General features: G+C 70.9%; 94 protein-coding genes, 1 pseudogene and 1 riboswitch (1 of these 96 running past the window's edge). Of the genes and pseudogenes, 35 read left to right on the top strand and 60 right to left on the bottom strand.

Annotated elements, in window-relative coordinates; all coding sequences use genetic code 11:
• Positions 1-140 precede the first annotated feature (140 nt).
• Positions 141-1,271, bottom strand: coding sequence for an AAA family ATPase (locus ACFYRX_RS03420; protein ID WP_389096186.1), 1,131 nt, complete (start codon positions 1,269-1,271; stop codon positions 141-143).
• Between the two features lie 157 nt (positions 1,272-1,428).
• Between ACFYRX_RS03420 and ACFYRX_RS03425 the strand changes: the two genes are divergently transcribed.
• Positions 1,429-2,784 (top strand): SWIM zinc finger family protein, encoded by a 1,356-nt coding sequence (locus ACFYRX_RS03425; protein ID WP_389096187.1) that lies wholly within the window; start codon positions 1,429-1,431, stop codon positions 2,782-2,784.
• A gap of 41 nt (positions 2,785-2,825) precedes the next feature.
• A complete protein-coding gene (locus ACFYRX_RS03430) occupies positions 2,826-4,442 on the top strand; it encodes a DUF5691 domain-containing protein (protein ID WP_389096189.1) in 1,617 nt (538 codons plus the stop codon).
• A 67-nt stretch (positions 4,443-4,509) separates the two neighbouring features.
• On the opposite strand, the gene ACFYRX_RS03435 is transcribed toward ACFYRX_RS03430, so the two are convergent.
• On the bottom strand, positions 4,510-4,920 hold the full coding sequence (locus tag ACFYRX_RS03435) for a cobalamin B12-binding domain-containing protein (RefSeq protein ID WP_389096191.1): 411 nt from the start codon (positions 4,918-4,920) through the stop codon (positions 4,510-4,512).
• Between the two features lie 572 nt (positions 4,921-5,492).
• Between ACFYRX_RS03435 and ACFYRX_RS03440 the strand changes: the two genes are divergently transcribed.
• On the top strand, positions 5,493-6,353 hold the full coding sequence (locus tag ACFYRX_RS03440; RefSeq protein WP_389096193.1) for a lipase family alpha/beta hydrolase: 861 nt from the start codon (positions 5,493-5,495) through the stop codon (positions 6,351-6,353).
• Positions 6,354-6,633: 280 nt separating this feature from the next.
• A complete protein-coding gene (locus ACFYRX_RS03445) occupies positions 6,634-8,148 on the top strand; it encodes a M23 family metallopeptidase (protein ID WP_389096922.1) in 1,515 nt (504 codons plus the stop codon).
• A gap of 41 nt (positions 8,149-8,189) precedes the next feature.
• Here the strand turns inward: ACFYRX_RS03445 and pcrA are convergent, their stop codons facing one another.
• On the bottom strand, positions 8,190-10,700 hold the full coding sequence (gene pcrA, locus ACFYRX_RS03450) for a DNA helicase PcrA (protein WP_389096194.1): 2,511 nt from the start codon (positions 10,698-10,700) through the stop codon (positions 8,190-8,192).
• Positions 10,701-10,996: 296 nt separating this feature from the next.
• Positions 10,997-11,170: riboswitch (cyclic di-AMP (ydaO/yuaA leader) on the top strand.
• 7 nt (positions 11,171-11,177) lie between these two features.
• On the opposite strand from pcrA, the gene ACFYRX_RS03455 reads away from it, so the two are divergent.
• Positions 11,178-12,323: an NlpC/P60 family protein gene (locus tag ACFYRX_RS03455; protein WP_389096196.1), complete on the top strand. Its 1,146-nt coding sequence runs from the start codon at positions 11,178-11,180 to the stop codon at positions 12,321-12,323.
• Positions 12,324-12,327: 4 nt separating this feature from the next.
• Here the strand turns inward: ACFYRX_RS03455 and ACFYRX_RS03460 are convergent, their stop codons facing one another.
• Positions 12,328-12,681 (bottom strand): hypothetical protein, encoded by a 354-nt coding sequence (locus ACFYRX_RS03460; protein ID WP_389096198.1) that lies wholly within the window; start codon positions 12,679-12,681, stop codon positions 12,328-12,330.
• A 461-nt stretch (positions 12,682-13,142) separates the two neighbouring features.
• Here ACFYRX_RS03460 and ACFYRX_RS03465 point away from each other — a divergent pair, with 461 nt between their 5' ends.
• Positions 13,143-14,204, top strand: coding sequence for an NlpC/P60 family protein (locus ACFYRX_RS03465; protein WP_389096200.1), 1,062 nt, complete (start codon positions 13,143-13,145; stop codon positions 14,202-14,204).
• Positions 14,205-14,227: 23 nt separating this feature from the next.
• Here ACFYRX_RS03465 and ACFYRX_RS03470 read toward each other — a convergent pair whose 3' ends face one another.
• On the bottom strand, positions 14,228-14,953 hold the full coding sequence (locus ACFYRX_RS03470) for a LuxR C-terminal-related transcriptional regulator (protein ID WP_389096202.1): 726 nt from the start codon (positions 14,951-14,953) through the stop codon (positions 14,228-14,230).
• Complete coding sequence (locus tag ACFYRX_RS03475) at positions 14,950-16,278, bottom strand: PspC domain-containing protein (protein WP_389096203.1); 1,329 nt, start codon at positions 16,276-16,278, stop codon at positions 14,950-14,952. The genes ACFYRX_RS03470 and ACFYRX_RS03475 overlap by 4 nt, the downstream gene beginning before the upstream one ends.
• Positions 16,279-16,420: 142 nt before the next feature.
• Between ACFYRX_RS03475 and ACFYRX_RS03480 the strand changes: the two genes are divergently transcribed.
• Both ACFYRX_RS03480 and ACFYRX_RS03485 read left to right on the top strand, forming a co-directional pair.
• The gene (locus ACFYRX_RS03480) at positions 16,421-17,893 is read left to right on the top strand and encodes a PspC domain-containing protein (RefSeq protein ID WP_389096205.1); all 1,473 of its coding nucleotides are present in this window, start codon (positions 16,421-16,423) and stop codon (positions 17,891-17,893) included.
• Positions 17,880-18,164 (top strand): hypothetical protein, encoded by a 285-nt coding sequence (locus ACFYRX_RS03485; protein WP_389096207.1) that lies wholly within the window; start codon positions 17,880-17,882, stop codon positions 18,162-18,164. Before ACFYRX_RS03480 ends, ACFYRX_RS03485 begins: the two co-directional genes overlap by 14 nt.
• Before the next feature lie 81 nt (positions 18,165-18,245).
• Here ACFYRX_RS03485 and ACFYRX_RS03490 read toward each other — a convergent pair whose 3' ends face one another.
• Both ACFYRX_RS03490 and ACFYRX_RS03495 read right to left on the bottom strand, forming a co-directional pair.
• Entirely contained in the window at positions 18,246-18,776 is a 531-nt protein-coding gene (locus tag ACFYRX_RS03490) for a DoxX family protein (protein WP_389096209.1), read from the bottom strand.
• A gap of 172 nt (positions 18,777-18,948) precedes the next feature.
• Positions 18,949-20,238: a hypothetical protein gene (locus tag ACFYRX_RS03495; protein WP_389096210.1), complete on the bottom strand. Its 1,290-nt coding sequence runs from the start codon at positions 20,236-20,238 to the stop codon at positions 18,949-18,951.
• A gap of 315 nt (positions 20,239-20,553) precedes the next feature.
• Between ACFYRX_RS03495 and ACFYRX_RS03500 the strand changes: the two genes are divergently transcribed.
• A complete protein-coding gene (locus ACFYRX_RS03500) occupies positions 20,554-21,453 on the top strand; it encodes a DUF4429 domain-containing protein (protein WP_389096212.1) in 900 nt (299 codons plus the stop codon).
• An 18-nt stretch (positions 21,454-21,471) separates the two neighbouring features.
• Here the strand turns inward: ACFYRX_RS03500 and ACFYRX_RS03505 are convergent, their stop codons facing one another.
• Positions 21,472-22,278, bottom strand: a complete 807-nt coding sequence (locus ACFYRX_RS03505) for a class II aldolase/adducin family protein (protein ID WP_389096214.1) — start codon at positions 22,276-22,278, stop codon at positions 21,472-21,474.
• Positions 22,279-22,417: 139 nt separating this feature from the next.
• On the opposite strand from ACFYRX_RS03505, the gene ACFYRX_RS03510 reads away from it, so the two are divergent.
• Complete coding sequence (locus ACFYRX_RS03510; protein ID WP_389096216.1) at positions 22,418-22,885, top strand: pyridoxamine 5'-phosphate oxidase family protein; 468 nt, start codon at positions 22,418-22,420, stop codon at positions 22,883-22,885.
• 3 nt (positions 22,886-22,888) lie between these two features.
• On the opposite strand, the gene guaA is transcribed toward ACFYRX_RS03510, so the two are convergent.
• Positions 22,889-24,460, bottom strand: a complete 1,572-nt coding sequence (gene guaA / locus ACFYRX_RS03515) for a glutamine-hydrolyzing GMP synthase (protein ID WP_389096217.1) — start codon at positions 24,458-24,460, stop codon at positions 22,889-22,891.
• A gap of 281 nt (positions 24,461-24,741) precedes the next feature.
• Here guaA and ACFYRX_RS03520 point away from each other — a divergent pair, with 281 nt between their 5' ends.
• A complete protein-coding gene (locus ACFYRX_RS03520) occupies positions 24,742-24,996 on the top strand; it encodes a chorismate mutase (protein ID WP_389096219.1) in 255 nt (84 codons plus the stop codon).
• A gap of 598 nt (positions 24,997-25,594) precedes the next feature.
• On the opposite strand, the gene ACFYRX_RS03525 is transcribed toward ACFYRX_RS03520, so the two are convergent.
• Complete coding sequence (locus tag ACFYRX_RS03525; RefSeq protein ID WP_389096221.1) at positions 25,595-26,743, bottom strand: hypothetical protein; 1,149 nt, start codon at positions 26,741-26,743, stop codon at positions 25,595-25,597.
• A gap of 176 nt (positions 26,744-26,919) precedes the next feature.
• Between ACFYRX_RS03525 and ACFYRX_RS03530 the strand changes: the two genes are divergently transcribed.
• Positions 26,920-27,948, top strand: coding sequence for an LPXTG cell wall anchor domain-containing protein (locus ACFYRX_RS03530; RefSeq protein ID WP_389096223.1), 1,029 nt, complete (start codon positions 26,920-26,922; stop codon positions 27,946-27,948).
• Between the two features lie 116 nt (positions 27,949-28,064).
• Here the strand turns inward: ACFYRX_RS03530 and ACFYRX_RS03535 are convergent, their stop codons facing one another.
• The 8 genes from ACFYRX_RS03535 to ACFYRX_RS03570 form a co-directional block, all read right to left on the bottom strand.
• Positions 28,065-29,840: a GMC oxidoreductase gene (locus tag ACFYRX_RS03535; protein WP_389096225.1), complete on the bottom strand. Its 1,776-nt coding sequence runs from the start codon at positions 29,838-29,840 to the stop codon at positions 28,065-28,067.
• 99 nt (positions 29,841-29,939) lie between these two features.
• Positions 29,940-31,553, bottom strand: coding sequence for a succinic semialdehyde dehydrogenase (locus ACFYRX_RS03540; protein ID WP_389096227.1), 1,614 nt, complete (start codon positions 31,551-31,553; stop codon positions 29,940-29,942).
• A gap of 126 nt (positions 31,554-31,679) precedes the next feature.
• On the bottom strand, positions 31,680-32,663 hold the full coding sequence (locus tag ACFYRX_RS03545; RefSeq protein ID WP_389096228.1) for a serine/threonine-protein kinase: 984 nt from the start codon (positions 32,661-32,663) through the stop codon (positions 31,680-31,682).
• Between the two features lie 58 nt (positions 32,664-32,721).
• On the bottom strand, positions 32,722-34,326 hold the full coding sequence (locus tag ACFYRX_RS03550) for a serine/threonine-protein kinase (protein ID WP_389096230.1): 1,605 nt from the start codon (positions 34,324-34,326) through the stop codon (positions 32,722-32,724).
• A 91-nt stretch (positions 34,327-34,417) separates the two neighbouring features.
• Positions 34,418-36,067 carry a protein kinase gene (locus ACFYRX_RS03555; RefSeq protein WP_389096232.1) on the bottom strand — a complete coding sequence of 550 codons (1,650 nt, stop codon included), beginning with the start codon at positions 36,065-36,067 and terminating at the stop codon, positions 34,418-34,420.
• A gap of 58 nt (positions 36,068-36,125) precedes the next feature.
• The gene (locus ACFYRX_RS03560) at positions 36,126-37,880 is read right to left on the bottom strand and encodes a serine/threonine-protein kinase (protein ID WP_389096923.1); all 1,755 of its coding nucleotides are present in this window, start codon (positions 37,878-37,880) and stop codon (positions 36,126-36,128) included.
• A gap of 152 nt (positions 37,881-38,032) precedes the next feature.
• Positions 38,033-40,798 (bottom strand): protein kinase, encoded by a 2,766-nt coding sequence (locus tag ACFYRX_RS03565; RefSeq protein WP_389096234.1) that lies wholly within the window; start codon positions 40,796-40,798, stop codon positions 38,033-38,035.
• 174 nt (positions 40,799-40,972) lie between these two features.
• On the bottom strand, positions 40,973-43,078 hold the full coding sequence (locus tag ACFYRX_RS03570) for a serine/threonine-protein kinase (RefSeq protein ID WP_389096235.1): 2,106 nt from the start codon (positions 43,076-43,078) through the stop codon (positions 40,973-40,975).
• A gap of 219 nt (positions 43,079-43,297) precedes the next feature.
• On the opposite strand from ACFYRX_RS03570, the gene ACFYRX_RS03575 reads away from it, so the two are divergent.
• Positions 43,298-43,615 (top strand): hypothetical protein, encoded by a 318-nt coding sequence (locus tag ACFYRX_RS03575; protein ID WP_389096237.1) that lies wholly within the window; start codon positions 43,298-43,300, stop codon positions 43,613-43,615.
• Between the two features lie 151 nt (positions 43,616-43,766).
• Complete coding sequence (locus ACFYRX_RS03580) at positions 43,767-44,810, top strand: serine hydrolase domain-containing protein (protein ID WP_389096239.1); 1,044 nt, start codon at positions 43,767-43,769, stop codon at positions 44,808-44,810.
• Between the two features lie 122 nt (positions 44,811-44,932).
• On the opposite strand, the gene ACFYRX_RS03585 is transcribed toward ACFYRX_RS03580, so the two are convergent.
• Positions 44,933-46,639 (bottom strand): glycerol-3-phosphate dehydrogenase/oxidase, encoded by a 1,707-nt coding sequence (locus ACFYRX_RS03585; RefSeq protein ID WP_389096240.1) that lies wholly within the window; start codon positions 46,637-46,639, stop codon positions 44,933-44,935.
• A gap of 308 nt (positions 46,640-46,947) precedes the next feature.
• On the opposite strand from ACFYRX_RS03585, the gene ACFYRX_RS03590 reads away from it, so the two are divergent.
• Both ACFYRX_RS03590 and ACFYRX_RS03595 read left to right on the top strand, forming a co-directional pair.
• Positions 46,948-48,165 (top strand): nucleotide sugar dehydrogenase, encoded by a 1,218-nt coding sequence (locus ACFYRX_RS03590; RefSeq protein WP_389096242.1) that lies wholly within the window; start codon positions 46,948-46,950, stop codon positions 48,163-48,165.
• A 123-nt stretch (positions 48,166-48,288) separates the two neighbouring features.
• A complete protein-coding gene (locus ACFYRX_RS03595; RefSeq protein ID WP_389096244.1) occupies positions 48,289-48,867 on the top strand; it encodes a hypothetical protein in 579 nt (192 codons plus the stop codon).
• 706 nt (positions 48,868-49,573) lie between these two features.
• On the opposite strand, the gene ACFYRX_RS03600 is transcribed toward ACFYRX_RS03595, so the two are convergent.
• The 4 genes from ACFYRX_RS03600 to ACFYRX_RS03615 all read right to left on the bottom strand — a co-directional run bounded on the left by ACFYRX_RS03600 (position 49,574) and on the right by ACFYRX_RS03615 (position 53,940).
• A complete protein-coding gene (locus ACFYRX_RS03600) occupies positions 49,574-50,698 on the bottom strand; it encodes a GuaB3 family IMP dehydrogenase-related protein (RefSeq protein ID WP_389096245.1) in 1,125 nt (374 codons plus the stop codon).
• A 105-nt stretch (positions 50,699-50,803) separates the two neighbouring features.
• The gene (gene guaB, locus ACFYRX_RS03605) at positions 50,804-52,306 is read right to left on the bottom strand and encodes an IMP dehydrogenase (RefSeq protein ID WP_389096247.1); all 1,503 of its coding nucleotides are present in this window, start codon (positions 52,304-52,306) and stop codon (positions 50,804-50,806) included.
• 139 nt (positions 52,307-52,445) lie between these two features.
• Positions 52,446-53,033 (bottom strand): sigma-70 family RNA polymerase sigma factor, encoded by a 588-nt coding sequence (locus ACFYRX_RS03610; protein WP_328749767.1) that lies wholly within the window; start codon positions 53,031-53,033, stop codon positions 52,446-52,448.
• A gap of 295 nt (positions 53,034-53,328) precedes the next feature.
• On the bottom strand, positions 53,329-53,940 hold the full coding sequence (locus ACFYRX_RS03615; RefSeq protein ID WP_003948568.1) for a response regulator transcription factor: 612 nt from the start codon (positions 53,938-53,940) through the stop codon (positions 53,329-53,331).
• Between the two features lie 391 nt (positions 53,941-54,331).
• Here ACFYRX_RS03615 and ACFYRX_RS03620 point away from each other — a divergent pair, with 391 nt between their 5' ends.
• Entirely contained in the window at positions 54,332-54,658 is a 327-nt protein-coding gene (locus tag ACFYRX_RS03620) for a WhiB family transcriptional regulator (RefSeq protein WP_389096249.1), read from the top strand.
• A 50-nt stretch (positions 54,659-54,708) separates the two neighbouring features.
• On the opposite strand, the gene ACFYRX_RS03625 is transcribed toward ACFYRX_RS03620, so the two are convergent.
• On the bottom strand, positions 54,709-55,608 hold the full coding sequence (locus ACFYRX_RS03625; RefSeq protein WP_389096251.1) for a LysR family transcriptional regulator: 900 nt from the start codon (positions 55,606-55,608) through the stop codon (positions 54,709-54,711).
• 81 nt (positions 55,609-55,689) lie between these two features.
• Here ACFYRX_RS03625 and ACFYRX_RS03630 point away from each other — a divergent pair, with 81 nt between their 5' ends.
• From ACFYRX_RS03630 to ACFYRX_RS03640, 3 genes are all read left to right on the top strand, one after another.
• Positions 55,690-56,358, top strand: coding sequence for an MOSC domain-containing protein (locus tag ACFYRX_RS03630; RefSeq protein WP_389096252.1), 669 nt, complete (start codon positions 55,690-55,692; stop codon positions 56,356-56,358).
• A gap of 50 nt (positions 56,359-56,408) precedes the next feature.
• On the top strand, positions 56,409-57,182 hold the full coding sequence (locus ACFYRX_RS03635) for an SDR family NAD(P)-dependent oxidoreductase (RefSeq protein WP_389096254.1): 774 nt from the start codon (positions 56,409-56,411) through the stop codon (positions 57,180-57,182).
• A gap of 86 nt (positions 57,183-57,268) precedes the next feature.
• Positions 57,269-57,958, top strand: a complete 690-nt coding sequence (locus ACFYRX_RS03640; RefSeq protein WP_389096256.1) for an ester cyclase — start codon at positions 57,269-57,271, stop codon at positions 57,956-57,958.
• A gap of 82 nt (positions 57,959-58,040) precedes the next feature.
• On the opposite strand, the gene groL is transcribed toward ACFYRX_RS03640, so the two are convergent.
• The 4 genes from groL to ACFYRX_RS03660 form a co-directional block, all read right to left on the bottom strand.
• On the bottom strand, positions 58,041-59,660 hold the full coding sequence (groL, locus tag ACFYRX_RS03645) for a chaperonin GroEL (protein WP_389096257.1): 1,620 nt from the start codon (positions 59,658-59,660) through the stop codon (positions 58,041-58,043).
• A gap of 152 nt (positions 59,661-59,812) precedes the next feature.
• On the bottom strand, positions 59,813-60,121 hold the full coding sequence (groES, locus tag ACFYRX_RS03650; RefSeq protein ID WP_171145943.1) for a co-chaperone GroES: 309 nt from the start codon (positions 60,119-60,121) through the stop codon (positions 59,813-59,815).
• A gap of 223 nt (positions 60,122-60,344) precedes the next feature.
• Positions 60,345-61,139 carry a polysaccharide deacetylase family protein gene (locus ACFYRX_RS03655; RefSeq protein ID WP_389096259.1) on the bottom strand — a complete coding sequence of 265 codons (795 nt, stop codon included), beginning with the start codon at positions 61,137-61,139 and terminating at the stop codon, positions 60,345-60,347.
• Positions 61,136-62,065 carry a polysaccharide deacetylase family protein gene (locus tag ACFYRX_RS03660; RefSeq protein WP_389096261.1) on the bottom strand — a complete coding sequence of 310 codons (930 nt, stop codon included), beginning with the start codon at positions 62,063-62,065 and terminating at the stop codon, positions 61,136-61,138. The genes ACFYRX_RS03655 and ACFYRX_RS03660 overlap by 4 nt, the downstream gene beginning before the upstream one ends.
• A gap of 90 nt (positions 62,066-62,155) precedes the next feature.
• Here ACFYRX_RS03660 and ACFYRX_RS03665 point away from each other — a divergent pair, with 90 nt between their 5' ends.
• Positions 62,156-63,349 (top strand): methyltransferase domain-containing protein, encoded by a 1,194-nt coding sequence (locus tag ACFYRX_RS03665; RefSeq protein ID WP_389096263.1) that lies wholly within the window; start codon positions 62,156-62,158, stop codon positions 63,347-63,349.
• On the opposite strand, the gene ACFYRX_RS03670 is transcribed toward ACFYRX_RS03665, so the two are convergent.
• From ACFYRX_RS03670 to ACFYRX_RS03700, 7 genes are all read right to left on the bottom strand, one after another.
• Positions 63,327-65,372, bottom strand: coding sequence for a cell wall-binding repeat-containing protein (locus ACFYRX_RS03670; RefSeq protein WP_389096264.1), 2,046 nt, complete (start codon positions 65,370-65,372; stop codon positions 63,327-63,329). The two genes, ACFYRX_RS03665 and ACFYRX_RS03670, sit on opposite strands and share 23 nt — an antisense overlap.
• A 115-nt stretch (positions 65,373-65,487) precedes the next feature.
• Positions 65,488-66,768, bottom strand: coding sequence for an RNA polymerase sigma factor (locus ACFYRX_RS03675; RefSeq protein WP_389096265.1), 1,281 nt, complete (start codon positions 66,766-66,768; stop codon positions 65,488-65,490).
• A 47-nt stretch (positions 66,769-66,815) separates the two neighbouring features.
• On the bottom strand, positions 66,816-67,172 hold the full coding sequence (locus tag ACFYRX_RS03680; protein WP_389096267.1) for a YciI family protein: 357 nt from the start codon (positions 67,170-67,172) through the stop codon (positions 66,816-66,818).
• A gap of 136 nt (positions 67,173-67,308) precedes the next feature.
• Positions 67,309-68,718 carry an FG-GAP and VCBS repeat-containing protein gene (locus tag ACFYRX_RS03685; protein WP_389096268.1) on the bottom strand — a complete coding sequence of 470 codons (1,410 nt, stop codon included), beginning with the start codon at positions 68,716-68,718 and terminating at the stop codon, positions 67,309-67,311.
• 83 nt (positions 68,719-68,801) lie between these two features.
• Entirely contained in the window at positions 68,802-69,800 is a 999-nt protein-coding gene (locus ACFYRX_RS03690; RefSeq protein WP_389096925.1) for an LCP family protein, read from the bottom strand.
• 163 nt (positions 69,801-69,963) lie between these two features.
• Positions 69,964-71,322, bottom strand: a complete 1,359-nt coding sequence (locus tag ACFYRX_RS03695) for an endo-1,4-beta-xylanase (RefSeq protein WP_389096270.1) — start codon at positions 71,320-71,322, stop codon at positions 69,964-69,966.
• Positions 71,323-71,675: 353 nt separating this feature from the next.
• The gene (locus ACFYRX_RS03700) at positions 71,676-72,740 is read right to left on the bottom strand and encodes a LacI family DNA-binding transcriptional regulator (RefSeq protein WP_389096272.1); all 1,065 of its coding nucleotides are present in this window, start codon (positions 72,738-72,740) and stop codon (positions 71,676-71,678) included.
• A 135-nt stretch (positions 72,741-72,875) separates the two neighbouring features.
• Here ACFYRX_RS03700 and ACFYRX_RS03705 point away from each other — a divergent pair, with 135 nt between their 5' ends.
• Positions 72,876-75,182 (top strand): glycoside hydrolase family 3 N-terminal domain-containing protein, encoded by a 2,307-nt coding sequence (locus tag ACFYRX_RS03705; RefSeq protein ID WP_389096274.1) that lies wholly within the window; start codon positions 72,876-72,878, stop codon positions 75,180-75,182.
• 13 nt (positions 75,183-75,195) lie between these two features.
• Here the strand turns inward: ACFYRX_RS03705 and ACFYRX_RS03710 are convergent, their stop codons facing one another.
• Genes ACFYRX_RS03710 through tsaB form a run of 4 tightly spaced genes read right to left on the bottom strand, consistent with a single transcriptional unit; the run spans position 75,196 to position 77,750 of the window.
• Positions 75,196-75,453: a hypothetical protein gene (locus ACFYRX_RS03710; protein WP_389096276.1), complete on the bottom strand. Its 258-nt coding sequence runs from the start codon at positions 75,451-75,453 to the stop codon at positions 75,196-75,198.
• A complete protein-coding gene (tsaD, locus tag ACFYRX_RS03715; RefSeq protein WP_389096278.1) occupies positions 75,450-76,535 on the bottom strand; it encodes a tRNA (adenosine(37)-N6)-threonylcarbamoyltransferase complex transferase subunit TsaD in 1,086 nt (361 codons plus the stop codon). The genes ACFYRX_RS03710 and tsaD overlap by 4 nt, the downstream gene beginning before the upstream one ends.
• The gene (rimI, locus tag ACFYRX_RS03720; protein ID WP_389096280.1) at positions 76,528-77,097 is read right to left on the bottom strand and encodes a ribosomal protein S18-alanine N-acetyltransferase; all 570 of its coding nucleotides are present in this window, start codon (positions 77,095-77,097) and stop codon (positions 76,528-76,530) included. The genes tsaD and rimI overlap by 8 nt, the downstream gene beginning before the upstream one ends.
• A complete protein-coding gene (gene tsaB, locus ACFYRX_RS03725; RefSeq protein ID WP_389096282.1) occupies positions 77,094-77,750 on the bottom strand; it encodes a tRNA (adenosine(37)-N6)-threonylcarbamoyltransferase complex dimerization subunit type 1 TsaB in 657 nt (218 codons plus the stop codon). The genes rimI and tsaB overlap by 4 nt, the downstream gene beginning before the upstream one ends.
• A 177-nt stretch (positions 77,751-77,927) precedes the next feature.
• On the opposite strand from tsaB, the gene ACFYRX_RS03730 reads away from it, so the two are divergent.
• The gene (locus ACFYRX_RS03730) at positions 77,928-78,479 is read left to right on the top strand and encodes a hypothetical protein (RefSeq protein WP_389096284.1); all 552 of its coding nucleotides are present in this window, start codon (positions 77,928-77,930) and stop codon (positions 78,477-78,479) included.
• 20 nt (positions 78,480-78,499) lie between these two features.
• Here the strand turns inward: ACFYRX_RS03730 and ACFYRX_RS03735 are convergent, their stop codons facing one another.
• The 6 genes from ACFYRX_RS03735 to ACFYRX_RS03760 all read right to left on the bottom strand — a co-directional run bounded on the left by ACFYRX_RS03735 (position 78,500) and on the right by ACFYRX_RS03760 (position 84,125).
• The gene (locus tag ACFYRX_RS03735; protein WP_389096286.1) at positions 78,500-78,682 is read right to left on the bottom strand and encodes a hypothetical protein; all 183 of its coding nucleotides are present in this window, start codon (positions 78,680-78,682) and stop codon (positions 78,500-78,502) included.
• Between the two features lie 141 nt (positions 78,683-78,823).
• Positions 78,824-79,330: a tRNA (adenosine(37)-N6)-threonylcarbamoyltransferase complex ATPase subunit type 1 TsaE gene (tsaE, locus tag ACFYRX_RS03740; RefSeq protein ID WP_389096287.1), complete on the bottom strand. Its 507-nt coding sequence runs from the start codon at positions 79,328-79,330 to the stop codon at positions 78,824-78,826.
• The gene (locus tag ACFYRX_RS03745; protein WP_389096289.1) at positions 79,302-80,555 is read right to left on the bottom strand and encodes an alpha/beta fold hydrolase; all 1,254 of its coding nucleotides are present in this window, start codon (positions 80,553-80,555) and stop codon (positions 79,302-79,304) included. Before ACFYRX_RS03745 ends, tsaE begins: the two co-directional genes overlap by 29 nt.
• Positions 80,556-80,682: 127 nt before the next feature.
• Positions 80,683-81,852, bottom strand: a complete 1,170-nt coding sequence (gene alr, locus ACFYRX_RS03750) for an alanine racemase (RefSeq protein ID WP_389096291.1) — start codon at positions 81,850-81,852, stop codon at positions 80,683-80,685.
• A 74-nt stretch (positions 81,853-81,926) separates the two neighbouring features.
• Positions 81,927-82,613, bottom strand: a complete 687-nt coding sequence (locus ACFYRX_RS03755; RefSeq protein ID WP_389096293.1) for a M23 family metallopeptidase — start codon at positions 82,611-82,613, stop codon at positions 81,927-81,929.
• Between the two features lie 78 nt (positions 82,614-82,691).
• Entirely contained in the window at positions 82,692-84,125 is a 1,434-nt protein-coding gene (locus ACFYRX_RS03760; RefSeq protein WP_389096295.1) for an NAD(P)H-hydrate dehydratase, read from the bottom strand.
• A gap of 100 nt (positions 84,126-84,225) precedes the next feature.
• On the opposite strand from ACFYRX_RS03760, the gene ACFYRX_RS03765 reads away from it, so the two are divergent.
• Complete coding sequence (locus ACFYRX_RS03765; protein ID WP_389096297.1) at positions 84,226-84,843, top strand: TOPRIM nucleotidyl transferase/hydrolase domain-containing protein; 618 nt, start codon at positions 84,226-84,228, stop codon at positions 84,841-84,843.
• A gap of 24 nt (positions 84,844-84,867) precedes the next feature.
• On the opposite strand, the gene ACFYRX_RS03770 is transcribed toward ACFYRX_RS03765, so the two are convergent.
• Positions 84,868-85,239: a holo-ACP synthase gene (locus ACFYRX_RS03770; RefSeq protein WP_389096299.1), complete on the bottom strand. Its 372-nt coding sequence runs from the start codon at positions 85,237-85,239 to the stop codon at positions 84,868-84,870.
• Positions 85,240-85,794: 555 nt separating this feature from the next.
• Positions 85,795-86,172: a MerR family transcriptional regulator gene (locus tag ACFYRX_RS03775; protein WP_389096301.1), complete on the bottom strand. Its 378-nt coding sequence runs from the start codon at positions 86,170-86,172 to the stop codon at positions 85,795-85,797.
• Positions 86,173-86,246: 74 nt separating this feature from the next.
• Here ACFYRX_RS03775 and ACFYRX_RS03780 point away from each other — a divergent pair, with 74 nt between their 5' ends.
• Positions 86,247-86,975 carry an SDR family oxidoreductase gene (locus tag ACFYRX_RS03780; protein ID WP_389096303.1) on the top strand — a complete coding sequence of 243 codons (729 nt, stop codon included), beginning with the start codon at positions 86,247-86,249 and terminating at the stop codon, positions 86,973-86,975.
• A 109-nt stretch (positions 86,976-87,084) separates the two neighbouring features.
• Here ACFYRX_RS03780 and ACFYRX_RS03785 read toward each other — a convergent pair whose 3' ends face one another.
• Positions 87,085-87,492 carry an ATP-binding protein gene (locus ACFYRX_RS03785; RefSeq protein WP_389096305.1) on the bottom strand — a complete coding sequence of 136 codons (408 nt, stop codon included), beginning with the start codon at positions 87,490-87,492 and terminating at the stop codon, positions 87,085-87,087.
• 234 nt (positions 87,493-87,726) lie between these two features.
• On the opposite strand from ACFYRX_RS03785, the gene ACFYRX_RS03790 reads away from it, so the two are divergent.
• Both ACFYRX_RS03790 and ACFYRX_RS03795 read left to right on the top strand, forming a co-directional pair.
• Positions 87,727-88,530, top strand: a complete 804-nt coding sequence (locus ACFYRX_RS03790; protein WP_389096307.1) for a helix-turn-helix transcriptional regulator — start codon at positions 87,727-87,729, stop codon at positions 88,528-88,530.
• A gap of 7 nt (positions 88,531-88,537) precedes the next feature.
• A complete protein-coding gene (locus ACFYRX_RS03795) occupies positions 88,538-88,732 on the top strand; it encodes a DUF397 domain-containing protein (protein ID WP_389096309.1) in 195 nt (64 codons plus the stop codon).
• A 19-nt stretch (positions 88,733-88,751) separates the two neighbouring features.
• Here ACFYRX_RS03795 and glmS read toward each other — a convergent pair whose 3' ends face one another.
• Positions 88,752-90,599, bottom strand: coding sequence for a glutamine--fructose-6-phosphate transaminase (isomerizing) (gene glmS / locus ACFYRX_RS03800; RefSeq protein WP_389096311.1), 1,848 nt, complete (start codon positions 90,597-90,599; stop codon positions 88,752-88,754).
• 596 nt (positions 90,600-91,195) lie between these two features.
• On the opposite strand from glmS, the gene ACFYRX_RS03805 reads away from it, so the two are divergent.
• The 5 genes and pseudogenes from ACFYRX_RS03805 (at position 91,196) to ACFYRX_RS03825 (ending at position 99,175) form a co-directional block, all read left to right on the top strand.
• Positions 91,196-96,019: a ricin-type beta-trefoil lectin domain protein gene (locus ACFYRX_RS03805; protein WP_389096313.1), complete on the top strand. Its 4,824-nt coding sequence runs from the start codon at positions 91,196-91,198 to the stop codon at positions 96,017-96,019.
• 92 nt (positions 96,020-96,111) lie between these two features.
• Entirely contained in the window at positions 96,112-96,378 is a 267-nt protein-coding gene (locus ACFYRX_RS03810; RefSeq protein ID WP_389096315.1) for a hypothetical protein, read from the top strand.
• Between the two features lie 304 nt (positions 96,379-96,682).
• Positions 96,683-97,030: pseudogene (locus ACFYRX_RS03815) on the top strand (CbrC family protein); the annotation flags it as partial.
• A gap of 229 nt (positions 97,031-97,259) precedes the next feature.
• Entirely contained in the window at positions 97,260-98,228 is a 969-nt protein-coding gene (gene coaA / locus ACFYRX_RS03820; RefSeq protein ID WP_389096317.1) for a type I pantothenate kinase, read from the top strand.
• 26 nt (positions 98,229-98,254) lie between these two features.
• Positions 98,255-99,175 carry a DUF389 domain-containing protein gene (locus ACFYRX_RS03825; protein ID WP_389096319.1) on the top strand — a complete coding sequence of 307 codons (921 nt, stop codon included), beginning with the start codon at positions 98,255-98,257 and terminating at the stop codon, positions 99,173-99,175.
• 129 nt (positions 99,176-99,304) lie between these two features.
• On the opposite strand, the gene glmM is transcribed toward ACFYRX_RS03825, so the two are convergent.
• The 3 genes from glmM to rplM form a co-directional block, all read right to left on the bottom strand.
• Positions 99,305-100,663 carry a phosphoglucosamine mutase gene (gene glmM, locus ACFYRX_RS03830; protein ID WP_389096321.1) on the bottom strand — a complete coding sequence of 453 codons (1,359 nt, stop codon included), beginning with the start codon at positions 100,661-100,663 and terminating at the stop codon, positions 99,305-99,307.
• Positions 100,664-100,853: 190 nt separating this feature from the next.
• Positions 100,854-101,387 (bottom strand): 30S ribosomal protein S9, encoded by a 534-nt coding sequence (gene rpsI / locus ACFYRX_RS03835; RefSeq protein WP_389096323.1) that lies wholly within the window; start codon positions 101,385-101,387, stop codon positions 100,854-100,856.
• Positions 101,388-101,428: 41 nt separating this feature from the next.
• Positions 101,429-101,872, bottom strand: coding sequence for a 50S ribosomal protein L13 (rplM, locus tag ACFYRX_RS03840; RefSeq protein ID WP_389096325.1), 444 nt, complete (start codon positions 101,870-101,872; stop codon positions 101,429-101,431).
• A gap of 340 nt (positions 101,873-102,212) precedes the next feature.
• Between rplM and ACFYRX_RS03845 the strand changes: the two genes are divergently transcribed.
• Entirely contained in the window at positions 102,213-103,103 is an 891-nt protein-coding gene (locus tag ACFYRX_RS03845) for a hypothetical protein (RefSeq protein ID WP_389096327.1), read from the top strand.
• Between the two features lie 34 nt (positions 103,104-103,137).
• On the opposite strand, the gene ACFYRX_RS03850 is transcribed toward ACFYRX_RS03845, so the two are convergent.
• Genes ACFYRX_RS03850 through ACFYRX_RS03880 form a run of 7 tightly spaced genes read right to left on the bottom strand, consistent with a single transcriptional unit; the run spans position 103,138 to position 111,597 of the window.
• Positions 103,138-103,665: a GtrA family protein gene (locus tag ACFYRX_RS03850; RefSeq protein ID WP_389096329.1), complete on the bottom strand. Its 528-nt coding sequence runs from the start codon at positions 103,663-103,665 to the stop codon at positions 103,138-103,140.
• A 5-nt stretch (positions 103,666-103,670) separates the two neighbouring features.
• Positions 103,671-104,441: a polyprenol monophosphomannose synthase gene (locus ACFYRX_RS03855; RefSeq protein ID WP_389096331.1), complete on the bottom strand. Its 771-nt coding sequence runs from the start codon at positions 104,439-104,441 to the stop codon at positions 103,671-103,673.
• A gap of 19 nt (positions 104,442-104,460) precedes the next feature.
• Positions 104,461-105,780: a UDP-glucose dehydrogenase family protein gene (locus ACFYRX_RS03860; RefSeq protein WP_389096333.1), complete on the bottom strand. Its 1,320-nt coding sequence runs from the start codon at positions 105,778-105,780 to the stop codon at positions 104,461-104,463.
• Positions 105,781-105,813: 33 nt separating this feature from the next.
• The gene (locus ACFYRX_RS03865) at positions 105,814-107,355 is read right to left on the bottom strand and encodes a glycosyltransferase family 39 protein (RefSeq protein ID WP_389096335.1); all 1,542 of its coding nucleotides are present in this window, start codon (positions 107,353-107,355) and stop codon (positions 105,814-105,816) included.
• On the bottom strand, positions 107,352-109,064 hold the full coding sequence (locus ACFYRX_RS03870) for a hypothetical protein (RefSeq protein ID WP_389096337.1): 1,713 nt from the start codon (positions 109,062-109,064) through the stop codon (positions 107,352-107,354). The genes ACFYRX_RS03865 and ACFYRX_RS03870 overlap by 4 nt, the downstream gene beginning before the upstream one ends.
• Positions 109,061-110,068 carry a glycoside hydrolase family 26 protein gene (locus ACFYRX_RS03875; RefSeq protein WP_389096339.1) on the bottom strand — a complete coding sequence of 336 codons (1,008 nt, stop codon included), beginning with the start codon at positions 110,066-110,068 and terminating at the stop codon, positions 109,061-109,063. Before ACFYRX_RS03875 ends, ACFYRX_RS03870 begins: the two co-directional genes overlap by 4 nt.
• Entirely contained in the window at positions 110,065-111,597 is a 1,533-nt protein-coding gene (locus ACFYRX_RS03880; protein WP_389096341.1) for a glycosyltransferase family 2 protein, read from the bottom strand. The genes ACFYRX_RS03875 and ACFYRX_RS03880 overlap by 4 nt, the downstream gene beginning before the upstream one ends.
• A 391-nt stretch (positions 111,598-111,988) precedes the next feature.
• Here ACFYRX_RS03880 and ACFYRX_RS03885 point away from each other — a divergent pair, with 391 nt between their 5' ends.
• Both ACFYRX_RS03885 and ACFYRX_RS03890 read left to right on the top strand, forming a co-directional pair.
• A complete protein-coding gene (locus tag ACFYRX_RS03885; RefSeq protein ID WP_389096343.1) occupies positions 111,989-113,197 on the top strand; it encodes a glycosyl hydrolase family 28-related protein in 1,209 nt (402 codons plus the stop codon).
• 267 nt (positions 113,198-113,464) lie between these two features.
• Positions 113,465-115,020, top strand: partial view of a choice-of-anchor D domain-containing protein gene (locus tag ACFYRX_RS03890; RefSeq protein WP_389096345.1) — the 5' portion only. The gene runs 2,836 nt beyond the window's last position; 1,556 of the gene's 4,392 nt are visible here — the first part of the coding sequence; it begins with the start codon at positions 113,465-113,467; the stop codon falls past the right edge of the window.

A 115,020-nucleotide genomic window follows, 5' to 3' on the forward strand; every position in this document is an offset into this window, starting at 1 on the left:
GGGAACTCCGCGACCAGCCCCCCACCAACCCGCACCCGCCCACCGACACACCGCCGCATCCCAGCCACAGCCGTCCCCCGCCCCTGCGACCCACGCCGCGGCGGTCCTCAAAAACCGTCCCCGCAACCCCGGGTCGTCGTTCACGCGCTCACCTCCCGGCAAGCCCGGTAGAAGTCCTTCCAGCCGTCCCGCTCGCGGACGACCGCCTCCAGGTACTCCTGCCAGATGACCCGGTCGGCCGCCGGGTCGCGGACGACGGCGCCGAGGATGCCCGCGGCCACGTCTCCGCTCCGCAGGACGCCGTCCCCGAAGTGGGCGGCGAGAGCAAGGCCGTTGGTGACGACCGAGATGGCCTCGGCCGTGGACAGCGTGCCGCTGGGCGATTTGAGCTTCGTACGGCCGTCGGACGCCACCCCGTCCCGCAGTTCGCGGAAGACCGTCACGACACGGCGGATCTCCGCGACCCCGTCGGGCGCGGCCGGCAGGTCGAGGGAGCGGCCGATCTGGTCGACGCGGCGCGAGACGATGTCGACCTCGGCCTCCACGCTCTCCGGCAGCGGCAGCACGACCGTGTTGAAACGGCGGCGCAGGGCGCTGGAGAGGTCGTTGACCCCGCGGTCGCGGTCGTTGGCCGTGGCGATGACGTTGAAGCCGCGGACCGCCTGCACCTCCTGGCCCAACTCCGGTATCGGCAGCGTCTTCTCGGACAGGATCGTGATCAGCGAGTCCTGCACGTCGGCCGGGATGCGGGTCAGCTCCTCGATCCGGGCCGTCATCCCGTCCGCCATGGCCCGCATCACCGGGCTGGGCACGAGGGCGTCACGGCTCGGGCCGTTGGCGAGCAGCTGCGCGTAGTTCCAGCCGTACCGGATCGCCTCCTCCGGCGTGCCGGCCGTGCCCTGCACGAGCAGGGTGGAGTCGCCGCTGACCGCGGCGGCCAGGTGCTCGGAGACCCAGGTCTTCGCGGTACCGGGCACGCCCAGCAGAAGCAGGGCACGGTCGGTGGCGAGGGTGGTGACCGCGACCTCGACGAGACGGCGCGGGCCCACGTACTTCGGGGTGATCACCGTCCCGTCCGGCAGCGTGCCGCCGAGCAGGTACGTCGCCACCGCCCACGGCGACAGCTTCCAGCGGGCGGGGCGCGGGCGGTCGTCCTGCGCGGCCAGGGCGGCGAGCTCATCGGCGAAGGCGTCCTCGGCGTGCGGCCGCAACACCTCGGCCGGCTCCCCATGCTTCGGTTCCACGGACGTCGGTTCAACAGACACAGTCATGGCTGAGGCCCCCTCCAGCTCGGCCGGTTCGGATCTGACACCAACCGTGCACCACGCCACTGACAATGCGATCCGACCTGCGGAAACATGCTCGCGAGGCAGTCTGCCGGAACACGGTCCGGGCCGATTGTCAGTGGGGGGACCTACCTTCGATGACATGACTCAGCAGGGGGTGCGCTGGACGGCGGATCAGGTGCTGGCACTGGCTCCTGACCCCGCATCACGCAAAGCGGGCAGCAAACTCGGCGCGGCCGGTCCGTGGTCCGAGGCGGGGAGTTCCGACGAGGGGACGGTGTGGGGGCTGTGCAAGGGCAGTGGCAGCAAGCCGTATCAGACGGTCATCGACATCGCGGACGCCGCGGGGCCCGCGTACAAGTGCAGTTGCCCGAGCCGCAAGTTCCCGTGCAAGCACGCCCTCGGACTGCTGCTGCTCTGGGCGGGCGGGGAGGGCGCGGTGCCGCCGGGGCCGGTGCCGGACTGGGCGGAGCAGTGGACGGAGGGGAGAAGGCAGCGCGCGCAGGAGAAGCGGACGGCGGCGGCCGCCGGTTCCGTCGCCGGGTCCGGTGATCCGGAGGCGGCCCGGCGCAGGGCGGAGCGCCGGGCCGCACGGATCACGGCGGGGGCGACGGAGCTGGAGCAGCGGCTGGCGGACCTGCTGCGCGGCGGCCTGGCGGGTGCGGAGCAGGCGGGGTACGGCATGTGGGAGGAGACGGCGGCCCGCATGGTGGACGCCCAGGCGCCCGGACTGGCCGCCCGGGTGCGGGAGTTGGGGGCGATCCCGTCGTCCGGTCCGGGCTGGCCGGTGCGGCTGCTGGAGGAGTGCGCCCTCATCCATCTCCTCGACCAGGGCTGGCTGCGCCGCGAGCGGCTGCCGGACGACCTGGCGTCGACGGTCCGGTCCAGGGTCGGCCTGCCCGCCTCGGCGGACGGCCCACCGGTACGGGACCGCTGGCTGGTCCTCGCCCAGTACGACACGGCGGACTCCCGGCTGACGACCCGCCGGATCTGGCTGCACGGCACGGACTCGGGTCGCACGGCACTGCTCCTCTCCTACGGCGCCGCCGGCCGCGCCCCCGAACTCGCGCTGCCGGTGGGCCTGGAGATCGACGCGGAGGTGTCCGCCCATCCCGGCTCCGGACAGCTGCGTGCGGCCCTCGGCGAGCAGTTCGCGCCGCCCGCTCCCGCGGTGACCCGGCCGCCGGGGGTGACGACGGAACAGGCGGCGGCCCGCTACGGCGAGGCACTGCGGGACGACCCGTGGCTGGACTCCGTCCCCGTGACCCTGGACCGGGTGATACCGGCCCCGGACGGCAGCTCCTGGCAACTGGCGGACGCGGACAGCGACTCGGCGCTGCCGCTGACGGCCGCCGCCCGGGCCCGTCCCGGTCTGTGGCGCCTGGTCGCGCTCTCGGGCGGCGCCCCGGTCAAGGTCTTCGGCGAGTGCGGTCACCGCGGCTTCACGCCGCTGACGGCCTGGCCGGAGGGGGCGGGCGAGGCGGTGCGCCTGTGCTGAACGGAACGGCTCGAGCACCCGACCGGACGGAAAGGAACCGTATGAACAAGCCCTCCGCTCCCGCGCCGGACACCTGGGAGGAGCTGGTCACCTCGGCCCTGCTCGGCACCGCGCGCCGGACGCCGCCCGGTCTCGCGCCGGGCCCCGAGGCGCCGGTGGCGTTGCTGGACGCGGCGGCCGTGGAGACCGTACGGCGGCGGGCCGGGCTGCGGCCGGCGCTTGCGGCGGAGCGTCCGCGGCCGGCGCCCGAGGACAGGCGCCCTCCGTTGCCCGCGGCGGCGGCGCGCAGGCTCTCGATGCTGCTCGCCGACCGGCCCGGAGCAGGCGGTGGCGGGGGCGGTCGCAGGGGAACGGCACCGGATCTGATGGAGCTGCTCCCGCAGTGGCTCTCCCTGGCGAACTCCCGCGATTACGCGGCACCACCGCAGCTGCTGCCCGCGCTGCTGGACGCGGCCCGGGGCCGTACGGACCTGCGGCCGGCGGCGTTGGCCTTCGCGGGCCCGCGTGCCATCTGGCTCGCCCGGCTGAATCCCGACTGGCGGTTCGCCCTGCGCGCGACACCCGGCGGCGGGGCGGCGCTCCCGCCCCCCGAGGACACCGCCGGGGTCCGACAGCTGTGGGAGGAGGGGCTGTTCGCGGAGCGGGTCGCACTCCTCGCGGCGATACGGGCCCGGGAAGCCGCCGCCGCGCGTGAGTTGCTCGCGACGACCTGGGCGACCGAACGGGCCGAGGACCGGCTGATGTTCCTCGACTCACTGCGCACGGGTCTGGGGCCGGACGACGAGCCGTTCCTGGAGCAGGCGCTGGCGGACCGGAGCCGCAACGTACGGTCGACGGCCGCGGAGTTGCTGTCGACGCTGCCGGGTTCGGCGCTGGCGGCGCGGATGGCGGTCAGGGCCGGGGCGTGCGTCGCCGTCGACCGCACCCAGGACACGCCGACGATCCTCGTCGAGGCCCCGCACGAGTGCGACACGGGCATGGAACGCGACGGCGTCGTACCGAAGGCACCCTCGGGAAGGGGGGAACGGTCGTGGTGGCTGGGGCAGTTGGTGGAGGCGGCGCCGCTGGAGGTGTGGCCGGGCCGGCTGGGCGGGCGGACGCCCGGGGAGATCGTGGCGTTGCCGGTGGCGGACGACTGGCGGAACGAACTGCATGCGGCGTGGTGCCGGGCTGCCGTGCGGCAGCGGGACGCCGGGTGGGCTCGGGCGCTGCTCGGGGCACCCTCGGCGCCGGAGGCCGGGGGGCCGGGGGCGGTGTCACTGGCCGAGCGGGCCAAGCTGCTGAGCACGTTGGGCTCCCGCGAACGGGCCGAGTGGGTGGCGGGGTTCATCGCGACGCACGGGTTGTCCGAGGCGTTTCAGCTGCTGGGCGTGTGCGGGGTGCCGTGGGCCGCGCCGCTGGGGCGGGCTGTGGTCGACGCGCTCAACATCGCTCGGGACGCGGGGAGTTACCCGTGGAGTTTCAGTGGCGTGATGGGGCTGGCGGAACGATGTCTGGACCCGGCGGAGGCGGGGCGGCTGGAGGGACTGATGGCGGTGCCGGACGAGGGAGAGGACGCGAGTCCTGGAGCGGGCGGCTACTGGGCGGAGGCGTTCCAACGGTTGGTCACCACGTTGCGGCTGCGGGCGGCGATGCGGGAGGAACTGGAGGCCGTGTGACGCGAGGTCCCGGTCGGGCAGTCGCGGCCACTGCCTCCGACCCACCGCTCGAGCCCGAGCGCTGCGGCTAAGCCGGCCTGCTCACGTTCGCCCGGACCCAGTCCACGATCGACGTGGTCGTCGCCCCCGGGGTGAAGATCTCCGCGACGCCCTTCTCCTTGAGGAGCGGGATGTCCGTCTCGGGGATGATTCCACCGCCGAAGACCAGGATGTCCGCCGCGTCGCGCTCCTTCAGGAGGTCGATGACCGCGGCGAAGAGGGTGTTGTGGGCGCCGGAGAGGATGGAGAGACCGATCGCGTCGGCGTCCTCCTGGACCGCGGTGTCGACGATCTGCTCGGGGGTCTGGTGCAGACCGGTGTAGATGACCTCCATGCCGGCGTCGCGCAGGGCCCTCGCGATCACCTTGGCTCCGCGGTCGTGACCGTCGAGTCCCGGCTTGGCCACCACCACGCGGATCGGTCCGGCTGCCACACCCATCACCGTCTCCCTTCACTGTCTCCATGAAGCGACTGAATCCGTTTCTACCGACTAGTACCGCACGGACCCGGAATGTGAACGAACGTTGTCGCCACCATCCCGCAACCTGCGGTTTCGCGGTGGACAGCGAGGGGGAAATCACATGGTGGGACACGTTCGGGAGCCGCAACGAGGTCGTCCCACCGCCGCGCCGCAGGCCGCGCGCCGCGGCGGTGGGACGCATCGGCGACGGCACGAAGGGCACGTAGGACAGGTAAGGCACGACAGCGGGGAGCCTCGTCGCCACACCGACAGGGCGGCTCGTGACGTCACCGGCGCACCACCAGCACCACCGGCCATATCCGCACTGCCGACAACATCCAGACCATCGGCACTGTCAGCACCACACGCATCACCCGCACCACAGTTCCGTCACCTCCGCCGCCCCACCCGGCGGCCCCGGAACTCCGCGCCGCTCGCCCCACCCACCCCGCGCGCCCCTCTCGCGCCCAGTCGACGACCTCCGCCGCGACTTCCCATGAGCGCACACGGGGGACGGAGTCGTCCTCCCGTGTGCCGACAGGAGGTCGGCCATGAAGGTCACCAAGGCGGCGCTGCCGCTGCTCCCGCTCTGTCAGCGCCTGCTTCCCGGCAGGCTGGCGGGACTCTCCCTGGCCCTTCTGAAGGCGACCGCCCTGGAGATCGCGATCCTCGCGGGGCATCTCCTCCTCTACCCGTCCGGCATCACCCAGGAGCGCCGCTCCCCGCTCCCCGCACCGGAGGACGGCGCCGCGCAACTGCCGACGCAGGCCAAACCCCCGGTCGTCCTGCTGCACGGCTTCATCGACAACCGCTCGGTCTTCGTGCTCCTGCGCCGCAGCCTCGCCCAGCACGGCAGGCAGCAGATCGAGTCGCTCAACTACTCCCCGCTGACCTGCGACGTCCGCTCCGCGGCGGAGTTGCTGGGGCGGCACATAGAGGAGATCTGCGAGCGCACGGGCAACACCCGGGTCGACATCGTCGGGCACAGCCTGGGCGGCCTGATCGCGCGCTACTACGTGCAGCGCCTCGGCGGTGACGCCCGCGTCCGCACGCTGGTGACGCTCGGCACCCCGCACGCCGGCACCCGGGTGGTGCCGCTGGCGAACGCGCACCCGATCGTGCGCCAGATGCGCCCCGGTTCGGAGTTGCTGGAGGAGCTCGCGCGGCCGGCTCCGGGTTGCCGTACGCACTTCGTCAGTTTCTGGAGCGACCTCGACCACCTGATGGACCCGCTGGAGACCGCCTGCATCGACCATGCCGACCTGGAGGCGGAGAACGTCCGGGTGAGCGGGATCGGACATCTCGCCCTGCCCGTGCACCCCGCCGTCGCGACCGGCATACGGCAGGTGCTCGACACCGCGCGGGCCGGTGAGGAGACGGCCGCCCGCGCGGGCGGACTGACCGTGGCGTAACGGGCGTATCGGCCACCGGTCACAGGCCGTCGACAGGTCCCCGACAGCCGCCGGACCACGGGCAGACGTCGGACCGGCATCGAACAGTCGTCGAACACAGGGCCAAAGTCACGCCCGCAGTCCCCCGAAACACAGCCGAATGCCCGTTTCCTGCGCGCCTAAAACCAGTTGAAGATTGTCGCGCCCGCATACCGACGGGTACAGTCGCCGCACTGCTCTGGCAGCCCCTGTTGTCGAGGCGAAAGAGAAGCTGGTGAACGACCGTCACCCGTCGGGGATCATGACCACCCCGGCTCCGGCTTCCGACGCCGCCTCGTCGCCCTACGCGTCGTACGGCACACAGGAGGCTCAGTACGACGGCCTCACCACGTACGGCGCCTACGACACCTCCGGTTTCGACACCTCGGGCACCCACGGCGCGCACGCCACCGGCACCTTCGAGACCGACCCGCTCTTCGGTAACATGCCGGGCGACGACACCGGTTCGTACGACGCCACGATATGGTCCACCGGCGGTCACCAGACCCTGAACTACGACGCGTACGCGGCCCAGCACCACGCCGCCTACGACACCGGCGCGTACGACGCCACGCAGTGGGGCGCCCACCACCAGCAGCTCTCCGCGATCCCCGCGCAGGCCAACGGCCCCGACGCCAGCGGTCACTGGGACGCGCGCGCCTGGCAGCACCCCGACCCCTCCGCGGGCCCGGCCGACCAGACCCAGCACTGGGAATGGGGCACGCAGGCCTTCGACACCGGGGCGTACGACGCCACGCAGTGGAACTCCGACGGCACGGCGGCCGACCCGCAGGCGACGGGCACCGTCGAGCAGGCCGGACACGACGAGAGCCACGCGCACGCCGAGGCGAATCCTTACGGCGACGCCTACGACGAACACGCCTCGCACGACCACGAGTCGACCGCCGCTCTCACCGCCACCGGCGAGATGCCCGCCGTCCACGACACCGATGCCGCACTCCTCGACGACGAGGAAGAGGTCACCCCGGCCTCCGCTCCGGCCCCCGCCCCGGGATCACGCGTCGCCGCACGCAACGCCGGCCGCTCCCGTCGCCGTATGCCCGCCAAGCGTTCCGCGCTGATGACGATCGCCGTTCCCTCGGCGTGTGTCATGGGTGTCGCGGGGATCGCCGCCGCCTCGGTCGGCACCTTCACCGGTGACGACAAGGACACGTCGACGACCCTGGCGGACACGACCGCCGTCGCGCCGGTCGCCGCGAACAACAAGCTGGACAGCCAGCTCAAGAGCCTTTCGGCCGGCGCCGACGACTTCGCCGACCGGGCCAGCCGTACGCAGGAGCGCATCGACCTCAAGGCCCAGCAGGTGGCCGAGAAGAAGAAGGCTGCGGAGGAGGCGGCCCGCAAGGAGCGGCTGCGCCCGAAGTTCGCGCTTCCGGTCGCCCAGCACGGACTGAGCGCCTACTTCGGCCAGGCCGGCGTCAACTGGATGTCCGTCCACACCGGCATCGACTTCCCCGTCTCCTACGGCACGACGGTGATGGCCGCGACCGACGGCACCGTCCGCACGGAGTGGAACAGCGCCTACGGCAACATGATGATCGTGACCGCCAAGGACGGCACGGAGACGTGGTACTGCCACCTCTCCAGCTACCGCGTCTCCTCCGGTACGACGGTCCAGGCCGGCGACCCGATCGCATACAGCGGCAACTCCGGCAACTCCACCGGCCCGCACCTGCACTTCGAGGTACGGCCGGCCGGCGGGTCCGCGATCGACCCGCTGCCGTGGCTGCGCAGCCACGACCTGGACCCGACGTAGGGCGTAAGGCCTCGGGCCCGGCCGCCCTCTCCGGGCACCGACTACAGCTTCTCCACCGGCGCGTACCGCAGCAGCAGCCGCTTCGGCTTGGCCTCCCCGAAGTCGACCGTCGCCTCGGCGTTCGCCCCCGTGCCCTTGACCCCGACCACCGTGCCCAGCCCGAACTGGTCGTGGGTGACACGGTCGCCGACGGCCAGGGAGACCACCGGCTTCTCCGAACCCCTGCGCGTCGCGAAGCCGGACGCACCCGACGCCGAGGAGCGGGAGCGGGACGAGGACAGTGAGGCGGCCACCCCGGACGCCGGTCCTGAGGACACCGGAGCGGTCGCCCCGGTGCGCTTCCAGTCCACGTGCTGCGCCGGGATCTCCTCCAGGAAACGGGAGGGCGGGTTGTACGACGGCTGCCCCCACGCGCTGCGCAGGGCGGAGCGGGTCAGATACAGCCGTTCACGCGCACGCGTGATGCCGACGTACGCCAGGCGCCGCTCCTCCTCCAGCTCCTTGGCCTGGCCGAGGGCGCGCATGTGCGGGAAGACGCCGTCCTCCATGCCGGTGAGGAAGACGACCGGGAACTCCAGGCCCTTGGCGGTGTGCAGGGTCATCAGGGTGATGACGCCGGAGCCGTCGTCGTCCTCGTCGGGGATCTGGTCGGAGTCGGCGACCAGGGCGACCCGCTCGAGGAACGCCGCCAGCCCGACCGGGGCCGGCGCGTCCCCTTCCTCGGACTCCCCGGCCTGTCCTGCTTCCTGCTCGAACTCCAGGGCCACGGCGGCGAGTTCCTGGAGGTTCTCGATCCGGGTCTCGTCCTGCGGGTCGGTCGAGGCCTGCAACTCGGCCAGGTAGCCGGTGCGTTCGAGGACCGCCTCCAGGACGGTCGCCGGGCTCGCGCCGGACTCGACGATCGTACGGAGCTCCTCCATGAGGACGTTGAACCGCTTGACGGCGTTCGTCGACCGCGCGGCCATGCCGTACGCCTCGTCGACGCGCCTGAGCGCCTGCGGGAAGCTGATCTTCTCGCGCTGGGACAGGGCGTCGATCATCGCCTCGGCGCGGTCGCCGATGCCCCGCTTGGGGACGTTGAGGATCCGGCGCAGCGGCACGGAGTCCTCGGGGTTGGCGAGGACGCGCAGGTAGGCCAGGACGTCCCGGACCTCCTTGCGCTCGTAGAAGCGGACACCGCCGACGACCTTGTAGGGCAGGCCGACACGGATGAAGATCTCCTCGAAGACACGGGACTGGGCGTTGGTGCGGTAGAAGACGGCGACATCGCCCGCCTTCGCGTCGCCCGCGTCGGTGAGACGGTCTATCTCCTCCGCGACGAACTGCGCCTCGTCGTGCTCGGTGTCGGCGACATAGCCGGTGATGCGCGCGCCCGCGCCCGCGTTGGTCCACAGGTTCTTGGGGCGGCGGGACTCGTTGCGCTCGATGACCGCGTTGGCGGCGGTGAGGATCGTCTGGGTGGAGCGGTAGTTCTGCTCCAGGAGGATCGTCGTCGCCTCGGGGTAGTCCTCCTCGAACTGGAGGATGTTGCGGATGGTCGCGCCGCGGAAGGCGTAGATCGACTGGTCGGCGTCGCCCACGACGCACAGTTCGGCGGGCGGCAGGTCGTGCTCGGCGGGCGGTACGTCCACGGGGTGCTCGGAGGTCCCGACCAGCTCCCTGACCAGCGCGTACTGGGCGTGGTTGGTGTCCTGGTACTCGTCGACGAGGACGTGCCGGAAGCGGCGGCGGTAGTGCTCGGCGACGTCCGGGAAGGCGCGCAGGAGGTTGACCGTCGTCATGATCAGGTCGTCGAAGTCGAGGGCGTTGGCCTCGCGGAGGCGGGACTGGTACATGGCGTAGGCCTGGGCGAGGGTCTTCTCGAAACCGTCGGAGGCCTGGGCGGCGAAGTCCTCCTCGTCGATCAGCTCGTTCTTGAGGTTGCTGATCTTGGCGCTGAAGGACTTCGGCGGGAAGCGCTTGGGGTCGAGGTCCAGGTCACGGCAGACGAGGGCCATGAGGCGCTTGGAGTCGGCGGCGTCGTAGATCGAGAACGACGACGTGAAGCCGAGCCTCTTGCTCTCGCGCCGCAGGATCCGCACGCACGCGCTGTGGAAGGTCATCACCCACATCGCGTTCGCGCGCGGGCCGACGAGCTGCTCGACGCGCTCCTTCATCTCGCCCGCGGCCTTGTTGGTGAAGGTGATCGCGAGGATCTGGCCCGGGTGGACATTCCGCTCGCCCAGGAGGTGGGCGATGCGGTGGGTGAGCACCCGGGTCTTGCCGGAGCCCGCGCCGGCCACGATGAGCAGCGGGGTGCCGGAGTGCACGACGGCCGCGCGCTGGTTCTCGTTCAGCCCGTCCAGGAGCGCGGCCGGGTCCACCACCGGGCGGGGGGCGCCGTCGCGGTAGTACGCGTCCCGGTCCGGCGGCGCGTCGAACTTCCCGCCGAACAGGTCGTCCGGAACGGTCTCCGGTCCGTGCTCGTCCTCGGGCGGCGGCGGAGGCTCCTCCCCGTGCCCGCGAGGGGTCTGGAGGTCCGCCAGGAAGCTGTCGTCAAAGAGGCTGCTCATCGCTCTCCGAGTCTAGGGTGCGCCACTGACAGCCCGCCCCCGCCCCGGGAACATCCACGGAATCCAGGGCCTGGCACCGCTCGGATTCCGAATCCGGGAAGTGGGCCAAATACCCTGATCCAAGACAAAAGTGCGATTCTCTCCAGATCGCCCACATCAACCCGCCGGGCAGTACCCGAGCCGAAGGTCACAAAAACGTATCGGGCATATCGAACATCAACCTTCACAAGGGCCACACCAGTTGGCTACCGTGCCGAGCAGGCCGTACGACCCCCACCGGCGAACGTCGCCGGGCCGCACGGCCTCCGCCGAGTCCGCAGCGCCGCCGCGCGCCCGGAGCCGGGGACCCACCGAACCTGGGGTGAATCGGCCGACTCCCACGCACGGGAGCGCCGTAGGGCAAACCTTCCGAAGCACCTCTTCGCCCGAACCCGACAGCTAACCCGGTAGGCGGAGCACTGGAAGGAGTCGCCTCCCTTGGCGTCGCACCGCAAGTCGCGTCCCGCTGGTACGCGCGTAGCAGGCATACGGACCCCGGCCCTCGCGACGGCCGCCCTCACCTCCGTGGCCCTGCTGTCCCAGTCGGCGAACGCCGCGCCGGCCGCCGATGACAAGCCGAGTCTCGAAGAGGTCGAGAAGAAGGTCGACGACCTCTACCGCCAGGCCGAGTCGGCGACCGACGGCTACAACTCGGCCAAGGAGAAGACGGCCAAGCAGCGCAAGCAGGTCGACACGCTCCTCGACGACGTCGCCCGGCGCACCCAGAAGCTCAACGAGGCGCGGGAGCAGCTCGGCTCCTTCGCCGCCGCCCAGTACCGCACCGGCGCCGCAGCGCCCGACACGGCGACCTTCCTGCTCGCCGACACCCCGCAGGACTACTTCGACCAGACACAGCTGATGGGCCGCCTGACGAACCGCCAGAAGGGGGCGGTCGACGACTACGTCTCCGAGCAGTCGGCGACGATGAAGAAGCGCCAGGAGGCCTCTCAGAGCCTCCAGACACTCAACGAGACGCAGAGCGACCTGAGGACCGCGAAGGCGACGGTCCAGAAGAAGCTCGCCGTCGCGCGCGAGCTGCTGTCGGAGCTGACCGCCCAGGAGAAGGCACGCCTCGCGGCGATCGAGAAGGAGAAGCAGGAGGCCGCGGCCCGCAAGGCCGCGGAGCTGGCGCGGCAGCAGGCCGCCGCGGAGAAGGCCGCGCAGGAGACCACCGCCCCGCAGGAGAGCTCACCGAGCGCGTCGACGGCGAACGACGCCTCGTACGCCACCAAGGCCGCCAAGGCCCTCGCCTTCGCCCGCGCGCAGGTCGGCAAGCCCTACGTCTGGGGCGCCACCGGCCCCGGCTCCTACGACTGCTCGGGCCTCACCCAGGCCGCCTGGAAGGCCGCCGGCGTCTCCCTCCCCCGCGTCACCTACGACCAGGTCGACGCCGGCACCACGGTCTCCCTGGCCGACGCCAAGCCCGGCGACCTGGTCTTCTTCTACGACGACATCAGCCACGTCGGCCTCTACATCGGCAACGGCATGATGATCCACGCACCGAAGCCGGGCGCGTACGTCCGCGAGGAGTCGATCTACTACGACGGCGAGTCGGCGATCCACAGCGTGGTGCGGCCGGCCTGAGCTCTCAGGTCCACAGCACCGCGATGAAGATGTTCGCCGTGGTCAGCGCCCCGACCAGGCCGAACAGGCTCTTGTCGACCTTCTCGTCGTCCCGCTTCACATACACGAGGCCGAGGATCACGATCAGAAGGGCCAGCTTCACGCCGATCTTGATGTTGTTGACGTGCTGGTCGTCGGCCTGGTTGAGGCCGACCAGGATCACCCCGGTGACCAGCATCGTCGCGGCGCCGTGCAGCATCGCGGGGACGAACCGGGCGGCGCCCTGGCCCATCGCCTTCATCTGGGTGAGGAAGCCGCCGAGCAGCGAGGCGATCCCGATGATGTGCAGGCCGACGAAGAGATGGATGAGTACGTCCATGAGCCCGGAGCTTATGCAGGGGTGCGAGCCGGACCAGACACCGCCCCACCCCACATGACCCGATCTTGCATATATGCGGCCCATAGCATCCCGTCACCCCCGCGTGCCCGGAAATCGTGACTTCGGTCAGCGCACCGCGCGAAGTCGACGGCGCCACCCCGCGATCATGGTCACCTTCGGTCACCCCGCGATCCCCTGGCAGCACTTCCGCACAATGCGTTACCTCCCGGACACATTCAGGTTTAGCGTCCTCCACCAGGTGACCGGCTCCCCACCGCCGCCCGGGCCAGGGGCGGCAGTCGGCCACCACCGCCGAGAAGGTCCGGCGGCGGCCCGCTCCCCCTGTGCAGGCCGCCGCCGGACGCGCAAACCGCCCCGGGGCGGTCGTACGGCCGCACCCCCTGGCGTCGTACGTCCGATGGGCCCGGGGCGGGCGGTCGACGAAAGGACGTGCAGTCCACGTGGCAGTGCACCGCAAGCCCCGCCAACGCTCGGCCGGCGGCCATACGGTCCGTGCGGCAGCGACGATCGCCCTCGCGGGGGCGGCGACCGCGACGGCTTTCGACGGGACCGGACACGCCGAGCCACAGCTCTCGCCGACACAGGTGAAGGCGAAGGTGGACCGGCTGTACCAGGAGGCGGAGGCCGCCACCGAGAAGTACAACGGCGCCAAGGAGAAGGTGGCGGCCGCCGAGACCCGCCTCGACACCCTGCGGGACGAGGCGGCACGCAGGACCGAGCGGCTCAACGAGGCGCGGGACGCGCTGGGTTCGATCGCCGCGGCCCAGTACCGCGGCGGTGCACTGGACCCCGCGATGCAGCTCGCCTTCTCCGACGACCCCGACCACTACCTGGACGGCGCCGAGTTCGCCGAACGGGCCGGTGCCCGCCAGGCGACCTCCGTGGCGAACGTCCGGCGGCAACTGCGGGAGATCGAGCAGTTGCGCGGGGCCGCGCACATCGAACTGACCTCACTGAAGTCACGCCAGGCGGAACTGAAGCGCCACAAGAAGACGATCACCGGAAAGCTGGACGCGGCGCGCCGACTGCTGTCCCAGCTGCCGGCCGGGACTCGGGCGGAGTCCGGGGAGACCGGTTCCCGTGCCTCACGGGCCACGACCGGCGCGCGCGAACACCTGACGACACCCGGCGCGGCCACCGCGAAGGCCCCCAACTCCCGTGCCGCGGCAGCCGTCTCCTACGCCTACTCCAAACTCGGCAGCCCCTACGTCTGGGGTGCCATCGGCCCCGACGCCTTCGACTGCTCGGGCCTCGTCCAGGCCGCGTACCGCTCCGCGGGCATCTCCCTGCCCCGCACGACATACGCCCAGATCGGCGCCGGCCAACGCGTCTCGCGCTCCGAACTCCTCCCCGGCGACCTGGTGTTCTTCTACTCCGGCATCAGCCACGTCGGCCTCTACATCGGCGACGGCAAGATGATCCACGCCCCCAACCCGTCGGCACCGGTACGGGTGGCGCCGATCGACGAGATGCCGTTCGCGGGGGCCACTCGGGTGGTGTGAGCGCGCGCGTGGCCCCGTGAGCGTCAGACCAGCCGCCGTGCCGTCGCCCACCGGGTCAGCTCGTGGCGGTTGGACAGTTGCAGCTTCCGCAGTACCGCCGACACATGGGACTCGACCGTCTTCACCGAGATGAACAGCTGCTTGGCGATCTCCTTGTAGGCGTAGCCGCGCGCGATGAGCCTCAGCACCTCCCGCTCGCGCTGGGTGAGCCGGTCCATGTCCTCGTCGACCGGCGGGGCGTCGGTGGAGGCGAAGGCGTCCAGGACGAAGCCGGCCAGTCGCGGGGAGAAGACGGCGTCGCCCTCCTGGACGCGGAAGACGGAGTTGACGAGGTCCGTGCCGGTGATCGTCTTCGTCACATAGCCGCGCGCACCGCCCCGGATCACTCCGATCACGTCCTCCGCAGCGTCCGAGACGGACAGGGCGAGGAAACGGACGGGGTGCTCGGCGTCGGCCATCAACGGGGCGCAGCGGCGCAGCACTTCGACCCCGCCGCCGCCCGGGAGGTGGACGTCGAGGAGGACGACCTCGGGACGGGTGGCGGTGATGACGGTGACGGCCTGCTCGACGTCCGCGGCCTCCCCGACCACCTCGACTCCCGTCTCCTCGGTCCGGCCGATCTCGGCCTGGACGCCCGTACGGAACATGCGGTGGTCGTCGACGAGGACCACGCGCACGTGCCGCCCGCCCGCGCCCTCGGCCGGCGTCGGCTCTACGGGGTCCGTGTTCGCCTCGGTGGGGTCACTCATGACGTCTTCTCCGCCCTCTCCATCTCCAGCTCGACCTCCGTGCCGCCGCCCGGCACCGCGCGCAGCCGGGCCGTGCCGCCATGACGCTCCATGCGGCCGATGATCGATTGTCTGACACCCATCCGGTCGGCGGGTATCGAATCGAGGTCGAAGCCGGGGCCGCGGTCCCGCACGGACACGAACACGGTCCTGCCCTCGACCTCGGCGTAGACCTGTACGGCGCCGCCCTCGCCACCGTACTTGGCGGCGTTCACCATCGCCTCGCGCGCGGCCTGCATCTGTGCGCCGGTTCTCTCGTCGAGCGGGCAGTCACCGACGACCACGACCTCTATGGGGACGCCGTGCTTGTCCTCGACCTCGGCGGCGTTGCGCCGCACGGCGTCGGCGAGGCCGGTGGGTTCGTCGGCCTCGTCCTTGCCGGTGCCCTCGGGTTTGTAGAGCCAGGTCCGCAGGTCGCGCTCCTGCGCGCGGGCCAGGCGGCGCACCTCGTTCGCGTTCTCCGCGTTGCGCTGGATCAGGGTCAGCGTGTGCAGCACCGAGTCGTGGACATGGGCCGCTACCTCCGCGCGCTCCTGGGCGCGGATGCGCATCAGGCGCTCCTCGGAGAGGTCCTGGGTCATGCGGACGAGATACGGCCCCGCCAGCAGCGTTATACCGACGAGGACCGCGAGGGCCGCCTGCAGGACGGAGCCGAGGTGGGCGGCGGAGCCCTGGAGGACGAAGACGCCGGAGACACCGGCGGTGACCAGGAGGACGCCGCCCGCAGCGCGCAGCAGCGAGAGGGTGCGCCGGCGACGGCCCACCTCCATCCAGCGGGCCCGGCGGGCGTTGTCCGCCTGGCGCCAGACGAGGGCCACACCCGCGCCGACGAGGACGATGGGCCAGAGGTAGGCCCTGGCTCCGTTGCCCACGTTGACATTGCCGACGAAGACCATGGCCACGACGACCATGAGGAGCAGGGCCGCGATCTGGCCCTTGTCCGGTCGGCGGGCGACGAGTCGGCGGCGGCCGTCCGGCGAGGTCTCGGTGGAGACCAGGGACGGAGTCCGCTGACCGCCGACCCCGCCGACGCCGAGCGGCACGAAGAACCAGAACGCGGCATACAGCAGGGCACCGAGGCCGTCCGCGGTGAACAGGCCGACGAAGACGAGCCGCACCCAGATGACGGGCAGCCCGAGGTGCCCGGCGAGCCCCCGCGCCACACCACCCAGCCAGCGTCCGTCACTGCTGCGGTAGAGCTTGCGCGGCGGCCGCGGTTCGACGAGTGGCGCTGTTGCGGCTTCCGGCATGCCATCGATCGTCACACGGCCGGGGTGCGAGGGCATCAGGGTTGGCCCCCGAGACTCCCCTGATCTTCGAACGGCGCGTCCTCCGAACGCTTCCCCCGCCCCTCTCAGGGCCGATATCAGGGTCCGGCCAGGGTCGTCCCGACTCCCGCCAGGCCCTCTCGCCCGTCACCATGGACACATGACAGATCACCAGCACGCCGCGGGCGCCGGATCCGGCGGAGGCCCGGACCCGAGCACAGGCCCGGGCGCGGGCACACCCGCCGACACCGGCGAGGGCTTGCGCGTGCACGGGCGGGCGGGCGCGCGGAGAGAAGGGAGCGAGGGAGGCACGGCGGAGAGTACGGCAGAAGGCACGACCGAGAAGCCGGGCCCCGCCACCACCCCCCTCCGTTTCCGGCGGGACCGGCCGCACCAGGTGCTCGCCGGAGTGTGTGCCGGGCTCGGGCGGCAGTGCGACATGGACCCGGTGATCTTCCGGATCACCCTGGCGGTGCTGTCGGCGACCGGCGGCATCGGCCTCATCTTCTACGGCTTCGCCTGGCTCTTCGTCCCGTACGAGGACGAGGACGAGAACGAGGTGCGCAAGCTGCTCACCGGCCGGGTGGACGGCCAGGCGCTGACCGGCGTGCTGTTCGCCCTGGTCGGCTGCGGGGTGTTCCTGACCATGCTGAGCAACACCGGCGTGCTGACCTTCGCCGTTGTTCTCTCCCTGCTCCTCGCCGGAGCCGGCTACTGGTCGTGCAACCGCGGCACCCCCGACCCGGACCCGCTCTCCGCCCAGGTCGTCGCCGACGCCCCGCCGGAGGCCCAGGCCCCGCCGGTGCCCGCCGGCCACCCCTCCTGGTGGCGCGACCCCATCGTCAAGGACGGCACGCACGTCGGCGGCACGGGGTACCTGTGGGGCCCGAAGGACTCCCGCGAACGTGACATCGCGGCGGCCGTCAGCATCGGCCTCGGCACCCCGTGGACCCGTCGCGAGGACATCCGGGCGGCCCACCTCCGCCGGCCCGCCCCCCGCGGCCCGCGGTGGATCGGTGGCTGGATCTTCCTGCTCGCCCTGCTGGCGGGCGGCCTCGGCACCGGAGCGACCTGGGAGGAGCACCCCCTCGGCACCAGTCTCCAGACGGGCCTGGCCTGCGCGCTGATCGTCTTCGGCGTGGGCATGGCGATCAGTTCCTTCCTGGGCCGCACAGGGGCGGGCTCGCTCCTCCTGGCGATCATCACGGCGGGCCTGCTGGCCACGTCCGCCGCCCTCCCCAAGGACATCACCACACACTGGGTCCGCACCGGCTGGACACCGGCAGCAGTGACGGACGTCCGCCAGGACTACGAACTCGGCACCGGCGTGGGCACCTTGGACCTGACCCGTATCGACGTCGCCGAGGGCAGGACAGTGACGGCCCAGGCCGACGTGGGAGTCGGCCGACTGGTGGTGATCGTGCCGCCGGGCGTGACCGTGAAGGCGAGCATCGACGTGGGAGTGGGCGACATCCAGTTGCCGGGCGACGAACAGGGGGACGTGGACGTGGAACCGGGCAAGCACAAGGAGGTCACCCTGTCACCGACCTCGGACACCGAGAAGGCCGGCACGCTCGACCTCGACCTGCGGGTGGGCATCGGCCAGGTGGAGGTGAGCCGTGCTGCGTCATGAGTTCCAGCCGGGAAGGCTGGTCGCCGGACTCTTCCTCACCGTCGCGGGCATCACCTACGCCGGCGATGCGGGCGACGCGTGGGACACCCCGTGGTTCGCGGTGATCCCGATCGTCGTGGGCGGCCTCTGTCTGGCAGGTGTGGTGGGCCTCCTGACCCGGACCGTACGCAACCGACGCGGAAGCCGCCGTACGAGCACACCGACCGGATCCGACGGGACCGACCGGATCGACAGGACCGACCAGGCTGCGCCGCCACCCGCACCGCACTGAGACACGGCGCAGGTGATCCCTGCGCCCTCTCTCAAGAGGCCTGGGTGGCTCCGCCGCCACCGGTAGCTCCGCCGACCGGAGCTACCGGTAACCTCCCGCCCGCTGCCGTCGTCGGGCGCGCAAGGCGGCGTCCACGGAAAACACGGAGGCACCCGCGAGGACGAGGGGCAGCCAGGCCATCAGGTAGGCGAGATCGTTGCCGTAGTAGTAGGGGTCGGAGGCCCAGCTCACCGTCAGCCACAGGCTGAGCGAGATCAGCGCGCCGCCCAGTGCGGCCAGGCGGGCGAGGATGCCGAGCAAGGTGCCGATGCCCACCGCGAGTTCGCCGAAGGCGATGGCGTAGCCGAAGCCGGCGGGGCTCTTCAGGGACAGGTCGACCAGCGCGGGGATGGCCGAGGAGTCCCGGACGGAGCGCATCATGTCGCCGATGGAGCCCGCGCCGGAGCCCTTCATGAAGGCGCTGTCGGTCAGCTTGTCCAGACCGGCGTAGATGAAAGTGACGCCGAGGAAGATGCGCAGCGGCAGCAGGGCGTACTGGCCGATGCTGTCCCGCCAGGACGGTTCTTCGTCGTAGTAGGGGGCGTGCGTGTCCGTACGGAAACTGTGAGTCATCGCTCCGAGCCGCCTCTCACCAGCGTGCCTAGACCCCTCACAAGACGATACGCAGGAAGGGGCGGCGATGCTCAATGCGGTTCGGACGAGTTTTCGTCAGTCGGGTCACGGGCCGGCCGACCGGCCGTGTGCGATGCGGTGCGGGCAGCCGCCGTCCCGGGTTTCCCGCTGCTCAGTCCGTCACGTCGATCGCGTACCGGTTCGTCTCCGCCCCCGTCGCCGTCACCACCTGCACCTCCACCCGGCCCGGCTCCACGTCCGCGGGAACCGGCACGGTCAGCACCTCGTCCGTGGGGTTGCTGAACCCCCCGGCGACGGGCACCAACGGCACGTGCACGTTGACGGGCCCGATCCGCACCACCATCCGGGCCAGCCGGTCCGCCCGCTGTGCCCCCGGCGGCACGAATCCGGCACCCCGGATCTCGATGTCGTCCCCGGTGCGGATCGGTCCGTCGAGGTCACCCGCCTCACGCGAGCGCACTACGGAGAGGATGACCGGCCGCCCGCCCTCGGCGTACTTCCCGGCCACGTAGGTCGCCGCCGACACCAGCACCACCACCGCCAGCCCCCAGGGGAGATCCGGCAGTTGGTCCGGCCGCCGCGCCAGCCGCACGGACGCGAAGAGCAGTGCGACCGCGCCGATCACGACGTACTGGATGTCGGCGAAGGTCCCCCGCCCGGAGTCGTCCGTCAGCAGGTCGGCGGCGCGCGGCCGGTCCGCCCGTACCTTCTGCAGCCGTTGTCCGAGCACGCGCAGTCCGACCACCCGCCGCACCAGTACGGCGATCCCGCACACCACGGCGAGCACGGTCACGACCCCCGCGCCCCGGGCCAGTTCGAGCCCGGAGATCAGCGTGTCCCGCTGGGCCGCGTCGGAGGCCGCGGCGAGCCGTCCCACCAGGACGAGCACCGCGTAGGCGACGAACAGCACCCAGGCCACCGCGACGGCCCGGGAGGTCGACAGCCGGTTGTCCTCACCGATCACCGGCGCGAGCACACCGCCCCGGGCCCGGTGGAACCAGGACGCCACGGTCAGCGCACCCGCGATCACGAGCGCCGCCAGCAGGCCGGCCGTACGCGCCGCGGTCCAGCCCGCTCCGATGGCGGTCAGCGCCTGGACGAGCAGCAGTACCACCACCCCCGCCCACACCGCGTACGCCGTACGGCGCCACAGTCGCGCGAGCCAGGCGGCGCCCTCGGCCCGTCCCCGCTCGGCGACGACCTCCGCGGACTGGGTCAGTTCCTCCGAGACCCACTGCCGGGAGGCCGACGCGGAGTGCGCCACGGCCGCGGGCAGTCCCTGTCCGGAGGCGAACTCGTCCCGCTTCAGGAGGAATGCGGCCACCGCCCGCCGATGTCCGGCCCGCGCCCCGTGCGGACAGTCCCCGCAGGTGCAGCCGCCCTCGTGCGCGCCCCCGAGCGCACCGCCGTCCGCGCCCTGTCTCGCTTCCTGCACCGCCACGCCCGACGCCTGCCTTCCCGCAACCCTGGTGAACCTCTGGCCCCACATGACCTCACGGCCCGCCGACCGCACAACCCGTAAACCCGAACGGCCTGCCGACCGCGACAGCCACAAGCCCGCTCCACCTGGTGGACCCGAGTCGCTCGCGGCCCGCCGCCGACCACGAATCCGGCCGCGACCCCACGAACAACTCCGGACAACTCCCCGGCGATGACAGCGAATTGTGCCCTACGGCACACCGCACCCGTCCGCCAGGTCTGGTCAGCGCGGGTGAAGCGGGGCCCGCCGTGTTGACCCGGCTGCGAGAATTCCCCCATGGCCGAGATCATCCAGCGTGACGGGACCTGGGTCTTCGACGGCACGACGGTCAGAATCACGCCGGGACTTCACCGCTCCGTGCCGCTGTTCCGGCAGACGTACGGGGAGATCGCCGTGCCCCTGGAGGCCATTTCCGGCGTGGCGTTCGAGCCGGAACGCAAGCGCGGACGGCTGCGGATGCGGTTGCGCGAGGGTGCGGATCCGCTGCTGCACGCGACCGGTGGGCGCCTGCCGGATCCGGCCGACCCGTATCGGCTGACCGTGGACGTGGACCGTGCCGGGGTCGCCGAGTACGTGGCCGAGGAGATCCGCCGCTCCCTCCTGCTGGACCAGATCCCCAAGGAGCCGACGAAGACGTATCTGCTCCCCGGCCCTCCGGTCCCGGTTTCGGTGCGCTCCTCGGACGGCACGGTCTCCTTCGACGGCAACCGGGTCCGCATCGACTGGGCCGACACCTCCGACCGTGTCAAGCGTGCGACCGGCCCGCGGATCATCGACGTGGGGGAGCTCGTCCACGTCGAGTGGCTGCCCAACGCCGGGTACGAGGACGGTTTCATGCGGTTCGTGACGCGCGGGACGTCGTTCTCGAAACTGCCGCCCGAGAAGGACCCGTACGCCCTCGACCTGTGGGGCAGCACCCGCCGCGACCTGCTCACGGCCATCGTCGCGACGGCGGTCACGGCCCGGCTCCCGCACCCCTCGATACGCGACGGCGTCGAGTACGACGGCGAACACACCGCCCGCCCGCGGCTGACGGCGTCCACCGTGCCGCCATCGGCCGACCATCACGACGTACTCCTGCGCAGGCTGCGGGAGTTGGGCGAGCTGCACCGCGACGGCGTGCTCACGGACGAGGAGTTCGCGATGACGAAGACCGCCGTACTGCGGGGTTTCTGAGGCCCGCGGAACGCCACGTCACGACAGCAGATCCGGCTCGCTCCTGCTGATGTCCTGCCACATCGGCTGGTAGTTGATCCACGCCACCAGGTCCCCGCCCAGTTGTTCCCGCGTGGCCACCGCCGCCCGGTGATCGATGACCACCGGTCTTCCGGCGGCCCGGGCGAGCAGCTGCACCTGGCTGGACCGGTCCATCGACACGAACCACCAGGCCGCCGCGTCCACCGAGTCCCCGACGGTCAGCAGTCCGTGGTTGCGCAGGACGAGCGCCTTCCGGGACCCGAGCGCGGTGGCGATCCGGCGGCCCTCCTCGGCGTCGACGGCGACTCCGGTGTAGGCGTCGTACAGGGCGTGGTCCTCGTAGAAGGCGCAGCTCTCCTGGTTGAGGGGGTCGAGGAGGTCGCCGAGCGCGGCCAGCGCCCGCCCGTGCACGGAGTGGCAGTGGGCGACGGCGACGACGTCCGGGCGGGCGGCGTGCACCTGGGAGTGCACGGTGAACGCGGCCTGGTTGACGTGGTAGCGGCCGTCGAGCACCTGCCCGTCGGAGTTGGCGAGCACGAGGTCGCTCACGGTGACGTGCTTGAACGGCATGCCGAAGGGGTTGACCCAGAAGCAGTCGGTGAACTCGGGGTCGCGTGCGGTGATGTGTCCGGAGACGCCGTCCTCGAAGCCGAGCCGTCCGAAGATCCGCAGCGCGCCTGCGAGCCGTTCCTTGCGGTGCCGGCGTTCCTCCTCGACGGAGTCGTGCATGGGCGGCATCGCGAACTGGAGCTTCTCGGTGGGCAGCGGCATCGGCGGAGTGGGCCCGAGGGGCGTCCCGTGCATGTGTCCTCCGGCACTGGGTTGCTTCACGGGGCGGAAGTTACCGTCAGTCAGGGCAAGAGAACAGGGCTGGTTTGTAAAGATGACGCACGCAATAAATACCTGACAGAAGATGTCGGGTATCGGCGGAAGACTGACCGTTATGAACTGGGCAGCTTTCTCCTCAGCCGAACCCGACCTGGCCAGGACCGCCGAAGAGCGTTTCGGCGCGTTCACGCACCACGTCCTCGCCACGCTCCGCAAGGACGGCTCGCCACGCACCACCGGTCTGGAGGTCCGCTTCCTGGGCGGCGAGCTCTGGCTCGGCATGATGCCGGATTCGCTCAAGGCGCTCGACCTGCGACGGGACCCGCGGTTCGCGCTCCAGGCGAACCCCGGGGAGGGGCAGTCCCTGGGCGGGGGCGACGTCCGGATCGCCGGGCGGGCGTTCGAGGTCGAGGAGCCGCGCACCAAGGCCGCATACGTCGAAGAGGTGAAACCGCCGGAGCCGTTCCACCTCTTCCGCACCGAGCTGACGGAGGTCGTGAGGACCTGCGTGGAGGACGAGAAGTACCTCGTCCTCCAGATCTGGAAGCCCGGTCAGCCTTCGCGCACGATCAAGCGCACCTAGGGCCTACTCCCACTCGATGGTGCCCGGCGGCTTCGACGTCACGTCGAGGACCACGCGGTTGACGTCGGCCACCTCGTTGGTGATCCGGGTCGAGATCTTCGCGAGGACCTCGTACGGCAGCCGGGACCAGTCGGCCGTCATGGCGTCCTCGGAGGAGACCGGGCGCAGGACGATCGGGTGGCCGTAGGTGCGGCCGTCGCCCTGGACTCCGACGCTGCGGACGTCCGCGAGCAGGACGACCGGGCACTGCCAGATGTCCCGGTCGAGGCCGGCCGCGGTCAGCTCCTCGCGGGCGATGGCGTCGGCGTCGCGCAGCAGGTCCAGGCGCTCCTTGGTGACCTCGCCGACGATCCGGATGCCGAGGCCGGGGCCGGGGAAGGGCTGGCGCTGGACGATCTCGTCGGGGAGCCCCAGCTCCTGGCCGACCATCCGGACCTCGTCCTTGAACAGCTTGCGCAGCGGCTCGACGAGCTGGAACTCGAGGTCCTCGGGGAGGCCGCCCACGTTGTGGTGGGACTTGATGTTGGCGGTGCCGGTGCCGCCGCCGGACTCGACCACGTCGGGGTACAGGGTGCCCTGGACGAGGAACTCCACGGCCGGGCCCTCGTCCGCGATGATGTCGGCCTGGGCCTGCTCGAAGACCCGGATGAACTCCCGGCCGATGATCTTCCGCTTCTCCTCGGGGTCCGAGACGCCCTTGAGCGCGGTCAGGAAGCGCTCCTCCGCGTCGACGACGACCAGCTTCACGCCGGTCGCGGCCACGAAGTCCTTCTCGACCTGCTCGGTCTCGCCCTTGCGCATCAGACCGTGGTCGACGTACACGCAGGTCAGCTGGTCGCCGATGGCGCGCGCGACCAGGGCCGCGGCCACCGCGGAGTCCACGCCGCCGGACAGGCCGCAGATCGCGCGCTTGTCGCCGACCTGCTCGCGGATCAGGGCGACCTGCTCGTCGATCACGTTGCCGGTGGTCCAGTCCGGCTTCAGACCGGCGCCCCGGTACAGGAAGTGCTCCAGGACCTGCTGGCCGTGCGTGGAGTGCATGACCTCGGGGTGGTACTGGACGCCGTAGAGCTTCTTCTCGTCGTTCTCGAAGGCGGCGACCGGGACGACGTCGGTGGACGCGCTCACGGTGAAGCCCTCGGGGGCGGCGGAGCAGGCGTCACCGTGGGACATCCACACCGACTGCTCGTCGGGGGTGCCCTCGAAGAGGGTGGAGCCCGACTTCGAGACGTGCAGGGGCGTGCGGCCGTACTCACGCGCGCCGGTGTTGTCGACGGTGCCGCCGAGGGTGGTGGCCATCAGCTGGAAGCCGTAGCACATGCCGAAGACCGGGACGCCGGCCTCGAAGAGCTCGCGGTCCAGGCGCGGGGCGCCCTCCGCGTACACCGACGAGGGGCCGCCGGAGAGGATGATCGCCGCAGGGTTCCTGGCGAGCATCTCCGCTACCGGCATGGTGCTCGGCACGATCTCGCTGTAGACCCGGGCCTCGCGGACACGGCGGGCGATGAGCTGGGCGTACTGCGCGCCGAAGTCGACGACCAGGACGGTGTCGGGGGCGGGGGTCGCTGATGACACGGGGTGCCTTCCGGCGGTCGGGCGGGGGTCTGTGATGTCGATTCTAACGGGGTGGCGGTGGCCGGCCTCCCGGCACGGTGCGTCATGGCATACTGGCGCCCATGCTCACGCACCCGACCTTCCTCTTTACCTATGGCAACCGGCCCGCCGGCTGCCATGGTCGTGCTGCTTGAGCAACTGACAAGCGACTTCCCAGGCGCCCCGGGCCGACAAGGTCCGGGGCGCCTGGTGTTTTCCGGATCCTGTCGCTCCGGGGCACCCACCCCACCCAGGAGCCCCGCATGACCACCACACCGGAAGCCACCATCGCGGACGCCCGTGCCCGCATTGACGCGCTCGACGACCGGATCATCGGTCTGATCCAGGAACGCGTGGCCGTGTCGGCCGTCGTCCAGGAGGCCCGGATCACCTCCGGCGGCCGGCGCGTGAACCTCTCCCGCGAGATGGAGATCCTCGGCCGCTACAGCGATGCGCTCGGCAGGCCGGGCACCCCCCTCGCCATGACGCTGCTCGAACTGTGCCGCGGTCGCATCTGAGTTCGGGCCCGGACTCACCCGTACGGTGCGTGACCGCGACCCGCGAGGCCTCGTTGGTGGTGGTGTCCGTGCCAGCCAGGGGCGGGCCCGACAGAACCACGCGTGGCTCGCTGGAGCGATGAGACGCACGGAACGTGCAGTGCGTCGTGGGACCTCGCTCCAGGAAGTGACCGGACGGCAGGGGACAGCAGCCCGGTCACCCAAGAGAAACGGCCGGCTCCGGGGACGCCCGGGGCCGGCCGGCGGGGCAAGTACCGGCACAAGGCTGGGTCAAACGGTTGCGGAGGCCGCGCCCATCCAGCACGATGTCTGGAAAGCCCCCAAATCCCTCCGCGGACAACTGCATTCGCATTGTGTCGACGTACTGCCAAAGGTCCAGACCAGTCGCGCGCCCCCTGCGCGCCGGGGCGCCGACCGAGGGCACGTCCGGCGACAAGGGCACAGAGAGCAAGCGGCGCAACCCCCCGGCGCCGCTCCCAGGCACCGGCGCTGCCCTGACGTCGGTGCTGACGAAAGAAGGGCCCCGCGGCTCCGTCCCGTGGGGCCCTTCGCCTGTGCGGACTTCTGCGCGGACTTCTGCGCGGGCTCCTGTGCGGACTCAGACCCGGGAGACCGTCCCGCAGGCTTCGTCGCCGTTCGAGTCGATGGTCTCGCTCCGGTCGTAGGGGTCCGTCGTCGGTCCCGAGGGGGCCGCTCCGCTCGGCTCGGACGACGGGAAGTGCGGGTGCAGATAGCCGTCGTACACGTCGCAGGCCGAGTTGTTGATGTCCTGGTCCCACTTCACGATGTTGAGCTTGCCGGGGGTCACCCGGTACCTGGACGGGTCGGGGATGTCGACGTCGAGGACCCGGCGGATGATGGTGCGGGTGACCTCCGTGGAGCCATTGGTCTGGACGACCGGGTAGACGAAGGTGTAGTCCGCGTGCACGACGACCGAGGCGTTGTCACCGGCCTTGAACGTCATCCTGCCGCGGGTCTTCACGACGTCGCCGACCAGCCGGGCCTCCTTGGGGTCGAAGCGGCTGAACATCCACAGCGGGTCGTGCTTCTTGTCCGGCTTGCTCAGCGCGGTCTCCAGCAGCCCGCGGACGTCCTTCTGCACCGGGTCCAGGACGTCGAGTGCCGCCTCGGGCCGCTCCCCGCGGAGGGTGCCCGGGTCGAGGTTGGACTCGACCAGGAGCTTCTTGGTCAGCTTCAGCGCCTGCTCGGTCTTCGCCGCGGACTGTCCGCCGACGCCCTTCGCCTTCGGTACGACGATCCCGGCCGCGCCGTCCGCCCACCGCTTGGCCGGCGATCCGGCGAACGGCTCGTCCAGGGTGGGGACTTCGGGGGCCTCGGCGGAGGGCGCCGCGGTCGGGGCCGCCGTCTCCACGGGCAGCGCGGAGGCCACGGCGTCGCCGGCTTCGTCGGATCCCCCGCCGAAGAAGTCGCCCGGCACCAGCGACGGCTTCACCGCCACGACGGCCACCACGACCGCGATCGCGACACCGAGGACGCCCCACAGACCCCGCCGGCTCTTCTTCTCCTGCCAGGCCGGTCCGGTGCGCCAGCCCTCCGGCAGTTCGCCGCGTGCTTCGTTCCGCCGCAGTCGTTCCGTCACCTCGCGGGCCCGCGAGGACGGTTCCTTGGGTGCTGAGGCTCGGATGTCCCGTTCGGAATCCCGCATGAACTTTTCCCAGACGTCGTCCGGGATCTTGTCGTCTTCTGACACGTGGGTAAGTTCTAGGGCCTGCGAAAGCCTGTTCACAAGGTGAACCTGTATGTGACTCAGCCCACATAAGGTTTCTGTGAATGCCCGCACAACCTTTGGCCGGTCTCGCGGATCAAACCTCACGTATCAAGGGCCCCACCCGCGCCCCACACGCGGAAGCCTCCCTGACGCGTGCTGCGGGTAGCGCAGTACACCTGACTTCCGAGGTCTTCATGAAGCTTCGCCGTGCACTGGCCGCCGCGGCCGCGACCGCCGCGATAGCGCCGCTCGCCCTGTTCGCCGCGCCCAGCGCGTTCGCGGAGGAGTCGCCTTCGCCGACCGCGACCGAGAGCGCATCCGCCGGTGAGACCACCCCGGCGGCCCCCGAGACCACACCGGCGGCCCCGGAGACGACCCCGGCCGCCCCGGAGACCACGCCCGCCACGGGTGAGACCTCCCCCACCGCCGGCGCGTCCGGCTCGGCCACCAGCAGCCCCAGCGCCACCGCGTCCGGCTCGGCCACCGCGACCAGCAGCCCCTCGGCGAGCGAGAGCGGCGAGCCCGTCGACGAGTGCCCGGTCGACGAGAACGGCGACGACATCGTCGACATCAGCGACGTGCTGCACAGCTCGCTGACCGGACTGCCCGAGAGCGTCGTGGCGGGCAGCGGCTGGACGAACTTCAAGTTCAACGTCAGCAACTCCAGCGACGAGACGATCAAGGACATCCAGCCCTTCGTCGGTGTCGGCGCGGTCGACTGGGACTTCGAGAACGACTACAGCGACCTGGTCACCGTTCAGGTGAAGCAGGGCGGCAGCTGGGTCGACGTGGCCACGCAGTTCGGTGAGGGCGGCTCGTTCAACGCCTTCAGCCTCGGCGGCGGCGACTCCCTCAGCTACCAGCTGCGGGTGAAGGTCGACCGTGAGGTCCCGAGCGCGGTCGGCATCGCCATCGGCCTCGCCGAGTACTCCGACGAGAACGCCTGCTGGATCTCCGACGACGAGAACTACGGCATCTACTACTTCGAGGTCCTGCCGGCCGGCTCCGACGCGGGCAAGCCGAACGACGCCAAGCCGCAGACCGGCGGCAAGAGCGCCATCTCCGACGTCAACGACGTCGACGTGGACGGCCAGCTCGCCGAGACCGGTTCGAGCTCGGCCCTGCCGGTCCTCGGCCTCGTCGGCGGTTTCGCCGTCGTCGCCGGTACCGGTGTGGTGTTCGCCGTCAAGCGCCGCAAGGGCGCGACGGGCGCCCACGCCTGAGCCGTGACGCCGTAGCCCCGTAGGCACAGCTTCACGCGAGAACAGAGAAGGACCCGCACTCGGAGGGGGGTGCGGGTCCTTCTCTGTGCCCGGGAGCTCTACGTGCCTTTGGAGCTCTACGGCTTCTTCGGCACCGTCGGCATCCCCAGGAACGGCAGCTTCAGCGCGCCAAAGGCGTCCGCGGGGACCGCCGGTGACCTGGGCTCGACGGCGCCGAGACGGACGTAGGCCTCGCCCTGGGCCGGACGCGGGTCCTGCTCACCCTTGTTGGGCCAGTACGCCATCGCACGCTCGGCCTGGGCCGTGATCGTCAGCGAGGGGTTCACACCGAGGTTGGCGGAGACCGCGGCCCCGTCCACGACCGAGATTCCGGGGTGTCCGTAGAGGCGGTGGTAGGGGTCGATGACGCCGGTGTCGCGGGAGGAGCCGATGGGGCAGCCGCCGAGGAAGTGGGCGGTGAGCGGGGTGCCCATCAGCTCGCCGACGTTGGAGCCGGCGAAGCCGTTGATGTCGGCGGCGATCGCGGACGCGCTCTCGGAAGCCGCCTTGATCTGCTTGGGATTGGGGGCGCCGTGGCCCTGCCGGGCGGTGAGCAGGCCCTTGCCGACGCCGTCCGGTTTCAGGTACGTGGTCAGGGAGTTGTCCAGTGACTGCATGACCAGGCCGATGATGGTCTTCTCCGACCAGCGGCGGTTGGAGAGGGAACGGCCGACGAGGAGGGGATGCCGGGCGGCGTTGCGCAGCCAGGCCAGCACTCTCGACGAGCCCTCGGCGTACGGCACTTGGAGGATCGAGAGGCCGCCCATCGAGTTGGAGCCCTTGCCGTAGCGGACCGGCTCCACGTGGGTGTTCTCGTCCGGATGGATGGACGAGGTGATGGCGACGCCCCGCGTGAAGTCGACCTTCTGCGCGCCGGTCGCCCTGCGATAGCGGCGGTTGTCGGTCTGGGCGCCCACCAGGGCCTCGGAGTTGGTGCGGGTGAGCTCGCCCAACTTCTCCGAGATGTACGGCAGTTGGCCGCCCGCCTTCATGCGGTGCAGCAGGGTCTGGGTGCCGTAGGTGCCGGCGGCGATGACGACGTGGCGGGCCTTGAAGACCCTGCCCTCACTCTTCTTCCGGTCCGTGGGCAGGGTCGCGATCGCGTAGCCGCCCCGGGAGTCGTCGGTGACCGACACGACGGTGGTGAGCGGGTGGACGACCGCGCCCGCCTTCTCGGCGAGGTGGAGGTAGTTCTCGTTCAGGGTGTTCTTCGCGCCGTGCCGGCAGCCGGTCATGCACTCGCCGCACTCGATGCAGGCCTTGCGGGAGGGGCCCGCGCCGCCGAAGTAGGGGTCCTCGACCTGCTCGCCCGGAGCCGCCTTGCTCTCGCCTCCGGCGTCCTCGCCATCGCCGAAGAACACACCGACCGGCGCCATGTGGAAGGTGTCGCCGACGCCCATCCGCTGGGCGGCTGACTTGAGGTGGACGTCGGAGGGGGTCATCGTCGGGTTGAGCCGTACGCCGAGCATGCGCCGGGCCTGGTCGTAGTACGGCCTCAACTCCCCCTGCCAGTCGGTGATGTCACGCCACTGGGGGTCCTCGAAGAAGGGCTTCGGGGGGACGTAGAGGGTGTTGGCGTAGTTGAGCGAGCCGCCGCCGACGCCCGCCCCCGCGAGGACCATGACGTTGCCGAGCAGGTGGATGCGCTGGATGCCGTACATGCCGAGCTTCGGCGCCCAGAGGTAGTTCTTCAGGTCCCAGGAGTTCTTGGGGAGGGTCTCGCGGGTGAAGCGGCGGCCGGCTTCCAGGACACCTACGCGGTAGCCCTTCTCGGTGAGGCGAAGGGCGGTGACGCTGCCGCCGAAGCCGGAGCCGACGACGATGACGTCGTAGTCGTAGGTGTCCTGAGGCACGGGTGCTCCTCGTTGAGTCTCGCGTGCGGGTGATTCGTGGCTGGTCGCGCCCAGGCGGCGGAGCCGCATATCGATACGGCCCCGCGCCCCTAACAGCCCTTACCTGAACCGGAATGCCTTCATCAGGCGCAGGCTTCGGTTCATGAACTGGGCGTACGCCTCGTCGGTCATTCCCAGCGAGGGCGCCATCGGGAGCAGGCGTTGCTGGGCGACCGTCTGGGCCTCCGTGTACTTGAGGATGCCCTCGGAGCCGTGCCTGCGGCCGAGGCCGGAGTCCTTCATGCCGCCCATCGGGGACTGGACGCTGCCGTAGGCGGGCGCGTAGCCCTCGTTGACGTTGACCGTGCCGGTGCGGATGCGGGCGGCGACCTCGCGGCCGCGCTTGCCGTCCTTCGTCCAGACCGAGGAGTTCAGGCCGTACGACGTGGAGTTGGCCTCCGCGATCGCCTCGTCGTCGGTCTTGAAGCGGTAGATGGAGACGACCGGGCCGAAGGTCTCCTCACCGCAGACCGCCATCGGCTCGGTGACGCCGTCGAGGATGGTCGGCTCGAAGAAGTACGGGCCGATGTCGGGGCGGGCGACGCCACCCGCGACGACCTTCGCCCCCTTGGAGACGGCCTCCTCGACGTGCCGGGTGACGGTCTCCAGCTGCCGCTCTCCCACCAGCGAGCCCATGTCGGCGCCGTAGGCGAGGGACGTGCCGAGCCGCATGGCCTTGGTGCGGGCGGCGAAGCGCTCCAGGAAGGCGTCCGCGATCGACTCGTGGACATACAACCGCTCGATGGAGATGCAGAGTTGGCCGGCCGAGGAGAAGCAGGCGCGGACGGCACCCGCGGCGGCCTTCTCTATGTCGGCGTCCTCGAGGACCAGCATGGCGTTCTTGCCGCCGAGTTCGAGGGAGACGCCGACCAGGCGGGCGGCGGCACTCTGGGCGACCTCGCGGCCGGTGCGGGTGGAGCCGGTGAAGGAGACGTAGTCGGCGTGCCGGACGACCTCGGGGCCGACGACCGGGCCCTCGCCGAGGACGACCTGGAAGACGTCGGCGGGAAGGCCGGCCTCGACGAGGATGTCGCGGGCCCACAGGGCGGTCAGGCAGGTCTCCGTGTCCGGCTTCATGACGACGGCGTTGCCCGCGACGAAGGCGGGGAGCGCGTCACCGACGGACAGTTCGAGGGGGTAGTTCCAGGGTGCGATCTGGCCGACGACTCCGCGCGCGTGACGCAGTTCCGTGACGCGTGTGAGGGTGGGCATCGCGCCGGCGTGCCGCTTGGGCTTGAGATAGGAGGGGGCCTTGCGGCCGTAGTGCCGGGCGGCGACCGCGACGGCCAGGACCTCCTCGTGGGCGTGCAGACGGGCCTTGCCGGTCTCCAGCTGGATGAGGTCGAGGACCTCGGCCTGGCGCTCCAGGACCAGGTCGTGGAAGCGCAGCAGCACGGCCGCGCGCTGCCGTACGGGGGTCTGCTCCCACACCGCCTGCGCCTTGCGGGCCACCGCGAAGGCCTTCTCCACGTCCGCCGGCGTCGACTCGGGCAGGTCGGCCAGCTTCTCGCCGGTGAGCGGCGAGTGGTTGGCGGTACGGCCGGAACCGGTCACTCCCTTGGTGAGCTGGGCGACCAGCTCCGGGGTGACCACGTCGGCGGCGGTACGGGCGCCCGCCGGGGCGGGGGCTGTGGGGTTCGTGCCGGTCTTGGCCGGGGCCTGCGCGTCCGTCATGAGCCGCAGGGTATTCGGGAGCGGGGCCTTTGGGTACCCGTCGGTAACGGGCGTTCACCGCGTGAGCACACCTTGCCAGTGATGACTGGCGGCGAATGCGCTGATCAGCGGGTTGGGCGGGGATGATCAGCCGCGCTCGGGTTTTTTCTGGAGCAGCAGGCCGAGGGCGGCCAGGGCGGTGAGGCGGCGGGGTTCGTGGGGCGCGGCGGCCGGGTCGGGGGCCTCGGCCGGGGACAGCGCGGGGGCGGGTGCCTCTCTTTCCAGGACCGCCCCGCCTTCCACGGCTACCCCGCCTTCCAAGACCGCCCCGCCTTCGACGGCCGCGGGCGAGGCGGCCGGTTCCGCGGCCCACTCCGGCAGGCCGACCCCGGCGACTTCGGCCAGCACCTCGGCGGCTTCCTCCGCCGTCGGCCGCGCCTCCGGCTCGGGAGCGAGGAGCCGGGCCAGCAGCGGGCCCAGCGGACCGGCCTCACCGCCCGCCACGGCCGAGCGGAGCAGCGCACCCAGCGACCACACGTCGGAGGCGGGACCCGCGCCCCTCCCCGACACGCACTCCGGAGCGACGAAAGCGACGGAGGCGTCCTCGGCGTCGCTCCGTCCCGCGGCACCCGTGCCGAAGTCGGTGACGACGACACGCCCGCTGCCTGCTTCGAGGAGGACGTTGGACGGCTTCACGTCACGGTGGACGATGCCGACGCGGTGGGCGGCGTGCAGCGCTCCGAGGACGGCGAGCGCGATCCGGGCGGCCTCGGGGGCCGGCAGCGGGCCTCGGGCGGCAAGTGCCGTGCGCAGCGACTCCCCCTCCACCAACTCCATGATGATCCACGGGAGTTCGCCGTCGAGGAGTACGTCGTGAATGGCGACGGCGGCCGGATGGTCGACGCGTGCGGCGGCGCGGGCCTCGTGCGGCAGCCGGTGCGCGGCCCGTCGCCGCTCCTCGTCCTCCGCGTCCCCGCTCAAGTGAGGCTCCTTGACGGCGACATACCGCTCATCCTGCTCGTCGAAGGCTCGCCACACGGTGCCGTTCGGCCCGGACCCGATCCGCCCGGTGAGCCGGTAACGCCCACCGATCAGACGTACGTCGGGCGAGTGTTCGCCATCTTCACTCATGGCACATGACTACCGCGCGCACCAGGCCGTTGTCCAAGCGGCGGGGTCAGGGCCCGGCTCAGAGCCTGTCCACGTCCAGGTTCGCGATCGCCGTCCTCGCCACCTCACGCCCGCGCTCGGTGAAGTCCCCCTTGCCGGGATAGCTGACGGTGAGCTTGTACATGTCGCCTGCGGAGGTGCGGTAGTAGAGGATCTGGAGTTCGCGCGGGCGGGGGTGCTGGCTGTCCGTGGTGGTGTACGTGACGGTGTTCCCGGCGGCCTTGCCGCCCTGGTACGTCGTCTCCTCGGGCCGGGTACTCGCGGTGTCCGGCATGGCGAGGTCGTAGTCGCCGTTCTCCTTGAACGTGCTGTCGTCGTCGTACATCTCTGCCGCCGCGGAGCCCGCGATGCCGTTCGCGGTGTCCTCGGCCTTCCGGTCCAGGCTCAGGCCGATCCAAATGCTGCCGCTGAAGTCGGTGTACGTGATCCAGTGGGTCTTGTCCGTCTTCCGGTCGGGCGTCGTGGGCTGGTAGTCCCCCGGCACCGCCAGGGTCGCGGCGACGTCCTTGATGTGCTTCTTGGTCCAGCCGTCCGGCAGGGGCCCCGCGAACGGATCCGCGACCACCAGATACGCCGCCACCGCGGCCGCGACCACCGCCGCGGCCACCACCGCGCCGAGCCTGAGCCACGCCTTGCGGCCCAGCCGGAGACCGCCGCCCACCGGGACCTCCACGGTCCGCACGATCTGCGTGGGCTCGGGCGCGGGCGGGTCGGCGGCGGCTTCCAGCAGCGCACGGACCTGTGCGGCGTTCGGGCGGCGGGCCGGGTCCTTCTGGAGGAGACCGTTGATGGCGTCGGCGAGCGGGCCGTGCGCGGAGGCCGGCGGTGCGGGTGTGGCGTTGAGCACGGACTGGAGCGTCGCGGGGGTGTTGCTGCGGCGGAACGGGGAGACACCCTCCGTCGCCGCGTACAGGACCACGCCGAGGGACCACAAATCGCAGGCCGGGCCGGGGCGTTGGCCCAGCACCCGCTCCGGGGCGATGTACTCGGGCGACCCGACGAAGCCGCCGGTGTCGGTCAGGTTGGTCTCGCCCTCGATCTGGGCTATGCCGAAGTCCGTGAGGACGACCCGGTCGTGGCCGCCGAGCAGGACGTTGTCGGGCTTCACATCCCTGTGCAGAATGCCCGCCGCGTGCGCGGCCTCCAGTGCGCCGAGCACGTCGAGGCCGATTCTCGCCGCTTCCCGCGCCCCGAGAGTGCCCTCCTGCAACGCGTCGCCCAGCGAACGGCCCCGCACCAGCTCCATCACGATCCACGGCCGGCCGTCCACGACCGCCACGTCGTGCACGTTCACGACCGACGGGTGGTCGAGCCGGGCCGCGGCACGTGCCTCGCGGCGCATCCGCTCGAAGGCGTTCCCTTGTTCACGCTCGGGAAGATGGTCCGGGATCCGGGGTTCCTTGACGGCCACCTCGCGGTCCACGGTCTCGTCCTTGGCCCGCCACACCGTACCCATGCCACCGTGTCCGAGCTTGGCGAGCAGCCGGTAACGGCCCGCGATCAGCCTGCCGACGCCGGGCTCGGGCTGTGCGTCCGACTTCGGGGACGACGGAGGTCTGGGAGGTTGCAGAACGTAACTCGTCGTCTCGTCGGACTCGTGGCCGACTCCCCCGCTGCTGCTCATGGGTTCATCCATATCGCGCCGGACGCCCCCGCTTCCACAGGGAACGTGTTCCGGTCACAGACCCGTGACGCGTGACGCGGCCTTTCGACCCCTATGTCCGCACGAAGGTGTCCAGTGCGACGTCGAAGTGCTCCTTCGCCTCCCGCACCTTCCCGACCGGCGCCGACACCCACACGTCGTACAGCCGCCCGTTCTCCTCCCAGCACAGGTCATAGGTGTGCCGGGCGCCTTCGGCCGCGCTGAAGCCGTCCCAGGTGAACTCCCAGAGCGCGGCGGGGTGTCCGCGGTGCGTGGTCGGGACGACCCGGCCGGCGCGGTAACCGGGGTTGGTGTCGGGGCCCTTGGCGGCAGCGCGCCGCATCACGGCCGACGGTCCGCCCGGTTGGAGGCCGGAGACCTTGATGCCGAGACGGAAGACCTCCCCCGGCGACAGGTAGAAGACCCGCTGCCCCTGCCGTTCACGGGTGAACCCGTCCGGCACGGCGAGCGCGAACCCGGCGGGCTCCTCGGCGACCCGGTAGCCGGAGGGGGCGGAGGGGAGGGTCGCGGTGGGCGTGGGCCGCGCCGTTCCCGGGGAGCCGCTCGCGGGTGTCCCGGGCGCGGAATTTCCCGTGGGTGTCACCGGCGCCGAGCTGCTGGTCGTCGTACGGCCGGCACCGTCTCCCCGGTCCCCCCGGTCCATCAGCAACGCCGCCGACACCCCCGCTCCCGCCACCGCGGCGACCAGCAGCGCCGCCATGAGCGCCCGCCGCCTCGACCTCGCGGGCTCCACGGTCCCACCGCCGCCCGGTCGCTCCGGCGCCGGGGACCGCCGTGGCGAAGGGTTCCCCTGATCCGGTGACCGCCGGAGCGGAAGGTCCCGCTGGGTCGGCGTGTACGACCGCTCGGGCCCCCGGCGCGGCGGGGTGCGGCCCGTCTCGAGGAACGCCCGCAGCATCCGCTCGGCCTCCACCGCGTCCAGCCGGCGTTCGGGATCCCGCTCCAGCAGGCCCCGTACGACGGGCAGGAGCGGCGCGGCCTGTGCGGGCGGCCGGATCTCGTCGATGACGACGGCGTGCAGGATGCCGCCCAGCGAGTCCCGCCGGAACGGCGACGCGCCGCTCAGCACCGTGCACAGCAGCGCGCCCAGCGACCACAGGTCGGCCTCCGGACCGGTCCTGACCCCGGACATCCGCTCGGGCGCGGTGTATTCGGGCGAGCCGACGAAAGACCCGGTCTCGGTGAGCGTGGTGGCGCCCGCGACCTGGGCGATGCCGAAGTCGGTGAGGACGACCCGCCCGGTGTCGGACTCGACGAGGACGTTGGCGGGCTTGATGTCCCGGTGCAGCACCCCGGCCGCGTGCGCCGCGCGCAGCGCGCTCAGCAGGTCGGCGCCGATCCGGGCGGCCTCGGCGGCGTCGACCGGGCCGTCGGCGGAGATCCGGTCGGCGAGGGAGCCGCCGTCGATCAACTCCATGACGATGTACGGCCGTTCGTCGTGCTCGACGACGTCGTGGACCACGATGACGTGCGGATGCCGCAGTCGCGCGACCGCGCCGGCCTCGCGCAGGGTGCGGTCGCGCTGGAGCCGGGCGTCGGTCTCGGAGAGCGTCTCGTCCAGTGCGACTTCCTTGACGGCCACCTGCCGGCCGAGCAGCTGGTCGGTCGCCCGCCACACCACGCCCATGCCGCCGCGCCCGATCCTCGCATCCAGGCGGTAGCGGCCCGCGATCACACGGAAGGTGTCCCCCTCGGTCCCCATGGGCCCCATCATGCCGCAGCGGATGGATCCCCTCCGGGACGGTGACCGGCCAACTCCGTCAGCCGTTCGGTTCCTTCCAGCTCTGGAGCACCGTCGGGAACTGCTTGCGGGTGATCGGCCAGCTCTTCGCGGGCGACGACATGTAGATCGCGTACTCGACGCCGTCCCGGGACATGTACGTCTCCTCCACGGCCCGGCGCGGCCCGGGGAAGTCGCTGTCCTTCGCCAACTGGGTCCAGGTGTACTCCCACCGGGCGCCCGGACGGTCCCGGTAGGTGTTCTCGACCATGCTCACGCGGTGGTAGTTCTTCAGCCCCTGCAGCTGCGCTTCCAGGCTTTTCTGGTGGGCGAGGGGATCAAGGAAGTCCGGCGAGGTGTCGACGGCGATCCGGACGAAGTGCTTGCCGTTGTCCGGCGAGTAGTCGATCTGGGTCAGACCGTCCGCGGGGGTCCCGAAGACCGACCGCTTCCAGCCCTTGGGCAGATAGACGCTGAAGCCCACGGGATCGTCGCGCCGCTCCCAGCCGGCCGGGACCCCGTCCGCGCCCGCCGTCGCCGTGGGGCTGGTCGAGGCACTCGACGAGGTGTCCGTGCCGCCCTTGTCGCGCCGCTCGTCCCACGTCTGCAGCCCGATCACGGTCCCGGCGCTGACGATCGCGGCGAGCGCGACGACCAGCGCGAGGGAGCGCAGGCGGCGGCGCCGGGGCAGGGCCGCGGGGGCCACCGGGCCGGTGCCGGTGTGGTGGGGATGCCCCACCGCCGTGGGACCGGTCGCCTGCGGGTACGGCCCACCGGCGCCGGAGTGGTACATGGGACCAGAGCCCGAGGAGTACGACGGTCCCGTGCCCGGCGGATACGACGTTCCGCCGACCGGTGTACCGGCGCCGGAGGTACCCGTGGCCGGTGTGTTGTACCCACTGTGGGTCCCGCTGTGCGCCCCCGGCTCGTAGCGGGAACCCACATGTTGCGTCGGCACATACGCCTGGGCCGCGTTCGGCCGCCGCCCCTCCGCCGCCTCGGCGAGCATCTGCTCGGCCTCGGCCGCGTCGGGCCGTACGGCGGGGTCCTTGTGCAGCAGGGCGGCGATGACGGGCCCGAGCGGGCCGGCGTTGCGCGGCTCGGCCGGTTCTTCGTCGACGACGGCCTGCATGGTGGTCAGCGGGGTCGTACGGCGGAACGGTGACCGTCCTTCGACCGCCGTGTACAGCGTGGCGCCGAGCGCCCACAGGTCGGCGGACGGGCCGGGGTCGGCGCCGCGGACCCGCTCGGGGGCCAGGTAGTCGACCGAGCCGACGACCTCTCCGGTGCGGGTGATGGTGGTGTCGCCCTCGATCTGGGCGATCCCGAAGTCGGTGAGCAGGACTCGGCGGTCCTGCGCGAGGAGGACGTTGCCGGGCTTCACGTCCCGGTGCAGCACCCCGGCGGAGTGCGCGGCGCGCAGGGCCCGCAGCACCCACAGGCCGATCCGGGCCGCCTCACGTGCCTCGACCCGGCCGTCCTCCTTGACGGCGTCGGCCAGCGAGCGGCCCTCGACCAGCTCCATCACGATCCAGGGCCGGCCGTCGTGGTCGAGCACGTCGTGCACGGTGACGACGGCGGAGTGGTTGATCCGGGCCGCCGCACGGGCCTCGGCGCGGGTGCGGGCGAGCAGCACGCTTTGGTCGCTCTCGGAAACGTAGAGCGCGGCGGTCAACTCCTTGATCGCCACGGCCCGGTGCAGCACCTCGTCGTGGGCACGCCACACCCGGCCCATGCCGCCCTTGCCTATCGGGTCGGCGAGCCGGTAGCGCCCCGCCAGGAGCAGGCCCTGCATCTGATTCACGTTTCCCCGCAATGCTCTTGACCCCGTCAGACTAAAGACCGGCCCGCGCCGAGGGGAACCAGGGGAGCGTCAAGGAGACCTCACTGTGACGGTTGTCGCTTCCGCGAAGTACGAGTGAACCCGCGCCGCCGCCACGGCGTCCGTCAGCCGGTCACCTGATACGTGGCCGAAGCCTGCTCGTACAGCCGTGTCACCTCGTCCCGCTCCGCCTCCGGGCCACGGACCTGCACCACGTGGTACTTCCCGCCGATCAGCACCGCCAGGTTGCGCACGTACAGCTCGCGCCCGTCGTCGCCGGTCCAGGTGAACTGTCCCTCGGCCATGCTCCTCGTGCCCACCTGGATCGACTTCAGCCCGGTGGCCGTGGCCCAGCTGGAATCGCGGTACGGCTGGAGCTCGGGTTCCTTCTCCCGCTGGTACACCATCGGATCGCTGCCGTTCGCGGCCGCGGTGTCCCGTCCCGGAATGACGATCAGCTCGAAGCTGCCCTGCGAGTAGACCACCTGGCCGCGGCCGTTCCTGGGGGTGCGGGCCCAGCCCTTGGCCACCGCGACCTTGAAGCCCTCGGCATCCGTGCGCAGGGTGAATCCGTCGGCGACCGTGGACCCGGCGGTCTGCGTCTCGGCGGCGCCGCTGGACCTCGACGGTTCGGGAGTGGTCTGGTCGGGCCGCGGCTCGCTACTGGCCTTCGGGGACTGAGCCGGACCTGCCTGGCTGGTGGTGCCGGTCTGCTGGGCGGCGCCCTTGTTGTCGGGTTCCGACCCGGGCATGAAGTACATGGCGTACGCGATCGCCGCGGCCAGCGCCAGCAGGATGAACAGCAGCAGGTTGCGGCCGAGGCGACGCGGCGACGGGGCGGCCTCGTCCCGGGCCCGCTTGTGGCGGCCGTGCGCGCTGTTCGCGGGCAGCCCGGCACGCCGCCTGCGCACCAACTCGCCCCTGCGCCGCACGATCGGCAGCCGGTTCACGTCCACGGGCGGCGCGGCGACGACATGCGCGCCCGCCTCCGGCTCGGGCGCGGACCGCACCAACGACCGCAGCCAGCCCCGCAGTTCCTCGAACTCCAGCCGCTCGGTCGGGTCCTGCCGCAGCAACGACTCCACGACCGGCCGCAGCGGCCCGCACTCCTCGGCGAAGGCGGGCGGCTCGGCACACACCAGTTGCACCAGCTCGGCCGTCGACTCCTCGGGGTAGGGCGCGTGCCCCTGGACGGCCCGGAACAACAACGCCCCGAGAGCCCACAGATCGGTCGCGGGCCCGATCGGAGCGGCAAGCTGCCAGTTCTCGTGCACCGGCCCGGCCTGCTCCGGCGCCCATCGCTCGGTGACGGGTCCGACCACAGCCATCCGCGCCTGCCGGGCCCGGTCGGCGGCGAGCGCGGTGGTGGGGCCGCGGCGCGCGGGGGGTGCTACGGGGGTGAGGTCGTCCCAGCGGGTGGGGGCGGGGAGTTCGGGCGCCGGAACCCCGGGAGCGGAGACGTGACCTTCGGCCCCTGCTGCCGGCCCCCCGTGCACCGCCGCCCCACCGACCCCGGTGCGCGGCGCGGCTCCGTGCCAGGAAGGGGGCCGCACGCCGTAGGGGTCGGCTATCTGCCCCTGGGGCAGGACGCCGGGCCGATGCTCGACCCCGCTCGCCGACGGGTACGGGGCCTGAGACCCGCCGTTCGAGGACGGGTACGGCGCCTGCGCGAAGCCGTTCGCCGACGGATACGGCGGCTGGGCCGCACCGCCCGCCGACGGGTGTGCGTGAGTTGCGCCGTTGCCCTGGGCGGCCGAGTCGGTGTCCGGTGCCGGGCGGCCTCCGGGGAGGGCCGGCCGGCTGTTCTGCGCCTCCTGGACTCGGGCCGCCGCCCGCGCGCCCGCGCGATACGCGGCGATCGCTCCGGCCCGCGCCGCCCTGATGTCCGTACCGTCGTCCGCGTCCCGTCGGACCAACGCGGCAGCGGAACCGCCCCCGTCCGCCGTCTCCACCCCGGCACTGGGCAGCCCGCGGGCCTCCCGCGCCTCGATCGCCGCCCGTCGGGCCGCCTCGGGGTCGTCATCGGCCTCGCCGAAGCCGGCCGCGGCAACGGGTGTCCCGCCGCTTGCCCCCGGAACGCCGGGCCCGCCGGGGCCCGCGTATCCGCCAGAGGCCCTACGACTCTCAGCCGCACCCCGGTCACCGATTCCACGGAACCCTTCGTCCGCCCTGGGGGCAGCCTCGACCGGACCCACGTGCCCGGCGGCGGTGCCGTCGGACGGTCCTGTCTCCGCCCCGAACTCCGCGTCCCCGGCGCCCCATTCGCCCGCCTCGGCCGGCACCGGGTCGTAACCGCACAGTGCCTCCTCCGCCGCGCCGACCGCGAGGCCGGTCAGCATGACCCGGCCGTCGTCGCAGACAAGTACCGTGCGGGCGGTGATGTTGCGGTGGACCCAGCCGTGCGCGTGCAGCACCCGCAGCGCCATGAGCACGTCGGAGGCGATCTCGGCCGCCCGGTACGGCGACAGCGGCTTCTCGGCGAGCAACGCCACCAGCGGCCGTGCGGACACCAGTTCGCTGACGATCCACAGCGAACCGCCCTCGGCGAACACGTCGAAGACCTGGTCGAGCCGCGGATGGTCGGGGATCCGCGCGGCGGCCTGCGCGGCCTCGACGGCCCGCCGCACAGCGGGCTCCGTGGGCCTGCGCGTACCGCCCCGCCCCGGACTCCGCCGCGCGCTCCGGGGATCCCGGGCCGTGAACCCGTCGGGCAGTCCCTCCGCGTCGAGCACCTCCGCCTCGACGACCTCGGGCAACGGAACCTGCCTGACCAGGACTTCCTGCCCGCTGTAGGTGTCGAAGGCGCGCGACTCGGTGAGTTCGTACTCGTCGGAGGGCGGCAACGGCAGGCGGTAGCGGTCGGCGAGCACCCGACCCGCATAGTCGTCCACGTTGCCTCCCCCGGCCGCCCGGTTGGTCAATTCCGTTCGCCTTCAGGCCCGTTCCGTACCCATCCCTGGATGCGGACGGTCCACAAACACTCACGATACGTGCCGGAGGCAACCTGCAAAGAGGGGATTCCAGATCTCAGGGTCCAAACACATGACCGTTTACCGCAGAGCGCGTCACGGCTTCGGTTCGAAGGTACGAGCGAGCGTGTGCCATGTGTCCTTGCGCAGCTCAGTGCCCCAGTTCGCGGCTTTCGCCGTGTACATCAAGGCATATCCGAGATGGCCGTTGACGACGAATCCACGGTCTATCGTCCGGTACTTCGTCCCGCTCTGCACATAGGTGAACTCCCAGTCGGCCGCGTTCCAGCCCCGGTAGCCCACCTTCTCTATTCGGATCTTGGTGTACTGCGAGCGGGTCATGCTCCGCTCCTGGCTCTTCCAGTCCGCCACCGGATCGCCCTTGGGCGTGCTGGTCCAGGCGACGAGCAGCTTCTGCCCGTCGGGTCCGGTGAACCGGTCGCCCGCGGAGCTGCTGGTCTGGAACGTCCACCCCGCCGGCAGTCCGATCGAGTACCCCTGGCTCCCGTTGTGCGTCGTGGCCACCGCACTGTCGTCGGCGGAGTCGTCCGAACCGGAGGAACCGTCCGAACTCTGGTCGCTCTCCTGCGGACTCGCCGTGTTCGGCGCCCCCGTGCTCGTCTCCGGCGACGCGGAGCCGCCGGCGGCCCCGTCGGTCTGGGTGCCCCCGCTCTTGTCCTCCTTGGTGTCGGGACTTGCGCTCGACCCCGCCGTGACCTTGGTCCCGCCGCCCTTCGCCCCGTCGGTGCTGTCGTCCCCGCCGAGCGTGAGGGCCAGCACGGTGCCGATGACCACGAGCGCCACGACCACCGCGATGATGACCAGCGTCCGCCGCGGCACCACGTCCGTCAGCGGCGCCCTGGGCACCGGCCTCGGCGCCAGGTCCGGCGGCGGCGTCATCACGGGCCATCCCGAACTGCGTCCGTCCGAGACCGCGTCGGCCTGCTGCGTCTTCGCGTCCCGGGCCCCGGCCACCCCACTGGAAGCCGCCGTCGAGGCCCCCTCCGACGTGGCGGCCGCACTCGCGGTGGCTTTCGCCTGAGCCGGAGGGACGGGAGAAGCGGGACCGGAAGGCGCCGCCGGGGAAGCCGGAGCCGCGGGGGAGACCGGAGCGGCCGCCGACGCCTCGGAAGCCTGGGCGGGCACCTTGCCGCTGCCCGAACCCGCCGTAGCACCACCGGACTTGGTCCTGGACGCGGCCGCGGACGTCGCCGCCGCCCCGGCGACCTTCCGCACGGAACGCAGCGCCCCGCGCAACCGCTCGCCGCCCGCACGCTCCTCGGGCTGCGCCGGCAACGGCACCACCCTGGTCGCGTCCGGCGCCGGCTCAGGCTCGGCCGCCTTCGGCTCGGGCGCATGGATCACCGCGGTGAGCATGGTCCGAGCGCGGTCGTCGTCCAGCCGCTGTGCGGGATCCTTGGTGAGCAGGCCGTAGATGACGTCCCGCAACGGCCCCGCGTTCTTCGGCTCCTCCAGCGGCTCGGTCATCACCGCCGTGAGCGTCGCGATCGCGGAACCCTTGTCGTACGGCGGGGCACCCTCGACCGCCGCGTACAGCAGCCCGCCGAGCGACCACATGTCGGCCGCGGGGCCCGGCTTGTGTCCGCGGGCCCGCTCCGGGGAGATGTAGGAGGGCGCGCCGACGAGCATGCCGGTGGAGGTGATGGACGGGTCGCCCTCGACCTGGGCGATGCCGAAGTCGGTGAGCACGACCCGGCCGTCCTCGGAGATCAGCACGTTGGACGGCTTCACGTCCCGGTGCAGGATGCCCTCGCGGTGCGCGGACCGGAGCACGTCGAGTATCGCGAGGCCCACCTCCGCCGCACGCTTCGGCTCCAGCAGGCCGTCCTCGCGGATGACCTCGGCGAGCGACTTGCCCTCGACGAGCTCCATCACGATCCACGGCCGGTCGTCCTCGTCGACCACGTCGTACACGGTCACCGCGCTGGTGTTGCGGATCCGCGCGATCGCCTTGGCCTCCCGCAGCGTGCGCGTGATCAGCCGGCGCTTCTCGTCCTCGTCGATACTGGACGGGAACCGCAGTTCCTTGACGGCCACCGTCCTGCCCAGGGTCTCGTCCTCGGCGCGCCACACCGTGCCCATGCCACCGCGGCCGAGCACTCCTCCCAGCCGGTACCGCCCGGCGAGGAGACGGTCGTTCTCGTCCTGCCGGGATGCTCCCGCCCGCTCCGCGTCCGACATGCGTCCCCTCATGAACCCGCCCTGACAGAGCCTCCATTGTCCCTCACCCGACAAGTGCCCGACGCCCAGGGTGCCCCTGGCCCCGCCACGCCCGCGGCACGACCCGGCAACATCGACACACAGGCCCCGCCACCCCACGGCACCCCTCACCCCGCAGGTCCCTCCCGCCCAGCCGGACACCCACTCCCGACACGACGGACCGCATCACCCCTCCGCTTCGTGAACGGCGTCCATCTCCCGGCCGGGTCCGGAGCCCAAGCTCGGCTCCAGGCACTGCTGCTGCACCCCGACCGGCTGGAGGACTTCCTGGCGTGCCTGGTCCGCCTCACCGCCACCACCCTGCCCGTCGACACCCTGTACTGCTCGATCGCACTCACCCCACAGGACTGCCCCACACCGGCGGGGCCCCCTGCGACTGACGTCATGGACGAGCGCACACTCGGCAGGTCTCAGCAGCACGCACTGTCATTCGCCGCCGACCTGCGCGGAACTGGTCGCTCCGGGTCGCAGCGGCCTGACGTGCCCCCGGCGCCGTGAACGATGCGGGCCCACATCCCCTGCACCACATCGACATCGACGACATCAGCCGCGAACCCCGCCTCGGCTCCCTTCCGCCCGCGCCCAGGCCACCCCGCACCAAGCCCGCACCCCGACCCCGCATGATGGTCCCCGACAAGGAAGGACCCCCATGCCACCGCTTCGGACACTCCTGGCCGTCCCGGTGTCCCTCGCGCTGCTGGCCCTGGCCCCGGTGGCCTCCTCGGCGCCGTCCGCCCCGCCCGCGAACGCCCTGCTTCCCCTGCTGGTCACACAGGGCGGCGCCCCCGCCGCGGCGCTCCTGGCCCGGGAACAGAGCGGCACCCGTTACGCCGAGGCGGGCCCGGGAATCGCTCGCGCCGACCACTTCCGCGCCGGCAGCATCACCAAGACCTTCATCGCCACGGTCGTCCTCCAACTGGCCGCGGAACACAGACTGAAGCTGTCCGACACCGTCGAGGAGCACCTGCCCGGCCTCGTGCGCGGAGCGGGCAACGACGGCCGCGCACTGACCCTGCGCGCTCTGCTCACCCACACCAGCGGTCTGAACGACTTCACCGCGTACACCCTGGGCCAGGTCCCCCTCACCCCTCTACAGGCCGTCCGAATCGCGCTCACCCACCCCCCGGCCACCCCCGGCCGCTACTCCTACTCGAACACCAACTACGTCCTGCTCGGCATGGTCATCCGGCAGATCACCGGCCGCTCCTACGCCACCGAGGCCGAGCAGCGCATCATCGCTCCCCTGCACCTGACGGGCACCTCCTTCCCCGGCTCACGCACCTCCCTCCCCTCCCCGCACGGCCGCGCCTACACCGCCGAGGGGACCGACGTCACCGCACTCGACCCCCGGGTGGCGGGGGCCGCAGGTGAGCTGGTGACCACGCTCGCCGACCTCGACCACTTCTACGCGGGGCTGCTCGGCGGCCGACTGCTCTCCCCGTACTGGCTGCACGAGATGACGGACACCCGCACCACGCACGGCCGGTACGGGATGGGACTGTTCCCGGTGAAACTGCCGTGCGGCACGACGGTGTGGGGGCACAACGGCCGCATCACCGGCAGCTACGTGCGCACCGCAGCCACCGTCGACGGCCGCCGTGTCCTCACCTTCCGTGTGAACACGACCGCGGTCACGGACTCCGACCTCGAACCGGCCCTGCTCGCCGCCGAGTTCTGCCCCCGCACCTCGTAGAACGACCGGGTCCCGAACGAAGATCCCGGATCACGACACTCGTTCGAGTGATGCTGCCCGACCAGCTCGACCGACCCGCTCCAGCCAATCCGGCCGACCCGGCCGCCCCCGCTCCCGGCGACCTACAACGGCACGATGTCCGGCGCCCCCAACCGCGCCGCGTCCGCGGTCAGGTCGTCCGGCTGCCGCTGCGACTCCCGCTCCGCCTCCACCCGCTTCTCGTAGTGCTCGACCTCGCGCTCGATCTGGTCCTTGTCCCAGCCCAGCACCGGCGCCATCAGCTCGGCGGCCTCGCGGGCGGACCGCACGCCCCGGTCGAAGGTCTCGATGGAGATACGGGTGCGCCGGGTCAGTACGTCGTCCAGGTGCCGCGCACCCTCGTGCGAGGCGGCGTAGACGATCTCGGCGCGCAGATAGTCGTCGGCGGCCTGCAGAGGCTCGCCCAGGGTGGCGTCCGAGGCGACGAGGTCGAGGACCTCCTCCGCGAGGGAGCCGTACCGGTTCAGCAGATGTTCGACGCGCACGACATGGAGCCCGGTGCGGGCCGCGATCCGCGCCCGCGCGTTCCACAGCGCCCGGTATCCCTCGGCTCCGAGGAGCGGCACGTCCTCGGTGACGCACTCGGCGACCCTCGCGTCGAGCCCGTGCACCGCCTCGTCCACGGCGTCCTTGGCCATCACCCGGTAGGTCGTGTACTTGCCGCCCGCCACCACGACGAGCCCCGGAACCGGATGGGCCACGGTGTGCTCGCGCGAGAGCTTGCTGGTGGCGTCCGACTCACCGGCGAGCAACGGCCGAAGGCCCGCGTACACGCCCTGCACGTCGTCCCGCGTGAGCGGCACCGCGAGCACCGAGTTCACGTGTTCCAGCAGGTAGTCGATGTCGGCGCTGGACGCGGCGGGGTGCGCCTTGTCGAGGTCCCAGTCGGTGTCGGTCGTGCCGATGATCCAGTGCCGGCCCCAGGGGATGACGAACAGCACGGACTTCTCGGTGCGCAGGATCAGCCCGCTCGAGGAGTGGATGCGGTCCTTGGGTACGACCAGGTGGATGCCCTTGGAGGCGCGGACGTGGAACTGCCCCCGCTCCCCGACCATGGCCTGGGTGTCGTCGGTCCACACCCCGGTCGCGTTGACGACCTGCTTGGCGCGGATCTCGTACTCGCCGCCCGCCTCGACGTCCTGCACCCTGGCCCCGACCACCCGCTCGCCCTCGCGCAGGAATCCGGTCACGCGCGCGCGGTTGGCGGTCTTCGCACCGTAGGCGGTCGCCGTGCGCACGAGGGTCGCCACGAAGCGGGCGTCGTCCATCTGGGCGTCGTAGTACTGGAGCGCTCCGACCAGCGCGTCCTTCCTCAAGGCAGGCGCGACACGCAGGGCGTGACGATGACTCAGGTGCCGGTGGGTGGGCAGACCCCGGCCACGCCCCCGGGCCATCGACATGGCGTCGTAGAGCGCGACGCCCGAGCCGGCGTACAACCGCTCCCAGCCCTTGTGCTGAAGGGGGTACAGGAAGGCCACGGGCTTCACGAGGTGCGGGGCGAGCCGCTCCAGCAACAGCCCGCGCTCCTTCAACGCCTCACGCACGAGGGCGAAGTCGAGCATCTCCAGATAGCGCAGGCCGCCGTGGATCAGCTTGCTGGAGCGGCTGGAGGTTCCCGACGCCCAGTCACGCGCCTCGACCAGCCCCACGGACAGGCCCCGGGTCACCGCGTCGAGGGCGGTGCCCGCACCGACCACGCCGGCACCCACCACCAGCACGTCCAGTTCGCGCTCGGCCATTGATGCGAGTGACTCGGCGCGTTGCGCCGGTCCCAGTGTCGCTGTCCTCACCACTGCCTCCCGCTGTCGATCACGTCGGCCCCACAGGTATCCACCCGTGCCCAAAGTCTGACCGGCTTGCCCGACTTCGGCCACCAGTCACCCTCAGCCTGTGGATAACTTTCACCGTCGTGTACCCCGAAGGCCACACAAGCCGCGGCCCCACAGCCCCCAAGGCCTGCAGACCCGCAGAAAGACACACGGAATCAATCCCGTATTTCGGTCATATTTACTCCTAGTCTGACATTGCGCTCGCTCGTCCAGTCCACAGGGCTTGCGCACCTGTCCCGCTTCGGTTACTGGGAAGGACGGCCCACGCCATGCCCGCAGATCTCGCCGTGATCGGACTCGGCCCCTACGGACTGCCGCTGGCCCAGGCCGCCGTCGCCGCCGGCATCCCCACCCTCGGCTACCGCACAGGACCCGAGGCCGGCTCCCTCAGCCCCGCCGAACTGCGCCGGATGCTCTCGGGGGGCTTCCGGACACCCGCCGGCCCCGCCGAGCTCGGCCGGGTGCGTACGGCGGTCATCTGCGCGCCGACCCCGCCGGACCCGGACGGCCGCCTGGACCTGAGCCAGGTCGAGTCGGCGGCCCGCACCCTCGCCGAACGCCTGCGTCCGCACACCACGGTGATCCTGGAGTCCCCCGTCCCCCCGGGCACCACCGAGGAGTTCCTGCGCCCGATCCTCGAAGAGGGCTCACGCCTGCGCGCGGGACGCGACTTCCACCTCGCCTACTCGCCCAGCCGCGTCGACCCCGGCAACCGCGACTTCACGCCCGCCAACACCCCCAAGGTGATCGGCGGCCTCACACCCGCGTGCACGGAATCGGCAGCCGCCTTCTACTCGCGCCTCACCGACAAGGTGGTACGCGCGCGTGGCCCGCGCGAGGCGGAGACGGTCCAGCTCCTGGAGACCAACTTCCGGCACGTCAACATCGCCCTCGTCAACGAGATGGCCGTCCTCTGTCATGACCTCGGCGTCGACCTGTGGGACGTCATCCGCTGCGCGGAGACCAAGCCCTTCGGCTTCCAGGCGTTCCGTCCCGGACCCGGCGTCGGCGGCCACGCCGTCCCCCGCGACCTGACCGGCGGCGGCCCCGGCGGCGGCCGCACCCTGCGCATGGTCGAACTCGCCCGGCAGGTCAACGACCAGATGCCCCGTTACGTCGTCCAGCGCGCCGCCGCCCTCCTCAACGAGCACGGCAAGTCCGCACGCGGCGCCCGGGTCCTCCTCCTCGGCGTCACCTACAAGCCCGACCTCGCCGACCAGCAGGGCACCCCCGCCCAGGAGGTCGCCGTACGCCTGATGGAACTCGGCGCCTCCGTCAGCTACCACGACCCCCACATCCCGTCCTGGAGCGTCCTGGACCGCCCGGTCCCCCGCGCGGACTCCCTCTACGAGGCGGCGGCCGACGCGGACCTGACGATCCTGCTCCAGCAGCACCGGACGTACGACCTCCAGGGCCTGTCCGTGAAGGCCCAGCTGCTGCTGGACACGCGGGGGGCCACACCGACAGGGGCGGCGCACCGCCTCTGACCTCAAAACGCCGGTGGCGCTGTCGGACCCACCTGTTAATCTCCCCTCACTCGTCGCACAGTCGTGCGCACGCTTCTCTGCTTCACCATTCCGCTCGTTCCGTCCCGTGGGGGGATTCCTGTCATGAACCAGTCAGCTCCACCGCCTGCCCAGCCGCAGCCCCAGCCCGAGCCGGTCGACGGCAACCCGTACGCGCAGCAGCCTGCCGACGGCGCTCCGTCCGCCCCGCAGCCGGGCACCGTACTCCCGCCTCCGGCGCCGGGGGTCCCGTACGGGGCCGTCCCCGCCCCCGCTCCGGTGCGCAACAACATCGGCCTCGGTCTGGTGGCCGCCTTCGTCGCCGCCGTGGTCGCCGGCGGTGTCTACGGCGCGATCATCGGTCTGACCAAGCACGAGATCGGCTGGGCGGCGGTCGGCGTCGGCTTTCTGGTCGGCCTCGCCGCAGGGCGTTTCGGTGGCCGCAACCCCGTGCTGCCGGTCGCGAGCGCGGTCCTGTCGCTGGGCGCCGTCTACGTCGGCCAGCTGGTGGGCGAGGCCATGATCGGCGCCAAGGAGACCTCGCTGAGCTTCAGCGAACTCTTCTTCCAGCACTTCGACGTCATCCAGGAGGCCTGGAAGGCGGACGCCGACCCGCTGACGTTCGTGTTCTTCGCGATCGCCGCGTATGTCGCCTTCACCGGCGCCAGGAAGGCGGCGCTCTGACGCTGCCGGTGCCCGGCGAAGGGGCGGCGCATCGGTTGTGAAGGGGGGCGCGCGGGTGCGGCGGGCCCCGGGGCTGGTGGCACGCGGGGCGCGGCGCGGGTACCTTACGGAGACAGGTGGGGTCGGTCGCAGAGGCTAACTGCGGCAGGCTCGTGGATGGATCACGGAGTGTCCGCCCCTAGGTTCTGTGGGGACGGCCGCTCACCATCACACCCACCAGGTGGAGCCCACCGCAGTGGGTGCTGCGGCAGGCTCCTGGATGGTTCACGGAGTGTCCGCCCCTAGGTTGATTGGGGGCGGCCGCTCACCATCCGAAAATCCGCAAGATCCACCTCCTCCGGCACTGCACCGTCCGAAGACGGATCCGGTCCCAGCGGGTGGGCTTACGGTGGCGACCCATCGGCGCCCCCTTCCACGACACCGCCCAGTAGCCCGGTGGGACGGTCCGTCGGAAATCGGGCCGGGCCCCGAGGAGCGGGGTCCGGAACCAAATCCTTGGAAGGGGGCGCTCCAGCAACCTGGGGCGCCGACACGGACGTTATCGCCCTCGCCCCGGCTGACCAGCCCGTTTCCGCCCCGAACGCAACCGCGCGCCCCCGCACCACCCCGCGCGCCACCCCGCGCGCCACCCGCCGCGCAAAGCCCCAGGGCACGCGAAAGGCCGGCCACCCCACCCGGGTGACCGGCCCTGGAACCGCCCTAGGCCCTACCGCTTGTGCTGCGAGTCAGCCACCGTCACCTCGACGCGCTGGAACTCCTTCAGCTCGCTGTACCCGGTCGTGGCCATGGCCCGCTTCAGCGCACCGAAGAAGTTCATGGAGCCGTCCGGGATGTGCGAGGGGCCGGTGAGGACCTCCTCGATCGTGCCGACCGTGCCCAGGTCGACCTTCTTGCCGCGCGGCAGTTCCTCGTTGACCGCCTCCATGCCCCAGTGGTTGCCCTTGCCCGGCGCGTCCGTGGCGCGCGCGAGCGGGGAGCCCATCATCACCGCGTCGGCGCCGCAGGCGATGGCCTTGGGGAGGTCGCCGGACCAGCCGACACCGCCGTCGGCGATCACGTGCACGTACCGGCCGCCGGACTCGTCCATGTAGTCACGCCGGGCGGCGGCCACGTCCGCGACGGCCGTCGCCATCGGAACCTGGATGCCCAGCACGTTGCGCGTGGTGTGCGCCGCGCCGCCGCCGAAGCCGACCAGGACGCCCGCCGCGCCGGTGCGCATCAGGTGCAGGGCGGCGGTGTAGGTGGCGCAGCCGCCGACGATCACCGGGACGTCGAGCTCGTAGATGAACTGCTTCAGGTTCAGCGGCTCGTGCGAACCGGAGACGTGCTCCGCCGAGACCGTCGTACCGCGGATGACGAAGATGTCCACGCCCGCGTCCACGACGGCCTTGGAGAACTGCGCCGTGCGCTGCGGGGAGAGCGCGGCCGCGGTGACCACGCCCGAGTCGCGCACCTCCTTGATGCGCTGCCCGATCAGCTCCTCCTTGATGGGAGCGGCGTAGATCTCCTGGAGACGGCGGGTGGCGTTGTCCACGTCCAGCCCGGCGATCTCGTCGAGCAGCGGCTGCGGGTCCTCGTACCGCGTCCACAGGCCTTCGAGGTTCAGCACGCCGAGGCCGCCGAGCTCACCGATACGGATCGCGGTGGCCGGGGAGACGACCGAGTCCATGGGGGCGGCCAGGAAGGGCAGCTCGAACCGGTAGGCGTCGATCTGCCAGGCGATCGAGACCTCCTTCGGGTCGCGCGTACGACGGCTGGGGACGACGGCGATGTCGTCGAAGGCGTACGCCCGGCGGCCGCGCTTGCCGCGCCCGATCTCGATCTCAGTCACGATGTGTGGCCTTTCCCTGATGCGTTCAGCGTCTTCCAGTATCGCCGACGGGTACGACAAGGGCGGCCCCGGATGCCTCCGGGGCCGCCCTTGTCGGTTCGACGCCTACTTACGGCTGTAGTTCGGTGCCTCGACGGTCATCTGGATGTCGTGCGGGTGGCTCTCCTTGAGACCCGCCGAGGTGATCCTGACGAAGCGGCCCTTGGACTCCATCTCGTCGATGGTGGCCGCGCCGACGTAGCCCATGGTCTGGCGCAGCCCGCCGACGAGCTGGTGCAGGACGCTGGACAGCGGGCCCCGGTAGGGCACCTGGCCCTCGATGCCCTCGGGCACGAGCTTGTCGTCGGCGGAGATCTCGGCCTGGAAGTAGCGGTCCTTGGAGTACGACTTGCCCTGGCCCCGGGACTGCATGGCGCCGAGCGAGCCCATGCCGCGGTACGACTTGAACTGCTTGCCGTTGATGAACTGCAGCTCGCCCGGGGACTCCTCGCAGCCCGCGAGCAGCGAGCCCAGCATCACGGTGTCGGCGCCGGCGGCGAGCGCCTTGCCGATGTCGCCGGAGTACTGCAGGCCGCCGTCGCCGATCAGCGGGATGCCCGCGGGGCGGGCGGCGAGGGAGGCCTCGTAGATGGCGGTGACCTGCGGGACGCCGATACCGGCGACGACACGGGTCGTACAGATGGAGCCCGGCCCGACGCCGACCTTGATGCCGTCGACTCCGGCGTCGATCAGCGCCTGGGCGCCGTCGCGGGTGGCGACGTTGCCGCCGATCACGTCGATGCCGACGCTCGACTTGATCTTCGACATCCAGCTGAGGGCGTTGCTGTTGTGGCCGTGCGAGGTGTCGACGACCAGGAAGTCCACACCGGCCGCGGCGAGCGCCTGGGCGCGCTCCAGGGCCTCGGGGCTGGCACCGACGGCGGCACCGACGAGGAGCCGGCCCTCGGAGTCCTTGGCGGCGCTCGGGTACTTCTCCGCCTTGACGAAGTCCTTGACGGTGATCAGGCCCTTGAGGACACCGGAGTCGTCGACGAGCGGCAGCTTCTCGATCTTGTGCTTGCGCAGCAGGTCCATGGCGTCGGCGCCGGAGATGCCGACCTGGCCGGTGACCAGCGGCATCGGCGTCATGACCTCGCGCACCTGACGGCTGCGGTCCGACTCGAAGGCCATGTCCCGGTTGGTGACGATGCCGAGGAGCTTGCCGGCCGGGTCGGTGACCGGGACGCCGCTGATGCGGAACTTGGCGCACAGGGCGTCGGCCTCGGCGAGGGTCGCCTCCGGGTGCACGGTGATGGGGTCGGTGACCATCCCGGACTCGGACCGCTTCACCAGGTCGACCTGGTTGACCTGGTCCTCGACGGAGAGGTTGCGGTGCAGCACACCGACGCCGCCGAGGCGGGCCATCGCGATGGCCATGCGGGACTCGGTCACCTTGTCCATGGCCGCCGAGAGCAGCGGGATGTTCACCCGTACGTTGCGCGAGATGCGGGACGAGGTGTCGACCGCGTTGGGGAGCACCTCGGATGCACCCGGCAGCAGCAGCACGTCGTCGTAGGTCAGCCCGAGTGTCGCGAATTTACCGGGCACTCCGTCGACGCTTGCAGTCATGACACCTTCCCCAAATGGCCTTGATCGGTGCGGATGTCCATGCTAACGGGAAGCAGGGGTGGCACATTCCACGGTTCGGGCCGACTCCTGGCCTCGTAGTTTCGTACGGGACCGGCGCACCCGGTGTTCAACCGGGCAACTACTGCTCGGCCAGCGCCCGCAGCCTGCTCAGCGCCCGGTGCTGCGCCACCCGGACCGCACCGGGTGACATTCCCAACATCTGGCCCGTCTCCTCCGCCGTCAGCCCCACGGCGATACGAAGCAGCAGCAGCTCGCGCTGGTTCTCGGGGAGGTTGGCCATCAGTTTCTTGGCCCATTCGGCGTCACTGCTCAGCAGGGCCCGCTCCTCGGGGCCGAGCGAGTCGTCGGGCCGCTCGGGCATCTCGTCGGACGGGACGGCCGTGGAGCCGGGGTGGCGCATCGCGGCGCGCTGGAGGTCAGCGACCTTGTGCGCGGCGATGGCGAAGACGAACGCCTCGAAGGGGCGCCCGGTGTCCCGGTACCGCGGCAGGGCGAGCAGGACGGCTACGCAGACCTCCTGCGCGAGGTCCTCCACGAAGTGCCGGGCGTCGCCCGGGAGACGGGACAGCCGGGTGCGGCAGTAGCGCAGGGCCAGCGGGTGGACATGGGCGAGCAGGTCGTGCGTGGCCTGCTCGTCCCCCTCCACGGCGCTGTGCACGAGCGCACCGATCGCCCCATGGGGATGAGCCGCCTCGTCGTCACGCATCGGTCCATGGTGCACTGGCGTCGTTGGATCCGTGACATCGCGCTGGTTGTTGTGCACCGAAGCGTTATGAGCAGGTGCGCCGGAACTCATACCCTGCGCCCTCCCCTTCCGCTCGACCGAATCGTCCCCGAGAGACTCCACATCTCAAGGATGCGGCATCCGCCGCGAAACAAGCAGCGGGCGCCGACGTCACCGCCCGACCGATCTGGCGCCCGCGCCCTTTCAGGGGCGCGGGGAACCGCGCGACCAGCCACGAACAACCTGCGGCCTTATACGACCGCACCCGCTGAAACGCTCAGCGGACCAGGCCCCAACGGAACCCGAGCGCCACGGCGTGCGCCCGGTCCGAAGCACCGAGCTTCTTGAACAACCGGCGAGCGTGCGTCTTGACCGTGTCCTCGGACAGGAACAGCTCCCGTCCGATCTCGGCATTGGACCGGCCGTGACTCATGCCCTCGAGGACCTGGATCTCACGCGCTGTGAGCGTCGGCGCCGCGCCCATCTCCGCGGACCGCAACCGCCGCGGGGCGAGCCGCCAGGTCGGGTCGGCGAGCGCCTGCGTCACGGTCGCCCGCAGTTCCGCGCGGGACGCGTCCTTGTGCAGATAGCCGCGCGCACCGGCGGCCACCGCGAGAGCCACGCCGTCCAGGTCCTCCGCGACGGTGAGCATGATGATGCGCGCACCGGGGTCGGCGGACAGCAGCCGGCGCACGGTCTCGACGCCGCCCAGACCGGGCATGCGTACGTCCATCAGAATCAGGTCCGAACGGTCCGCACCCCAGCGGCGGAGGACTTCCTCGCCGTTGGCCGCGGTCGTCACGCGCTCGACGCCGGGCACGGTCGCGACCGCGCGGCGGAGCGCCTCTCGGGCAAGCGGGGAGTCGTCGCAGACGAGGACGGATGTCATGGCCGTCCTCCGCAGCTGATGCACGTCACCTTGAGCCTCCAGGCTGGTACGAAATCGTCACCTGTGCGGTCGACCGTCTCGGACGCCTGCCCGAGCGCTTGTGTCTTCAACCGCCTCCGCACTCTCAACGACGGTCACCCGAAAGAGTTACGGGGCCGTGCACCGTCTTCGGCACTCTACGTGAGGGCGTGGACACGGTGCAGACATGCGGGGCGGACCCACAACGTTTCATCACAACCCGTGCCCCATTCAGACCCTTTTCTTCCCATTTCCTGGTGTCTGAGGCTAGATTCGCAATGAGTCATATTTTCATCTCCTTAGATCGTAGACGTACGGTCTTGGACACCGCACAGTTCGACAACCTCCCAGATCGGTTACAAGGGGTCACGCAATGGCAGATTTCTCCCGCCTTCCCGGACCGAACGCGGACCTGTGGGACTGGCAGCTCCTGGCTGCCTGCCGCGGCGTGGACAGCTCGCTCTTCTTCCATCCGGAGGGCGAGCGCGGTGCGGCTCGAAGCGCTCGCGAGAACTCGGCCAAGGAGGTCTGCATGAGATGCCCGGTGCGCGCACAGTGCGCGGCGCACGCACTGGCGGTGAGAGAGCCGTACGGCGTGTGGGGCGGACTTACCGAGGACGAGCGCGAGGAGCTCATGGGACGGGCGCGGCACCGGCTGGTGTCCGCGGCCTCCGTCGGGAGCGGCGTATCGAACACCTGAAGGAACGTTTCTCCAGAGAGGGCACGCGACCGCGTGCCCTCTCTTCTGCGCTACTTCCGGCCCGCGGCGACCGCGAGCTGCTCCAGCGTCGCCGCCACCGCCGGCACCTGGGCCAGGTCGGGCAGGGTGAGCGCGACGATCTCCCGCCGGACGGCCGGTTCCAGCGCGACCGTGCGCGCACCCCGGGGCCGTACGGACTCAATCGCCAGCTGGGGCAGGACGGCGACGCCCAGGCCCGCGCCCACCAGGCCGACCACCGCCGGATAGTCGTCGGTCGCGAAGTCGATCCGGGGTGTGAAGCCGGCGCCCTCGCACACCTCCACCAACTGGCCGCGGCAGCGCGGGCATCCGGCGATCCACGGCTCCCCCGCGAGCTCCCCGATGGCCACAGACCCCGCGCGCGCGAGCCGGTGCCGCTCCGGTACGAGGGCGACGAGCCGGTCGGTCAGCAGGGGCCGTACGACGAGGTCGTCCCACTCGTCGCCGGCCGCGGCACCCTCGTACCGGAAGGCGAGCGCGAGGTCGCAGTCGCCCTCCCTCAACAGGCCGACGGAGTGCGGTGGTTCGGCCTCCTCCAGGGAGACCCGGGTGCCGGGGTGGGCGGCGCGCAGGGCGGCGAGGGCGGTGGGGACGAGAGTGGAGCTGCCGCTGGGGAAGGAGACCAGCCGGACGCGGCCGGCGCGGAGTCCGGCGATGGCGGCGACCTCCTCCTCGGCCGCCGTGAGTCCGGCCAGGATGCCGGAGGCGTGCCGCACCAGCGCCTCTCCCGCCTGCGTCAGCCGCATCTCGCGCCCGCTGCGGATCAGCAACGGCGTGCCGACGGAGGCCTCCAGGGCCTTCATCTGCTGGCTCACCGCGGGCTGGGTGCAGCCCAGTTCGCGCCCCGCGGCGGAGAAGGAGCCGTTGACGGCGACGGCACGCAGGACACGGAGATGGCGGGCTTCGATCACCTTTTGAGGATAAGCGGTGCTTTGGCACCGCGCCGAATAACGCGTGGCGCCTTTGGGGACCGGTCGCCTACCGTGCCCTTCATGAAGCTTCTGTCGGTGAATCTGGGCCGTGCGAAGGCCGTGTCGTACACGGACAACCCGGAGGGCCTCACCGGTATCGACAAGCGGCCGGCCGACGGGCCCGTGCGGGTGGCGGCACCGGGTCCCAAGGGCATCGGCGGGAGCGCGCTGGCCGGGGACGCGGTGTGCAAGAAGCAGCACCACGGCGGCGACGACCAGGCGGTGTACGCGGTCGCGCGGGAGGACCTGGACGACTGGGAGCGCGAGCTGGGGCGCACGCTGGCCAACGGCTTCTTCGGCGAGAACCTCACGACGCAGGGCATCGACGTCTCCGGCGCGCTGATCGGCGAACGCTGGCGCATCGGGCCCGAGGTGGTGCTGGAGATCACCAGCGCGCGGATCCCGTGCGGCACCTTCCAGGGCCACATGGGCGAGCAGCGGTGGGTGAAGCGGTTCACGCAGAAGGGCGCTCCGGGGGCGTATCTCAGGGTGATCGAGCCCGGTGAGATCCGTACCGGGGATCCCGTCGAGATCGTGCACCGGCCGGACCACGACGTGACGGTCGCGCTGGCGTTCCGCGCGATGACCACCGAACGGCCGCTCCAGCCACGGCTGTTGGCGGCAGGCGAGGCACTCCATCCGGAGCTGCGGCAGTGGGCGCTCGACTATGCGGAGAAGTACGGCGCCTGACGGGCCCTCGGCAGGCGGACGGTGTCGGTCCAGGTCATTAACCTTGCGCCATGACAACGGCATTGATTACGGGATCGACCGCGGGCATCGGTGCCGCGTTCGCACGACGGCTGGCGGCTGACGGGCACAACCTGGTGCTGGTGGCCCGCGACACCAAGCGGCTCCAGGAGCAGGCGACCGAACTGCACGACCGTCACGGCATCGAGGCGGAAATCCTCACCGCCGACCTCGCCGAGGACACCGGCATCGAGGCGGTCGCCGCCCGTCTCTCCGACCGCAGGTCCCCCGTCGACCTCCTGGTCAACAACGCGGGCTTCGGCAACAAGGGCCGCTATCTCGACGTCTCCATGGCCGACGAGCTGAAGATGCTCAAGGTGCACTGCGAGGCGGTACTGCGGCTGACGTCCGCGGCGACGGAGGCGATGCGGGAGCGGGGGCGGGGCGGTGTCGTGAACGTCGCCTCGGTGGCGGCCTTCGTGCCGCGCGGGACGTACGGCGCCTCGAAGGCGTGGGTCGTGCAGTTCACGCAGGGTGTGGCGAAGGACCTGGCGGGCACCGGCGTACGGCTGATGGCCCTGTGCCCCGGCTTCGTCCGCACCGAGTTCCACCAGCGGGCCGGGATGGGCACGGACAACATCCCCGGCTGGATGTGGCTCGACGCGGACAAGCTGGTCGCCGCCGCCCTCGCCGACCTGTCCCGCGGCAAGTCCCTGTCGATCCCGGACCCGCGTTACAAGGCGCTCATGGGTCTGGTGAAGGTGGCGCCCCGGGGCCTGTTGGGCGGGATCAGCTCGAAGACGGGGCGGAAGTACGGGCCGCAGTAGGGTTCCGCTCGCGCGCGCGGACGCCACAGGCGGACAATGGTGGCGTACTACCGGACCCAGGGGGGCCGGCCGGAGGCGACGGTGCCATGACCTTCGTACAGCTCATCGAGTGCAGGACCAGCCGTTTCGACGAGATGGACCGGCTGATGGACACCTGGGTCGAGCGGACCAAGGGGAAGCGCACCGCGACGCACGCGGTGGTCGGGAAGGACCGGGCCGACGCGTCGCACTTCGTCGAGATCGTGGAGTTCCCGTCGTACGAGGACGCGATGCGCAACTCCGGGCTGCCGGAGACGGAGAAGATCTTCCAGGAGATGGTCGCGCTGTGTGACGTGGCGCCCACGTTCACCGACCTCGACGTGGTGCGGGACGAGCAGCTCAACACGGTCGTCGCACGGGAGTTCTTCGAGCGGGCCGGGCGCGGTGACACCGCGGAGTTGTTCGAACGGTTCGACGAGGACTTCCGGGATCACCTGCCGTCCCGTCCCGGGGATCTGGGGCTGGCGGCGTCGCGCGAGGAGTACGAGGGGTGGCGGCGGGCCTTCGAGTTCACCTTCCGGGTGGACGACCAGATCGCCCAGGACGACCGGGTGTGCACCCGCTGGACCTGGGCCGGGAAGCACACCGGCGAGTTCGTGGGCGTTGCCGCGACCGGGCAGAACGTGACCATGACCGGGACCACCTGGCACCGGTTCCGGGACGGGAGGATCTGCGAGGGGTGGTGGCAGTTCGACCTGGCGGGGCTGATGGAACAGCTGGGGGTGCTCGGAGAATGACGGCACGACTCCCTTGACCCGCGAAGGGGAAAGCCCCCGCTCCCTCGGTGAGGGGGCGGGGGCTCCTTTTCGAGCTGTGGGCTCAGTGGGAGTGGCCGTGACCGGCGGCGGCCGGCTCCTCCTCTTCCTTCTTCTCGACGACCAGGGTCTCGGTCGTGAGGAGGAGGGAGGCGATGGAGGCGGCGTTCTCCAGGGCGGAGCGGGTGACCTTCACCGGGTCGATGACGCCGGCCTTGACCAGGTCGCCGTACTCGCCGGTGGCGGCGTTGAAGCCCTGGCCCTTGTCGAGCTCGGCGACCTTGGAGGTGATGACGTAACCCTCCAGGCCGGCGTTCTCGGCGATCCAGCGCAGCGGCTCGACGACGGCCCTGCGGACCACGGCGACACCGGTGGCCTCGTCGCCGGTCTTGCCCAGACCGCCCTCGAGGACCTTGGCGGCGTGGACGAGCGCGGAGCCACCACCGGAGACGATGCCCTCCTCGACCGCGGCGCGGGTCGCGGAGATGGCGTCCTCCAGACGGTGCTTCTTCTCCTTCAGCTCCACCTCGGTGGCGGCGCCGACCTTGATCACGCACACGCCGCCGGCCAGCTTCGCGAGGCGCTCCTGGAGCTTCTCGCGGTCCCAGTCGGAGTCGGTGTTCTCGATCTCGGCCTTGATCTGGGCGACGCGGCCCGTGACCTCGGAGGAGTCGCCGGCACCGTCGACGACCGTGGTGTCGTCCTTGGTGACGGTGACGCGGCGGGCGGTGCCCAGCACGTCCAGGCCGACCTGGTCGAGCTTGAGGCCGACCTCCTCGGAGATGACCGTGGCGCCGGTGAGGACCGCGAGGTCCTGCAGCATCGCCTTGCGGCGGTCACCGAAGCCGGGGGCCTTGACGGCGACCGCGTTGAAGGTGCCGCGGATCTTGTTGACGACCAGGGTCGACAGGGCCTCGCCGTCGACGTCCTCGGCGATGATCAGCAGCGGCTTGGAGGCACCCGACTGGATGACCTTCTCGAGCAGCGGCAGCAAGTCCTGGATCGAGGAGATCTTGCCCTGGTTGATGAGGATGTAGGGGTCCTCGAGGACGGCCTCCATGCGCTCCTGGTCCGTCACGAAGTACGGCGACAGGTAGCCCTTGTCGAAGGCCATGCCCTCGGTGAAGTCCAGCTCCAGACCGAAGGTGTTGGACTCCTCGACGGTGATGACACCGTCCTTGCCGACCTTGTCCATCGCCTCGGCGATGAGCTCGCCGACCTGGCTGTCCTGGGCGGACAGACCGGCGACGGCGGCGATGTCGGACTTCTCGTCGATCGGGCGGGCGGTCGCGAGGAGCTCCTCGGAGACCGCGGCCACGGCCGCGTCGATGCCCTTCTTGAGCAGCGCCGGGGAAGCACCCGCGGCGACGTTCTTCAGGCCCTCGCGGACCAGCGCCTGGGCGAGCACGGTGGCGGTGGTCGTACCGTCGCCCGCGATGTCGTTGGTCTTGGTCGCCACCTCCTTCACCAGCTGCGCGCCGAGGTTCTCGTACGGGTCGTCGAGCTCGACCTCGCGGGCGATCGTGACACCGTCGTTGGTGATGGTGGGGGCGCCGAACTTCTTGTCGATGACGACGTTGCGGCCCTTGGGGCCGATCGTCACCTTCACCGTGTCGGCAAGCTTGTTGACGCCGCGCTCAAGGGCGCGACGGGCGTCCTCGTCGAACTTCAGAATCTTCGCCATGGGAGCGGTTCAGCCCTCTCGAAAACGTGGGTGAAACGAACTGCGCCCCGGACGCCCGGCTTCATAAGGTCGCGGGGAGGCCGGGGCGCAGCTCACAAGCAAAAAGTGCTTGGGGTAACCGGGAATTCTGGGGGTGACCCCCCAGACCCCTTCTACTTCTCGATGATCGCGAGAACGTCGCGAGCCGAGAGGACGAGGTACTCCTCGCCGTTGTACTTCACTTCGGTGCCGCCGTACTTGCTGTACAGCACGATGTCGCCGACTGCGACGTCGAGCGGAAGACGGTTACCGTCCTCGAAGCGGCCCGGGCCCACGGCCAGGACGACGCCCTCCTGGGGCTTCTCCTTCGCCGTGTCCGGGATGACCAGGCCAGAGGCGGTGGTCTGCTCGGCGTCGAGCGGCTGGACCACAATGCGGTCCTCGAGCGGCTTGATGGCAACCTTGGAGCTGGTGGTCGTCACGATCCGACCTCCCCCTTCGGAGATCACGGGGTTGACTGTCTGAGGTGGCGACCAGGTGGATCCGTCGTCGCGGGTGCCGGACCTGCCCGTCGCTGTGTTGGCACTCTCCAGTGGGGAGTGCCAGACCTGAGACTATGACCGCGATTAGCACTCGGTCAAGCGGAGTGCCAATACGCCACGAGACGACGGTCACGTCGGCCGCCTCGGCAGGGGCACCCCGCGGTCACTGGAGGTAGTCCTCCAGCCGCCCCACCGTCAGACCCCGTCGCTGGATCTCCCGCAGGACGCTCGTCGTGCGTTCCGTCAGGGTCGGGCCCGTCGCGTCACCGGAGGCCACCGACACGATGTCCCCCGCACGCAGCGGCCGCCGCGGTGTCCCGGCCTCGACCGGGACGCTCCACAGCACGACCGCCGAGATTCCGCAGTCGGCCGCCGCGCGGAGGGTCGTGGCGTCGTACGTGCCGTAGGGCGGGCGCAGGAGCCGGGGCCGGATGCCGAAGCGGGACCGCACCTTCTCCTGCTGGCCGCAGATCTCGGCGCGCTGGCCGGTGTACGGCAGGCCGCGCAGGGAGGGATGGTCGAGGGTGTGGTTCTGGATGCTCGCGCCGACCGACTGGAGGCGCGCGAAGTGGCCGTACCCGGGGCCGACGACGCTGTCCGTGAGGAACATGCTGACGGGCAGGCGCAGTTCACGGACCATGTCGACGAACCGCGGGTCCCGCTCGGCCCCGTCGTCGTAGGTGAGGAAGACGACCTTGTCGGACGTGCGGACCCGCTGCACCACCGGCGGGGCGCCCCGGCCCGCGGCCACGCGGCGCGCCGGCGGTCGCGGGGGCGCGGGCAGCGGGGCGGCGAGACCCCAGTGGCGGTACGGCCGGGTGTGCGTCCCTGCCGGCCCGTACGACCCCACCCGCTGCGCCGCCTTCCTGCCCAGCCGCTCGATGGGGTCGACGGACGGGGCGCAGCCGGTGAGCAGCAGGGCCGCCAGCCCGGCGGCGAGAAGCGTCCGCGGTCTCACAGGTAGTCCTCGATGCGCGCGACGGCGTACCCCTCGGCCGTGACCTTGTCCAGGAAGCGGCGGACCATGTCGGGCATCGTGCCCTTCCAGTCCTCGCGGCCCCGGAAGTGGCTGAGCACGATGTCGCCGGGGTGGATCCTCTGGTCGTCCTCGCGGTACTCCCAGTGGTCGACGTAGACCTCCTCGTTCCAGATCGGCGCGTATCTGACGCCGCAGGACTTCGCGGCGCGCAGGGTGTCCTCGTTGTAGTTGCCGTAGGGCGGGCGGAAGAGCGCGGGCCGCGTGCCGTACTGCTTCTCGATGACGTCCTGCATGCCGCAGATCTCGCGCTTCTGGCGGGAGTAGGACAGCGCCGGCAGGTAGGGGTGGTGGAGGGTGTGGTTGTTGAGCCCGATCCCTGCCCGCTGCATCTTCCTGAAGTACCCGTAGTCGTTCTTGATCAGGTAGTCGCTGAGGAAGGCGGTGTACGGGACCTTCAGCTCGCTCATCATCCGCAGGAACGCGGGGTCCTTCTCGGCGCCGTCGTCGATGGTGAGGAAGACGACCTTGTGCCGGGTGGGGATCGTGGTGAAGACCGGCGGGAGCTCCTTCTCCTCGTGGCCGTCGACCTCGAAGCCGTCGCGGGTGGTGATGCGCGGCTTCTCCGCGGGCGCGGGCGGTGCCTCGAGGGGGACCTTCTTCAGGCCCCAGCGCCTGGCGGCGGCGATCCGGGCCTGCTCGGCGCGGAGTCTGGCGGCCTGGACGCGGATCCTGTCGGCCTGGCGGTCGGCGGCGGGGGCCGGGGGCGCCTCGAGAGGCCGCCGCGCCTCGGTCCCGTCGGGCCGGGCGCAGCCGGACACCAGGGCGGCCGCCGCCAGGAGGACGAGCCCACCGCGGATCGCTACCAAAAATGCACTGTTTTTATAGTTTTGTCCTACCGTTCCCATGAGGCCGGATCCTCGCAGGCCACCGCATCGCACCCGGGCCGACACCGCCGCCGCGGGCACGCCGTCCACCGACTGGCCCACAATGACCCGGTGAACGACCTCGACCTCCTCCTCACCCCCGAGGGCCTCGCCCTCCTCGACGAAGTGCGCGGCACCGCCCCCGCCGACGAACTCGCCGTGGCCACCCGGCAGCGCCGCGAGCACCCCGCCGAACTGGTCTCCGCGGCACTCGGCCAGGCCCGGCTGCGACAGCGGGCGGCGGCGAAATTCGGGGCCGAGGACGCGGGGCGGATGTTCTTCACGCCGAACGGGGTCGAGCAGTCGACGCGGGCGAGCGTGGCGGCGTATCGCGCGGAGCGTTTCAGGGCACTCGGAGTGCGGTCGGTCGCCGACCTGTGCTGCGGGATCGGCGGTGACGCGATCGCGCTGGCCCGGGCCGGGATCCGGGTCCTCGCGGTGGACCGGGACCCGCTGACGGCGGCGGCCGCGCGGGCGAACGCCGACGCGCTGGGACTGGCCGGGCTGATCGACGTACGGGAGGCGGACGTCACGGAGGTCGACACGGCCTCGTACGACGCCGTGTTCGTGGACCCCGCACGGCGCGGTGGGCGCGGGCGGATCTTCGACCCGGAGGCCTACTCACCGCCGCTGTCCTGGGCCGTGCGGGCGGCTCTCAAGGCCCCGCTGGCCGCGCTGAAGGTCGCCCCCGGCATTCCGCACGAGGCGGTCCCCGCGGCGGCCGGGGCGGAGTGGATCTCCGACGGCGGGGACGTGAAGGAGGCGGTGCTGTGGTTCGGCACCGCGCCGGGCGACGTACGGGCGACGCTGCTGCCGGGACCGCGGACCCTGCTCGGCCGGGGGCTCCCCGATCCCGAAGTCCGTTCCGTGGGGCGGTACTTGTACGAGCCGGACGGCGCCGTCATCCGGGCCCATCTGGTCGCCGAGGTGGCTCAGGAGGTCGCGGGCGGACTCGTCGACCCCACCATCGCGTACGTGACCTCGGACTCCCTGCTCGCGACGCCGTACGCCAGCGCCTACGAGATCACCGACCAACTCCCCTTCAACGTGAAGAAGTTGAAGGCACTGCTGCGGGAGCGGGGGGTGGGGATCCTGACCGTGAAGAAGCGGGGGTCGGCCGTCGAGCCGGAGGAGTTGCGGCGCAAGGCCCTTCCGAAGCAGCAGGGGCCGAACTCGGCGACCGTGTTCCTGACCCGGGTCGCGGGGGCACCGACCATGCTGATCGGCGCCCCCGCGACGGCTGTCACTGGTGCTGGACCGTCCTGAGCGGCTCCAGGTGCGGGTCGGCGCCGGCCGCGCCCGGTCGTGCCGCGACGGCCGCCGGGCCGGTGTCGGCGCGCAGGGCCTGACTGCTCATCGCGGTGCTCGCGGGTATGTCGCCGTTGTAGTACGGGTGGTAGGTCACGTAGTTGCCGTTCGCGGCGGCCGAGGCGCCCGCGCTGCTCAGCGCGCCCGCCGTCACCGAGGCCGTACCGCCGAAGGCGATCACGGAGTTGGTGCTCGCGGACTCGCGCAGCAGATAGCTCGAGACCTCCTTCGACAGGGCGGGGCGCGAGGTCCACAGCACGGGGCCGAAGATGTTCATCGCCGCCGCCGCGGACAGGCCGTCGCGCCAGGAGCCGGCGTAGGCGAGAGCCACGGTGTTCGGCGCGCTCCACCAGAACTTGGCGAGGTTCACCGAGAGGGCTTCCTTGGTACCGCCCGTGACCGGGTAGTACGAGTACGTGGAGGGCCACTTGGACAACGACGTGTGGGTCAGCGCGTACTTGGCGTCCGAGCCCACCGTGATGACCATGGTCTTGTCCGGGTTGAGGCCGTTGAGGTACGACTTCACCGACGAGGACAGCTTCTTGCCGTTGGTGAGGACGAGGCCGCCCGCGCTGCTCGTGCCGTCGGCACCGGCCGCGGCGGCCGCCGGGAGGGACGCGTAGGCGTCGGTGCCGGAGGCGAGGAAGACGTACTTCGGGCTGGTGGTGATCGTCTTGGTGACGGCGACCGAGGTCGCGAAGCGGTCCGCGCCGGTCAGCCTCTTCGGCGTGAAGCCGAGGGCCTTCACCTGGGAGGTGACGGAGCTGGTCAGGATGCCCGTGTTGCCGAGGAGGTACACGTTGGCGCCCGGCTTCAGCACCCGCTTCAGCTCGGCCTTCACCGCCGCGGACAGCCCGGTCTTCGGGGTCGGCAGGACCGGCCCCTGCTTCTTGCCGGCCAGCGCGGGCGCGGTGAGCGCGTACGCCGTGCTGTCCCGGTTGGTCAGCACCGCGGCCTTGGCGTCCAGCAGGCCCGGCACGTGCTGTCCGACCTTGTTCCAGGTCCAGCGGGACCCGGCGACGGTGGTGGTGTAGCTGTCGGAGCCCCAGACGCGGGCGGTGTTGTTCTTCCGCATCGGCTGCCAGCTGGGGTTGCTGCCCTGCGGGGTGCCCGGGACGGCCGTCACCTCACCGCCGGCCAGGTCGACGTACGCGGTGGTGTGCACGTCGGCGCTGTCGCCCGTGGTGTGCGCGTCGAAGACGATGCGTGTGCCGGTCGGCGACCAGGACGGGTTGACGGCGTAACCGGGGCCCGTGGTGATCTGCTTGACGTCGGTGCCGTCGGCGTTCGCCGTGAAGATCTGGAGCTTGCCGTCGGTGTCCTTGCGGACGAAGGCCAGCTTGGTGCCGTCGGGCGAGTAGGCGGGCTGCTCCGCGTTGGTCAGCACCCGCTTGACCGTCTTCGCGGACGGGTCGTAGACGTAGATTCCGCCGTTGTCGTAGCAGTCGTTGGTCCGGCGCGCGAAGGCGAGTTGGCCGGACGGGCTCGCCGTCGGGTCGGTGTCGCAGACGGTGGACGGTTCCAGGGCCGACGTCAGCAGCGGGCTGGGCGCGTAGGAGCCGTCGGAGGGGCCGTAGGCGAGCTGGCCGCCGGTGGAGAAGACGACGTAACGGCCGCCCCACCCGTAGGTCAGGTCCTCGTAGACGGCGATGGAGCGCATGCCCTGCGCGAGGGGCAGGGTGATCTTCGAGCCGCCGCTGGGGCGGATGCTGGTGAGCGTCTGGCCGTTGGCGGCGACGAACCGGCTGCCGTCCGGCGCCCAGGCCCCGTAGGAGCCCGTGCCGGCGTTCGGGATCTGGGCGGTCGCCCCGGTGGCCGGGGTGACGAGCACCGGGCCGTCGGTCAGGATCCGGCCCTCGGTGCCGGGCCAGGGCCCCGCGTCGTCGGCGGCGGCGCCGGGCGCGGCGGACAGGGTGCCCACCGCGGCGAGAGCCGCCGCGGTCGCGAGCGCCGCGGCACGGCGGCGCGTGAACAGTCTCAAGTTGTCATCCCCCACACGGGTCTTCACAGCCTCACCACAGAGGCTGGATCACTGTAGATCGTGACCGGGACACGAAGGGAACGAATTTACCTATGAACAACCGTTCGACAATGGATTACTGACCGCACTCCCGCGCCCGGTCCAGCAGCAGTTCCCGCTCACGTTCGTTGCGGGTCAGCGCGGCCGCCCGCTCGAACTCGGCCCGCGCCTCCGCCGTACGCCCGAGACGCGCGAGCAGGTCGCCGCGCACGCTCGGCAGCAAGTGGTAGTCGCCCAGGGCGGGTTCACCGACGAGGGCGTCCACGATCTCCAGGGCCGGGCCCGGACCGTCGGCCATCGAGACGGCGACCGCCCGGTTGAGCTCGACGACCGGGGAGGGGGCGCGGGCGGCGAGCAGACCGTAGAGGGTGGCGATGGCCCGCCAGTCGGTCTCCTCGTAGGAGTACGCGTGCGCGTGGCAGGCGGCGATGGCGGCCTGGAGGGCGTAGGGGCCGGGGGCACCGGAGGCCGTGGCGTCGGCGCGGGCCAGGGCCTTGATGCCGCGGGCGACGAGCATGCGGTTCCAGCGGCTGCGGTGCTGGTCCTTGAGGAGCACCGGTTCGCCGCGCGGTCCGGTGCGGGCTGCCGTACGGGAGGCCTGGAACTCCAACAGGGAGGCGAGGCCGTGCACTTCGGGTTCCTTGGGCATCAGGGCGGACAGCAGGCGGGCCAGACGCAGGGCGTCCTCGCACAGGGAGGGACGCAGCCAGTCGTCGCCGGCCGTGGCGGCGTAACCCTCGTTGAAGATCAGGTAGATGACGTCGAGGACCGAGCCGAGACGGGCCTCGCGGTCGGGGCCGTAGGGCACCTCGAAGGCGATGTTCCTCGTGGCGAGGGTCCGCTTGGCGCGCACGATCCGCTGGGCGACCGTCGCCTCCGGGACGAGGAAGGCGCGGGCGATCTCCGGGGTGGTCAGGCCGCCCAGGAGACGCAGGGTGAGAGCGGTACGGGCCTCCGCGGACAGGACCGGGTGACAGGTGGTGAAGACGAGCCTGAGCAGGTCGTCGTCGATGTCCTCGGGGTCGGCGGGCTCCTCCGGCGGGGCGGTGTCCGACAGGTCCCGGCCGATCTCGGCCAGCTTGCGGGCGTAGTTCTCCCGGCGCCGGACCAGGTCCACGGCCCGCCGACGCGCGATGGCCATGAGCCAGGCGCCGGGGTTGTCGGGGACGCCGTCGCGCGGCCACTGCTCGAGGGCGGCGACCAGCGCGTCCTGCGCGAGCTCCTCGGCGATTCCTACGTCCCGTACGACGCGGGTGACGCCGGCGATGATGCGGGGCGACTCCATGCGGAAGACGGTCTCGACGGAGGTGCGGGCGTCGGTGCGGGCGTCGGTGTGGGAGGGCTGTGAGGTGGTCACAGCCCCCCATTCGACACCCGTACGGTCCCGCGGCCAAGGAAGCGGGCTCAGCCCTCCGCGATCTCCCGCACCTCGCAGGTGACCGTCCAGTGCTCCTCGTGCACCTTCAGGAAGCGCTTGGTCCACTCGATCGCCTCGGCCATGTCCTTGGCCTGGACGATCGCGTACCCCCCGACGACCTCCTTGGCCTCGGTGAAGGGCCCGTCCGTCACCGACAGCTCGCCCTTCTCCCACCGCACCCGGGCCCCCTGCGCGGTCGGCGTCAGCCCGGCGGTGTCCAGCAGCACCCCGGCCTTCGTCATCTCCTCGATCAGCTCACCCATGCGCTGCATCAGCGCGTCGCTGGGGCCCTCGGCGGGGGCGGTCTGCTCGTCGATCTGGACCATCGACAGGTAACGCGGCATGGTGACTCCTCGGTCGCTGCGGGCCGGTCCTTCCCGGCCTCTCACCAGTGCGTCGATCGTGAGAGGCCGGGATCGACAGGCTCCGCGGATTTCTTCGGAGATTTTTTCACGGCCCTTCAGACATGGGCCTGACCTGCTACGACAGCGAGCCGCCGAACGACGCCTTCTCGACCGGCGCCCCGACCGTCCGGGGGCCGAAGGTGAACGCCGCGTCCGTCACGATGCCGGTCGGACGGCCCCGCAGCGACCAGACCGCGCCTTCACCGGTGTTCCCGCCCTCGACCATGTTCTCGCGGGACGCCGCCGCCGCGAGGTCCGCGTAGGCGTTGCCGTTGATGTCGAGGAGGCTGACCGCGTCACCGAAGTTGTCGCTCGACTCGGCGGCACCGGGGACGCCCTCGGTGTCCTGGGTGAAGCCCTGGGCGCCCGTGCCCGTCACACCGCCACGGCTGCCGTAAAGGACGTTGACCATGCCCGCCCCGTCCTTGTCGCCGAGCCTCTCGCCGGGCGCGCCCACGGCCACGTCGGCGTAGCCGTCGCCGTTGACGTCACCGGCCGCCACCGCGTCGCCGAAGCGGTCCTCCTCCTCCTTGGCGCCAGGGACCCCTTCGGTGTCCTGGCTGTACGACTTCCAGGTCGACGCCGGCTTCAGACCGGAGGCGGAGCCGAGGGCCACGGTGACCGTGGACTCGTTCGGGACGCCCCGGACGACGTCGTCGTAGCCGTCGTGGTTGACGTCGCCGAAGGCCACCTGGCCGCTGCCCTCGGGGCCGGCGGCATAGGTGAAGGCGCCTCCGGAGGCGTTGGCCAGGTAGAGCTGGGAGCCGATGCCGCCGTCGCCGGTGTAGACGGTCAGCGCGAGGTCATCGCGACCGTCGCCGTTGACGTCCCCGGCGGCCGCGTACATCACGTCGAAGGGCTCCACCCTGGTCGAGCCGAAGTCCTGCGTGGCGGCCGGCTTCCCGGCCCGGGATATCGGGCCCCGCCAGACGGTGGCCTGCGTGCCGAGCGGGTCGTCGCCCGGGGAGCGGCCGCCGCGGAACAGGACCAGGTCCGGCCAGCTGTCGCCGTCGAAGTCGCCCGCCTGGGTGGTCGCCGCGGGCACGGACACCCCGCCGGACAGGCCCTCCTTGGAGCCCCAGACGACGACCGCGTCCCGGGTCGAGGAGGCCTGGCCGATGATCAGGTCGGTGCGTCCGTCGCCGTCCAGGTCCCCCGTGGACAGCTGGTAGCCGAAGTTCTCGCCCGCGGCGGGAGCACCCGGGATTCCGCTGGTGGAACGGCTGATGATGGTGCGGTGGTCCTTGGTCAGGCCGTGCGGGCCGCCGTACATGACGGTGACGTACCCCGCCCCCTGCTTGCCGCCGACGGTGGCGATCGGGGCGCCGACGGCGAGGTCCTTGTAGCCGTCGCCGTTGAAGTCGTCCTGGACGGCCTTCGACTCGGCCGCCGCGGCGCTGCCGGCGAGGGCGGGAATCCCGCCGAGCGCGAGCACTCCGGCGATCAGCGGCACGGACCAGGCTTTGTACGAACGCGAGTTGGACATAGGTGTTCCCCCTGGTTACTGCAGTGTGGTCACCGCAACAGACACCCCTGGACGCTCGATGGTTGCAACAGTCGTCCGATTCCTCAGCGGAGCGACTTCCACAGCTTGCTCGCCGCCGGCTCCTCGGCCACCACCCGGTTGGGGTCGGAGGGGGCGGTCACGACCGGCATGGTCACGGTCTTCACGTCGTCCGCCGCGAGGCCCTTCAGGCTCTCGCCGAGGCTGATCAGCTCGGTCAGGGAGTCGAGGCCGGTGTCGGTGGTGAGGCTGCCGGTGAGCGCGTCGGCGACGGAGTACAGCTTGGTGGGGTTCGTCAGGAGGTTCGTCGAGGAGATCTGCTCCAACAGGGCTTTCACGAGCTTCTGTTGGAGGCCTATTCGGCCCAGGTCGCTGCCGTCGCCTATGCCGTGCCGCGTGCGGGCGAGCGCGAGGGCCGTCTTGCCGTCGAGGTGGTGGGTGCCCGCCTTCAGGTGCAGGTGGCTGTCGTCGTCGTCGATGTCCTCGTCCGTGGTGACCGTGACCCCGCCGAGGGCGTCGACCAGCTTCGCGAAGCCCGAGAAGTCGATCTCGATGTAGTGGTCCATGCGGACGTCTGTGATCGACTCGACGGTCTTGACCGCGCACACCGGACCGCCCACCGAGTAGGCGCTGTTGAACATCGCCCCGTACGCCACCGACGTGGAGCCGCCGCTCGACAGGGGGCAGGACGGGCGGGTGACGAGGGTGTCGCGCGGGATGCTGACGATGGTGGCCGTGGTCCGCCCCGCGTCGATGTGCACGACCATCGCGGTGTCGGACCGGGCGCCGGTGCTGCTGCCGCCGCCGAGCGCCTTGTTCTCCTTGCCGCTGCGCGAGTCCGAGCCGAGGACCAGGATGTTGACGGCTTCGGTGGGCAGCGGGGTGGCGGAGGCGGTGCCGGACGGGGTGGGCGTGGTGACCGCCTTCGCGGGGCGGTCGTCGCCGAGCGCGCTGTTGATGTCGACGCTCTTGATGTTGGCGTTCAGATGCCAGTAGACCCAGCCGGCCGTCCCGATGCCGAGCACCAGGAGGCCGGCCAGACCGAGGCCGACGGCCTTCAGCAGTTTCGGCCGCCGGCCCGGTCTGGTGCCGGCGTCTCCGCCCTCTTCCTGTCCCGCCTCTTCTTGTCCCCGCGCAGTCACAGGGAGGAACGTAATTCCGAATTATTACGGGCAGGAACCTCCAGACGGGATTACTTCGGAAATTCTCAGACTTCTCATGCCGTCATCACCCCAGCTCAACGGCGGGTACCGGGTTGCTGCCACTCCACGAGCCGTTGAATCCGAAGCTCACCGAGCCGCCGTCCGGAACCGTCCCGTTATAGGAGGCGTTCGAGCAGCTGACCGCCGTGCCGGACTGGGTGCAGGTCGCGTTCCAGGCCTGGGTGACCTGCTGCCCCGCGCCGAACGTCCAGTCGGCCTTCCAGGACGAGAGCGTGCCGCCCGAGCAGGAGATCGTCACCTGGCCGGTGAACCCGGTGTTCCACTGGCTGGTCACGGCGTACTTCGCGGTGCAGCCCTCCGTCGAGGGACCACCTCCGCCCCCTCCACCACCGCTGCCGCCGAGCGCCTGGGCGATCGCGTAGTACGCCGGTTTCGGCGCGTAGCTCTCGTCGTACGGCGTCGCCGCGCCCTGCCCCGGGAAGGTGCTCGGGACCCAGGAGTCGGAGTCGGTGAAGCCCCATACGGTGACGCCGGCACAGCGCGTGACCGCCACGCAGGCGTTCATGACGGCCTTGTAGTCGGCCGCCTGCTGGGCCAGTTTCGTGCTGTCGGAGGGCAGCGTCATCCGGATGTCCAGCTCGGTGATCGCCACGTCGACGCCGAGGTCGGCGAAACGCTGGATGTTCTGCTGGAGGGTGGCGGGCACCTGGCCGACGATCAGGTGGGCCTGGAGGCCGACGCCGTCGATCGGAACCCCTTGCGCCTTCAGCGACTTGACGAGGTTGTAGAGAGCCGTGCTCTTGGCGTTGACGCCCTCGACGTTGTAGTCGTTGATGTACAGCTTGGCGGCCGGGTCGGCGGCGCGGGCGGCGGTGAGGGCCTGCGCGATGTAGCCGGTGCCGAGGCCGTTGTACCAGAGGGTCTGGCGGTAGGTGCCGTCCTCGTTGAAGGCTTCGTTGACGACGTCCCAGGCGGCGAGCCGGCCCTTGTAGCGGCCGACCTCGGTCGCGATGTGCTCGTTGAGCAACGTACTGAGCTGGGCGGCGGTCCAGGTGCCGTTCGCCAGCCAGCCCGGGTTCTGGCTGTGCCAGACCAGGGTGTGGCCGCGCACCTGCTGGCCGTGCGCCTCGGCGAAGTTCACGATCTGGTCGGCCTCGGCCCAGTTGAAACTGCCCCGGGTCGGCTCGACCGATCCCCACTTCATGGCGTTGCCGGGGGTCAGCGAGTTGAACTGCGCCCCGGCGAGGTCGCCGTATGTGCCGGTGAGCTTGGACCCGGTGACGGCCGTACCGATGACCTTGCCCTTGACAGCGGCGAGGTCGCGGAGAGGCGGGTCGGCGGCGTGCGCCGCGGGCGCCGTGAGCAGGGTGGCGAAGCAGGTGACGAGTGCCACGAGGGGTAAGCCGGATCTCAGAGATGGCATTGCGGGTGCCTCCGAAAGTTTCGGTCGAACAACCGATTGGCTCGGAGGAGTGTGAGCGCAGCCACCCCACCCGTCAATAGCCCACCTCCCCACACACCCACCCAGGGGCGCGAGGAACCGCGCGCCCAGCCACGACCCACCCGCACATGGCTAGAGCCACGCGCACCATCCCCACCCAGGGGCGCGGGGAACTGCGCAACCAGCCACAACGCACCCGCACGCAGCCAAAGCCACGTCCACCGTCCCCACCCAGGGGCGCGGGGAACGGCGCGACCAGCCACAACGCACCCGCACCCGCCCCACAACTGGTCGCACCACCCCGCACCCCGGACCCACCGACCGCAACACCCGGGTCAAACCGTCGGTGGACCCCCCGTACTGCTCCGCACCACCAGACTCGTGGCCAGTTCCACCCGAGTCGCCGCCGGGTTGCCGTCCTCCCGGCCCAGGTCGAGGACCAGCTTCGCCGCCGCCTCGGCCATCTCGGTCAGCGGCTGGCGCACGGTCGTCAGCGGCGGGCCCACCCAGGGCGCCACGGGAAGGTCGTCGAAGCCGACCACGCTGAGGTCCTCCGGGATACGCAGGCCCAGCTCGCGCGCGGCCTCGTACAGACCGAGCGCCTGGAGGTCGTTGCCGGCGAAGACCGCGGTGGGCCGGTCCGGGCGGCGCAGGAGTTCCAGGCCCTGGCGGTAACCGGTCTCGTGGTGGAAGTCGCCGGCCATGATCAGCGCGGGGTCGACGGGCAGGCCCGCGGTCTCCAGGGCGGCCCGGTAGCCGTCGACGCGGGCGCGGCTGCACATCATCCGGGACGGCCCGGTGATCGCACCGATCCTGACGTGCCCCAGCTCGACGAGGTGCCGGGTGGCGGCGAGCCCGCCCTGCCAGTTGGTGGCGCCGATCGAGGGCACATCGGCGCCGGGATCACCCGCCGGGTCCATCACCACGAACGGGATCGACCTGCTGCCGAGCAGCGCGCGCTGGGACTCGTCGAGCCCGGACAGCACGAGGATCACGCCGTGGGGGCGGCGGGCGGCGACCTGGTCGGCCCAGGTGCGCCCCGGCGTGAGCCGCCCCGCGCTCTCGCTCAGCACGACACTCAGCCCGGCGTCGCGCGCCACGTTCTCCACGCCCCGGATGACCTCCATCGCCCACGCGCTCTCCAGCTCGTGGAAGACCAGGTCGATCAGGGGGGAACGGCTCGCCTCGGCTCGCCGGCGCCGGTATCCGTGCGCGCGCAGCAGGCCCTCGACACGGGCGCGGGTCGCGGGGGCGACATCGGCTCTGCCGTTGAGGACCTTCGAAACTGTCGGCGCCGATACGCCCGCCTCACGGGCGATCTCGGCAAGGGTCGCGGTCTGGCCCGACCGTCCTGCCGCAGGGGAAGTCGTCCGGGTTTCAGCGGGCTCCGGGGGTGTCATGGCGGCGATCGTATCCCTGCGCGACCTCTTGACGAACCCTCCTGGCGGCCCTAGGTTCCCAAAACATTCGGATTGAATATCGAAACATTCGCGAAGCCCGTCGTCGACCCGACAGTCGAGCCCGACAGGAGTTACATGACCACCGCGCCCTGGCGTGACCCCGCACTGACCGCCGCCGCCCGCGTCGACGACCTCCTCTCCCGGATGACCCTTCAGGAGAAGACCGCCCAGCTCTACGGCGTGTGGGTGGGCGCCAGCGCGGACGGGGACGGAGTGGCTCCCCTGCAGAGCGAGATGACCGCCGACTACGAGTGGGACGAGCTGATCACCCAGGGCCTGGGCCAGCTGACCCGCCCCTTCGGCACCGCCCCCGTGGACCCGGCGCTGGGCGCGCAGGCACTGGCCCGCGCCCAGCGCCGTATCGCCGACGCCGGCCGCTTCGGCATTCCCGCGCTCGCGCACGAGGAGTGCCTGGCCGGCTTCACCACCTGGCGGGCCACCGCCTATCCTGTCCCGCTCGCCTGGGGCGCGAGCTGGGACGCCGCCCTGGTCGAGGAGATGGCCGGTGCCATCGGCCGGGACCTGCGCACGGTCGGCGTCCATCAGGGCCTGGCCCCCGTCCTGGACGTCGTCCGCGACCCGCGCTGGGGACGGGTCGAGGAGACGATCGGCGAGGACCCGTACCTGGTGGGCACGATCGGCGCCGCGTATGTCCGTGGCCTGGAGTCGACGGGGGTCGTCGCCACGCTCAAGCACTTCGCCGGGTACGCCTCCTCGGCCGGCGCCCGCAACCTCGCGCCCGTGCGCGCGGGCGTGCGGGAGTTCGCCGACATCACCCTCCCGCCCTTCGAGTTCGCCCTGCGCGAGGGCGGGGCCCGCTCGGTGATGGCCGCGTACACCGACACCGACGGCGTCCCGGCCTCCGCCGACCCCGGCCTGCTGACCGAACTCCTGCGCGAGGACTGGGGGTTCACCGGCACCGTGGTCGCCGACTACTTCGGCGTCGGCTTCCTGCAGACCCAGCACCGGATCGCCGGCACCGAGGCGGGCGCGGCCCACGCGGCCCTTGAGGCGGGCCTGGACGTCGAACTGCCGACGGTGAAGTGCTACGGCACACCGCTCCTGGACGCGGTCCGGGCCGGGGAGGTGCCCGAGGCCCTGATCGACCGGGCGGCCCGCCGGGTCCTGCTCCAGAAGTGCGAACTGGGCCTCCTCGACGAGGACTGGAACCCGGAGCCCACCGAGCGGATCGACCTCGACTCGACGGCGAACCGCGTTCTGGCCCGCCGTCTCGCCGAGGAGTCCGTGGTCCTGCTCGACAACCCGGACGGGCTGCTCCCGCTGGCCCCCGACACCCGGATCGCGGTCGTCGGCCCCCGCGCCGCCGACGCCCTCGCCATGCTCGGCTGCTATTCGTTCCCCTCCCACGTCCTGACCCACCACCCCGACGTCCCGACGGGCATCGAGATCCCCACGGTCCTTCAGGCGCTGCGCACCGAACTTCCCGACGCCAAGGTGACGTTCACCGAGGGTTGCGGGGTCGACGACCCGGACACCGCGGGCTTCGAGGAGGCGGTGGCCAGGACCGCCGAGGCGGATGTGTGCGTGGCGGTGCTCGGCGACCGGGCAGGCCTGTTCGGGCGGGGCACGTCGGGCGAGGGCTGCGATGTGACGGACCTGCGACTCCCCGGCGTACAGGGTGAGTTGCTGGACTCGCTGGTCGCGACCGGCGTCCCGGTCGTGCTGGTCCTGCTGACCGGCCGCCCCTACGCGCTCGGCCGCTGGCAGAGCCGGCTCGGCGCGGTCGTCCAGGCCTTCTTCCCCGGCGAGGAGGGCGGCCCGGCGGTCGCGGGAGTGCTGTCGGGCCGGGTGAACCCCTCGGGCCGCCTCCCGGTGAGCGTCCCGCAGGTGCCCGGCGGCCAGCCGTGGACCTACCTCCAGCCGCCGCTCGGCCTCGCGGGCGGGGCCAGCAACCTGGACCCGACCCCGCTGTACGCGTTCGGGCACGGGCGCTCCTACACGGAGTTCGCCTGGGAGGACTTCGAGGGCTCGGCACCACGGATCACCACCGACGGCTCGCACGACCTCGCCGTCACCGTCCGCAACACGGGCGACCGCGCGGGCGCCGAGGTCGTCCAGCTGTATCTGCACGACCCGGTGGCCTCGGTGACCCGGCCGGACGTCCGCCTCGTCGGCTATCAGCGCCTCGAGCTGGACCCGGGCGAGTCCCGCCGGGTGACCTTCCGCTTCCACGCCGACCTCTCGGCCTTCACCGACCGCAAGGGGCGCCGGATCGTCGAACCGGGCGACCTGGAGCTGCGGCTGGCCGCGTCGAGCACGGACACCCGGCACACGGCACGGCTGCATCTCACGGGCCCGGTAAGGGAGTTGGGCCCGGACCGCCGGCTGCGCTGCGAGACGGAGGTGGCGCAGACGGGGTGATCCCCGTACGGCCTCAGTCGGCGCCCAGCGACTCGAACCGCCACCGGTGTACCGCCCGGGCGACCAACTCGCCGTCGGGCTCGGGGAGTTCGGGCAGCTCGGCGTCGTAGGCCGCGTCCCACCAGGTGAGGACGAGGACCCGGTCCTGCGGCGCCCGGAAGGTCTCGCGCCGCAGCGGTCGTACGGGAAGGTCCTGGCGGCGGGCCCAGGCGAGGAGCTCCTCGCCGCGTCCCTCGGCCGCCCGGGCCTCCCACATCAACGCGACGGTCACGAGTACAGGTTCTCCTTGCTGACCTCGTGGACGTGGTCGTGGCCCGGGACGTGCGGGTCGGTCACCGGCAGCGAGGAGTCGGCGGAGAGGTCCCAGCTGGAGGCGGGCCGGTTGCGCGCGACCATCTCCGCGCCCAGCGCCGCGACCATCGCGCCGTTGTCGGTGCACAGCTTGGGCCGGGGCACCCTGAGCCGGATCCCGGCGGCCTCGCAGCGCTCCTGGGCCAGGACCCGCAGCCGGGAGTTGGCGGCCACACCGCCGCCGATCATGAGGTGGTCGACGCCCTGGTCCTTGCAGGCCCGCACGGCCTTGCGGGTCAGCACGTCCACCACCGCCTCCTGGAAGGACGCGGCCACATCGCGCACCGGCACCTCCTCCCCCGCGGCCCGCTTGGCCTCGATCCAGCGGGCGACCGACGTCTTCAGCCCGGAGAAGGAGAAGTCGTACGCCGGGTCGCGCGGCCCGGTCAGACCGCGCGGGAACGCGATCGCCGACGGGTCGCCCTCCTTCGCGTACCGGTCGATGACCGGGCCGCCCGGGAAGCCGAGGTTGAGCACCCGGGCGATCTTGTCGAAGGCCTCGCCGGCCGCGTCGTCGATGGTGGCGCCCATGGGGCGGACGTCGGAGGTGATGTCGGAGGACAGCAGCAGGGACGAGTGCCCACCGGAGACGAGCAGTGCCATCGTCGGTTCGGGCAGCGCCCCGTGTTCCAGCTGGTCGACGCAGATGTGGGAGGCGAGGTGGTTGACGCCGTAGAGGGGCTTGCCGAGGGCGTAGGCGTACGCCTTCGCGGCGGAGACCCCGACGAGCAGGGCGCCGGCGAGCCCCGGGCCCGCGGTGACCGCGATGCCGTCCAGGTCCTTCGGGCTGACGCCGGCTTCCTTCAGCGCGCGCTCGATGGTCGGCACCATCGCCTCCAGGTGCGCCCGGCTGGCCACTTCCGGCACGACACCGCCGAAGCGGGCGTGCTCGTCGACGCTGGACGCGATGGCGTCGGCCAGCAGGGTGGTGCCGCGGACGATGCCGACGCCGGTCTCGTCACAGGAGGTCTCGATGCCCAGGACAAGCGGTTCGTCAGCCATTGATCTCGGTTCCTCGTTCGGATGTCGGTCCCGCGGCGGCGCCGCTGTCGGATGCTGTGGTCAGTCGCATGACCAGGGCGTCCACGTTGCCCGGCTGGTAGTAGCCGCGCCGGAACCCGATGGCCTCGAAGCCGAAGCGCTCGTAGAGCTTCTGGGCGCGGAGGTTGTCGATCCGGCACTCCAGCATCACTTCGGTGCACTCGAAGGCGGTCGCGGCCCGCAGCAGCTCGGTCAGCAGCACCGAGCCCAGTCCGGTGCCCCAGTGGTCGCGGGCGACGGCGATGGTCTGCACGTCGGCCCCCGTGCCGGAGCCGGCGTCGTCGGGGCCGCCATCGGAGGCGGTGCCGGCGGTGGCGAGTCCCGCGTATCCGACGAGCCGTCCGTCCGCCTCGGCCACGACGTACCGCCGGGTCGCCTCGGGGCCCCGGGAGTGCGCGAGTTCGGACCAGAACATGCCCCGGGACCAGGCGTCCTCGGGAAAGAGGTCCTTCTCCAGTTCCAGGACGGGATCGATGTCCCACCAGCGCATCTCACGCAGTACGGGATTCACGGGTGTGGTCACTTGGGCGTGACCACCTTGTAGTTCTTGGGAACCTGGGCGTCGGGCCGCCGCAGATACAGCGGTCTGGGCGCGGGAGGCGCGACGCCTGCGGCGATCCGCTCGGCGGCGAGGGCGGCCAGCGAGGCGGCCGGGACGTGCTCGGGGTCGCGGGCGTCGGGGAAGGTGTCGGGGTAGAGCACCGCCCCGGCTCCGACCGCGGGCAGCCCCTCGACCTGCTCGGCGATGTCGGCGGGCCGGTCGACGGCGGGTTCCCCGGTACGCGTGCGGGAGTCCTCGTAGCGCGCCCAGTAGACCTCCTTGCGCCGCGCGTCGGTCGCCACGACGAAGGGCCCGTCGTCCAGGCCGGCGGCGTGGGCGAGTCCGTCCAGGGTGCACACCCCGTACACGGGGATCCCGAGCGCGAGCCCGAAGGTGTCCGCGGTCATGAGCCCGACGCGCAACCCGGTGTAGGGCCCGGGCCCGGTCCCCACGACGATCCCGGTGACGGCGTCCAGTTTCACCCCCGCGTCCGCGAGCACCCGGTCGACGGCCGGCAACAACAGCTCCCCGTGCCGGCGTGCGTCCACCTGGCTGAAGGAGGCGACGACGTCCCCTCCGTCATGCAGGGCGACGGTCACGGCGGGGGTGGCGGTATCCAGAGCGAGCAAGAGCACGCAAACAGCCTACGGCTCCGGGGGCCCCGGGATGGCCGCCGGCCGCTTTCAGGGGTGCGGGGCCGTATCCATGTGCGGCTCCGCCGCGTGGGCTCGACCAGCCACGACGGCACAGCACACGAGTGGCAACCTGCTACCGTCGCCACAAATCAGGACCAACTACGCAAGAGGTGGCCGGTGGCACCCAGCAACGCGGGCTTCGTGACCGCCCTCACCGCGGCGGCCCTCGCGACGGTCGGTTTCCTCGCCTACCAGGCCTCCGCGTCGGCCCCCACCGGAACGCACACCGGCGGCGCCCCCGCGGTCGCCGCCTCCTCCAAGGCGCCCCGGGACGACCGGCACCCCGACGCCCTCCCGCCGGACTCCGGCACGGGCAACCGCGTCGTGTACTCCCTGGACGACAACCGGGTCTGGCTCGTCGGACCCGGCGACAAGGCCTTCCGCACCTTCGAGGTCGCCCCGGGGAACATCCATCCCGCCCCCGGCACCTACACGGTCACCTCCCGCTCGGGATCCGTGACCGGCACCGACGGCGCCCCCATCGAGCACGTGGTCCGCTTCGCCGGCGTCGACGGCGTGGCCGTCGGCTTCAGCGCGGCCGTCGACGACGCGCCGGCCCCGGCCTCCACCGGCACCGTGCGGACGGGCGGCATCCGCGAGTCCCGCGCGGACGGCGACGCGATGTGGGACTTCGCGACGATCGGCGCGCGGGTCGTGGTGATCCGCTAGGAGCCGGGGCCCAGGGCCTGTCAGGCGGCCTTGGGGTGCTCGTGTCCGACGGTCCGGCGCCCCGTCCCCGGATCGGGCACCCGCGGCGGTGTCGAGACGGCTTCCGCCGCCGCGCAGGACGCCAGCAGGTCCCGCATGGACACACCGCGGACGATCGCGTACGGCTGCGGCTGCTGCTGGGGACGGTTCTCGGTGGCCGCCATGGACGCCTCCTGGAGTTCGGGGGCGGGCGTAGTTAGGTAGACCTAACCACGAGCTGGGTACCATGTGACCACGCACAAGACGCCGAACGCAATATCTTGCCGACGCGTTGTCGGAACGTTCACGGAAAGGGCGGGCAGCCCTCAGGCCGTCAGCACGCTGAGGTCGGCCGCGGTCCACCGCTCACCGAGCGGTGTCAGCGTCACGTGCCGTACCTCGTCGGTGGTGTCGCCGACCGCGCGGTGGATCTGCACCTGCAAGCGGTCGTCGGTCAGCTCCTCGACCTTGCCCTCGCCCCACTCCACGACGATCACCGACTCCGGCAGCGACACGTCGAGATCGAGGTCCTCCATCTCGTCGAGCCCGCCGCCCAGGCGGTAGGCGTCGACGTGGACGAGCGGCGGCCCGTCCCCCAGCGACGGATGCACCCGGGCGATCACGAAGGTCGGCGAGGTGACCGCCCCCCGCACCCCAAGCCCCTCGCCGAGCCCGCGGGTCAGCGTCGTCTTGCCCGCTCCGAGCTCACCGCTGAGCATCACGAGGTCCCCGGCGCGCAGCAGCTTGGCGAGCTTCAGGCCCAGCTCGCGCATCTGCTCGGGGGAGGTGACGGTCAGCTCGGTCTCAACCGGGTTGCGCGGTACTGCTTCCATAACCGCCAACGGTAGCCCCTGCGGGCACCGCTCCCGCGCGGGTGAGCAGGTCGGCGAGGCGGTCGGTGACCACCTCCGGGTGTTCCAGCATGACCAGGTGTCCGGCGTCGGGGACCAGCACCAGTTCCGCCTCCGGCAGCAGGGAGGCGATCGCCTCGCTGTGCTCGCTGGGCGTGACCATGTCCCCCACCCCGGCCAGCACGAGCACCGGCTTGTCGACGAAGTGGGCGAGGGCCGCGGTCTTGTCGTGGTTGTCGAACGCCGGGTAGTACTCGGCGACCACGTCGATCGGGGTGCCCTCGATCATCCGCTCGGCGAACCGGACCACGGCCGGGTCGACGTCCCGGGAGGCGAAGGAGTACCGCTTGATGATCCCGGCGAACAGGTCGGCGGTGGCCCGCCGTCCCTTCTCCACCAGGTCGGCCCGCTGCCCGAGCATCTTGAGGACGCCCGGCAGCACCCGCCGTACGGCGTTGACGCCCGCGACGGGCAGCCCGAAGTTGACCTCGCCGAGCCGTCCCGACGACGTGCCGACCAGGGCCACCGCCACCACCCGGTCGCGGATCAGCTCAGGGAACTGATCGGCCAGCGCCATGACGGTCATCCCGCCCATGGAGTGCCCGACGAGCACGATCGGCCCCTGTGGCACGGCCGCGTCGATGACGGCCTTGAGGTCGCGCCCCAGCTGCTCGATGTCGACCGGCACCCCGTCCTGCACCTGCCGCACCCCGCGCGCGGACCGCCCGTGGCTGCGCTGGTCCCAGTGCACGGTCCGTACGACGCCTCTGAGGGCGGCCCGCTGGAAGTGCCAGGAGTCCTGGCTGAGGCAGTAGCCGTGGCTGAAGACGACGGTGACGGGAGCGGGGGCCTTGCGCCCGAACAGGCGTCGCCGGCGCGGCGACAGCGCGGGCACGGCCTCCGGGTCGACGTCGTCGACCTCGTAGTAGAGCTCGGTGCCGTCGTCGGCCGGCGCCTTGCCGGGGGTGCCGCGCAGGGCGCCGTAGGGCCCGGTCGAGTCGAGGGCGAGCCGCGCCTTCTGCCGCATTCCGCGCCCGACGGTGAGCCGCTCTATGGCCACCCCGGCCGCGGCACCCGCGGCGACGACCCCTATCGCGGCGCCCGCGAACCCGGTCGCGCGCCGCCAGCCGGCGTTCGCCCCCGCGGCGGAGGCGAGCGCCACCGACGCGGCGACGTCCACGACGGCCTCCGCACTGCTCTCGCTCACGTACCGCTCCTGTTCGCTGGGTCGGGTGATCCCGATGTTGCTGATGTTGCCAGTGCTTCCGACGCGCGTCGTGAGGGCACTGACGTCGGTGTTCCCGGACTCGCCGTTCTCGCACGCACTTGTGCGGTTACCCCGCTTGTTCCTCGTTCACATAGACGCGGGGAACGCGTGTTCCGATGCGGGTGACAATTTCGTACGCGATGGTGCCCGCGGCCTGCGCCCAGTCCTCGGCGGTGGGCTCGCCCCGGTCGCCGGGGCCGAAGAGGACGGCCCGGGTGCCGGCCGGGGGCCGGTCGCCTCCGAGGTCCACGACGAACTGGTCCATGGCGATCCGCCCGGCCACCGTCCGCCACTTGCCGTCGACCAGCACCGGGCCGGTCCCGGAGGCGTGCCGCGGGATGCCGTCCGCGTAGCCGACGGGCACCAGACCGAGGGTCGTCTCACCCGGGGTGACATAGCGATGGCCGTAACTGACGCCATGGCCACCCGGCACGCCCTTGACCAGCGCGATCGACGCCGACAGCGTCATCACCGGACGCAGTCCGAAGTCGGCGGGGGCGCCCGTCTCGGGGCTGGGCGAGATGCCGTAGACCGCGATGCCGGTGCGGACGAGGTCGAAGTGGCTCTCCGGAAGGGTGAGCGTGGCGGGCGAGTTGGCGATGTGCCGCACCTCGGGGCGGACGCCCTGTCCCTCGGCGTACGACACCATCTCCCGGAAGAGGGCGAGCTGGGCGGTGACGGAGGGGTGTCCGGGTTCGTCGGCGCGGGCGAAGTGCGACCAGAGACCGGTGACGCGGAGGAGGCCGTCGGCCTCGGCCTGCCTCGAACTCGCGACCAGTTCGGCCCAGTCCTCGCCGGGCTGGCAGCCGCCGCGCCCGAGCCCGGTGTCCGCCTTGAGCTGCACGCGCGCGGGGAGGCCGGCCCGCCGGGCCGCCTCGGTGACCTCCCGCAACGCCCACATCCCGCTGACGGACACGTCGAGGTCGGCCTCGATCGCCTCCCGCCAGGGCCCGCCGGGCGTCCACAGCCAGCACATGATCCGCCCCGGAAGTCCGGCCTCCCGCAGCGCGAGGGCCTCCTCCGGCGTGGCGGTCCCCAGCCAGGCCGCCCCCGCCTCGACCGCGGCGCGGGCGCACGGCACCGCGCCGTGGCCGTACGCGTCGGACTTGACCACGGCCATGAGGGCGGCCCCCGACGCACGGGCACGCAGAGCCCGCACGTTGGCCCGCAGCGCGGCCAGGTCGATCTCGGCACGGGCGCGGAGCGGTGCGGTCGGGGCAGTTGCTGTCTCGTTCATGACGCCCCCAGTGTCTCAGAGGCGACTGACACCACCGGTGAGCACGTCCCCGGCGACGGGCACGCGCGTGCGTGTCAGAGGCTGAGTCCGTGCCGGGCCAGGTACTTCACCGGGTCGATGTCCGAGCCGTAGGGCCGACGGGCGCGGACCTCGAAGTGCAGATGCGGGCCGGTCGCGCGCCCGGTGCTGCCGCTGCTCCCTATCCGTGTCCCGGCCTTGACCTTGGCGCCGCGCGCGACCGAGATGCGCGAGAGATGGCCGTAGACGACGTAACGGGAGTCACTCATCTTGAGCGTCACGGCCTTTCCGTACGACCCCGACCAGCTGGCCAGGACGACGACGCCGCTGCCCACCGCGTACACGGGGGTTCCCTTCGGCACCGCGAGATCCACTCCGGTGTGGTATCCCACCAGCCAGTTGCCCCGGACCCGGTAACGCATCGTCACTCTGGCCCGCTTACGGAGGGGGCGGCTCCATTTGGTGGACGCGAGGGAGCGGTCGCCGGCCTCGATGTCCTCGGGTTCCTCGGCGGCTGCCAGCAGTTCCTCGAACTCCGCGTCGTAGTCGCTGCCGCAATTGCCGCCGGCTTCCTCGACAGACGGGTCCGGCGGGTCCGATGGGTCCGGCGCGTGCTGCGGGTCCGACGCGGGCTGTGGGTCCTGCGGATCGCCGTGGAAACCGAGAACGGGACTCCCCAGAACGACTGCCGCGCCCCCGAGCAACTCGCGCCGGGTGGTGCCGCGTATATGTGGCTCATCCATGCGGCCAGCGAAACACCGCCCTTTCGGCTCCGCACACTCGGCCGTCCGGTATTGGTCCCATCAGGTGTTAGTTCGCGCTCACGCGTCCCTCACGTCCCGCCAGGCCGCCGGAACGGCCTCCGCCACGTCGTGCGCCCCCACCGGTGCCCCGTCCGCCGCGAACCGTCCCGCCAGCCCGTGCAGATACGCGGCCACGCTGCCGGCGTCCAGGGCGCCCAGTCCGGACGCGAGCAGAGACCCCGCGAGCCCCGACAGCACGTCCCCGCTGCCCGCAGTGGCCAGCCATGCCGTCCCGGTCGGGTTCACGCGCACGGCTCCGCCCCCGGCGTCGGCCACCAGCGTGGTCGATCCCTTGAGCAGCACGGTCGCGGAGTAGCGGGCGGCGAGTTCGCGCGCGGAGGCCAGCCTGGCCCCTTCGACCTCCTCGCGCGGCACCCCGAGCAGCGCGGCGGCCTCTCCGGCGTGCGGGGTCATGAGGGTCGGCGCGGTACGCGCGCGTACGGCGTCCCGGCCGGCGAGCCGGAGCCCGTCCGCGTCGACGAGCACCGGCACGTCCGACGCCAGCACCTCCGCGACGGCCGTGGCGTCGTCACCGGCACCCGGCCCGACGACCCACGCCTGCACGCGCCCGGCATGCTTCGGCCCCCGGTCGGAGACGAGCGTCTCGGGGAAGCGGGCGAGCACGGCGTCCCCGGCGGGCCCGACGTACCGCACGGCCCCGGCGCCGCCCCGCAGCGCCCCGGACACGGCGAGCACGGCGGCGCCCGGGTACCGCGCGGACCCGGCGGCGATCCCGACGACGCCTCGCCGGTACTTGTCGCTCTCCCCGCCCGGCACCGGCAACAGCCGCCGCACGTCGGCATGTTGGAGGGCCTCCAGTTCCGCCTCGCCGGGAAGGGCGAGCCCGATGTCGACGAGCCGCACCGACCCGGCGTACTCCCGCGCGGGATCGACGAGCAGCCCCGGCTTGTGCGTCCCGAACGTGACGGTCAGGTCGGCCCGCACGGCCGCCCCGCGCACCTCCCCGGTGTCCGCGTCCACCCCGCTCGGCAGATCCACGGCGACGACGGCGGCACGGGACAGGGCGGCGACCTCGGCCAGCCGGGCCGCGTCGGGCCGCAGTCCGCCCTTGCCCCCGATGCCGACGATCCCGTCGAGGAGGAGATCGGCTCGTGCGATCAGCTCGTCGGCACCGTCGGTCCCGGCAACCCGGCCACCGGCCCGCCGCAACGCGGCCAGCCCCGCGGAGTGGGCCCGCTCGGGCGCGAGCAGCACGGCGGCGACTCCCGCGCCCCGCCGGGCCAGCCGCGCCCCGGCGTAGAGGGCGTCCCCGCCGTTGTCCCCGATCCCGACGAGCAGCACGACCCGACGGCCGTACACCCGCCCCAGCAGGTCCGCGCAGGCCGCGGCGAGCCCGGCCGCCGCCCGCTGCATGAGCGCACCCTCCGGCAACCGGGCCATCAGTTCCCGCTCGGCTGCCCTGACCGTCTCCACGCTGTACGCAGTACGCATGGCTCCGAGTCTCCCCCGTCCCGGGCGAAGCCGAACAAGGCGGGCCCGGTCCGCCGGATATCGGATGCCGTGCCGTCGGCCCGGGGTGCAGACTCCCCGTATGGCAGACATGGGGGCGTTCCGGGACGCGGTCGGCGGCTGGGCGAACGGCGGTTCCGGTGAACCGGCGAGCGAACTGGCCGAGCGGCTGGGGGTGCGGACGGCGGTACTGCTGGAGGGCCCGAGCGACCTGGCGGCCGTCGAGGCACTGGCCGCACGGCGTGACCGGGACCTGGCCGCCGAGGGAGTGGCCGCCGTGTCGATGGGCGGCGCGATGAGCGTCGCCCGCTACGCCGCCCTCCTCGGCCCACCCGGCCTCGGCCTGCGCCTGACGGGCCTGTGCGACGAACGCGAACGCCCCTACTACGACCGGGGCCTGCAGCGGTCGGGAGCGGCGGACTCAGCGGTCTTCGTGTGCGTGTCGGACCTGGAGGACGAACTCATCCGCGCCCTGGGCACGGCAAGGGTCGAGGAGATCGTGGAGACCGAGGGCGACCTGCGTCCCTGGCAGACCTTCCTCTCCCAGCCCGCCCAGCACGGCCGCCCCCGCCACCAGCAACTGCGCCGCTTCCTCGGCACGAAGAAGGGCCGCAAGATCCGCTACGGCCACCTCCTGGTCGAGGCCCTGGACACGGACCGGGCACCGGCCCCGCTGGACGAGCTGTTCGCGGGGCTGTGAGGGGGGTGGGGCGGTGAGGCCTTCTCACCCCTCCGCGATCACCACGGCCGACGCCACCCCGGCGTCGTGACTGAGCGACACATGCCACGACCGCACCCCGAGAGCGGCGGCCCGAGCGGCGACGGTCCCGGTGACCCGCAGTCGGGGCTGCCCGCTGTCCTCGACGAACACCTCTGCATCGGTCCAGTGCAGCCCGGCCGGCGCCCCGAGGGCTTTGGCGAGGGCCTCCTTGGCTGCGAAGCGGGCGGCGAGCGAGGCGACGCCCCGGCGCTCACCGCTGGGCAGCAACAACTCACTGTCCAGGAACAACCGCCGTGCCATCCCCGGCGTACGCTCCAGCGACGCCGCGAACCGCTCGATCTCGGCAACGTCGATACCGACCCCGATGATGCTCATCCGCGCACTCTACGATCCGCCCGGCGCCCCGGGGTTCGCCTCTCCGGTCACGAGCCTTCCGGGTCCTCGACGAACCTCCAGCACGGACGGAATCCCCTTGGCCTCCCCTTCCGCCTTTCCTTCCGTCTTGTCTTCCGTCTTGCCCTCCAGATAGGCCACCTCACGAACCGTCCCCCGGCCGGGGAAGTAGTACTCGGCGGTGTCGGGATCGGTCTCCCGGAGTTCTCGGGCCGCTCCTGGAAGATCCGGTGCATGCCCTCGTGAGCTGATGTGACCGTGAGCGCACGGTGAGTCGATCACCAAAAGGACGATCCGGAAATACGGAGTACGTTCACCCTTTCGAGCGGCGAATTCGTCGAGCAGAGGAACCTCAGATGACCGGCACGGCCACCCGCTGCCTCGTGCGGCACCTGTCCTCCGAACTGCGCTGGACAGGCTTCCCTCGCGAGCTGCACTTCTGAATGCCCCAGTCAGGCCGCGACCGACTCGCATCTGCCATCTGGAGTAGTACTGCTCCAGATGTAGATCGCTAATGCGACGTCCGACCGACCGTGCCTACGGGTGCGTGTCCGTGATCGCGATGACCTCGTCGAGGCGGTCCAGGGCGGCCTGCAGGTCGTCGACCTTGGCCTGGATACGGTCCCGCTCGGCGCGCAGCATGGCTCGTTGATCGACGTCGGTGTGCCCGGAGACCCAGCACGGAAGGAGTTCCATGATCCTTCGGCTGGTCAGGCCTGCGGCGAACATCTGCTGGAAGAAACGGACCAGGGTGACGGCATCCTGCCGGTAGAGGCGCTGGCCGGACGGACTGCGCTCAGCGATGAGCAGCCCCTGCTGCTCGTAGTAGCGCACGGCGCGTACCGAGACACCGGCGCCCCGCGCCACCTCGCCGATACGGATCAGCGGCTCGGTCGCGGCCTCTGTGACGGTCATGGTGATTCCCCTCATCCCGGCCCCGACGACCAGCACTTGCCTCTGACGTTAGCGTCAGGTTTTAGCGTACGGGCATGGACATCAACAACTCAGTCGCCCTTGTCACCGGAGCCAACCGCGGCCTGGGCCGCGCCTTCGCCCAGCGCCTGCTCGAACGGGGTGCCCGCAAGGTCTACGCGACGGCTCGCCGGCCCGAGAGCGTGGACCTGCCCGGGGTCGAGGTACTGCCCCTCGACATCGCCGATCCCGCATCCGTGAGGGCCGTGGCCAAGGCCGCCCAGGACGTCTCGCTGCTCATCAACAACGCCGGGATCCAGACGGGGACCGACCTGGTGACCGGTTCGCTGGACGCGGTACGGCAGGAGCTGGAGACCAACGTCTTCGGCCACCTGGGAATGATCCGGGAGTTCGCACCGACGCTCGCCAGGAACGGCGGGGGCGCCATCGTCAACATCCTCTCCGCCATGTCATGGTTCGGGGGCAGCGGCGCCAACGCCTACCACCTGACCAAGGCCGCCGCCTGGGCCATGACCAACGGCGTCCGCCTGGAACTCGCCGACCAGGGCACGCTCGTGACAGCGGTGCACCTCGGCCTGGCCGACACCGACATGGCCGCGGGCTGGCCCGTGGCCAAGCTCGCTCCGTCGGACCTGGCCGACGCGGCGCTCGACGGTGTCGAGGCGAACTCCGCCGAGGTCCTCGCCGACCAGTGGAGCCGGGACATCAAGTCCCGGCTGCCGCTGGCGCCGGAAGAATTCAACGCCGCGATGGACCGCGCCCTGGCGGCACTGACGGCGGCATAAAGGGCCCGCACCGACTTCGGTCGGTAGCTTCTGGGCTCGGTACCCGGCGGGTGGGAGAGTTCTCGCCCCGCCCGCCGGTACCGGTTGTACCGGCGGGCGGATCACCGAACTACACCGCGGCCAGGTCACACCACACGAACTTCCCCCGGTTGCCGTTCCTCGCCAGCGGATGCCACCCCCACAGGTCGGCGCAGGCCCGGACCATCGCCAGCCCCCGCCCCGCCTCCAACTCGGTGATCGCCTCCAACTCCCCCGGCGGCTCCGGCGGTTCGGGGTCCGCGTCCCACGCCCCGATCCGCAGCACCCCCGCCGACCAACGCACCCGCAACGCGGCCGGCCCCTTCGTGTGGCGTACGGCGTTCGAGACCAACTCCGCCGCGAGCAGCTCCGCGGTGTCCGTCAGGCGGATCAGGCCGTGCATCGTGAGGATGAGCCGGAGGGTGCGGCGGGCGACGGTGACGGCTCGGACATCGTTCGGGATGTACAGCGTGTACTCCCAGGGTTCGTTTTCGGGCATGCGTGAACTCCGTTTCGGTGGTGGGGGGTTGGGGGCGGTGGCAGTGTCGCGGCCGTCATGGCGGGACGGGGCGGTGCGCTTCCGCAGAGTGTTCATTGCGTCACCGACGGTAGATCTATACATAGAGATTCAGCAAGCCGATCGCGTAATCTGACGCCGAACGAGTCGCGCCTCCAGGCGCGTTGAACCTAGGAGCGGTCGAGAGCTTTGAGGCGCGAACCGACGGCACGCCAGATGCGACTGGCCACTGAACTGCGCAGACTCCGAGAAGCCGCTGGCCTCAACGCCCGGCAGGCGGCAGCGCTGCTCGGTGTGAGCCCGGCCCAGATCACTCACATCGAGTCCGCCCTCGCAGGAGTGAGCGAGAAGCGACTACGCCGCCTCGCGTCCCACTACGCCTGTACGGACGAGGAGTTCGTCGACGCCCTGGTCGCGATGGCCACCGACCGGACCCGGGGCTGGTGGGAGGAGTATCGAGGCCTCCTGCCCACGCCCTTTCTGGACATCGCCGAACTGGAGCACCACTCCACGCACCGCCACGACGTGGAGTTCCTGTTCATCCCCGGCCTGCTCCAGACGCCCGGCTACGCCCGCGCGGCTTTCTCCTCCCGAGTCCCCGAACTGCCGCTCGACGAGCTCGAATTGCGGGTGCGTCACCGCATGGAGCGTCAGCGGCTCACCGTCCCGTACCGGGCGGTCATCCATGAGGCGGCGTTGCGCATCCGGCTCGGCGACCGGGCCGCCTCACGTGCGCAGCTCGCCCACGTACTGCAGCTCTCCGAGGCGGATCACATCACCGTGCGTGTGATCCCCTTCGACCTGGACGGTTTCGGCGGAACGTGGACCACCATGATGCTGGCGGGTGGCGCCGTACCCCGGCTGGACACCGCGGTTCGCGACGCGCCCCACGGCACTGCCTTCGTCGATTCCGAAGCCCAGCTCGGTGTCTTTCGAACTCTCCTTCATAGAGTGGAAGGCGCGTCACTCGACCCCGAGCGGTCCCGTGACTTCATCCACCGGCTGGCCAAGGAACTGTGAGGCACCCGTGACCCGCGACAACTGGCGAAAGTCGTCCTACTCCGGCGGCGGCGACGGCAACAATTGCGTCGAGATCTCAACCCACCCCACCCACATAGCCGTCCGCGACTCCAAAACCCCCACCACCGCCACCCTCACCTTCCCCCCCGCCCCCTTCTCCGCCTTCCTCGACGCCCTCAAGAGCGCCCCCGTGAGTCAGTGACCCCGCACCGGACAGCCGACTACTCCACGGTGACCGACTTCGCGAGGTTCCGGGGCTGGTCCACCTCGTTGCCCCGGGCGGTCGCCAGCTCGCACGCGAACACCTGCAACGGCACGGTCGCCACCAGCGGTTGCAGCAGGGTCGGCGTGGCGGGGATCCGGATCAGATGGTCGGCGTACGGCACCACCGCCTCGTCCCCCTCCTCCGCGATCACGATGGTCCGCGCACCCCTGGCCCGGATCTCCTGGATGTTGGACACGATCTTGTCGTGGATCACCGACCGTCCCCGGGGCGACGGCACGACCACCACGACCGGCAGATCCTCCTCGATGAGAGCGATCGGCCCGTGCTTCAACTCGCCCGCCGCGAAGCCCTCGGCGTGCATGTAGGCGAGTTCCTTGAGCTTCAGCGCGCCCTCCAGGGCGACCGGATATCCGACGTGCCGCCCCAGGAACAGCACGGTGTTCTTGTCGGCCAGCGACCGCGCCAGCGCCCGCACCGGCTCCATCGTCTCCAGCACCCGCTCGACCTCGCAGGAGATCTGCGACAGGTCCCGGATGACGGCGGAGATCTCGTCGCCCCACTTGGTCCCGCGCACCTGCCCCAGGTACAGCGCCACGAGGTAGCACGCCACGAGCTGCGTCAGAAACGCCTTCGTGGACGCCACGGCGATCTCGGGCCCCGCATGCGTGTACAGCACCGCGTCCGATTCCCGGGGGATCGTCGACCCGTTGGTGTTGCAGATCGCCAGCACCTTGGAACCCTGCTCACGGGCGTGCCGTAGCGCCATCAGCGTGTCCATGGTCTCCCCGGACTGGGAGATGGCGATGACGAGGGACCGCGCGCCGAGGATCGGGTCCCGGTACCGGAACTCACTGGCCAGCTCCACCTCGCAGGGGATCCGGGTCCAGTGCTCGATGGCGTACTTGGCGATGAGCCCCGCGTGGAAGGCCGTACCGCAGGCCACGATGACGACCTTGTCGACCTCCCGCAGCTCGGCGTCGGAGATCCGGACCTCGTCCAGCGTCAGGGAGCCGGCCGCGTCGATACGACCGAGCAGCGTGTCGGCGACCGCCTTCGGCTGCTCGGCGATCTCCTTGAGCATGAAGTAGTCGTAGCCGCCCTTCTCGGCGGCGGAGGCGTCCCAGTCGACGTGGAACGAGCGCACCTCGGCGGGCAGGCCGTCGAAGCCGGTGACGGTGACCCCGTCCCTGCGCAGTTCCACGACCTGGTCCTGACCGAGCTCGATCGCGGACCGCGTGTGGGCGATGAACGCGGAGACGTCGGAGGCGAGAAAGGCCTCCCCCTCCCCCACACCCACCACGAGCGGCGAGTTCCGCCGCGCGCCCACGACCACGTCCGGCTCATCGGCATGAACGGCCACCAGCGTGAACGCACCCTCCAACCGACGGCACACCAGCCGCATGGCCTCCGCGAGGTCCGTACAGGAGGAGAACTCCTCGGCCAGCAGATGCGCGACGACCTCGGTGTCCGTCTCGGAGGCGAGCGTGTGCCCCCGCTCCTCCAGCTCGGCCCGCAGCAGGGCGAAGTTCTCGATGATCCCGTTGTGCACGACCGAGACCCGGCCCGCGTTGTCCAGATGCGGGTGCGCGTTGGCGTCCGTCGGCCCGCCGTGCGTGGCCCACCGGGTGTGCCCGATGCCGGTGGGGCCGGTCGGCAACGGCCGATCGACCAGCTCCTTCTCCAGATTGACCAGCTTCCCGGCCTTCTTCGCCGCCGCCAGCCCGCCATCGGCGAGCACGGCGACACCCGCCGAGTCGTACCCCCGGTACTCCAGCCGCTTCAACCCGGCCATCACGACATCGAGCGCCGACTGCGACCCCACGTATCCCACGATTCCGCACATGCGCGGCAGCCTAGGGGGCGAGGGCCGCCGGAACACGGCACTTCGTGCCCGGATTCGGAAATCGCGGCACCGGCGAGAACGAGCCAACCCGTTCCACCGCTCCCTCATCGCCCTCACCGGCTCATCACAGAAGAACCACAGGATTCCCTTGCCCTCAGGGGTCTCGCACCCTCTCATGGCAGCGGTGCGGACCTGGGGCGGCTTCGCGCCAGGCGGCGGAAAGCCCTTGCCCGTACTCCCGGCCACCTGCCTAAAGTGGCCCCGCTTGACCGGATCATGACCAAATCCGGGAGGGCGTGCACGTCAGTCAGCGACCGGGGGAACGGTGTCGCTACGGGGGAGGGACCTTCTGTGCCGCAGTACCTGCAATCCGCGCGTCCCACGCCCGCCTGCAGAAAGCGTCCCTGACGCCTCGCAGGTCGAGGCCAACTCGCCAGTTCTTCACGGCCCCTGAGCCGCCATCGGCAGGCTCCCGGTCGATTCCTTGCGACGAAAGGGATGCGCTCTTGCGTTACAGACCACCTGCCTTCCTGACCTCGGCATCAGGAAGGCAAGGGTTTTCCGCCCGTTTCATTCTGCTTCTGAGCACGGTCGCGATGCTGGCCACGCTCGCCGTTCGGCCCGACCTCGCGGGACTCCTCGCGGGTGACACCACGACCCGTTCCAGCGACAGGCCGGACGACTGGTTCGAAACCACGTCCGACGAGCAGTTGCGCTTCGACCAGTGCTTGATGGCCGATGCCGTACGTCTGGGCGGGCCGGGCATGTACGGCCTCGCCCAGGACGCCCTGAACCAGACACCGGCGAAGCTGCGCGAACTCGCCGCCATGGACGGCGGCGGGTTCGACGGTCCCCTGCTTCAGGCCCATGAGAAGGACGAGAGCGCCTGGAAGGCCAACTGGGAGCGTCTCCACGCGAAAAGGAACGCCTGGGAGAAGCCCCTGGACGGCCTGGCGACCCCGCACGGGTTCAGCGACTCGGCCTTCCACGATGTGCCCGGCGTCCACGACGGCGAGGACTTCTACGACCAGACCGGCCTAGGCAAGTGGGCCGGCGGACCCGACTGGAACGAAGAGTTCATCTTCTACGACCCCACTCCCGAGGCCGATACCAAGACCCTCAAGGCCGTCAATGACCTCGGTACACCGCTCTACGGCGAGAAGCCCTACGACCCGTCCCTCCCGGCCGGGGAGCGGGATCGGCAGTACTACGAACAGAACGCGTTCGAGGCGCTGTTCGACTCATTCCACGGCAAGGGTGCCGACGACGCCCGTCTCTTCCTGGCCTCCGGCGGCTTCCCCCGTACCTCCCCTGAACCGGGCACTGTCGAGTACCGCATCGCCGTAGAGGACATGAAGACCCGCTTCGCCTCATGCGGCTGGCGGGATCCGATCGACCCGAACAAGACCCTGCGCCAGGTGGAGGACACCGCCACGCAGGAGTGGCAGCAGGAGATCGCCTCCCAGGCCGCCCAGCGCAACCAGATCCTCACCGCCAACCGCGACGCCACCACGGCCCTGACCAAGGGCGCCGAATCGATGGCCGATCTGCTCGGCCAGTCGTGGATCGCCGATCACCTGGCCCGCTGGCAGGGCTACTGGTCCCCCGGTGGCCTCGGCTGGATCGGTGACTCTCCGGCGGTCATCCAGGTCGAGGCGGCCCAGGGCAAGTGCCTCGACGTGGCCGGCGCGAAGGAGACCGACGGCACGCCCGTACAGCTGTACACCTGCAACAACACCGCGGGACAGCAGTGGAGGTTCGAGGCGTCCGGTGACGCCTACGCCCTGGTCAACGTCAACTCCCAGAAGTGCCTCGACGTCCAGAGCAGCAACCCCGCCAACGGCACGAAGATCCAGATCTGGAGCTGCAACGGCAGCAAGGCCCAGCAGTGGAACTTCGACGTCCGCGCGGCGGGCGAGCTCCGCAACGTGGTCACGGACAAGTGCCTGGACCTGCACACCTTCGACAACAGCCAGGACTCGTGGCTGTGGACGTGCAACGGCACGAATCCGCAGAAGTTCCGGATCGTCCCCCAGGGTCACAAGGGCACGGACAGCCTGAGCTACCCGGACAAAGCCCAGTTCGACCAGGCCAAGGCGGGCATTACCGCGGCGCAGGCCCAGGCGAAGAAGCAACTCGACGCCGTCAAGGCGCAGTTGGCGGCAGCGAAGAAGGCCGCCACCGCGAGCGACACCGCCGAGCAGGCCGCCTACCGGATCGCGGACGCGGGCAGCGCCCCGCACGGCCGGGGTCTGCTGGTGGGGCAGCAGAAGGCGCAGGTGACGAAGGGGGCCGTAGCCGGCCTGGAGGCCCTGGCGAAGGCCGCTGAGACCGCCGAGGCGGCCACCCGGGCCTCCGCCGGGGACAGCAAGACGATCGCCCAGCGGGCGCTGGCACAGGCGGCGCAGTCGAAGGCCGAGTTCCGCAAGGCCGCCGCCGCGGAGGCCCAGGCCCAGGCCAAGGCCGCCGCCGATGCGGCCAAGCTGCATCGCGACAACGCCAAGAAGGACAAGGAGACCGCGGAGGCCAAGCTCGCCGAGACCCTCAAGGCCGAGGGCGACGCCAAGGCGGCTGCCGCCGACGCGCGCGCCAAACGGCTGGCCGCCGAGGCCGAGGAGAAGACGGCCAAGGCGGAGAAGGAGAAGGCCGCAGCCAAGCAGGCGGAGGCCAACCAGCACAAGGTCAACGCCCAGGCGGAGGCGGCCAACGCGCAGAACTCGAAGGAGAAGGCCGAGGCCGCCGAGAAGACCGCGGTCGCGCGCAAGAACGATGCGGTCACGGCACGCGACCACGCCCAGGCCAAGCGCGACGACGCGTGGGAGGCCGAGCAGAAGGCCGACGCGGCCCGCGCCAAGGCCGACGCCAAGGGCGCCTACGCCGACTCGCTGGACGCCGGCGACGCGGCAACCGCGGCGCGCGCCGCCGCCGACGAGGCCGACCGGCACGCGAGCGACGCCGAAGCGGCGGCCGGCCGGGCCCGCTCCGAAGCCGACGCGGCCACCCAGGCAGCAGCCGAGGCGGACGCCGCGGCGACCCGTGCCGAAGCGGCAGCCAAGCGCTCCCGCGCGGCAGCCGATGCCGCTCAGGCCGCGAAGCTGAAGGCCGACGCGGCGGTCAGCACGGCGACCAGCGCCACGGCGGACGCGATCGCAGCAGCACAGCACGCCGCCTCGGAAGCGAAGACGGCGGTCCAGCTGGCTGCCGAGGCCGGGGCGCACGCCAGGACCGCCAAGTCCCAGGCGGACGCGGCGAAGGTGGAGGTCGCCAAGGCCATGGCCGCCTCGGCGAAGGCCGCGGGCTTCGCCCACGTCACCGCACAGGCCGCCGTGGACGCCGGAAAGGCCGCCGCACAGGTCGCCACGCCGGCCAATGACGCCATCCAGCTCGGCTCCCCGTACGTCGACACCGACTCCGCCGCGAGCCTGGTCGTCCTGACCGGGCAGGCGTCGAAGTCGATCGCCGAGCAGCAGAAGGCCGTCGCCGACGCCCACGCCAAGAACGCCCAGGCGGAGGCCGACGCGGCCAAATCCCTCGCCGACCAGGCGAAGGACGACACCAAGGCCGCCTACCAGCACGCCGCCAATGCCGCCGGCTACGCGAGGGACGCCCGCGGCTACGCCAAGGAGGCCCTGGGTTACGCGGCCGGCGCGGCGGAGGCAGCCGCCAAGGCCACCCAGTCGCTGGCCCGCACGACCGAGTACGACCGCCAGGCCACCGAGGACGCGGCAGCAGCCGACGCGGCAGCGGGCCGCGCCGAGGGCTACGCCACCTCGGCCCGAGCTTCGGCCGACCAGGCAGCCCTCGACGCGGAAGCGGCCCACGCGTCCGCGGCACAGGCCGAACAGGCGGCGAAGGACGCCCGAGCGGCGGCGGACAGGGCTGACGCGGCAGCGGCTGAGGCGGAGGAAGCGGCCAAGGATGCCGCTCGGTACGCCAAGGAGGCCCAGGAGGCGGCTGACAGAGCCGAGCGGCAGGAGAACGCGAACCAGATCGAGACGGGCACCGTCCGCGACGAGACTGGTGCGCTGATCGGCGGCATGTTCTACACCGTCGACCACATCGAGGGCATCGGCGATCCGCAGGTCCTGAAGAAGACGGACGGCTGCGACGGCTGGTGGGATCAGCTGTTCTACGACGGCGACTGCACGATGACGTCGAAGATCCGCTTCAAGGCCGTCCTCGACCTGTACATGTGCAGCGAGCCGGTTCTGGACCCGCAGCACTCCACATGCTCCTCCAGCGACACGACGTACCTGGGCGAGTACCCGACCAAGGAACTATCCACCGAGGTCACGCACACCATCACGATCGCCGAGTACCAGGAGGGCATCGACCCGATCGACATCCTCTTCGGCAGCTGGATCAAATGCGCCCAGAAGATCACCCCGGGTGGCGCGGGCGGAAGTTGGAGCGGGTGCGCATGGGCGGCCGTTGACGTCGCCTCGCTGTTCGCCGGCAAGATCATCAAGCCCATCGCGGAGGCGGTCAGGGCGGTGGACGCGGCTGCGCGGACCGGCATCGGATTCGTCGAAGCGTGGAAAACCCTGCGGGGGCTCCGCCTGTCCGAGGATGCCGTCGCAGGCGTCTTCAGGACAGCGTCCCAGAGGCTCAAGACCCTTTGCCTGACGGACAGTTTCCCAGCAGGAACACGCGTGCTGCTGTCCAGCGGCAGATCCAAGCCGATCGACACGATCGGCGTCGGCGACGACGTGCTCGCCACCGACCCCGGCTCCGGTGTTACCCGTGCGGCACCCGTCACGGCGGCGCTCTCCCACCCCGCCGAACGCCTCACTCGGATCACCCTCGCCGAGGGCGGACAGATCCTGACCACCCCCGGGCACCGTATGTATGTTCCCGGCCGTGGCTGGGTCAAGGCCTCCGACCTGCACGCCAAGGACCCGCTCCGTACCGCGACCGGTGCCGTGCAGGAGGTGGCCGACCTCCACCCGGTGAGCACACCGCAGCAGGTGTGGGACCTGAGCGTCGCCGACCTCCACACCTTCTATGTCCTCGCGGGCGACACTCCTGTCCTCGTCCACAACGTCACCTGCCCCCCGTATGTCGATATCTATCCGAGTGGGCGGGGAATCGTCGCCGACATCGACAAGGACGGAATCGTCACGCTCGCGGTTGAATCGGGCAAAGACACCCCCAGAGGTGGCGAAATGTTTAACGCCGCACTTGCCCATTTCGGCGACAGCGTGAAGGGTGTCAAAGGGTACTGGCAGGATGGCGGTACCCTTATCGACAACCTGGACTCTTTCAACGCGGCCGTTCGAAACGGTGCGACACTCGAAGAGGCGGCCCTGGCCACATTCACAGGAAAGATGTCCTCACGAGCAGGATTTACCCACGTGGAGATAGTTGAGCTCAGGGGGATGCACGGGGAGTACACGAACGTCGGCGCAATCTTCAGATAGCGAAGCCCCCCAGGGTGGGCCTCACACCAACGTGAGACCCACCCTGCCCCCAGCCCGGCCAATAAGAATCACAACGAAAGACTGAGCACGCGATGGATAATCTGAAGAAAATCGCAGACGAATTGAAAAAAGCTCACAGCGAAGGGAAGAACGCGGTCGAGCTCGCATTGCTTTCCCGCGAGAAACTGGGTGCCGGATTCGGCGCCATCTCATTTATCGCCTCTTTCCGCCTCGCCTTCGATATTCCGCTTCCCGTTCTACAACAGGCTCAGGCGTGGCAACAATTCGGCTGGGGAGGCCGACAGATGTCCGACGAAGAGTTCTCCGCGATCCTCACGCCGTGGCTCACGAAGCAGTGAGCTCTTCCAGCGTGGATCCAGGTGAGGGGCTTCCGGCGCTGATCAGCCGCTGGTCAGGTCCCGCGGAATCCGACCTGTCACCGCTTTCGGCTGGACCTGTCGCATGCGTAGGAGCAACGTGGGTTAAGCATGTACGTCTGCCGTTTCGTCGACGGACAACCCGCCCCCTGGAGGAGACCGCGATACGCGACGTCCTCGACCCCGTCACCGCAGGAAGAACGCCGCCGTCATACCGCTCGGGTGCCCGACACTCCTCACGAGCGAGGCCGACCGCAGACACCTCCCGGAAAACCTCCGCGCGGAGGTGATCGTCGTAGCACCCGAGGCTCTGGCCGGACAGGCGCTCCAGCTGCTGATCTCCCCACAGCCGGAGCCTCGCCGGCGCCCGGTCCTCCCCTCGTTCCCGTACCACCCGAACCCCGTCGCCACCGGCTCCGTCACTCCCTCCGACACCCCCTGCGCATGCTGCGGACAGGAACGCGGCTGGGTCTACGCCGGCCCCCTCTACGCCGCCGACTCCCCGGACAGCGGCATCTGTCCGTACTGCGTCGCCTTCGGCAAGGTCGCCGAGCGCTACGACGCCACGTTCGCCGACGGCCTCGAGGGGGAGGTACCAAGAGACGTCGTGACGGCCATCCTCAGGCACGCCCCCGGATTCGCCGCTCGGGACTCGAGAGGTACCAGGACGCCGTCGACGACCTGCGCCGGCGATGCGCCGAGTGGTTCTGGCCGCCGGACGAGGTCGAGGACTTCTTCAGCTGCCTCGACAAGGACGACCTCTCACCTGATGAGAACCGCGCTCGCACCCCGCGTGACGCACCCCACCCCCCACCCCGTTCAAACTCCGTTAACAATGGACTGTGATCTCTCCGGTCTCCCCGATGCCCCGGAGCGCCCACCGGCACAAGCCGGAGGCGACTCCTTACGTCGATCTCACCCGCTCCGAGTGGAGCGCGCTGCGGGAGAAGACGCCATTGCCGCTCACCGCGGACGAGGTGGAGAAGCTGCGCGGCCTCGGTGACGTCATCGACCTCGACGAGGTGCGGGACATCTACCTCCCGCTGTCCCGGCTCCTCAACCTCTACGTCGGCGCCACGGACGGCCTCAGAGGCGCGCTGAACACCTTCCTGGGCGAGCAGGGCTCCCAGTCCGGCACGCCGTTCGTCATAGGGGTCGCCGGTTCCGTCGCCGTGGGGAAGTCGACCGTCGCCCGTCTCCTCCAGGCGCTCCTCTCCCGCTGGCCCGAGCACCCCCGCGTGGAGCTGGTGACGACCGACGGTTTCCTGCTGCCCACCAGGGAGCTGCAGGCCCGCGGGCTCATGTCGCGCAAGGGCTTCCCGGAGTCGTACGACCGCCGGGCGCTGACCCGTTTCGTCGCCGACATCAAGGCGGGCAAGGACGAGGTCACCGCCCCCGTCTACTCCCACCTGATCTACGACATCGTCCCGGACCAGCGGCTCTCGGTCCGCCGCCCCGACATCCTCATTGTCGAGGGCCTCAACGTCCTGCAGCCCGCCCTGCCCGGCACGGACGGCCGCACCCGCGTCGGACTCGCCGACTACTTCGACTTCAGCGTGTACGTCGACGCGAGCGCCGAGGACATCGAGCGCTGGTACCTCAACCGCTTCCGCAAGCTCCGCGCGACGGCCTTCCAGAACCCCGAGTCGTACTTCCGCAAGTACACCCAGGTCTCGGAGGAGGAGGCCCTCGACTACGCGCGCACCCTCTGGCGCACCATCAACAAGCCCAACCTGGTCGAGAACATCGCCCCCACCCGCGGCCGGGCCACCCTCGTCATCCGCAAGGGCCAGGACCACAAGGTGCGCAAGCTGAGCCTCCGCAAACTCTGAGGAGCGGCGCCTGTTAGAAAGGCGTCATGCTGCATCTGCGCCTGATCACCCCGGCCGAGAAGACCGACGACGTGGTCCGTCTGATCGAGAGGACGGTCGGCACCACGCATCTGGTCGTGCTGCCGGGCGCCGCCCGCAACCCGGCGGGCGACGTCGTGATGTGCGACGCGGCCCGTGAGGCCGGTGACGAACTCATCGGCGGGCTGAGGGAGTTGGGCCTCGACAACACCGGTTCCATCGCCGTCGAGAACATCGACCTGTCGCTCTCCAAGCGCGCCGACAAGGCCGAGGACGAGGCACCCGGCGAGGGCGCGGACGCGGTGCTGTGGGAGCAGCTGACGGAGGCGACGCACGAGGAGTCGACGCTCTCCATCACCTACCTGGCCTTCCTCACGCTGGCCACGATGATCGCGGCCTGCGGTGTGGTGCTGGACAACGCGATCCTGATCGTGGGCGCGATGGCCGTAGGGCCCGAGTTCGGCCCCCTGGCGGCCTTCAGCACGGCCATCGTCCGGCGCGACCCGCGCCTGGCGCTGCGCTCACTGATCGCGCTGTTGGTGGGCTTCGCGGTGGCGATGGTGGTGACGGTCGGCTTCACCTGGTTCATGGACGCCCTGAACCTCTTCCACAAGTCCGACCTGGAGGGCGACCGCCCCAACACCGCGTTCGTGTACGCCCCGGACCCCTTCAGCTTCGTCGTGGCGGTCCTGGCGGGCATCGCGGGCACCCTGAGTCTGACGTCGGCGAAGTCGGGCGCCCTGGTGGGAGTGGCCATCTCGGTCACCACCGTCCCGGCGGCGGCGAACGCGGCGATCGCCCTGGCCTACGGCGACACGAGCCAGACAGTCGGCTCGACCAACCAGCTCCTGCTGAACCTGCTGGGCATCATCCTCGCGGGCACGAGCACGCTGCTCTTCCAGAAGTGGCTGTGGCGAAAGCGCCCCTGAAGGGACGCGGGACCGTATCCATATGCGGCTCCGCAGCCCGCGCCCTTAGGGGCGCGGGGAACTGCGCGACCAGCCACAACGCCGCCGCAGCCCGCAACGCACGCCAACCCCCCACCCCTACCCGGCAATTCAGCCCAGCGCCGACTTCACCGCGTCGGCAAGCCGCCCCGCCACAGACCGAGCCTGATCGATGTCCGCAGCCTCGACCATGACCCGAACCAACGGCTCGGTCCCGGACGGCCGCAACAACACCCGCCCCGTCTCACCGAGTTCCCGCTCGGCATCGGCAACCGCCGCCGCCAGCTCCCCGGACGTCGACACCCGACTCCGGTCCACGTCAGGGACGTTGATGAGCACCTGCGGCAACCGCTCCATCACAGCGGCCAGTTCCTGCAACGACCGCCCGCTCGACGCCACCCGCGCGGCCAGCATCAGCCCGGTGAGCGTCCCGTCGCCGGTGGTGGCGTGATCCAGGATGATGACGTGCCCGGACTGCTCACCGCCGAGCGCGTACCCGTGCTCCTTCATCGCCTCCAGCACATACCGGTCCCCGACGGCGGTCTGGACGATGGTGAGCCCCTCCCGCTCCAGCGCCAGCTTGAACCCGAGGTTGGACATGACGGTGGCCACCACGGTGTCGGCCCGCAGAGTGCCGCGTTCGTGCATCGCCAGCGCGAGCACGGCCATGATCTGGTCGCCGTCCACCTCCTCACCGGTGTGGTCGACCGCGAGGCACCGGTCCGCGTCCCCGTCGTGCGCGATGCCGAAGTCCGCGCCGTGCTCGACGACGGCGGCCTTCAGCAGGTCGAGGTGCGTGGATCCGCACCCTTCGTTGATGTTGAGTCCGTTCGGGTCGGTCCCGATCGTGATGATCTCCGCGCCGGCCCGCGAGAACGCCTCCGGGGACACCCGGGCGGCAGCTCCGTGCGCCTCGTCGAGGACGATCTTCAGCCCGTCGAGCCGGTTCGGCAGTACGGCGATCAGATGCGCCACGTACTTGTCGAAGCCCTCGGTGTACTCCCGGACCCGGCCGACACCGCCGCCGGTCGGCCGCTCCCAGGGCTCACCGCGCCGGTGCTCGTCGTAGACCGCCTCGATCCGTTCCTCCAGCTCGTCGTCGAGCTTGTGCCCGCCGCGCGCGAGGAACTTGACGCCGTTGTCGGGCATGGCGTTGTGGCTCGCGGAGAGCATGACGCCGAGGTCGGCGCCGAGCACGCCTGTGAGATACGCCACCGCGGGCGTGGGCAGCACACCGACGCGCAGGACGTCCACGCCGGCGCTGGCGAGGCCCGCGATCACGGCGGCCTCCAGGAACTCCCCGGACGCGCGGGGGTCGCGTCCGACAACCGCCGTCGCCCGGTGGCCCTCGAACGAACCCGCCTCGGCCAGCACGTGCGCCGCCGCGACCGACAGACCGAGCGCCATCTCGGCCGTCAGATCCGCGTTGGCGACACCGCGCACGCCGTCCGTGCCGAAGAGTCGTCCCACTTGTCCTCCTGAGGAAGCGTCAGTTACGGAGATCATCCGATCACATGAGCCTTTGAGCGCCTTGTGCCGTTATACGCCTAAGGCTGTGATAAACGAACGCCCCGACGGCACTGTGGCGTGCCGCCGGGGCGTTCGGACGTACATCGGACGTACTGCTGACGTGCGAGTACGAGCTTGCAGGCAGCGAAGCTTAACGCTTGCTGTACTGCGGGGCCTTGCGGGCCTTCTTGAGACCGGCCTTCTTGCGCTCGACCGCACGGTCGTCGCGACGGAGGTAACCGGCCTTCTTGAGGGCGCCGCGGTTGTTGTCCACGTCGGCCTCGTTCAGCGCGCGGGCCACGCCGAGGCGCAGGGCACCGGCCTGACCGGAGACGCCGCCACCCGAGATGCGGGCGATGACGTCGTAGCGGCCGTCGAGCTCGAGCACCTTGAAGGGCTCGTTGACTTCCTGCTGGTGGACCTTGTTCGGGAAGTAGTCCTCGAGCGTGCGCCCGTTGACCTTCCACTTGCCGGTGCCGGGCACGATGCGAACGCGCGCGATGGCGTTCTTGCGACGGCCCAGGCCGGCGGCCGGCTGCGGGTCGCCGAAGCGGCCGGCGAGGGACTCCGAGGTGTACTCACCCTCGACGGGGACCTCGGACTCGGTGGTGTAGCTCTCGACATCGACAAGCTCGGTGTCGGTCTCGGTCTCTTCGACCGGCTGCTCAACAGTGGTCTCGGCCACGATGCTCCTCAGATTCTTTTCTGTTTAGGGGGTGGCCGGAACTACTGCGCGACCTGGGTGATCTCGAACGGCACCGGCTGCTGCGCAGCGTGCGGGTGCTGCTCGCCCGAGTAGACCTTCAGCTTGCTGATCATCTGACGGCCCAGGGTGTTCTTGGGGATCATGCCCTTGATGGCCTTCTCGACGGCCTTCTCGGGGTTCTTCGCCAGCAGCTCGTCGTAGCGGACGGAGCGCAGACCACCCGGGTAGCCGGAGTGGCGGTACGCCAGCTTCTGGGTCTTCTTGTTGCCGGACAGGTGAACCTTGTCGGCGTTGATGATGATGACGAAGTCGCCCATGTCCATGTGCGGGGCATAGGTCGGCTTGTGCTTGCCACGGAGGAGGTTCGCGGCAGTGGTGGCCAGACGGCCCAGGACGATGTCCTGAGCGTCAATGACATGCCACTGGCGAGTCACATCGCCGGGCTTGGGGCTGTACGTACGCACTTCGCAGCCTTCTTCTTCAGTGGATGGGTGCTGACACATGGCATCACTGAAGCGATCGTGCAGCTGGGGACGACAATGGCCGGGGACGATGCCCGTATGCCGCCCACTGGTAACTGCTCCAGGGAACCTACGTAAGGGCCTCTCGCCTGAGAACGACCAAGCCGATACGCATAACAAACCGCAAGGTTACCCGCGCTGGCCCGGACGGGTCAAAACGAGTCCGCCGCGGCAAGCGTCACAGCACCTCGGGGACCGAGATGTGCACCCCTGCCGGAAAGGTCCCCGGGCCAGTGTCCACAGGCCCCGCAGCACCTCCCGTACCCCGTCTAAGATGCGCCCCATGAGCTTTGGGCAGCAGGGGGAACCCCCGTCCCAGTGGGATCCCTGGAAACCGCAGTCACAGCAGCCGTGGAGCAGCGGCGGGGGCGAGCAGACTCCGGACTGGGCCGCGCTCGCCGAGGCCTCCGAGACCCGCAACAGGCGGCGCCGGGTGTTCTTCATCGCCGGCGGCGCGCTCGCCACGGTCGCGATAGGCACCGCCGTGGCGATGGCCGTCGTATCGGCGAACAACGGCGACAAGGCGAACAACCCGACCGCCTCGCTGCCGGTGACCGCCGACATCCCGAGCGCCACCGGGACCGCGCCGTCGTTCGCGCCGACCAGTGCTCCGCCGCCGCTGGATCCGAAGGAGTTCATCTCCAGCAAGGCCAAGGACACGGCCCCGCTCAGCGCGCAGATCCTCTTCCCGGGGACGCAGCTGACCATGGGGTCGACCGTGTACAAGAAGGGGAAGACGGCGGACACGAAGAACTGCGCCGCCGCCGACACCGTCCAGCCGAGCCTCGGAAAGATCCTCAAGGCCAACAGCTGCACCGAGCTCATGCGCGTCAGCTACACCAAGGACGGCGTCTCGGTGACGGTCGGCGTGGCCGTGTTCGACACCGAGGCCCAGGCCGCGAAGGCGAAGGGCCAGATCAACACCAAGAAGGACATCGTCAGGTCGCTGTCCGGCGGCGCGGTCAAGGCCTTCTGCAACTCCGCGGTCTGCCGCACGACCTCGAACTCCTACGGCCGTTACGCCTACTTCACCATCTCCGGCTTCGCGAGCGGCAAGAACGTGACGGAGAAGGACACCGCGGTCTTCGGCATCGGCGACAACCTGGCCGAGTTCACCTTCCGCCAGATCCACCGCCGCGGCGAGGCCCAGGCCTCGACGGCCGCGAGCGAGTGACCCGGCGCGCCTCGGCGCGCCGGGTCCGGCTCGGTCAGGTGTTCTCCCAGGACCCGCTCAGGGCGGGCTGGGGGTGCGGCACGACGGGTTCCGGCCGGCTCTCGGCCGTCCGCCCGCCGGCTGTCGTCCGGAAGACCCACGTGCGGTACGACCAGAAGCGGAAGAGGGTCGCGACGCCGATGCCGATGAACTTGCTGATGTTGGTGGCGAGCGTGCCGTCCCAGCCCAGGCCGTAGGTCGTCGCGTAGAGCACCGAGTTCTCGATGACCAGGCCGATCGCGCTGAAGAGGAGGAAGAGCGTCAGCTCCTTCCTGCGGCTGTTGCGGTCCTCCTGGTCCCGGTTGCGGTACGCGAAGTAACGCAGGCCGAGGTAGTTGCTCATGATCGCGACGACCGTGGCCAGGACGCTCGCCCGGACCGTCTGCCAGTCCGTGAGAGTCCTGACGAGGTTGAAGACCGCGAGATTGACCACGAAGCCCGAGGCACCCACCATGCCGAACTTCGCGATCTCGCGGTACAGCTTCCCCCACCGGGAGGGAAGCGCGTGGCGTCCGCTCACCATCTGATTCAGCCCCGTCGGTTGCGCATTCGCAGGCGCAGCGGCACCAGCGCCGACTCGAGCTGCGTCGAGAGGTTCATCTTGGAGACGCCCTCGGTGCGCTCCTCGAAACGGATCGGGATCTCCACCGCGCTGTGCCCGGCCCGCACGGCCTTGAACTTCAGCTCGACCTGGAAGCTGTAGCCGGCGCTGTCCAGGGTCGCGAGGTCGATGTCACGCAGGGTGTCGGCCGACCAGAGGTTGAAGCCCGCGGTGATGTCCCGGATCTTGGTGCCGAGCACGGTCCTGGCGTAGCGGTTGGCGAAGCGGGAGAGCAGGACGCGGTGCCTGCCCCACTCCTCGTCCAGCGAGCCTCCCTCCACGTACCGGCTGCCGACGACCAGGCCCACCCCGGACGCCACGGCCGTGCCGAGCATGCGTGGGACCGCTTCCACGGGGTGGCTGCCGTCGGCGTCCATCTGGACGACGTACTCCGCGCCCTCCTCCAGAGCGGCGCTCATCCCCGCGACGTAGGCCCGCCCGAGCCCGTCCTTCTCGGTACGGTGCAGCACGCTCATCCGGCGCCGGCCCGCGGGCTGGTCGGCGTTGTACTTCTCGGCGAGCTCCTCGGCGATCCGTCCGGTGCCGTCCGGGCTGGAGTCGTCGACGATCTTCAGATGCAGCCCGTCGATCGGCAGCCCGAGGACGAGCTCGGCCATCCGCGGCAGGTTCGGCGCCTCGTTGTACGTCGGCATCACGATGGTGACCGGTACGCCGGGGTATCTGTCGTCGGCCTTCATGTCGTTCTCTTTCCCTCCCCTAGAGGCCCCGAAGGGACCTCTCCCCAACGGGCGCGGGTCTGCCCAGCGCCCGGAAATGCCAGCCCGCCGCGGTCCAGCGGTCCACGTCGAGTACCCCTCTGCCGTCCACGATCCACGGCCGGGCGACCAACTCCGCGGCGCGCTCGGGGTCGATCTCCCTGAACTGCGGCCACTCGGTGAGATGCAGCACGAGATCGGCTCCCCTGAGCGCCTCCTCGGCCGACATCGCGTAGCCGAGGAGCGGGAACGCCTTGCGGGCGTTGTCCAGCGCCTCGGGGTCGTAGACCGTGACGTCGGCGCCGTCGAGGCGCAGCCGGGCGGCCACGTTGAGCGCCGGCGAGTCACGGATGTCGTCGGAGCCGGGCTTGAAGGCCGCTCCGAGTACGGCGATACGGGCCCCCAGGACCGCGCCCCCGCACAGGTTCCGCGCCAGCTCGACAACCTTGTCGCGGCGGCGCATGTTGATCGCGTCGACCTCGCGCAGGAACGCCAGCGAGACGCCGAGCTCGTCGGCGCGGTGCGCGAAGGCGCGGATGTCCTTGGGCAGGCAGCCACCGCCGAAGCCGACGCCGGCCCGCAGGAACTTCTTCCCGATCCGGTCGTCGTGGCCGATGGCCTCGGCGAGGACACCGACGTCGCCGCCGGAGGCCTCGCAGACCTCGGCCATCGCGTTGATGAAGGAGATCTTGGTGGCGAGGAAGGCGTTGGCGGCCGTCTTGACCAGTTCGGCGGTCGGGAAGTCGGTGGTGACGACCGGCGTGCCCGCTTCGAGGACCGGGGCGTACACCGCACGGAGGATCGTTTCCGCGTGGGAAGAGCGCACACCGAACACCAGCCGGTCCGGCCTCAGCGTGTCCTCGACGGCGAAGCCCTCCCGAAGGAACTCCGGGTTCCAGGCGATCTGCACACCCTCGTGGAGGGAAGCCAGCCGCTCGGCGGTGCCCACGGGCACGGTCGACTTGCCGACCAGCAGCGAGCCCTCCGCCGCGTGCTCGGCGATCGCCGCGAAGGCCTCGTCGACGAAGGTCAGGTCGGCGGCCCCGGAGCCCTTGCGCTGCGGGGTGCCGACACACACGAAGTGCACCTCGCCGAAGGCCCCGGCCGCCGCGTGGTCGGTCGTGAACCTGAGCCGCCCGCTCGCCGTGTGCTTCGCGAGCAGCTCGGGCAGCCCGGGCTCATGGAACGGCACCCGGCCGGCCTGCAGCGCGGCGACCTTGTCGGGGTCCACGTCGACGCCGAGCACCTCGTGCCCGAGTTCCGCCATGCAGGCGGCGTGGGTGGCACCGAGGTAACCGGTGCCGATGACTGTGAGCCGCATCCAGCGGCCTCCTTCACAACTCCGTGTCAGCGGCTACTTGCGCTCGAGCACCTGGACCAGGACATGGTTCAGCTTCACCGTGCGACCCGCCTTGAAGGACTTCTCGATCGCCGCCGCGGTCTTCTCGTTCATGCCGGTGAGCGGCGGACGCCCGTCGCTGACGGTGGAGACCAGCCACAGCCGGTCGGTGCCCTTGAGACAGCTCGCCGGCTTGCGGCACTCGGTGGCGCCGTACGACCCGTTCTGCTGCGGGGTGAACTCCATGAGCACGTCCTTGGGAGCCTTGCGGTCCCGCAGTTCGTACGCCATGGCCCGACGCTCCGACATCCCGCCGTTGAAGATCATCCCGTCGCCGGCCTTCTCACCCGCGGCGACGACGTTCGCCGCGCCCCGGAAGTCCGGTTCCATCGGCAGGTCCTTCTTGGCGTCACCGATCGCCGGCCACGCCACGAAGGCGTACCCGGCCGCCACGGCCACGACCAGCAGCCCGCTCAGCACCTGTACTCCGGTCCCCCTGCGTGCCTCCGGGTCGAGTCTGCCGACGAGCCGGGTGAGCGCGGCGGCCACCAGCAACGTCCAGGCCGGGATGGTGAACAGCAGGTACCGCGGCAGGAAGAGGTGCAGCTGGTTGGCGGTCAGGAAGGTGAGGACCGGCGGCAGCACGGCCCAGGCGGCGAGCAGTACCGAGTACCGCCCTGCCACCAGCAGACCGGCCACACCGAGGGCCATCACCGCTCCGCCGGTGACCCACGAGCCGAACAGGGTGTCCGGGAACTGGGTCAGGTCCTTGGTGGTGGTGACGTTCCAGGCGATCTGCCCGCTCTGGCCGGTGCCCTGCGCCACCATCGGGAAGGTGATGGACAGCCCCAGCATGGCCGCACCGGCGAAGGCGTAGTGGGCGATGCGGTCGCCCCGCTTCTTGGCGAGGAACACGAGCCACAGGTGCCCGGCGAGCACCGCCATCGCCACCAGGTGGCTGAAGCCGGTGGCCGCGATGGCCAGCCCGTACAGCGTCCAGTTGCGCAGGCTCGGCTTGTCCAGCGCCCGGATCAGCCACAGGGTGGCCAGCAGCGCGAACATCGTCGCGAAGGCGTACGGCCGTGCCTCCTGCCCGTACCGGGTGATCGCCGGTACCACCGCGAACAGCAGCCCGGCCAGCACGCCGGTGCGCACCGCGAACATCCGGCGGCCCAGGAGCCCGACCAGACCGGCCGAGACCGCCATGGCGAGCGCCTCCGGCAGCCGGAGCATCGCCGCCGAGTCCCCGGCGACGTCGATCCACAGGTGCATCACCGCGTAGAACGGCGCGATCACGACGTCGATGCTGCCGATCAGCCGCCCGAGGTCGTGCCACGAGATCGTGGACGCCCACCAGGTGGCGTGCTCGTCACGCCACAACTGGCGCCCGCCGAGCCCCGGGACCACACACGCGGCCGCGACCAGCGCGGGCAGCACGAAGGCGAGCCACGCCGAGCCCCTGCCGGGGCCGTCGGAGGACCGGTGGTCGCCGGAGGACGCGTCCTCCTCGGGTTCCTGGGCGGCCGTCTCGTCGACCGATGGTGTGTACGCCGTCATCGCTTCACCCAGATCCGGTACGGCTCCTGTCCGCCGTCCCTGTCGGCGGGCCGCACCACGGCCAGCAGCCGGTAGTTCGCGTCACCGCGCAACGCCTCGGGAACGGAGGCGGCCCGCAGCACGATCGCGTCGTAGGAGCCCTTCTTCACCGCGGCCGCCAGGGCCGGACCGCGCTCGGCCTGGTGCCACTGGGCGGGCTCGGTGTGCGCCCGCAGGTAGTACGCGGAGATCTCCGGGTCGTCCGTCAGGTATGCGCCCTTGGTGTCCACGACCTCGCGCAGGGCGCCGATCATGGCGGCCGAGTGCGGCGGCCGGTACAGCTCGCGGCTCTGCGCCATGCCGATGACCAGGGTGGCGACGTAGATCATGATGCCGATCTGCGGGTACCGGAAGTGGGCGCCCATCATCCGCGAGACGCCGAGGCCGGCCATCGGGACCGCGAAGAGCAGTCCGAAGCCGACATGGACGTACAGCGAGCTGCCGTTGCCCAGCCAGGCCTGGTAGAGCGGGGCGAGCAGGGCGGTGGCACACATGGTCAGGCCGAGCAGGGAGCGCCGGACCGCACCCGGCGCGGAGCCCTCCGCCCACGGCATCTCGCCCATCCGGGCCCGCCGGATGAAGCCGACGGCGCCGATCACCGCGACGAGCAGGACGACCCCTCCCCACTGGGCGCTCTCCTTCAGCAGGTGGAAGGCGCTGTCGGTGCTTTGAACGTTCCAACCGCTCGGCGTGCCGACCAGCTGGACGCCCGCGAAGCACAGCGCGCCGGTGACCGCCGCGAACAGCGCGCCCCGCACGAAGGCGCCCGCGCCACGGAAGCGGTAGGCGGTCAGCACGGCGAGCACGGTCAGTGTGGGCAGGTACAGGGCGGCCGCGTACGCGGCGAACGGCGCCATGGCCGCGAAGGGTGCCGCGAGCAGTACGGCCGCGGGGCTCGACTGCCGGGTCCGGGCCAGCAGCCACAGGGCGGCGGCGAGCAGGAACAGCGACAGGGAGTGCAGGGAGGCGTACCGGCCGGTGAAGGCGGTCGACTCCAGCACGGAGTACATGGCGGCGGCCGCGAGACCGGCCCGCGCGTTGAACAGCAGCCGGGTGGCGCCGAACAGCAGTGCCGTGGCCCCGAGTGCCCACGCCAGGCTCAGCACCCGGGCCCCGGCGAGGCCGAGCTGGGAGACCAGCCCCGCCAGTTCGCCGTCGGACATCAGGAACTTCGCCTCCTGGGGGAAGGCGCTGCCGTCGAGCCGGAAGGACAGCCCTGCCTGCACGAGCAGGATCAGGACCAGGGCGCCCCGGCTGATCCACGCCGAGCGGCTGTTGTCGACCGACCAGGCCGACACCGGGACCTCGGGCAGCACATAGCCCGGCTCGGGCTCCTGCTCGGGTTCAGGTTCGACGACGCTGTATTCCGGGACGTAGTACTCGGCCTCGGAGCCGCCCGTGTAGGGACGCGCGTAGTACTGCTGGGCGGGAGCCGGCTGCTGATAGCCGTAGCCCTGCTGGTCGCCGTAGGTCTGCTGCTGTCCGTACGCCTGCTGGTCGCCGTAGCCCTGGTGCTGCTGACCGGTGTGGGGCGGGTAGTGCTGCTGCCAGTCCTGCTGCTGACCGGACTCCGGCCGGCCGCCGTCCTGGTGCGGGCCTGGTTCCGGCCAGCCGCCCTCCTGCTGATGGCCGGGCTCCGACCAACTGCCGTCCTGCTGCTGCGTCGTCATGAGCGCGGCACCTCGAATCCGAAGTCGTCGTCCGCGATGAGGCGCTTGAACTCGGCCAGCGCGAGCGGGCTGCTCTGGATGCGCCAGTCGGCCCGCTTGGGGATGTTGAACCACAGGAAGCCGATGACGTTCTTGTCGGCCTTCACACCGGCGAGCAGCGCGCGCACATCGGCCCGCCGCCGCTCCCCGGGCTCCGAGGAGGTCTCGCTGATCAGCACCGGCTTGTCGGTGAACGCGTCGATCTGGCTGCGCGTCGGGCCGTACAGGGTGTCGAAGGTGTGGGCGCCGGTCTGGGTCCAGTAGCCGACGACGCCGACCCAGTCGACATAGGCGTCACCGGGCCAGTAGGGCTTCAGCTTCACGGAACGCACCGGGTTGATGACGTTCGGGCTCCACACCCAGATCACGTTGGTGGCGCCGACCTCCTGGAAGACGTCGTGGATGTGCCGCCACGCCTTCACGAAGGTCTCGGGGGTGGTGTCCTTGGTGCCCCACGGGTACCAGTGGCCGTTCATCTCGTGCCCGAAGCTGATCGCCACGGGTACGTCCGTCTTGCGCACGCTGTCCGCGTACTTCTTGATGTACGCGTCCTGCGAGCCGTCGGCGATCTTGTCGAGGCCGGGCTTGAACGGCTCCCACGACACGTACATCAGGCCGCCGTCACCGAAGACGTTCTGCGCGCCCTTGGCGTTGAAGCCGTTGCCCCACGACGAGTAGGAGCCGACCATGTTCGGCTTCTTGCCGACGGTCTTCGCGAAGGCGTCCACCGGCTTCAGGGAGCTGGGCGCACCGTTCAGGGCCACCCCGAAGTACTCCTTGTCGGGGTGCAGAAGCGGCTTCACGTCGTACGGCAGCCCCGCCCCGGGTGCCTCGGAGGAGGAACCGGCGGCCGGTTCCTTCGCGGCCTGGGCGGCGGGATCGTCATCGCCGAGCAGGCCACAGCCGGAGACTCCCGCCAGGGACAGCAGCGCCACGCACAGGGTGAGCACGGACCTGCGGATCATGCGGGCTCACCTGCCGAGTGGTGTTCCTTGGGCTGGATGAGGGCTCGCGCGACGACCAGCGCGTAGAACAGTCCGGAGGACAGGACGAGCGCGAAGTCCGGCGGGTAGCCCGTGAACAGGCGGTACACGGCGGCGCCGACCCAGACCACGGCGGTGCCGCCGCTCCAGATCCACATGGCCAGCCAGAACCGGCGGGTCTTGTTCTTCTTGGCGCCCTTGGAGCCGGTCGGCTGCCAGCCCATGCGCTGCTTGCGCAGGATGTCCCAGATGGCGAAGACGTGCGCCCAGCCGTACATCATCCGTGCCGACCAGGCCTCGAGCCGGTACGGCGCCTTGTGCCACATCGGGAAGACGAGGGTGGTGTAGGCGATGCTGGGCAGCACCCACACCAGGTGCTTGACCTGGAGCATCTCGGGGCTGGTGAGCAGCAGCATGACGGGCACGAGCGGCGCGAAGAAGGTGAACAGCGCCGTGTGGATGTAGTAGAAGAAGCCCGACATGTAGCAGAGCCGGCTGGAGAAACGTATCGGCGCGTCCCAGAACTTCTTGCTGCCGAGCAGCGACATCGATCCCGAGCACCAGCGGTACTGCTGGTTGAAGAAGGCCCCGGCGGTGTCCGGGCACACACCTGTGGACAGCGCGACCGGCACGTACTTCAGGTCCCAGCCGAGCCCGCGCAGGTCGAACCCGGTGTGCACGTCCTCGGAGTGCTCGATGAGCGTCGTACCGCCGTTGGTCTCCAGCGCGGCCCGCCGGTAGATCGCACAGGAGCCGACACAGATGGCGCCGTCGCTGTTCTGCCGGGAGACCTGCACGGAGCGGTAGAACAGCTCCTGCACGGCACCGGCCCCGCGCTCGATCCAGTTCTGCGAGTCCAGCACCCGGAAGTACTGCGGGGACTGCACGATCCCGACGCGCTCGTCGGTCTCCATGTACGGCAGCAGCTCCTCCAGGAGGTCGGAGCGCGGAGTGAAGTCGGCGTCGAGGATCAGGACGTACTTGCCGTCGGACTGCCCGAACCCGAAGTGCAGATTGCCGGCCTTCTTGAACCAGCCGCGGTTCTCCCGGGTGCCGTAGCGGAAGCCGAAATCCCGGGCCATGGCGGCGAGTTCGGGGCTGGCGCCGTCATCGAGGACGAAGGGCACGCACACGCCGGGATACCGGTCGGCCAGCTGCCGCACATGGGTCCAGGTGTTGTGCAGCACCTCGATGGGCTCTCCGCACACCGGCAGGAAGACGTCGACGCTGGGGTAGACCGGGGGTCGCCAGCCGCGCACGAGCTGCTGGTGGTACTCGAAGTCGAAGTCGCGCGTGAAGCCGTTCACCTTCAGCGACACGAGGTAGTAGACGACGGTGAAGAACAGCGGCGGCGCGAAGATCCACATCAGCGGGCTGGCCTTGGCCAGCGCCACCTGGCTGACGGTGAGGCACCCGAAGCTGACGATCGAGGCGAGCGTCAGCACCCACAGGCGCCTCTTGACGTACGAGTACTTCTCCGCATGGGAGGGCGGCGCGGGCAGAAGCCCCATCGGCGCCTGTTCGGCACCACGCTTTCCTCCACGCCGCGCGGATCGATGCCCCCCGGCACCGGCCGCTCCGGACATGCGGGCAGAGTCAATAGATGACATTCCTACCCTCCGGGCCATGGACCCGATGTGTTCCCCACCCCAAAGAGCCCCTTTCGAACAAAGGGGCCAGACGGGAAAGGTTATCCGAGGGATGTGAATGACGTAAGGGCACAGAGGAGACGTATGTCCAACAAGTGCCTTTATGCGCCTTGTTTTTGTTGAAGAGTGAGGTAACCAACAGGTTTCACATCCGGACGACCCGGGCAGAGGGGTCCGGTTGTGCGCCTCTTGCGACACCCCTGTAGGCCTGAATACTGGCTGCGGATCATCGAGCAGCCCAGGGGGGCACCACATGACCGGTTCGAACACACGACGCTCCATCCTCAGATCGGCCCTCGCGGTGGGCGGTGTCGCCGCGTCCGCCACGGCGATGTCCACCGGCGACGCCGCCGCCGTGGCCGCGGACGCCGGATGGGTGAACGTCAAGGACCACGGCGCCGAAGGAGACGGCACCACCGACGACACCGCGGCGCTCCAGGCGGCACTGGACGCCTGCCGGCCGGGCAACGTCACCGTCCTCCCCGCGGGGGTGTACCGCACGAGCGCTCCCCTGCGCATAGGCCCGTACGTGACCCTTCAGGGCTCGCACGCCGGCGGTGAGGCCCAGCCGGGCGCCGAGAACCCGGTGGTCGGCATCCGCCCCCTTCCGTCGTTCACAGGAGACGCCGTCGTCGAGGTCCTGGACCGGCAACTGGGGGGCTACTCCCGCCCGGCCAACGCGCAGCGCATCTTCTCCCTGACCATCGACGGTTCCGACCTGCCCCGCTCCGGAGCGGAGATCGACGGCATCCGCGCGACCGGGCAGATCCAGCACCTGCAGCTACGGGACGTCCATGTCCGCTCCGTCACGGGCATCGGTATCAACACCTGGTACAACTTCAACGCCACGGGCGGGCCCCAGGCCCCGTTCTGCCTGCACTACGACCGCGTCTCCGTGCTGTGGACCGGCTCCCACGGCATCGTGCTGAACAACTCCACCGACTCCGTCTTTCACGACGTGTACGTCCTGGGGGTCGGAGGCTGCGGCTGGTGGATGTCGGGCGCGGGCAACTCCTCCTTCACCAGTTGCCGCGCGGAGTGGTCGAAGCTGCACGGATTCGACATCGAGTCCGTGCCCGGAGTGATCAAGATGGTGGCCTGCTCCACCGACCGCAACGGCTGGCACGGCATGTACGTCTACGCGGCGAACACCACCGGGGTCCTCATGCTGTCGGCCACGAATCTCACCCGGGACGGCAAGAACGGCGGGGCCGGCGGCGGCGGATACGCGGGCCTGGCTGTCGCGAGCTCCCAGTGCAAGGTCATCGCCGACGGCCTTGTCGTCCTCACGGGCAAGGACGACGACGGGACAGGGGTGGCGAGCCCGCAGTACGGCGTACGGGCCGACAACTCGGCCTACGTGGTGGTCAATTCGGGCCATCTCCAAGGAGTCTCGTCCCCCTGGCAGAACGGCACCGGCAACACGAAGTTCGCAAAGGGGACCCTCGTGGGTACCGGCTGACGGATCAAGCACCCTGCCGGAGGCGGCCGTTCAGCAGCGGCCCGCCTCGGCAGGGACCGCCCGCTCCGCGCCTCCTTGCTCCATGACAGAAGGCGTCGGCCCGCGCAGCCGAGACGGATGACGATCTCGACGCGAAGCACGCTTCCCCGGTGCGCAATCAGGTCAACCGGTGATAAGAACAACCACTCAGTCTTCACGTTTGCGCCGCATCTGTGACCGTTCCGGGCGCGGACATCAGAGGGGGGTCCCGATTTGTTCGGGTTTTCGATGTCCGCACGCGGTGGCCGTCACCGCAGTCGACGGCACACATGGCTGTTCTCCTTCGTGGCCGTGGCCACTGCGGCACTGATCGGCACGATGATCAGCCTGGTGGCGTCCTCGGCCCAGGCCGACCAGACCACCCAGGGCGTCGACAACCTGCGTACCAATTGGGACCAGGACGAAGGCGCGCTCTCCCCCGCGGTCGTCCAGTCCTCCGCGTTCGGCCGGCTCTTCGCCACCAAACTGGACGGGCAGATATACGCCCAGCCGCTGGTGCTCGGCGACCAGGTGATCGCCGTCACCGAGAGCAACACCCTGTACGGCCTCGACCGCACGACCGGCGCGATCAAGTGGAGCAAGAACTACGGCCCCGCGTGGCCGGCCTCGGCGATCGGCTGCGGTGACCTGGTCCCCAACGTCGGCGCGACCGCGACACCGGTCTACGACTCGGCCACCGACTCCCTCTACTTCACCACCAAGGTCGACGACGGCACCGCCACGCACCGTCACCCGAAGTGGCTGATGCACGCGGTGGACCCGGCCTCCGGAGCCGAGCGCACGGGGTGGCCGGTGACCATCGCCGGCAGCCCGGTCAACGATCCGGGCAACCAGTTCGACGCCTTCTACGAACAGCAGCGCCCCGGCCTGCTGTTGATGGACGGCGTCGTCTACGCGGGCTTCGGCGGCCACTGCGACGCGTGGCCGTACCGCGGCTATGTGGTCGGCGTGAGCACCACCGGACACAGCATCACCTCGATGTGGGCCGCGGTGACCGGTGCCAGCACGGGCGGCGCCGGAATCTGGCAGTCCGGCGGCGGCCTGGTCTCCGACGGTTCCGGCCGGATCTTCTTCAGCACCGGCAACGGCATCAGCCCGGCCCCCGGGCCCGGCAAGACCGTTCAGGGAACCCTGGCCGAGTCCGTCGTACGCCTCCAGGTCAACGCGGACCGCAGTCTCTCCACGGCCGACTTCTTCAGCCCGAGCAACGCCTCCACCCTGGACCTGAACGACCAGGACATCTCCTCGGGTGCCCCGATGGCGCTGCCGGACGGCTTCGGCACCAGTGACCACCCCCACCTGCTGGTCCAGCAGGGCAAGGACGGCCGGGTGTTCCTGCTTGACCGCGACAACCTCGGCGGCATGGGCCAGGGCGCCCAGGGCGGCGACGCCGCGCTGAGCATGTCCGGCCCCTACCAGGGCATGTGGGGACACCCCGCGTTCTGGGGCGGCGACGGCGGCTACGTCTACGTCGTCGGCAACCAGGGCCCGCTGCGCGCCCTCAAGTACGGCGTCCGCAACGGCGGCACGCCCGCCCTCACCCTCACCGGCCAGAGCCAGGACACCTTCGGCTACACCAGCGGCTCGCCCCTGGTCACCTCCGACGGCACGGACGAGTCCAGCGCCCTGGTGTGGATGACCTCCGCGAGCGCCGCCTCCGGGGCCGACGGCACGCTGCGCGCCTACAGCCCCACTCCCGACGGCAACGGTCTGCTCCCCCTGCTGTGGTCCGCGCCGATCGGTACGGCGACGAAGTTCAGCACGCCGACCGCCGAGCGCGGCAA

The organism is Streptomyces sp. NPDC005374 (assembly GCF_042872225.1).
Classification (GTDB): domain Bacteria; phylum Actinomycetota; class Actinomycetes; order Streptomycetales; family Streptomycetaceae; genus Streptomyces.

What these genes read in the sequence shown, in the direction of transcription:
- ACFYRX_RS03420 (WP_389096186.1), bottom strand. Translation starts at nt 1,271, where the DNA reads ATGACTGTGTCTGTTGAACCGACGTCCGTGGAACCGAAGCATGGGGAG.
- ACFYRX_RS03425 (WP_389096187.1), top strand. Translation starts at nt 1,429, where the DNA reads ATGACTCAGCAGGGGGTGCGCTGGACGGCGGATCAGGTGCTGGCACTG.
- ACFYRX_RS03430 (WP_389096189.1), top strand. Translation starts at nt 2,826, where the DNA reads ATGAACAAGCCCTCCGCTCCCGCGCCGGACACCTGGGAGGAGCTGGTC.
- ACFYRX_RS03435 (WP_389096191.1), bottom strand. Translation starts at nt 4,920, where the DNA reads ATGGGTGTGGCAGCCGGACCGATCCGCGTGGTGGTGGCCAAGCCGGGA.
- ACFYRX_RS03440 (WP_389096193.1), top strand. Translation starts at nt 5,493, where the DNA reads ATGAAGGTCACCAAGGCGGCGCTGCCGCTGCTCCCGCTCTGTCAGCGC.
- ACFYRX_RS03445 (WP_389096922.1), top strand. Translation starts at nt 6,634, where the DNA reads ATGACCACCCCGGCTCCGGCTTCCGACGCCGCCTCGTCGCCCTACGCG.
- pcrA (WP_389096194.1), bottom strand. Translation starts at nt 10,700, where the DNA reads ATGAGCAGCCTCTTTGACGACAGCTTCCTGGCGGACCTCCAGACCCCT.
- ACFYRX_RS03460 (WP_389096198.1), bottom strand. Translation starts at nt 12,681, where the DNA reads ATGGACGTACTCATCCATCTCTTCGTCGGCCTGCACATCATCGGGATC.
- ACFYRX_RS03470 (WP_389096202.1), bottom strand. Translation starts at nt 14,953, where the DNA reads ATGAGTGACCCCACCGAGGCGAACACGGACCCCGTAGAGCCGACGCCG.
- ACFYRX_RS03475 (WP_389096203.1), bottom strand. Translation starts at nt 16,278, where the DNA reads ATGCCCTCGCACCCCGGCCGTGTGACGATCGATGGCATGCCGGAAGCC.
- ACFYRX_RS03480 (WP_389096205.1), top strand. Translation starts at nt 16,421, where the DNA reads ATGACAGATCACCAGCACGCCGCGGGCGCCGGATCCGGCGGAGGCCCG.
- ACFYRX_RS03490 (WP_389096209.1), bottom strand. Translation starts at nt 18,776, where the DNA reads ATGACTCACAGTTTCCGTACGGACACGCACGCCCCCTACTACGACGAA.
- ACFYRX_RS03500 (WP_389096212.1), top strand. Translation starts at nt 20,554, where the DNA reads ATGGCCGAGATCATCCAGCGTGACGGGACCTGGGTCTTCGACGGCACG.
- ACFYRX_RS03505 (WP_389096214.1), bottom strand. Translation starts at nt 22,278, where the DNA reads ATGCACGGGACGCCCCTCGGGCCCACTCCGCCGATGCCGCTGCCCACC.
- ACFYRX_RS03510 (WP_389096216.1), top strand. Translation starts at nt 22,418, where the DNA reads ATGAACTGGGCAGCTTTCTCCTCAGCCGAACCCGACCTGGCCAGGACC.
- ACFYRX_RS03520 (WP_389096219.1), top strand. Translation starts at nt 24,742, where the DNA reads ATGACCACCACACCGGAAGCCACCATCGCGGACGCCCGTGCCCGCATT.
- ACFYRX_RS03530 (WP_389096223.1), top strand. Translation starts at nt 26,920, where the DNA reads ATGAAGCTTCGCCGTGCACTGGCCGCCGCGGCCGCGACCGCCGCGATA.
- ACFYRX_RS03540 (WP_389096227.1), bottom strand. Translation starts at nt 31,553, where the DNA reads ATGACGGACGCGCAGGCCCCGGCCAAGACCGGCACGAACCCCACAGCC.
- ACFYRX_RS03545 (WP_389096228.1), bottom strand. Translation starts at nt 32,663, where the DNA reads ATGAGTGAAGATGGCGAACACTCGCCCGACGTACGTCTGATCGGTGGG.
- ACFYRX_RS03550 (WP_389096230.1), bottom strand. Translation starts at nt 34,326, where the DNA reads ATGAGCAGCAGCGGGGGAGTCGGCCACGAGTCCGACGAGACGACGAGT.
- ACFYRX_RS03555 (WP_389096232.1), bottom strand. Translation starts at nt 36,067, where the DNA reads ATGGGGACCGAGGGGGACACCTTCCGTGTGATCGCGGGCCGCTACCGC.
- ACFYRX_RS03560 (WP_389096923.1), bottom strand. Translation starts at nt 37,880, where the DNA reads ATGCAGGGCCTGCTCCTGGCGGGGCGCTACCGGCTCGCCGACCCGATA.
- ACFYRX_RS03570 (WP_389096235.1), bottom strand. Translation starts at nt 43,078, where the DNA reads ATGTCGGACGCGGAGCGGGCGGGAGCATCCCGGCAGGACGAGAACGAC.
- ACFYRX_RS03580 (WP_389096239.1), top strand. Translation starts at nt 43,767, where the DNA reads ATGCCACCGCTTCGGACACTCCTGGCCGTCCCGGTGTCCCTCGCGCTG.
- ACFYRX_RS03590 (WP_389096242.1), top strand. Translation starts at nt 46,948, where the DNA reads ATGCCCGCAGATCTCGCCGTGATCGGACTCGGCCCCTACGGACTGCCG.
- ACFYRX_RS03595 (WP_389096244.1), top strand. Translation starts at nt 48,289, where the DNA reads ATGAACCAGTCAGCTCCACCGCCTGCCCAGCCGCAGCCCCAGCCCGAG.
- guaB (WP_389096247.1), bottom strand. Translation starts at nt 52,306, where the DNA reads ATGACTGCAAGCGTCGACGGAGTGCCCGGTAAATTCGCGACACTCGGG.
- ACFYRX_RS03610 (WP_328749767.1), bottom strand. Translation starts at nt 53,033, where the DNA reads ATGCGTGACGACGAGGCGGCTCATCCCCATGGGGCGATCGGTGCGCTC.
- ACFYRX_RS03615 (WP_003948568.1), bottom strand. Translation starts at nt 53,940, where the DNA reads ATGACATCCGTCCTCGTCTGCGACGACTCCCCGCTTGCCCGAGAGGCG.
- ACFYRX_RS03620 (WP_389096249.1), top strand. Translation starts at nt 54,332, where the DNA reads ATGGCAGATTTCTCCCGCCTTCCCGGACCGAACGCGGACCTGTGGGAC.
- ACFYRX_RS03630 (WP_389096252.1), top strand. Translation starts at nt 55,690, where the DNA reads ATGAAGCTTCTGTCGGTGAATCTGGGCCGTGCGAAGGCCGTGTCGTAC.
- ACFYRX_RS03635 (WP_389096254.1), top strand. Translation starts at nt 56,409, where the DNA reads ATGACAACGGCATTGATTACGGGATCGACCGCGGGCATCGGTGCCGCG.
- ACFYRX_RS03640 (WP_389096256.1), top strand. Translation starts at nt 57,269, where the DNA reads ATGACCTTCGTACAGCTCATCGAGTGCAGGACCAGCCGTTTCGACGAG.
- groL (WP_389096257.1), bottom strand. Translation starts at nt 59,660, where the DNA reads ATGGCGAAGATTCTGAAGTTCGACGAGGACGCCCGTCGCGCCCTTGAG.
- ACFYRX_RS03660 (WP_389096261.1), bottom strand. Translation starts at nt 62,065, where the DNA reads ATGGGAACGGTAGGACAAAACTATAAAAACAGTGCATTTTTGGTAGCG.
- ACFYRX_RS03680 (WP_389096267.1), bottom strand. Translation starts at nt 67,172, where the DNA reads ATGCCGCGTTACCTGTCGATGGTCCAGATCGACGAGCAGACCGCCCCC.
- ACFYRX_RS03685 (WP_389096268.1), bottom strand. Translation starts at nt 68,718, where the DNA reads ATGTCCAACTCGCGTTCGTACAAAGCCTGGTCCGTGCCGCTGATCGCC.
- ACFYRX_RS03695 (WP_389096270.1), bottom strand. Translation starts at nt 71,322, where the DNA reads ATGCCATCTCTGAGATCCGGCTTACCCCTCGTGGCACTCGTCACCTGC.
- ACFYRX_RS03700 (WP_389096272.1), bottom strand. Translation starts at nt 72,740, where the DNA reads ATGACACCCCCGGAGCCCGCTGAAACCCGGACGACTTCCCCTGCGGCA.
- ACFYRX_RS03705 (WP_389096274.1), top strand. Translation starts at nt 72,876, where the DNA reads ATGACCACCGCGCCCTGGCGTGACCCCGCACTGACCGCCGCCGCCCGC.
- tsaD (WP_389096278.1), bottom strand. Translation starts at nt 76,535, where the DNA reads ATGGCTGACGAACCGCTTGTCCTGGGCATCGAGACCTCCTGTGACGAG.
- ACFYRX_RS03735 (WP_389096286.1), bottom strand. Translation starts at nt 78,682, where the DNA reads ATGGCGGCCACCGAGAACCGTCCCCAGCAGCAGCCGCAGCCGTACGCG.
- tsaE (WP_389096287.1), bottom strand. Translation starts at nt 79,330, where the DNA reads ATGGAAGCAGTACCGCGCAACCCGGTTGAGACCGAGCTGACCGTCACC.
- alr (WP_389096291.1), bottom strand. Translation starts at nt 81,852, where the DNA reads ATGAACGAGACAGCAACTGCCCCGACCGCACCGCTCCGCGCCCGTGCC.
- ACFYRX_RS03755 (WP_389096293.1), bottom strand. Translation starts at nt 82,613, where the DNA reads ATGGATGAGCCACATATACGCGGCACCACCCGGCGCGAGTTGCTCGGG.
- ACFYRX_RS03760 (WP_389096295.1), bottom strand. Translation starts at nt 84,125, where the DNA reads ATGCGTACTGCGTACAGCGTGGAGACGGTCAGGGCAGCCGAGCGGGAA.
- ACFYRX_RS03765 (WP_389096297.1), top strand. Translation starts at nt 84,226, where the DNA reads ATGGCAGACATGGGGGCGTTCCGGGACGCGGTCGGCGGCTGGGCGAAC.
- ACFYRX_RS03770 (WP_389096299.1), bottom strand. Translation starts at nt 85,239, where the DNA reads ATGAGCATCATCGGGGTCGGTATCGACGTTGCCGAGATCGAGCGGTTC.
- ACFYRX_RS03775 (WP_389096301.1), bottom strand. Translation starts at nt 86,172, where the DNA reads ATGACCGTCACAGAGGCCGCGACCGAGCCGCTGATCCGTATCGGCGAG.
- ACFYRX_RS03780 (WP_389096303.1), top strand. Translation starts at nt 86,247, where the DNA reads ATGGACATCAACAACTCAGTCGCCCTTGTCACCGGAGCCAACCGCGGC.
- ACFYRX_RS03785 (WP_389096305.1), bottom strand. Translation starts at nt 87,492, where the DNA reads ATGCCCGAAAACGAACCCTGGGAGTACACGCTGTACATCCCGAACGAT.
- ACFYRX_RS03790 (WP_389096307.1), top strand. Translation starts at nt 87,727, where the DNA reads ATGCGACTGGCCACTGAACTGCGCAGACTCCGAGAAGCCGCTGGCCTC.
- glmS (WP_389096311.1), bottom strand. Translation starts at nt 90,599, where the DNA reads ATGTGCGGAATCGTGGGATACGTGGGGTCGCAGTCGGCGCTCGATGTC.
- ACFYRX_RS03805 (WP_389096313.1), top strand. Translation starts at nt 91,196, where the DNA reads ATGCTGGCCACGCTCGCCGTTCGGCCCGACCTCGCGGGACTCCTCGCG.
- ACFYRX_RS03810 (WP_389096315.1), top strand. Translation starts at nt 96,112, where the DNA reads ATGGATAATCTGAAGAAAATCGCAGACGAATTGAAAAAAGCTCACAGC.
- coaA (WP_389096317.1), top strand. Translation starts at nt 97,260, where the DNA reads ATGCCCCGGAGCGCCCACCGGCACAAGCCGGAGGCGACTCCTTACGTC.
- ACFYRX_RS03825 (WP_389096319.1), top strand. Translation starts at nt 98,255, where the DNA reads ATGCTGCATCTGCGCCTGATCACCCCGGCCGAGAAGACCGACGACGTG.
- ACFYRX_RS03845 (WP_389096327.1), top strand. Translation starts at nt 102,213, where the DNA reads ATGAGCTTTGGGCAGCAGGGGGAACCCCCGTCCCAGTGGGATCCCTGG.
- ACFYRX_RS03850 (WP_389096329.1), bottom strand. Translation starts at nt 103,665, where the DNA reads ATGGTGAGCGGACGCCACGCGCTTCCCTCCCGGTGGGGGAAGCTGTAC.
- ACFYRX_RS03855 (WP_389096331.1), bottom strand. Translation starts at nt 104,441, where the DNA reads ATGAAGGCCGACGACAGATACCCCGGCGTACCGGTCACCATCGTGATG.
- ACFYRX_RS03860 (WP_389096333.1), bottom strand. Translation starts at nt 105,780, where the DNA reads ATGCGGCTCACAGTCATCGGCACCGGTTACCTCGGTGCCACCCACGCC.
- ACFYRX_RS03865 (WP_389096335.1), bottom strand. Translation starts at nt 107,355, where the DNA reads ATGACGGCGTACACACCATCGGTCGACGAGACGGCCGCCCAGGAACCC.
- ACFYRX_RS03870 (WP_389096337.1), bottom strand. Translation starts at nt 109,064, where the DNA reads ATGACGACGCAGCAGCAGGACGGCAGTTGGTCGGAGCCCGGCCATCAG.
- ACFYRX_RS03875 (WP_389096339.1), bottom strand. Translation starts at nt 110,068, where the DNA reads ATGATCCGCAGGTCCGTGCTCACCCTGTGCGTGGCGCTGCTGTCCCTG.
- ACFYRX_RS03880 (WP_389096341.1), bottom strand. Translation starts at nt 111,597, where the DNA reads ATGGGGCTTCTGCCCGCGCCGCCCTCCCATGCGGAGAAGTACTCGTAC.
- ACFYRX_RS03885 (WP_389096343.1), top strand. Translation starts at nt 111,989, where the DNA reads ATGACCGGTTCGAACACACGACGCTCCATCCTCAGATCGGCCCTCGCG.